Source organism: Novosphingobium sp. GW821-FHT09E05 (assembly GCF_059416165.1).
Genome location: NZ_JBWKOQ010000001.1, coordinates 1,224,934 through 1,331,467 on the forward strand (window position 1 = coordinate 1,224,934; position 106,534 = coordinate 1,331,467).

128 protein-coding genes and 5 tRNA genes (1 of these 133 cut by a window edge) are annotated in these 106,534 nt (G+C 65.6%); 68 read left to right on the forward strand and 65 right to left on the reverse strand.

Annotated features, from left to right (window positions below; all coding sequences use genetic code 11):
- Positions 1-4: 4 nt before the first annotated feature.
- Positions 5-81 (forward strand) — tRNA-Arg (locus tag AC07M9_RS05560).
- A 47-nt stretch (positions 82-128) separates the two neighbouring features.
- Positions 129-205 (forward strand) — tRNA-Arg (locus AC07M9_RS05565).
- Positions 206-376: 171 nt separating this feature from the next.
- On the opposite strand, the gene AC07M9_RS05570 is transcribed toward AC07M9_RS05565, so the two are convergent.
- Together AC07M9_RS05570 and AC07M9_RS05575 are read right to left on the reverse strand one after the other, a co-directional pair.
- Entirely contained in the window at positions 377-991 is a 615-nt protein-coding gene (locus tag AC07M9_RS05570) for a hypothetical protein (RefSeq protein ID WP_494882017.1), read from the reverse strand.
- Positions 992-1,271: 280 nt separating this feature from the next.
- Positions 1,272-1,802, reverse strand: a complete 531-nt coding sequence (locus tag AC07M9_RS05575; RefSeq protein ID WP_494882019.1) for a nuclear transport factor 2 family protein — start codon at positions 1,800-1,802, stop codon at positions 1,272-1,274.
- A 187-nt stretch (positions 1,803-1,989) separates the two neighbouring features.
- On the opposite strand from AC07M9_RS05575, the gene AC07M9_RS05580 reads away from it, so the two are divergent.
- The 3 genes from AC07M9_RS05580 to AC07M9_RS05590 all read left to right on the forward strand — a co-directional run bounded on the left by AC07M9_RS05580 (position 1,990) and on the right by AC07M9_RS05590 (position 5,715).
- A complete protein-coding gene (locus AC07M9_RS05580; RefSeq protein ID WP_494882020.1) occupies positions 1,990-3,573 on the forward strand; it encodes a phospholipase D-like domain-containing protein in 1,584 nt (527 codons plus the stop codon).
- On the forward strand, positions 3,570-4,178 hold the full coding sequence (gene folE / locus AC07M9_RS05585; protein ID WP_494882022.1) for a GTP cyclohydrolase I FolE: 609 nt from the start codon (positions 3,570-3,572) through the stop codon (positions 4,176-4,178). The genes AC07M9_RS05580 and folE overlap by 4 nt, the downstream gene beginning before the upstream one ends.
- Positions 4,179-4,278: 100 nt before the next feature.
- On the forward strand, positions 4,279-5,715 hold the full coding sequence (locus tag AC07M9_RS05590; protein ID WP_494882024.1) for a hypothetical protein: 1,437 nt from the start codon (positions 4,279-4,281) through the stop codon (positions 5,713-5,715).
- 3 nt (positions 5,716-5,718) lie between these two features.
- Here AC07M9_RS05590 and AC07M9_RS05595 read toward each other — a convergent pair whose 3' ends face one another.
- Both AC07M9_RS05595 and AC07M9_RS05600 read right to left on the reverse strand, forming a co-directional pair.
- Positions 5,719-6,399, reverse strand: coding sequence for an SDR family NAD(P)-dependent oxidoreductase (locus AC07M9_RS05595; RefSeq protein WP_494882025.1), 681 nt, complete (start codon positions 6,397-6,399; stop codon positions 5,719-5,721).
- Between the two features lie 170 nt (positions 6,400-6,569).
- A complete protein-coding gene (locus AC07M9_RS05600) occupies positions 6,570-7,049 on the reverse strand; it encodes a peroxiredoxin (protein WP_494882026.1) in 480 nt (159 codons plus the stop codon).
- A 272-nt stretch (positions 7,050-7,321) separates the two neighbouring features.
- Here AC07M9_RS05600 and ahcY point away from each other — a divergent pair, with 272 nt between their 5' ends.
- From ahcY to trxA, 8 genes are all read left to right on the forward strand, one after another.
- The gene (ahcY, locus tag AC07M9_RS05605; RefSeq protein ID WP_494882028.1) at positions 7,322-8,746 is read left to right on the forward strand and encodes an adenosylhomocysteinase; all 1,425 of its coding nucleotides are present in this window, start codon (positions 7,322-7,324) and stop codon (positions 8,744-8,746) included.
- Positions 8,747-9,086: 340 nt separating this feature from the next.
- Entirely contained in the window at positions 9,087-11,447 is a 2,361-nt protein-coding gene (locus tag AC07M9_RS05610) for a sensor histidine kinase (RefSeq protein ID WP_494882029.1), read from the forward strand.
- On the forward strand, positions 11,444-11,887 hold the full coding sequence (gene tsaE, locus AC07M9_RS05615) for a tRNA (adenosine(37)-N6)-threonylcarbamoyltransferase complex ATPase subunit type 1 TsaE (protein WP_494882030.1): 444 nt from the start codon (positions 11,444-11,446) through the stop codon (positions 11,885-11,887). The genes AC07M9_RS05610 and tsaE overlap by 4 nt, the downstream gene beginning before the upstream one ends.
- On the forward strand, positions 11,884-12,882 hold the full coding sequence (locus AC07M9_RS05620; RefSeq protein WP_494882031.1) for an aminoglycoside phosphotransferase family protein: 999 nt from the start codon (positions 11,884-11,886) through the stop codon (positions 12,880-12,882). The genes tsaE and AC07M9_RS05620 overlap by 4 nt, the downstream gene beginning before the upstream one ends.
- On the forward strand, positions 12,879-13,604 hold the full coding sequence (locus AC07M9_RS05625; RefSeq protein WP_494882033.1) for a nucleotidyltransferase family protein: 726 nt from the start codon (positions 12,879-12,881) through the stop codon (positions 13,602-13,604). The genes AC07M9_RS05620 and AC07M9_RS05625 overlap by 4 nt, the downstream gene beginning before the upstream one ends.
- The gene (addB, locus tag AC07M9_RS05630) at positions 13,597-16,599 is read left to right on the forward strand and encodes a double-strand break repair protein AddB (RefSeq protein WP_494882035.1); all 3,003 of its coding nucleotides are present in this window, start codon (positions 13,597-13,599) and stop codon (positions 16,597-16,599) included. The genes AC07M9_RS05625 and addB overlap by 8 nt, the downstream gene beginning before the upstream one ends.
- Positions 16,596-20,102: a double-strand break repair helicase AddA gene (gene addA, locus AC07M9_RS05635; protein ID WP_494882037.1), complete on the forward strand. Its 3,507-nt coding sequence runs from the start codon at positions 16,596-16,598 to the stop codon at positions 20,100-20,102. Before addB ends, addA begins: the two co-directional genes overlap by 4 nt.
- A 78-nt stretch (positions 20,103-20,180) precedes the next feature.
- On the forward strand, positions 20,181-20,501 hold the full coding sequence (gene trxA / locus AC07M9_RS05640) for a thioredoxin (protein ID WP_007683489.1): 321 nt from the start codon (positions 20,181-20,183) through the stop codon (positions 20,499-20,501).
- Between the two features lie 71 nt (positions 20,502-20,572).
- On the opposite strand, the gene AC07M9_RS05645 is transcribed toward trxA, so the two are convergent.
- From AC07M9_RS05645 to argJ, 3 genes are read right to left on the reverse strand one after another with little or no spacing between them, the layout of a single operon-like run.
- A complete protein-coding gene (locus AC07M9_RS05645) occupies positions 20,573-21,382 on the reverse strand; it encodes an inositol monophosphatase family protein (RefSeq protein ID WP_494882039.1) in 810 nt (269 codons plus the stop codon).
- Positions 21,379-22,002, reverse strand: a complete 624-nt coding sequence (locus tag AC07M9_RS05650) for a glutathione S-transferase family protein (RefSeq protein WP_494882041.1) — start codon at positions 22,000-22,002, stop codon at positions 21,379-21,381. Before AC07M9_RS05650 ends, AC07M9_RS05645 begins: the two co-directional genes overlap by 4 nt.
- A gap of 2 nt (positions 22,003-22,004) precedes the next feature.
- Positions 22,005-23,231 carry a bifunctional glutamate N-acetyltransferase/amino-acid acetyltransferase ArgJ gene (argJ, locus tag AC07M9_RS05655; protein WP_494882043.1) on the reverse strand — a complete coding sequence of 409 codons (1,227 nt, stop codon included), beginning with the start codon at positions 23,229-23,231 and terminating at the stop codon, positions 22,005-22,007.
- A 103-nt stretch (positions 23,232-23,334) separates the two neighbouring features.
- Here argJ and AC07M9_RS05660 point away from each other — a divergent pair, with 103 nt between their 5' ends.
- Positions 23,335-23,958 carry a TonB family protein gene (locus AC07M9_RS05660; RefSeq protein ID WP_494882044.1) on the forward strand — a complete coding sequence of 208 codons (624 nt, stop codon included), beginning with the start codon at positions 23,335-23,337 and terminating at the stop codon, positions 23,956-23,958.
- Positions 23,959-23,967: 9 nt separating this feature from the next.
- Here AC07M9_RS05660 and AC07M9_RS05665 read toward each other — a convergent pair whose 3' ends face one another.
- Positions 23,968-25,002 carry an acyltransferase family protein gene (locus tag AC07M9_RS05665; RefSeq protein ID WP_494882045.1) on the reverse strand — a complete coding sequence of 345 codons (1,035 nt, stop codon included), beginning with the start codon at positions 25,000-25,002 and terminating at the stop codon, positions 23,968-23,970.
- Between the two features lie 134 nt (positions 25,003-25,136).
- On the opposite strand from AC07M9_RS05665, the gene AC07M9_RS05670 reads away from it, so the two are divergent.
- From AC07M9_RS05670 to AC07M9_RS05680, 3 genes are all read left to right on the forward strand, one after another.
- Positions 25,137-25,415 carry a hypothetical protein gene (locus AC07M9_RS05670; RefSeq protein ID WP_494882046.1) on the forward strand — a complete coding sequence of 93 codons (279 nt, stop codon included), beginning with the start codon at positions 25,137-25,139 and terminating at the stop codon, positions 25,413-25,415.
- Between the two features lie 114 nt (positions 25,416-25,529).
- The gene (gene secA, locus AC07M9_RS05675; protein WP_494882048.1) at positions 25,530-28,289 is read left to right on the forward strand and encodes a preprotein translocase subunit SecA; all 2,760 of its coding nucleotides are present in this window, start codon (positions 25,530-25,532) and stop codon (positions 28,287-28,289) included.
- A gap of 140 nt (positions 28,290-28,429) precedes the next feature.
- Positions 28,430-28,726, forward strand: a complete 297-nt coding sequence (locus tag AC07M9_RS05680; RefSeq protein WP_494882049.1) for a plasmid stabilization protein — start codon at positions 28,430-28,432, stop codon at positions 28,724-28,726.
- A gap of 19 nt (positions 28,727-28,745) precedes the next feature.
- Here AC07M9_RS05680 and AC07M9_RS05685 read toward each other — a convergent pair whose 3' ends face one another.
- The 3 genes from AC07M9_RS05685 to AC07M9_RS05695 all read right to left on the reverse strand — a co-directional run bounded on the left by AC07M9_RS05685 (position 28,746) and on the right by AC07M9_RS05695 (position 30,308).
- Positions 28,746-29,864 carry a GGDEF domain-containing protein gene (locus AC07M9_RS05685; protein ID WP_494882050.1) on the reverse strand — a complete coding sequence of 373 codons (1,119 nt, stop codon included), beginning with the start codon at positions 29,862-29,864 and terminating at the stop codon, positions 28,746-28,748.
- A gap of 97 nt (positions 29,865-29,961) precedes the next feature.
- Positions 29,962-30,038: transfer RNA gene (locus AC07M9_RS05690), tRNA-Pro, on the reverse strand.
- A 123-nt stretch (positions 30,039-30,161) separates the two neighbouring features.
- On the reverse strand, positions 30,162-30,308 hold the full coding sequence (locus tag AC07M9_RS05695; RefSeq protein WP_494882052.1) for a hypothetical protein: 147 nt from the start codon (positions 30,306-30,308) through the stop codon (positions 30,162-30,164).
- 128 nt (positions 30,309-30,436) lie between these two features.
- Here AC07M9_RS05695 and AC07M9_RS05700 point away from each other — a divergent pair, with 128 nt between their 5' ends.
- From AC07M9_RS05700 to AC07M9_RS05735, 8 genes are all read left to right on the forward strand, one after another.
- The gene (locus AC07M9_RS05700; protein WP_494882054.1) at positions 30,437-30,745 is read left to right on the forward strand and encodes a hypothetical protein; all 309 of its coding nucleotides are present in this window, start codon (positions 30,437-30,439) and stop codon (positions 30,743-30,745) included.
- Positions 30,742-31,002, forward strand: a complete 261-nt coding sequence (locus tag AC07M9_RS05705) for a hypothetical protein (RefSeq protein WP_494882056.1) — start codon at positions 30,742-30,744, stop codon at positions 31,000-31,002. The genes AC07M9_RS05700 and AC07M9_RS05705 overlap by 4 nt, the downstream gene beginning before the upstream one ends.
- Positions 30,995-31,672: a DNA cytosine methyltransferase gene (locus AC07M9_RS05710; RefSeq protein ID WP_494882057.1), complete on the forward strand. Its 678-nt coding sequence runs from the start codon at positions 30,995-30,997 to the stop codon at positions 31,670-31,672. Before AC07M9_RS05705 ends, AC07M9_RS05710 begins: the two co-directional genes overlap by 8 nt.
- A gap of 660 nt (positions 31,673-32,332) precedes the next feature.
- Positions 32,333-32,638 (forward strand): helix-turn-helix domain-containing protein, encoded by a 306-nt coding sequence (locus AC07M9_RS05715; RefSeq protein WP_494882059.1) that lies wholly within the window; start codon positions 32,333-32,335, stop codon positions 32,636-32,638.
- Positions 32,635-33,114 (forward strand): hypothetical protein, encoded by a 480-nt coding sequence (locus AC07M9_RS05720; RefSeq protein WP_494882060.1) that lies wholly within the window; start codon positions 32,635-32,637, stop codon positions 33,112-33,114. Before AC07M9_RS05715 ends, AC07M9_RS05720 begins: the two co-directional genes overlap by 4 nt.
- Before the next feature lie 203 nt (positions 33,115-33,317).
- Positions 33,318-33,725, forward strand: a complete 408-nt coding sequence (locus AC07M9_RS05725; protein ID WP_494882061.1) for a hypothetical protein — start codon at positions 33,318-33,320, stop codon at positions 33,723-33,725.
- Positions 33,722-33,985, forward strand: coding sequence for a hypothetical protein (locus AC07M9_RS05730; RefSeq protein ID WP_494882063.1), 264 nt, complete (start codon positions 33,722-33,724; stop codon positions 33,983-33,985). The genes AC07M9_RS05725 and AC07M9_RS05730 overlap by 4 nt, the downstream gene beginning before the upstream one ends.
- Positions 33,982-34,176: a hypothetical protein gene (locus AC07M9_RS05735; RefSeq protein WP_494882065.1), complete on the forward strand. Its 195-nt coding sequence runs from the start codon at positions 33,982-33,984 to the stop codon at positions 34,174-34,176. Before AC07M9_RS05730 ends, AC07M9_RS05735 begins: the two co-directional genes overlap by 4 nt.
- Positions 34,177-34,774: 598 nt before the next feature.
- On the opposite strand, the gene AC07M9_RS05740 is transcribed toward AC07M9_RS05735, so the two are convergent.
- From AC07M9_RS05740 to AC07M9_RS05925, 38 genes are all read right to left on the reverse strand, one after another.
- Positions 34,775-35,314 (reverse strand): hypothetical protein, encoded by a 540-nt coding sequence (locus AC07M9_RS05740; RefSeq protein WP_494882067.1) that lies wholly within the window; start codon positions 35,312-35,314, stop codon positions 34,775-34,777.
- A gap of 311 nt (positions 35,315-35,625) precedes the next feature.
- Positions 35,626-35,931, reverse strand: a complete 306-nt coding sequence (locus tag AC07M9_RS05745) for a hypothetical protein (protein WP_494882069.1) — start codon at positions 35,929-35,931, stop codon at positions 35,626-35,628.
- Positions 35,928-36,515: a lysozyme gene (locus tag AC07M9_RS05750; protein ID WP_494882070.1), complete on the reverse strand. Its 588-nt coding sequence runs from the start codon at positions 36,513-36,515 to the stop codon at positions 35,928-35,930. Before AC07M9_RS05750 ends, AC07M9_RS05745 begins: the two co-directional genes overlap by 4 nt.
- On the reverse strand, positions 36,512-36,874 hold the full coding sequence (locus tag AC07M9_RS05755) for a hypothetical protein (RefSeq protein ID WP_494882072.1): 363 nt from the start codon (positions 36,872-36,874) through the stop codon (positions 36,512-36,514). The genes AC07M9_RS05750 and AC07M9_RS05755 overlap by 4 nt, the downstream gene beginning before the upstream one ends.
- Before the next feature lie 133 nt (positions 36,875-37,007).
- Positions 37,008-37,202 (reverse strand): hypothetical protein, encoded by a 195-nt coding sequence (locus tag AC07M9_RS05760; RefSeq protein ID WP_494882074.1) that lies wholly within the window; start codon positions 37,200-37,202, stop codon positions 37,008-37,010.
- A 2-nt stretch (positions 37,203-37,204) separates the two neighbouring features.
- On the reverse strand, positions 37,205-37,618 hold the full coding sequence (locus AC07M9_RS05765; protein ID WP_494882075.1) for a hypothetical protein: 414 nt from the start codon (positions 37,616-37,618) through the stop codon (positions 37,205-37,207).
- A 113-nt stretch (positions 37,619-37,731) separates the two neighbouring features.
- On the reverse strand, positions 37,732-40,128 hold the full coding sequence (locus AC07M9_RS05770; RefSeq protein WP_494882077.1) for a hypothetical protein: 2,397 nt from the start codon (positions 40,126-40,128) through the stop codon (positions 37,732-37,734).
- Positions 40,128-41,930 carry a tail fiber domain-containing protein gene (locus tag AC07M9_RS05775; RefSeq protein ID WP_494882079.1) on the reverse strand — a complete coding sequence of 601 codons (1,803 nt, stop codon included), beginning with the start codon at positions 41,928-41,930 and terminating at the stop codon, positions 40,128-40,130. Before AC07M9_RS05775 ends, AC07M9_RS05770 begins: the two co-directional genes overlap by 1 nt.
- Before the next feature lies 1 nt (position 41,931).
- Entirely contained in the window at positions 41,932-42,396 is a 465-nt protein-coding gene (locus AC07M9_RS05780; protein ID WP_494882081.1) for a hypothetical protein, read from the reverse strand.
- Positions 42,393-42,992, reverse strand: a complete 600-nt coding sequence (locus AC07M9_RS05785) for a phage tailspike protein (RefSeq protein ID WP_494882083.1) — start codon at positions 42,990-42,992, stop codon at positions 42,393-42,395. The genes AC07M9_RS05780 and AC07M9_RS05785 overlap by 4 nt, the downstream gene beginning before the upstream one ends.
- Positions 42,993-43,029: 37 nt before the next feature.
- Entirely contained in the window at positions 43,030-46,008 is a 2,979-nt protein-coding gene (locus AC07M9_RS05790; RefSeq protein WP_494882085.1) for a hypothetical protein, read from the reverse strand.
- The gene (locus AC07M9_RS05795; RefSeq protein ID WP_494882087.1) at positions 46,008-47,117 is read right to left on the reverse strand and encodes a D-Ala-D-Ala carboxypeptidase family metallohydrolase; all 1,110 of its coding nucleotides are present in this window, start codon (positions 47,115-47,117) and stop codon (positions 46,008-46,010) included. The genes AC07M9_RS05790 and AC07M9_RS05795 overlap by 1 nt, the downstream gene beginning before the upstream one ends.
- Positions 47,117-47,968, reverse strand: a complete 852-nt coding sequence (locus AC07M9_RS05800) for a hypothetical protein (RefSeq protein WP_494882089.1) — start codon at positions 47,966-47,968, stop codon at positions 47,117-47,119. The genes AC07M9_RS05795 and AC07M9_RS05800 overlap by 1 nt, the downstream gene beginning before the upstream one ends.
- Before the next feature lie 66 nt (positions 47,969-48,034).
- Positions 48,035-48,553: a hypothetical protein gene (locus AC07M9_RS05805; protein WP_494882090.1), complete on the reverse strand. Its 519-nt coding sequence runs from the start codon at positions 48,551-48,553 to the stop codon at positions 48,035-48,037.
- On the reverse strand, positions 48,550-49,890 hold the full coding sequence (locus tag AC07M9_RS05810; protein ID WP_494882092.1) for a packaged DNA stabilization protein: 1,341 nt from the start codon (positions 49,888-49,890) through the stop codon (positions 48,550-48,552). The genes AC07M9_RS05805 and AC07M9_RS05810 overlap by 4 nt, the downstream gene beginning before the upstream one ends.
- Positions 49,890-50,333, reverse strand: a complete 444-nt coding sequence (locus AC07M9_RS05815) for a packaged DNA stabilization gp4 family protein (RefSeq protein ID WP_494882094.1) — start codon at positions 50,331-50,333, stop codon at positions 49,890-49,892. The genes AC07M9_RS05810 and AC07M9_RS05815 overlap by 1 nt, the downstream gene beginning before the upstream one ends.
- 1 nt (position 50,334) lies before the next feature.
- Positions 50,335-50,805: a hypothetical protein gene (locus tag AC07M9_RS05820; protein ID WP_494882096.1), complete on the reverse strand. Its 471-nt coding sequence runs from the start codon at positions 50,803-50,805 to the stop codon at positions 50,335-50,337.
- Positions 50,805-51,209, reverse strand: coding sequence for a hypothetical protein (locus AC07M9_RS05825; RefSeq protein WP_494882098.1), 405 nt, complete (start codon positions 51,207-51,209; stop codon positions 50,805-50,807). Before AC07M9_RS05825 ends, AC07M9_RS05820 begins: the two co-directional genes overlap by 1 nt.
- Positions 51,206-51,442, reverse strand: coding sequence for a hypothetical protein (locus AC07M9_RS05830; protein ID WP_494882100.1), 237 nt, complete (start codon positions 51,440-51,442; stop codon positions 51,206-51,208). The genes AC07M9_RS05825 and AC07M9_RS05830 overlap by 4 nt, the downstream gene beginning before the upstream one ends.
- On the reverse strand, positions 51,439-51,852 hold the full coding sequence (locus tag AC07M9_RS05835; protein ID WP_494882102.1) for a hypothetical protein: 414 nt from the start codon (positions 51,850-51,852) through the stop codon (positions 51,439-51,441). The genes AC07M9_RS05830 and AC07M9_RS05835 overlap by 4 nt, the downstream gene beginning before the upstream one ends.
- Positions 51,853-51,863: 11 nt before the next feature.
- The gene (locus AC07M9_RS05840) at positions 51,864-53,126 is read right to left on the reverse strand and encodes a P22 phage major capsid protein family protein (protein WP_494882103.1); all 1,263 of its coding nucleotides are present in this window, start codon (positions 53,124-53,126) and stop codon (positions 51,864-51,866) included.
- A gap of 24 nt (positions 53,127-53,150) precedes the next feature.
- Positions 53,151-53,963: a hypothetical protein gene (locus tag AC07M9_RS05845; protein ID WP_494882105.1), complete on the reverse strand. Its 813-nt coding sequence runs from the start codon at positions 53,961-53,963 to the stop codon at positions 53,151-53,153.
- Between the two features lie 88 nt (positions 53,964-54,051).
- On the reverse strand, positions 54,052-56,199 hold the full coding sequence (locus AC07M9_RS05850) for a portal protein (protein ID WP_494882107.1): 2,148 nt from the start codon (positions 56,197-56,199) through the stop codon (positions 54,052-54,054).
- A 45-nt stretch (positions 56,200-56,244) separates the two neighbouring features.
- On the reverse strand, positions 56,245-56,508 hold the full coding sequence (locus AC07M9_RS05855; RefSeq protein ID WP_494882109.1) for a hypothetical protein: 264 nt from the start codon (positions 56,506-56,508) through the stop codon (positions 56,245-56,247).
- Between the two features lie 29 nt (positions 56,509-56,537).
- The gene (locus tag AC07M9_RS05860; protein ID WP_494882111.1) at positions 56,538-56,717 is read right to left on the reverse strand and encodes a hypothetical protein; all 180 of its coding nucleotides are present in this window, start codon (positions 56,715-56,717) and stop codon (positions 56,538-56,540) included.
- 42 nt (positions 56,718-56,759) lie between these two features.
- Positions 56,760-56,936, reverse strand: coding sequence for a ribbon-helix-helix protein, CopG family (locus AC07M9_RS05865; protein WP_494882113.1), 177 nt, complete (start codon positions 56,934-56,936; stop codon positions 56,760-56,762).
- Between the two features lie 2 nt (positions 56,937-56,938).
- A complete protein-coding gene (locus tag AC07M9_RS05870) occupies positions 56,939-58,120 on the reverse strand; it encodes a PBSX family phage terminase large subunit (RefSeq protein WP_494882114.1) in 1,182 nt (393 codons plus the stop codon).
- Positions 58,121-58,148: 28 nt separating this feature from the next.
- Positions 58,149-58,595: a terminase small subunit-like protein gene (locus AC07M9_RS05875; RefSeq protein ID WP_494882116.1), complete on the reverse strand. Its 447-nt coding sequence runs from the start codon at positions 58,593-58,595 to the stop codon at positions 58,149-58,151.
- Positions 58,595-58,870 carry a hypothetical protein gene (locus tag AC07M9_RS05880; RefSeq protein WP_494882118.1) on the reverse strand — a complete coding sequence of 92 codons (276 nt, stop codon included), beginning with the start codon at positions 58,868-58,870 and terminating at the stop codon, positions 58,595-58,597. Before AC07M9_RS05880 ends, AC07M9_RS05875 begins: the two co-directional genes overlap by 1 nt.
- Positions 58,851-59,270, reverse strand: a complete 420-nt coding sequence (locus AC07M9_RS05885) for a hypothetical protein (protein ID WP_494882120.1) — start codon at positions 59,268-59,270, stop codon at positions 58,851-58,853. Before AC07M9_RS05885 ends, AC07M9_RS05880 begins: the two co-directional genes overlap by 20 nt.
- Positions 59,267-59,512 carry a hypothetical protein gene (locus AC07M9_RS05890; RefSeq protein WP_494882122.1) on the reverse strand — a complete coding sequence of 82 codons (246 nt, stop codon included), beginning with the start codon at positions 59,510-59,512 and terminating at the stop codon, positions 59,267-59,269. The genes AC07M9_RS05885 and AC07M9_RS05890 overlap by 4 nt, the downstream gene beginning before the upstream one ends.
- On the reverse strand, positions 59,509-60,147 hold the full coding sequence (locus AC07M9_RS05895) for a hypothetical protein (RefSeq protein ID WP_494882123.1): 639 nt from the start codon (positions 60,145-60,147) through the stop codon (positions 59,509-59,511). The genes AC07M9_RS05890 and AC07M9_RS05895 overlap by 4 nt, the downstream gene beginning before the upstream one ends.
- Before the next feature lie 522 nt (positions 60,148-60,669).
- Entirely contained in the window at positions 60,670-61,047 is a 378-nt protein-coding gene (locus tag AC07M9_RS05900) for a hypothetical protein (protein ID WP_494882125.1), read from the reverse strand.
- Positions 61,044-61,277, reverse strand: a complete 234-nt coding sequence (locus AC07M9_RS05905; protein ID WP_494882127.1) for a hypothetical protein — start codon at positions 61,275-61,277, stop codon at positions 61,044-61,046. Before AC07M9_RS05905 ends, AC07M9_RS05900 begins: the two co-directional genes overlap by 4 nt.
- Entirely contained in the window at positions 61,274-62,050 is a 777-nt protein-coding gene (locus AC07M9_RS05910) for a helix-turn-helix domain-containing protein (RefSeq protein ID WP_494882129.1), read from the reverse strand. Before AC07M9_RS05910 ends, AC07M9_RS05905 begins: the two co-directional genes overlap by 4 nt.
- Positions 62,050-62,529, reverse strand: a complete 480-nt coding sequence (locus AC07M9_RS05915) for a hypothetical protein (protein ID WP_494882131.1) — start codon at positions 62,527-62,529, stop codon at positions 62,050-62,052. The genes AC07M9_RS05910 and AC07M9_RS05915 overlap by 1 nt, the downstream gene beginning before the upstream one ends.
- Positions 62,529-63,494, reverse strand: coding sequence for a DNA cytosine methyltransferase (locus AC07M9_RS05920; protein ID WP_494882133.1), 966 nt, complete (start codon positions 63,492-63,494; stop codon positions 62,529-62,531). Before AC07M9_RS05920 ends, AC07M9_RS05915 begins: the two co-directional genes overlap by 1 nt.
- Positions 63,495-64,409: 915 nt before the next feature.
- The gene (locus AC07M9_RS05925) at positions 64,410-64,622 is read right to left on the reverse strand and encodes a helix-turn-helix domain-containing protein (protein WP_494882135.1); all 213 of its coding nucleotides are present in this window, start codon (positions 64,620-64,622) and stop codon (positions 64,410-64,412) included.
- Positions 64,623-64,716: 94 nt separating this feature from the next.
- Here AC07M9_RS05925 and AC07M9_RS05930 point away from each other — a divergent pair, with 94 nt between their 5' ends.
- The 16 genes from AC07M9_RS05930 (at position 64,717) to AC07M9_RS06005 (ending at position 72,428) form a co-directional block, all read left to right on the forward strand.
- Entirely contained in the window at positions 64,717-65,040 is a 324-nt protein-coding gene (locus AC07M9_RS05930; protein ID WP_494882137.1) for a helix-turn-helix domain-containing protein, read from the forward strand.
- Positions 65,041-65,058: 18 nt separating this feature from the next.
- The gene (locus AC07M9_RS05935) at positions 65,059-65,376 is read left to right on the forward strand and encodes a hypothetical protein (protein ID WP_494882139.1); all 318 of its coding nucleotides are present in this window, start codon (positions 65,059-65,061) and stop codon (positions 65,374-65,376) included.
- A 133-nt stretch (positions 65,377-65,509) separates the two neighbouring features.
- The gene (locus AC07M9_RS05940) at positions 65,510-65,779 is read left to right on the forward strand and encodes a hypothetical protein (RefSeq protein WP_494882141.1); all 270 of its coding nucleotides are present in this window, start codon (positions 65,510-65,512) and stop codon (positions 65,777-65,779) included.
- Between the two features lie 3 nt (positions 65,780-65,782).
- Entirely contained in the window at positions 65,783-66,133 is a 351-nt protein-coding gene (locus AC07M9_RS05945; protein ID WP_494882143.1) for a hypothetical protein, read from the forward strand.
- Entirely contained in the window at positions 66,130-66,378 is a 249-nt protein-coding gene (locus tag AC07M9_RS05950; RefSeq protein ID WP_494882144.1) for a hypothetical protein, read from the forward strand. The genes AC07M9_RS05945 and AC07M9_RS05950 overlap by 4 nt, the downstream gene beginning before the upstream one ends.
- On the forward strand, positions 66,375-66,596 hold the full coding sequence (locus AC07M9_RS05955; protein ID WP_494882145.1) for a hypothetical protein: 222 nt from the start codon (positions 66,375-66,377) through the stop codon (positions 66,594-66,596). The genes AC07M9_RS05950 and AC07M9_RS05955 overlap by 4 nt, the downstream gene beginning before the upstream one ends.
- Positions 66,593-66,871 carry a hypothetical protein gene (locus tag AC07M9_RS05960; protein ID WP_494882147.1) on the forward strand — a complete coding sequence of 93 codons (279 nt, stop codon included), beginning with the start codon at positions 66,593-66,595 and terminating at the stop codon, positions 66,869-66,871. The genes AC07M9_RS05955 and AC07M9_RS05960 overlap by 4 nt, the downstream gene beginning before the upstream one ends.
- The gene (locus AC07M9_RS05965; RefSeq protein ID WP_494882148.1) at positions 66,868-67,227 is read left to right on the forward strand and encodes a hypothetical protein; all 360 of its coding nucleotides are present in this window, start codon (positions 66,868-66,870) and stop codon (positions 67,225-67,227) included. The genes AC07M9_RS05960 and AC07M9_RS05965 overlap by 4 nt, the downstream gene beginning before the upstream one ends.
- Positions 67,228-67,329: 102 nt before the next feature.
- Entirely contained in the window at positions 67,330-67,521 is a 192-nt protein-coding gene (locus AC07M9_RS05970) for a hypothetical protein (protein ID WP_494882149.1), read from the forward strand.
- On the forward strand, positions 67,518-68,045 hold the full coding sequence (locus AC07M9_RS05975) for a hypothetical protein (protein ID WP_494882150.1): 528 nt from the start codon (positions 67,518-67,520) through the stop codon (positions 68,043-68,045). Before AC07M9_RS05970 ends, AC07M9_RS05975 begins: the two co-directional genes overlap by 4 nt.
- A gap of 166 nt (positions 68,046-68,211) precedes the next feature.
- A complete protein-coding gene (locus tag AC07M9_RS05980; protein ID WP_494882152.1) occupies positions 68,212-69,135 on the forward strand; it encodes a YqaJ viral recombinase family protein in 924 nt (307 codons plus the stop codon).
- Entirely contained in the window at positions 69,132-69,380 is a 249-nt protein-coding gene (locus AC07M9_RS05985; RefSeq protein WP_494882154.1) for a hypothetical protein, read from the forward strand. The genes AC07M9_RS05980 and AC07M9_RS05985 overlap by 4 nt, the downstream gene beginning before the upstream one ends.
- A 2-nt stretch (positions 69,381-69,382) precedes the next feature.
- Positions 69,383-70,378, forward strand: a complete 996-nt coding sequence (locus AC07M9_RS05990; protein ID WP_494882156.1) for a recombinase RecT — start codon at positions 69,383-69,385, stop codon at positions 70,376-70,378.
- Between the two features lie 49 nt (positions 70,379-70,427).
- Positions 70,428-70,907: a hypothetical protein gene (locus AC07M9_RS05995; RefSeq protein ID WP_494882158.1), complete on the forward strand. Its 480-nt coding sequence runs from the start codon at positions 70,428-70,430 to the stop codon at positions 70,905-70,907.
- 88 nt (positions 70,908-70,995) lie between these two features.
- Entirely contained in the window at positions 70,996-71,271 is a 276-nt protein-coding gene (locus tag AC07M9_RS06000; RefSeq protein ID WP_494882160.1) for a helix-turn-helix transcriptional regulator, read from the forward strand.
- On the forward strand, positions 71,268-72,428 hold the full coding sequence (locus AC07M9_RS06005) for a tyrosine-type recombinase/integrase (protein ID WP_494882161.1): 1,161 nt from the start codon (positions 71,268-71,270) through the stop codon (positions 72,426-72,428). The genes AC07M9_RS06000 and AC07M9_RS06005 overlap by 4 nt, the downstream gene beginning before the upstream one ends.
- Before the next feature lie 100 nt (positions 72,429-72,528).
- Here the strand turns inward: AC07M9_RS06005 and AC07M9_RS06010 are convergent.
- From AC07M9_RS06010 to AC07M9_RS06020, 3 genes are all read right to left on the reverse strand, one after another.
- Positions 72,529-72,604: transfer RNA gene (locus AC07M9_RS06010), tRNA-Ile, on the reverse strand.
- A gap of 78 nt (positions 72,605-72,682) precedes the next feature.
- Complete coding sequence (locus AC07M9_RS06015; RefSeq protein WP_494882163.1) at positions 72,683-73,687, reverse strand: polysaccharide deacetylase family protein; 1,005 nt, start codon at positions 73,685-73,687, stop codon at positions 72,683-72,685.
- 52 nt (positions 73,688-73,739) lie between these two features.
- Positions 73,740-75,593 (reverse strand): sensor histidine kinase, encoded by a 1,854-nt coding sequence (locus AC07M9_RS06020; RefSeq protein WP_494882165.1) that lies wholly within the window; start codon positions 75,591-75,593, stop codon positions 73,740-73,742.
- A 252-nt stretch (positions 75,594-75,845) separates the two neighbouring features.
- On the opposite strand from AC07M9_RS06020, the gene AC07M9_RS06025 reads away from it, so the two are divergent.
- Positions 75,846-76,310, forward strand: a complete 465-nt coding sequence (locus AC07M9_RS06025) for an Lrp/AsnC family transcriptional regulator (RefSeq protein WP_494882167.1) — start codon at positions 75,846-75,848, stop codon at positions 76,308-76,310.
- Between the two features lie 135 nt (positions 76,311-76,445).
- On the opposite strand, the gene aroQ is transcribed toward AC07M9_RS06025, so the two are convergent.
- The 4 genes from aroQ to AC07M9_RS06045 all read right to left on the reverse strand — a co-directional run bounded on the left by aroQ (position 76,446) and on the right by AC07M9_RS06045 (position 78,093).
- Complete coding sequence (gene aroQ / locus AC07M9_RS06030) at positions 76,446-76,883, reverse strand: type II 3-dehydroquinate dehydratase (protein WP_494882169.1); 438 nt, start codon at positions 76,881-76,883, stop codon at positions 76,446-76,448.
- 70 nt (positions 76,884-76,953) lie between these two features.
- A complete protein-coding gene (locus AC07M9_RS06035; protein WP_494882171.1) occupies positions 76,954-77,316 on the reverse strand; it encodes a hypothetical protein in 363 nt (120 codons plus the stop codon).
- A 67-nt stretch (positions 77,317-77,383) separates the two neighbouring features.
- The gene (locus AC07M9_RS06040) at positions 77,384-77,797 is read right to left on the reverse strand and encodes a holin family protein (RefSeq protein WP_494882173.1); all 414 of its coding nucleotides are present in this window, start codon (positions 77,795-77,797) and stop codon (positions 77,384-77,386) included.
- A 219-nt stretch (positions 77,798-78,016) separates the two neighbouring features.
- Positions 78,017-78,093: transfer RNA gene (locus tag AC07M9_RS06045), tRNA-Pro, on the reverse strand.
- A gap of 284 nt (positions 78,094-78,377) precedes the next feature.
- Here AC07M9_RS06045 and yajC point away from each other — a divergent pair.
- The 4 genes from yajC (at position 78,378) to AC07M9_RS06065 (ending at position 82,250) form a co-directional block, all read left to right on the forward strand.
- Positions 78,378-78,713, forward strand: a complete 336-nt coding sequence (gene yajC, locus AC07M9_RS06050; protein WP_494882174.1) for a preprotein translocase subunit YajC — start codon at positions 78,378-78,380, stop codon at positions 78,711-78,713.
- A gap of 79 nt (positions 78,714-78,792) precedes the next feature.
- A complete protein-coding gene (secD, locus tag AC07M9_RS06055) occupies positions 78,793-80,403 on the forward strand; it encodes a protein translocase subunit SecD (protein ID WP_494882175.1) in 1,611 nt (536 codons plus the stop codon).
- Between the two features lie 13 nt (positions 80,404-80,416).
- Entirely contained in the window at positions 80,417-81,409 is a 993-nt protein-coding gene (gene secF, locus AC07M9_RS06060) for a protein translocase subunit SecF (RefSeq protein WP_494882176.1), read from the forward strand.
- 55 nt (positions 81,410-81,464) lie between these two features.
- On the forward strand, positions 81,465-82,250 hold the full coding sequence (locus tag AC07M9_RS06065) for a hypothetical protein (protein ID WP_494882178.1): 786 nt from the start codon (positions 81,465-81,467) through the stop codon (positions 82,248-82,250).
- A gap of 7 nt (positions 82,251-82,257) precedes the next feature.
- On the opposite strand, the gene AC07M9_RS06070 is transcribed toward AC07M9_RS06065, so the two are convergent.
- Entirely contained in the window at positions 82,258-82,656 is a 399-nt protein-coding gene (locus AC07M9_RS06070) for a winged helix-turn-helix transcriptional regulator (protein ID WP_494883892.1), read from the reverse strand.
- A 110-nt stretch (positions 82,657-82,766) separates the two neighbouring features.
- Between AC07M9_RS06070 and AC07M9_RS06075 the strand changes: the two genes are divergently transcribed.
- On the forward strand, positions 82,767-83,540 hold the full coding sequence (locus tag AC07M9_RS06075) for an SDR family oxidoreductase (RefSeq protein ID WP_494882179.1): 774 nt from the start codon (positions 82,767-82,769) through the stop codon (positions 83,538-83,540).
- Between the two features lie 15 nt (positions 83,541-83,555).
- On the opposite strand, the gene AC07M9_RS06080 is transcribed toward AC07M9_RS06075, so the two are convergent.
- The 3 genes from AC07M9_RS06080 to AC07M9_RS06090 all read right to left on the reverse strand — a co-directional run bounded on the left by AC07M9_RS06080 (position 83,556) and on the right by AC07M9_RS06090 (position 85,616).
- On the reverse strand, positions 83,556-83,999 hold the full coding sequence (locus tag AC07M9_RS06080) for a nuclear transport factor 2 family protein (RefSeq protein ID WP_494882180.1): 444 nt from the start codon (positions 83,997-83,999) through the stop codon (positions 83,556-83,558).
- Between the two features lie 10 nt (positions 84,000-84,009).
- Positions 84,010-84,696, reverse strand: a complete 687-nt coding sequence (locus tag AC07M9_RS06085; protein ID WP_494882182.1) for an SDR family oxidoreductase — start codon at positions 84,694-84,696, stop codon at positions 84,010-84,012.
- A 230-nt stretch (positions 84,697-84,926) separates the two neighbouring features.
- Positions 84,927-85,616 carry a TetR/AcrR family transcriptional regulator gene (locus tag AC07M9_RS06090; protein WP_494882184.1) on the reverse strand — a complete coding sequence of 230 codons (690 nt, stop codon included), beginning with the start codon at positions 85,614-85,616 and terminating at the stop codon, positions 84,927-84,929.
- A gap of 199 nt (positions 85,617-85,815) precedes the next feature.
- On the opposite strand from AC07M9_RS06090, the gene AC07M9_RS06095 reads away from it, so the two are divergent.
- Genes AC07M9_RS06095 through AC07M9_RS06105 form a run of 3 tightly spaced genes read left to right on the forward strand, consistent with a single transcriptional unit; the run spans position 85,816 to position 88,110 of the window.
- Positions 85,816-86,340 (forward strand): nuclear transport factor 2 family protein, encoded by a 525-nt coding sequence (locus AC07M9_RS06095; RefSeq protein WP_494882186.1) that lies wholly within the window; start codon positions 85,816-85,818, stop codon positions 86,338-86,340.
- 19 nt (positions 86,341-86,359) lie between these two features.
- Positions 86,360-87,694: an aromatic ring-hydroxylating oxygenase subunit alpha gene (locus tag AC07M9_RS06100; protein ID WP_494882188.1), complete on the forward strand. Its 1,335-nt coding sequence runs from the start codon at positions 86,360-86,362 to the stop codon at positions 87,692-87,694.
- On the forward strand, positions 87,691-88,110 hold the full coding sequence (locus tag AC07M9_RS06105) for a nuclear transport factor 2 family protein (protein ID WP_494882190.1): 420 nt from the start codon (positions 87,691-87,693) through the stop codon (positions 88,108-88,110). The genes AC07M9_RS06100 and AC07M9_RS06105 overlap by 4 nt, the downstream gene beginning before the upstream one ends.
- A gap of 166 nt (positions 88,111-88,276) precedes the next feature.
- On the opposite strand, the gene AC07M9_RS06110 is transcribed toward AC07M9_RS06105, so the two are convergent.
- Entirely contained in the window at positions 88,277-88,642 is a 366-nt protein-coding gene (locus AC07M9_RS06110) for a putative quinol monooxygenase (RefSeq protein WP_494882192.1), read from the reverse strand.
- Between the two features lie 183 nt (positions 88,643-88,825).
- Between AC07M9_RS06110 and AC07M9_RS06115 the strand changes: the two genes are divergently transcribed.
- From AC07M9_RS06115 to ssb, 3 genes are all read left to right on the forward strand, one after another.
- Positions 88,826-89,065: a FeoA family protein gene (locus tag AC07M9_RS06115; RefSeq protein WP_494882194.1), complete on the forward strand. Its 240-nt coding sequence runs from the start codon at positions 88,826-88,828 to the stop codon at positions 89,063-89,065.
- Positions 89,062-90,906, forward strand: coding sequence for a ferrous iron transporter B (feoB, locus tag AC07M9_RS06120; protein ID WP_494882196.1), 1,845 nt, complete (start codon positions 89,062-89,064; stop codon positions 90,904-90,906). Before AC07M9_RS06115 ends, feoB begins: the two co-directional genes overlap by 4 nt.
- A 111-nt stretch (positions 90,907-91,017) precedes the next feature.
- Positions 91,018-91,599, forward strand: coding sequence for a single-stranded DNA-binding protein (gene ssb, locus AC07M9_RS06125; RefSeq protein WP_494882198.1), 582 nt, complete (start codon positions 91,018-91,020; stop codon positions 91,597-91,599).
- 1 nt (position 91,600) lies between these two features.
- Here the strand turns inward: ssb and AC07M9_RS06130 are convergent, their stop codons facing one another.
- From AC07M9_RS06130 to AC07M9_RS06140, 3 genes are all read right to left on the reverse strand, one after another.
- Positions 91,601-92,602, reverse strand: a complete 1,002-nt coding sequence (locus AC07M9_RS06130; protein ID WP_494882200.1) for an endonuclease/exonuclease/phosphatase family protein — start codon at positions 92,600-92,602, stop codon at positions 91,601-91,603.
- A 125-nt stretch (positions 92,603-92,727) separates the two neighbouring features.
- On the reverse strand, positions 92,728-93,255 hold the full coding sequence (locus tag AC07M9_RS06135) for a YceD family protein (RefSeq protein WP_494882202.1): 528 nt from the start codon (positions 93,253-93,255) through the stop codon (positions 92,728-92,730).
- A complete protein-coding gene (locus AC07M9_RS06140; RefSeq protein WP_494882204.1) occupies positions 93,252-93,782 on the reverse strand; it encodes a ubiquinol-cytochrome C chaperone family protein in 531 nt (176 codons plus the stop codon). The genes AC07M9_RS06135 and AC07M9_RS06140 overlap by 4 nt, the downstream gene beginning before the upstream one ends.
- A gap of 186 nt (positions 93,783-93,968) precedes the next feature.
- Here AC07M9_RS06140 and AC07M9_RS06145 point away from each other — a divergent pair, with 186 nt between their 5' ends.
- From AC07M9_RS06145 to AC07M9_RS06170, 6 genes are all read left to right on the forward strand, one after another.
- A complete protein-coding gene (locus AC07M9_RS06145; RefSeq protein ID WP_494882206.1) occupies positions 93,969-94,463 on the forward strand; it encodes an outer membrane protein assembly factor BamE in 495 nt (164 codons plus the stop codon).
- A gap of 70 nt (positions 94,464-94,533) precedes the next feature.
- Positions 94,534-95,094, forward strand: a complete 561-nt coding sequence (hslV, locus tag AC07M9_RS06150; protein WP_494882207.1) for an ATP-dependent protease subunit HslV — start codon at positions 94,534-94,536, stop codon at positions 95,092-95,094.
- A gap of 149 nt (positions 95,095-95,243) precedes the next feature.
- Entirely contained in the window at positions 95,244-96,542 is a 1,299-nt protein-coding gene (gene hslU, locus AC07M9_RS06155) for an ATP-dependent protease ATPase subunit HslU (RefSeq protein WP_494882208.1), read from the forward strand.
- A 94-nt stretch (positions 96,543-96,636) separates the two neighbouring features.
- The gene (locus AC07M9_RS06160; protein WP_494882209.1) at positions 96,637-97,035 is read left to right on the forward strand and encodes a GFA family protein; all 399 of its coding nucleotides are present in this window, start codon (positions 96,637-96,639) and stop codon (positions 97,033-97,035) included.
- A gap of 84 nt (positions 97,036-97,119) precedes the next feature.
- Complete coding sequence (locus AC07M9_RS06165) at positions 97,120-97,731, forward strand: hypothetical protein (RefSeq protein WP_494882211.1); 612 nt, start codon at positions 97,120-97,122, stop codon at positions 97,729-97,731.
- A gap of 32 nt (positions 97,732-97,763) precedes the next feature.
- On the forward strand, positions 97,764-97,964 hold the full coding sequence (locus AC07M9_RS06170) for a DUF1737 domain-containing protein (RefSeq protein ID WP_494882212.1): 201 nt from the start codon (positions 97,764-97,766) through the stop codon (positions 97,962-97,964).
- 9 nt (positions 97,965-97,973) lie between these two features.
- On the opposite strand, the gene AC07M9_RS06175 is transcribed toward AC07M9_RS06170, so the two are convergent.
- Positions 97,974-99,551 (reverse strand): thioredoxin family protein, encoded by a 1,578-nt coding sequence (locus tag AC07M9_RS06175; RefSeq protein ID WP_494882213.1) that lies wholly within the window; start codon positions 99,549-99,551, stop codon positions 97,974-97,976.
- Positions 99,552-99,983: 432 nt separating this feature from the next.
- Here AC07M9_RS06175 and AC07M9_RS06180 point away from each other — a divergent pair, with 432 nt between their 5' ends.
- From AC07M9_RS06180 to AC07M9_RS06220, 9 genes are all read left to right on the forward strand, one after another.
- Complete coding sequence (locus tag AC07M9_RS06180; protein WP_494882215.1) at positions 99,984-101,162, forward strand: tyrosine-type recombinase/integrase; 1,179 nt, start codon at positions 99,984-99,986, stop codon at positions 101,160-101,162.
- Positions 101,163-101,402: 240 nt separating this feature from the next.
- The gene (locus AC07M9_RS06185; RefSeq protein WP_494882217.1) at positions 101,403-101,609 is read left to right on the forward strand and encodes a helix-turn-helix transcriptional regulator; all 207 of its coding nucleotides are present in this window, start codon (positions 101,403-101,405) and stop codon (positions 101,607-101,609) included.
- Entirely contained in the window at positions 101,599-102,054 is a 456-nt protein-coding gene (locus tag AC07M9_RS06190; protein WP_494882219.1) for a hypothetical protein, read from the forward strand. The genes AC07M9_RS06185 and AC07M9_RS06190 overlap by 11 nt, the downstream gene beginning before the upstream one ends.
- Positions 102,055-102,829: 775 nt before the next feature.
- The gene (locus AC07M9_RS06195; protein ID WP_494882221.1) at positions 102,830-103,078 is read left to right on the forward strand and encodes a hypothetical protein; all 249 of its coding nucleotides are present in this window, start codon (positions 102,830-102,832) and stop codon (positions 103,076-103,078) included.
- Complete coding sequence (locus tag AC07M9_RS06200; RefSeq protein ID WP_494882223.1) at positions 103,078-103,389, forward strand: hypothetical protein; 312 nt, start codon at positions 103,078-103,080, stop codon at positions 103,387-103,389. The genes AC07M9_RS06195 and AC07M9_RS06200 overlap by 1 nt, the downstream gene beginning before the upstream one ends.
- Positions 103,389-103,646: a hypothetical protein gene (locus tag AC07M9_RS06205; protein WP_494882225.1), complete on the forward strand. Its 258-nt coding sequence runs from the start codon at positions 103,389-103,391 to the stop codon at positions 103,644-103,646. Before AC07M9_RS06200 ends, AC07M9_RS06205 begins: the two co-directional genes overlap by 1 nt.
- Positions 103,627-104,127: a hypothetical protein gene (locus tag AC07M9_RS06210; RefSeq protein ID WP_494882227.1), complete on the forward strand. Its 501-nt coding sequence runs from the start codon at positions 103,627-103,629 to the stop codon at positions 104,125-104,127. The genes AC07M9_RS06205 and AC07M9_RS06210 overlap by 20 nt, the downstream gene beginning before the upstream one ends.
- 87 nt (positions 104,128-104,214) lie before the next feature.
- Positions 104,215-105,462, forward strand: a complete 1,248-nt coding sequence (locus AC07M9_RS06215; protein WP_494882228.1) for a phage major capsid protein — start codon at positions 104,215-104,217, stop codon at positions 105,460-105,462.
- A 99-nt stretch (positions 105,463-105,561) separates the two neighbouring features.
- Positions 105,562-106,534: the start of a coiled-coil domain-containing protein gene (locus AC07M9_RS06220; RefSeq protein WP_494882230.1), read on the forward strand. The gene runs 1,802 nt beyond the window's last position; only the first 973 of its 2,775 coding nucleotides appear in the window; the start codon lies at positions 105,562-105,564; its stop codon lies off the right edge, out of view.

Here is a 106,534-nt window from a genome sequence, read left to right on the forward strand (position 1 = left end):
CAACGCGCCCGTAGCTCAGCTGGATAGAGCATCAGACTACGAATCTGAGGGTCGGACGTTCGAATCGTTCCGGGCGCACCACCACCCTCTCGGGGCTGGCGGTGTAGTTGGTGATAGTGATGGCATGTGCGCCCGTAGCTCAGCTGGATAGAGCATCAGACTACGAATCTGAGGGTCGGACGTTCGAATCGTTCCGGGCGCACCATCACCCAGAAAAACCCCGCCAGCGGCGGGGTTTTTTCGTTTCAGGCTCCAGGCATTCTCTGGCGCCCGTCCCGGATCGTGCCGTTCAACGAAAAAGGCCGGAACGGCGACGGCATGTCGCGTTCCGGCCTCGATCGTCCCCACCCCCTAGAGGGCGGGGATGAAGCGGTGCTTACTGTTCGGCGCCGTCGGTCGCGGCGGCGGTGCCGGTTGCGGCCGCACCGGCATCGGCGCTGGCCTGGGCCGAGCCCGCGGCCTGCGTCGCCTTGGCGAAGTCGGCGGCGGTCATGCCGAGCGCCAGCGAGCCATCGGCACCGAGGCCGAGGTAGGACTTCTTGAGCGCCGCTGCCGAGCCATTGCTGAGGGCCACGGTCACATCATCGCCCGCGACCTTGCTGACCGTCCCGATGACGACGCCGTCGCTGCTCTTTATCGGAGCGTCGGCGACGATCGCGGCGTCCTTGGCGGCGGTGTTCTCGGCCTTGGCGCCGTTCACGGCGGCTTCAAGCTGCGCCTTGTTCATGCCGATCGTCAGGCCCTTTTCACGGGTGACGAAAGCGCTCTTGGGCAGTCCCGCGCGCGCCGTGCCGGTGGAGACGGTGACAATGTCGCCCTGAACGGCCTCGACGGAACCGACTTCGCCGCCCTCTGCATCGAAGACCTTGGCTCCGACGGTGGGTGCGACTGCTGCTGCGGCGGCTGCCGGTGCTGCTGCTTCCTGAGCCATCGCGGCTGCGGGGACGAGGCTGGCGGCTGCAATGGCGGCGGCGATGAGATGTTTCTTCATGGCGTACTCCTTCTTGGCGGGACCGTGGGAGGACGGGTCCCGGGACAAGCCCCCTGCTGGGGCGCTAAAGGTGGTCCGGACATGGGCACTGCACCCGGACGCTGACCCCGTCCGGCTGGGCCGGGCCTGCCGTCGCGAGCAGTTTCGCGGGTCGGCTGGCGGGGGTGACTATGAGATATAGGAACCGAATGCATCGGCGGGTGAACGGTTGCCCGGACAAGGGGCGAGTTGCCCCCTATGCGCGGCGAACCGGCCTGCGCTTGTGGAAAAACGGCAGATTTCAGCCAATCCGGATGCGCCTGTAGCTTTCATCCGCGGGGAATCGGCCGCCTGGATCGACCATTATGCCCAGCATCCCGCGCGACCAGTCGGCGGAATCCGGGTATTGGCGGAACCAGTCCGTCACCACCAGGCGTACCGAGATACGCCATTCGTCGTCGCGCTTTTCGAACGTGTCGAGATAGCGCCCGGCCCCTATCACGTCCGACTTGGAGCCGTCGGGCAGGTTGATCCGGTGGATGCCGTAGAAATAGGCCTCCGCGTCCGCCTCGTCGCCGCGCACGTTGACCAGCACGTTGCCGACCATGTGCATCGTCTGGTCCATGGCGCCCATGATCGGGAAGGACCAGGCGATGAATTCTTCCGCATTGCCGGTGAAACCCATGTGCTCGTCACGGCAATCCGGCCAGTAGGCGGAGCGGACCATGTCGGCGTCGAGGCGATCCACGCCGCGCGCGTAGCGATAAAGGCATTCGCGAATCGCCTCACGGTCGGCAAGTTCCTCGACGATGCGGCTTACCTTGGTGGTCATCTTGCGCTCCCTCGGTCGTCTTTTTCCGTCCTTCGGGAAGGATCGGGCGCATGCCGGCCGCAGGCAACCGGCAAGGGACCTGCACCGCCTTTGCAGGCAAGCGGGACAGCCGATCGGACATGGCCGGGGAACATCGCGGCGGATCGACGCTTGATCGCGCGTGGTGGAAGCTCCAGCAAGGCGATCGATGAATCCGGAAAACCTAGAAGCCCCTCTCGCACACGCGGGAGGGGAGGGCGGCGCACGCGCCGATCACGACCAGGGCGCCTCGCCCTCGGTATGGCGTTACGTCCATGCGCGGCGCGCGCATGTGGTCATCGACGCGGCCGATTATTTCGAGGTGATCCGCGAAGTCATGGGCGAGGCGCGGCAGCGCATCTTCCTGATCGGCTGGGACTTCGATTCGCGCATCCTGCTGTCGTCCGGCCGGCGCTGGTGGCAGCGCGGACGCCGGCGGAAATTTCCGGCCCGGCTGGGCTCCTACATGCTCTGGCTGGTGAAGAAGAACCCGCAGCTCGAAATCCGGCTGCTGAAATGGAACTTCGCGGTCTTCAAGTACATGCTGCGCGGCACGATGCTGTTCGACCTGGCGCGGTGGGCCCGGCATCCGCGAATCGACTTCAAGTTCGATTCGGCCCACCCGGTCGGGTGCAGCCACCACCAGAAGATCGTCGTGGTCGACGATGTCTTCGCGGCCTGCGGCGGCATCGACATGACGTCGGACCGCTGGGACACGCCCGACCATACCCCGCACGATCCGCGCCGCCGCAAGCCCACCGGGCAGCCCTATGGACCGTGGCACGACGTCACCATGATCATGGAAGGCGATGTCGCCGGGGCGCTGGGCGAACTCGGGCGCGAGCGCTGGATGGTGGCCGGCGGCGACGAGATCGCGCCGTGCCGCCCGCAGGCGGAGACGCCCTGGCCCGAAGGTCTCGACGCCCAGTTCGAGAACGTCGAGATCGGCATCGCGCGCACCCGCGCGGAGTACGGCGACTGCCCGCAGGTCAGCGAGATCGAGAAGCTGTTCGTCGGGCAGATCCGCCGCGCCAAACGCTTCATCTATGCCGAGACGCAGTATTTCGCCTCGCGCGCCATAGCCGAGGCCATCTGCGAGCGGCTGGCGGAAGACGATCCGCCCGAGTTCCTCATCATGAACCCGCGCACCGCCGATGGCTGGCTCGAGCAGAAGGCGATGGACACCGCGCGCGTGGAACTCGTCGAGACGCTCGAAAAGGGCGATCCGGACGGGCGCTTCCGCATCTTCAACCCGATGGCCTCCGATGGCACCCCGATCTACGTCCATGCCAAGCTGATGATCGTTGACGATGAGCTGCTGCGCGTCGGCTCTGCCAACATGAACAACCGCTCGATGGGGCTCGACAGCGAGTGCGACGTCTTCATCGACATGGCGCGTCCGGCCAACGCCCACGTCGGTCCCCAGATCACCGCGCTGCGCATCCGCCTCCTGGCCGAGCACTGCGGTATCGAGGAAGCGGAAGTCGTGGCGGGGATCGAGCGCCACGGCTCCATGGCGGCGATGATCGACGCCCTTAACCGCGCGAGGCCCCGCATCGGCAAATATTGCGAACCCTTGCCCTTGAAAGAGCTGTCGGAAGCTGAAAGAGCACTGGGCAAGAGCGGCCTGCTCGATCCCGAACGCCCCGGCGAAATGTTCGAGCCTATCGAGCACCGTGGGTTGTTCCGGCGCAACGGAGGGTTGATGCGTATGCGCCTGATGAAAAGATGGAAAAGGAGCAAGCGGGGATGAGCAGTCTGGTCGGTCCCGACGAGGACAATCCACTGGGCAAGCCCCCGGTGCCGGAAAACGTCCAGGACGCCATCCGCACGCTGATCGCGTGGTCGGGCGACGACCCGACGCGCGAGGGGCTGATCGACACGCCCAAGCGCGTGGCGCGGGCCTGGCTGGAATACTGCCAGGGCTACAAGGAAGACCCGGCGGTCCACATGTCGCGGGTGTTCGAGGAAGTCGGCGGCTACGACGAGGTCGTGCTGCTCAAGGACATCCCGTTCCAGTCGCACTGCGAGCACCACATGGCCCCGATCATCGGCAAGGCGGCCATCGCCTACCTGCCGCGCGACCATGTCGTCGGCATCTCCAAGCTGGCGCGCGTGCTCCACGGCTATGCGCGCCGCCTGCAGATCCAGGAACGCCTGACCGCCGAAGTCGCCCAGTGCATCTGGGACCACCTCAAGCCCCAGGGCGTCGCGGTGGTGATCGAGGCCAGCCACGCCTGCATGACCGCGCGCGGCGTGCGCACGCCGGGCGTCGGCATGATCACCAGCCGGATGATGGGCACTTTCCTTGAGGACGAGCGCTCGCGCAAGGAAGTGCTCAGCCTGATGGGCTACTGACCTGAGTTCCTCCCCGAGCCCGATCGGGGAGGAACATTATTAGGCTTGAACCCTGGCGCGCCTGCGGCAAGAGACGCAGGACTCCGGGGCGTACAGGCAGATGATCGAGCACAATCGCAGCGAACAGGGCGGCATGGCGCCGCGCGCGGGTATCCTGCTCGCGCTGGTGCCGGCCGCCATGCTGCTGGCGCTGCTGCTGCGCACGGTCTGGGACGTCGATATCTTCTGGCAGCTGAAGCTGGGCGAGCTGATCCTCGACCACGGCGGCCCGCTCGCGCGCGAGCCTTTCGCCGCACGGCACCTTGGCGAGCCGCTGCCGGCGGTCGCCTGGGCAGGCCAGGCTGTGCTGGCGCTGGCGCGGCGGCTGGGCGGATGGAACCTTCTGCGCGTGGTCGATGCGCTGTGCTGGCTCGGCGGCTTCTGGGCCGTAGCGATCGCCTGCAGCAAGCGCGGCGCGCCGATGCATGCGGTGATGCTGGCGTTGCTGCTTGGCTTCGTCGCCGCGCTGCCGACCGCCAGCATCCGCCCGCAGAGCTTCGCCTGCCTGTGCTTCGGGCTGCTGCTGGCGTTGCAGCGGCTGGGCCTGAAGCCGGCCCTGACCATTGCGCTGGGCGCACCGCTGCTGGTCCTGTGGCAGAACCTGCATCCTTCCGTGAGCGTGGCGGCCGTCGCCATGGGGCTGACCGCGCTGCCGGGCTCGATCGCCTGGCTGCGCGGCCGCGGGCGGCCGGTGCCGGCCGCGCCGACCGTGCTCGCCCTGGTGGCCGTGGCGGCGACCTTCGCGACGCCCGACGGGGTGTCGATCCTCCAGACCTCGGCGCTCAACGCGCAGGCCAGCATGGCCATCGGCGCGAGCGAGTGGCTGCCCTTGTGGATTTCCGCCAACCGCTCGAACGCGGTGCCGGTGCTGGTCGTCGCGCTGCTGGGCGTCCGGCTGGCGGCGTCGAACCGCTCGCGCGTCGATGCCGGGGAGCTGGCGGTCGCCATCGGTCTGCTGCTGATGACGCTGACGGCCTATCGCTTCGTCCTGTTCTGGGCGGTGGCGATGGTCCCCGTGATCGCCCGCGCCGCCGGGGAGCCGCATCGCGAGCTGCGCACGAACCCGGCGCTGGTGCTCGGGCCGATCCTGCTCGTCGCCGTGCTCGGACCCTTGCTGGCGCCCACGCGGTTCGCCGAGACGCTTCCGCTCGCCGCCGTGGAGCGGCTGCGCCAGGAGGGCGTTCGCGGCACGGTCTACGGTGACTTCCCGTTCGGCGGGACGATCATCGACGCCGGCTATCCGCACTGGCATGTCGCTTACGACGGGCGCTACTATCGCTACTCGCGCCAGGAATGGCAGTACAACGGCGGGATCGAGAACGGCATCGTCCCGCTGGTCGACGTCGAGCGCAAGTGGCACCCGGTGGCCTTCGTCCTCGACGAGTATCACAACGCCCCGCTCGCGGGTGAACTGGCCCGTCGCCGCGACTGGCGGCGCATCTGGTCGCAGCGCGGGATCGTCGTCTACGTTCCGACCAAGGCGCCCGGACGGCGCTGAGGATCAGCCGCCGCGCGTGACCGGGATCAGCGCGCCGGTGATCGAGCGCGCCGCGTCCGACGTCAGGAACGCGATGACCTCGGCGATGGCGCCGGGCTGGACCCAGGTGGAGAAGTCGGCGTCGGGCATGTCGGCGCGGTTGGTGGGCGTGTCGATGATGCTGGGCAGGATCGCGTTGACGGTGACGCCGGTTCCCGCCAGCTCCTCGGCCAGCGCTTCGGTCAGGCGGTGGACGCCGGACTTCGACGCGGCATAGGCGCCCATGCCCATGCCGGCCTTGAGCGCCGCGCCCGCGCCGATGCTGACGATCCGCCCCGCCGCCGAAGCCTTGAGCGCGGGCAGGGCAAGCTGGGTGATCGTCGCGTTGGTGGTGAGGTTCATCGCCTGCATCCTGGCCCAGGTGTCGATCGAGCCGCCTTCCAGCGTCTCCCAGGTGAAGCCGCCCGCGACGTTGACGAGCACGTCGATGCCGCCGTGGGCCGCCGCGACCTTGTCGAGCGCGGCCCTGGTGGAAGCGGCATCGGTCAGGTCGACGCCGCCGATATCCAGCGAGCCGGCAATCGCGGTCTTCGCGCCGGGCGCGAAGTCGATCCGCGCGACCTTGTCGCCGGCATCGGCGAAGGCCTGCGCCACCGCCTCGCCGAGGATGCCGAAACCACCGGTGACGATTACCGAACGTGCCATGAGCTTTTCCCGCGTGCGAAGTGTGAACAGATGCGCCGTGCTAACTTGGCCGGGCGGGGGGGACAAGCCGCCGGGCGCGCTCCAACGCCCCGCCGATGTTGTCGCCCGCAACGAAAAGGGCGGCCCTCCCGCCGGGAAGACCGCCCTTTCGCGTCAGGCCGGAGCCGGGATCAGAGCTTGCCGAGCAGGTAGTCGGCCGAGCTGACCTCGAACGTGCCGGGCGCCTCGACGTTGATCTGTTCGACGACGCCGTCGTTGACGACCATCGAATAGCGCTGGCTGCGCTGGCCCATGCCGAAGCCCGAGCCGTCCATCACGAGGTCCAAGGCCTTGGCGAAATCGCCGTTGCCGTCGGCCAGCATCGTCACGTCGCCGGCATCCGCGCTCTTGCCCCAGGCGCCGAGCACGAAGGCGTCGTTGACCGAAGTGCAGGCGATCTCGTCGATGCCCTTGACCTTGAGCTCCGCCGCCTTCTCGACGAATCCCGGGAGATGCTTGGCCGAGCAGGTTGGAGTGAAGGCACCGGGAACGGCGAACAGCGCGACCTTCTTGCCGGCGAAGTATTCGGCGCTCTGGACCGGCTCGGGGCCGCTCTCGCCCACCTTGATGAGCTTGACGTCGGGCAGCTTGTCTCCAACGGCGATGGTCATGCATTCGTCCTTTCGTGCAGGTGAGTAGGCGTCGGTCGTCGATATAGGTCGGCGGTGCGGTTGGGCAATGAGGCACGGACCAGAATGTGAGCCGCTGCCGCCTGCCGATCACCGCCGAAGGGTCGCGGCGCCGTGCTCAAGGCATATAAAGATATCTTTATATTTGCCACGGACGGGCGGAAACGCTAGGGACGCGCCAACGTCGGCGCTGCACGTCCGGCCCCCATCGGGGCTGGCGGCGCCGGTCCCACACCCTCCAGGAGTTCGCGCCCGTGGCCACTGCCCCGACCACCACCGCCCAAGACTACGCCATTGCCGACCTGTCGCTCGCCGACTTCGGCCGCATGGAAATCGACATCGCCGAAACCGAGATGCCGGGCCTGATGGCGCTGCGCGCCGAATTCGGCGACAGCAAGCCGCTCAAGGGCGCGCGCATCACCGGCTCGCTGCACATGACGATCCAGACCGCCGTGCTGATCGAGACGCTGGTCGCGCTCGGCGCCGAGGTCCGCTGGGCCACCTGCAACATCTTCTCGACGCAGGACCACGCCGCCGCCGCCATCGCCGCCGCCGGCATTCCGGTCTATGCGATCAAGGGCGAGAGCCTCTATGATTACTGGGATTACGTCGGCAAGATCTTCGACTGGTCGAGCGACGAGAACCCGGACCTCACCGCCAACCTGATCCTCGACGACGGCGGCGACGCCACCATGTTCGCGCTCTGGGGCGCGCGCGTCGAAGCCGGTGAGGCGCTGTTCGAGCCCTCGAACGCCGAGGAGATCGAGTTCGTCCGCGCACTCAACGCCTTCCTCAAGGCGAAGCCGGGCTACCTCACGCGCTCGGTCGCCGCGATCAAGGGCGTCTCGGAAGAGACCACCACCGGCGTCCACCGCCTCTACCACCTCGCCAAGGACGGCAAGCTGCCGTTCCCCGCGATCAACGTGAACGATTCGGTCACCAAGTCGAAGTTCGACAACCTCTACGGCTGCCGTGAATCGCTGGTCGACGCGATCCGCCGCGCCACCGACGTCATGCTCGCCGGCAAGGTCGCCTGCGTCGCCGGCTTCGGCGATGTCGGCAAGGGCTCGGCCGCCAGCTTGCGCAACGGCGGCGCGCGCGTCCTCGTCACCGAGATCGACCCGATCTGCGCGCTGCAGGCGGCGATGGAGGGCTACGAGGTCGTCACCATGGAAGACGCCGTCGCCCGCGCCGACATCTTCGTGACCGCCACCGGCAACGAAGCCGTCATCACCGGCGAGCACATGGCCGCGATGAAGGACAAGGCGATCGTCTCGAACATCGGCCACTTCGACAGCGAGATCCAGATCGCCGCGCTCGACAACTACGAGTGGAAGGAGGTCAAGCCCGGCACCGACCTCGTGACCTTCCCGGACGGCAAGCAGATCATCGTGCTCGCCAAGGGCCGCCTCGTGAACCTGGGCTGCGCCACCGGTCACCCCAGCTTCGTGATGTCCGCCAGCTTCACCAACCAGACGCTGGCCCAGATCGAACTGTTCACCAAGAACGACGAGTATGAGAACCGCGTCTACGTGCTGCCCAAGCACCTCGACGAGAAGGTCGCCGCGCTCCACCTCGAGAAGCTGGGCGTCAAGCTGACCGTGCTGTCCAAGAAGCAGGCCGACTACATCGGCGTGCCCGAGGCCGGCCCGTTCAAGCCCGACCACTACCGCTACTGATCGCGCGCGCCGCGTCCTTCGCGGCGCAGTGATCCGAATCGATCGACCCCCGTGCCTGCGCAGGCGCGGGGGTTTTTCTTGGCTGGGCTGCGGGGCGGGGAAAGGTGAGGGGGCGGGCATGAGGGGAGGATGTCAAAGCCGCGCGATGTAGGAAAGCAGGTTTCCCGCAGAGGCGCCGGGGGGGCGGAGATGCCGTTTCCCTCCCCCCGCATCTGCGCGCCACCGCGCGGGATCGCAGGCGGCGACGGGCGCAGTTGGCCCCGGTATCGACCGGATTTCGCTCCATCTTCCCAACATCCCCCATTGTCAGCGCAGGTCCCGCACAGCATAGCCTTGGGCAATGGACCTGACCCGTTTCCTGCCTCTCCTGATCGGCCTGTTGCTCGGCGCCTGGACCATGGCCGCGGCCTGGGCCGTCCTTGCCGCCCGTGCGCGCCAGAAGCGTGCGGAGCAGCACCTGCGCTCGGCCCGGCGGCTGGGCAAGATGGTCGAGGAATCGCCCGCGCTGCCCCTGCTGGTCCGCACCGATGGCCGGATCGAGGCCAGCCCGCGCCTCGCGCAGTGGCTCGGGCTCGACGGGATGCCGCAGTTCCTCTCCGAACTCGACGGCGGCGGCAAGGGCCTGCCCACAGACAAGCTCGCCGAACTGACCGAGGCGGTGCGCCGCTGCCAGAAGACCGCCGCGCCCTTCCGCATGGTGGCGACGCCCCATGGCTCCAGCCGCAGCCTGGCGCTGCGCGGGCATCTGGCGGACCCGCAGGTCTCGCCGGGCGGCGCGGCGATGGTGTGGGTCTTCGACTTCAGCGACAGCGAGACCGAACTCACCCGCCTGCGCGACGAGGCGGCCAGGGCGCGGGGCGATTTCCACGCGCTCGTCTCGCTGATCGAGGCGGCGCCGATGCCGATGTGGTTCCGCCGTCCGGACGGCGAACTGCAACTGGTGAACCACGCCTACGTCGCCGCCGTTGGCGCCGAAAGCGCCGATGCGGTGGTCGCCAAGGGCATCGAACTGATCGAGGCGGTCGATGGCCTCGCGCCCGGCCATGTCGCGCGGCAGGCGATGGAGAAGGGCACGCCGATCGAGCGCATCGTCTCCACCACCATCGACGGCCAGCGCCGCGCGCTGCGCGTCAGCGACCTGCCGCTGGGTGAGGACGGCGTGGCCGGCTATGCCGTCGACATCGAGGACCTCGAGGAGATGTCGCGCTCGTTCCGCGCCTTCCGCGAGGCGCAGCGCGCGCTGCTCGACCAGCTTTCCGCCGGTGTCGCCCAGTTCGACGCGAAGAAGCGCCTGACTTTCGCCAACCAGCCGTTCCAGCGCCTGTTCAAGCTCGACGCCCGCGTCCTGCTCGACCCCCCCGCGTTCGAGCGCCTGCTCGATGCCGCGCGCGACGCCGGCCGCGTGCCCGAAGCGCGCGACTTCCCGGCCTGGCGGCGCGAGAAGGCGGCGTGGTTCTCCGCCGGAACGACGCAGGAGGAACCCTGGGAACTGGCCGACGGCACGCACCTGCGCATCGTCGCCCAGCCGGTGCCGGACGGCGGGCTGCTGCTCATCGTCGAGGACCGCACCGAACAGCTGCGCCTCTCGGCCGTGCGCGACACGCTGCTGCGCACCCGCACCGCAACGTTCGACAGCCTGTTCGAATCGATCGCCGTCTTCGCGCCCGACGGCCGCATGCAGATCTGGAACCGCCGCTTTGCCGCCGACTGGGGCCTCGACGACGACTTCCTCGACACCCATCCCCACATCGAGGCGCTGCTGCGCAAGATCGCCGCGCGCCTCAGGCGTCCGGTCGAGGCGGAGACGGTCGGCAACGTCGTGCGGGCCGCGACGCTCGACCGTACCCAGACCGGCGGGCGGATCGCGCTGGCGGACGGGCGTATGCTGGAATTCGCGGGCGTGCCGCTGCCGGACGGCAACGGGCTGCTCGCCGTGCTCGACATCACCGATTCGCAGAAGGCCGAGGACGCGCTGCGCGAAAGCAACGCCGCGCTGATCGAGGCGGACACGATCAAGACCCGCTTCCTCGCCAACATGAGCAAGGAACTGCGCACGCCGCTGACCTCGATCGGCGGCTTCGCGGAAATGCTCGAGATCGGCCTCGGCGGCGAACTGAGTGACGCGGGCAAGGACTACGTGACCTCGATCATCGGCGCCTCCGCGCAATTGGGCGAGCACATCGACAGCCTGCTCGACCTCTCGCAGAGCGAGGCGGGCCTGCTGCCGCTCAAGCTGGAAGAGATAGACCCGATGCCGTTCGTACGCGGCGTCGTCGAGGAGCGGGCGGCGCGGCTCCAGAAGGCCGGGCTGACGCTCGACCTGCAGGCAAACGGACTGATGCGGCCTCTCGTCGCCGACCGGCGGCGGCTGGCGCGGGCGGTCGGCCACATCGTGGATAATGCCATATCTGCCTCCCCGCGCGGGGGACGCATCCTCGTGCGGCTCTCGCGCCGCAAGGTCGCCTCGGGTGACGGCGATGCGCTGCAGATCCTCGTGCAGGACAAGGGGCAGGGCATGGACAGCCGCAGCCTCGCCCGCGCGCTCGACGGGATGAAGGTCAGTGCGGACGGCAAGAGCGTCGACCGCCTGCGCGGCCTCGGCCTCCCGCTCGCCCGCCAGCTGGTCGAAGCCCACGGCGGCGCGCTGCGGCTGGTTTCGGAGCCCGGCAAGGGCACCAGTGCGATGATCGAACTGCCATGATCGCGCTTCCCGATCTCGCCGCGATGGACCGGTTCGGCCGCGCGATCGCCGGGGCGCTGCGTCCAGGCGACGTCGTTGCGCTTACCGGCGGTCTCGGTGCGGGCAAGACCACGCTGGCGCGCGCGATCATCGCCGGGCTGGGGCACGAGGGCGAAGTTCCGTCCCCCAGCTTCGCGATCATCGAAGTCTACGACCCGCCCGACGTGCGCCTGCCGCTGGTCCATGCCGACTTCTATCGCCTCAAACACCCCGACGAGGCGCAGGAGATCGGCCTCGACGATTACCGCGACGGCGCCGCGCTCCTCGCCGAGTGGCCGGATCATGCCGGCGGCTTCTCCCATGAGCCGGGTTGCCTTTCGATTGGGCTGGAAACTGCGGGAGAGGGCAGGATCGCCATTGTCGAAGGCGGGGCGGATTGGTTAGGGCGGTTGCCGACATGAACACGAATCCCACGCTCCTGCCCGAAGGCCTCGACACTTTCCTCGCCGCTGCCGGCTGGGGCGGATCCGCGGTCGAGCCCTTGCCCGGCGACGCCTCCTTCCGGCGTTACTTCCGTATCCGTAACGGTGACGGGGAGACGGCCATGCTGATGGACGCGCCGCCTCCGAACGAGGATCCGGAACCGTTCCTGCGCGCCGCGCACTGGCTCGACGACAACGGCATGCGCGCGCCCCGCATCCTTGCCGAGGACGCCGGGCGCGGGCTCGTGCTGCTGGAGGACTTCGGCGAGGCGCGCATGCGCGACTACCTCGACCAGTGGCCCGACGACGAGACGGCGATCTACACCGCCGCCGTCAGCGAACTGGCGAAGCTGCATCAGCTCCCGCCCGGCCCCTTCCTCGACTACTCGCTGGCCGAGTACCAGCGCGAGGCGCGGCTGTTCATCGACTGGTACTGCACCGCGCAGAACCTCTACGTGGACTCCGCAGGTTTCGTCACGGCGTGGGAGCAGGTCATGGGCGAACTGCTCGGCCGCCAGCGCCCCGGCGTCACCGTGCTGCGCGACTACCATGCCGAGAACATCATGCTGCTCGGCAGCCTGGAGAAGCAGGGCCTGCTCGACTTCCAGGACGCGCTGGTGGGGCATCCGGCCTATGATCTCGTCTCGCTGCTGCAGGACGCCCGCCGCGACGTGTCTCCCGATCTGGAGGCGGCGATGTTCGATCACTACGTCCAGCGCTCCGGCGCCGATGCCGACACGCTGCTGGCCGACTACGCCCGGCTCGGCGCGCAGCGCAACACCAAGATCATCGGCATCTTCGTGCGGCTGTGGCGGCGCGACGGCAAGCCGCGCTACCTCGACCTGATCCCGCGCGTATGGGCCCTGCTGGAGCGTGACCTCGCGCATCCGGCGCTGGCGCCCGTCGCGGCCTGGTTCGATGCGAACATACCGGCACAGCTTCGCGATGCCGACGGGGGCACGTTCGAGCGATGACCGGAAAACCGCTTGCCAGCGACACGGCGATGATCCTGGCCGCAGGGCTGGGCAAACGGATGCGCCCGCTCACTGCCAGCCAGCCCAAGCCACTGGTGCGCGTCGGCGGCAAGTCGCTGATCGACCACGCGCTCGACAAGCTCCGCAGTGCGGGCGTGGCGAGGGCGGTGGTGAACGCGCACTACATGGCCGATGCGCTGGAAGGGCACCTCAAGGTGCGAAGGACCGCGCCGGCAGTGGTCCTGTCGGACGAGCGCGAGCAGCTGCTGGAAACCGGCGGCGGCATGGTCAAGGCGGCGCCGCTGCTGCCCGACCCGTTCTTCTGCCTCAACAGCGACAATATCTGGCTCGATGGGCCAACGGACGTCTTCGCGGAACTGTCGCAGGGCTGGGACCCCGAGCGGATGGATGCGCTGCTGCTGATGGTCCCGCACACCCGCGCGCTCAACTACCGGGGGGAGGGAGACTTCCACCTCGATCCCGAAGGCCGCGTCAGCCGCCGCCGTCCGGGGCGGGTCGCGCCGTTCATCTACACCGGCATCCAGCTCGTGTCGCACCGGCTGCTGCGCGATGCGCCGGAAGGTCCGTTCTCGACCAACCTGCTGTGGAGCCGGGCGATCGAGGAAGGCCGGCTCTACGGCATCTCCCACATGGGCCTGTGGTTCGAGGTGGGCGAGCCATCCGCGATCAGGCCGACCGAAGAGTGGCTGACGCGTGCCTGACAGGGCTTCGCCTGATCGGCGGCGCCCGAAAGTCTACTCGATCGCGGCCCATCGCGGCTTTGCCGACGCCCTGGTCGCGGGCCTGGTTCCGCGTCATTCGCAAGGCGAGCTGGGCCTCGCCCGCCTGACGCTGCTGCTGCCGAGCCGCCGCACGGTGCGCACGATGACCGAGGCTTTCGTGCGCCACTCCGGCACCGGCATGCTGCTGCCGCGCATGGTCGTGGTGGGCGACCTCGATCTCGACGAGACGCTGGGTCCGCTGCTCGACCCGCTGGGCGCGGCCGACATTGCGCCCGCCGCCGATCCGACGCGCCGCTGGCTGCGGCTCGCGCATTACCTGCGCGAAGTCGAGGGCCATGCCGCCGGCAAGGGCGCCGCCCTGCTGCGCCGCGCCTGGGAGATCGGGCGCACGATGGACCGCCTGATGGCGGAGGGCATCGCGCCGATCGACCTGTTGTCCGACCGCGTGATCGGCATCGTCGGCGACATGGCCGGACACTGGACCGACAACACCCGCACGTTCCTCAAGGTGCAGCAGCACTGGATCGCCGAACTGGCGAGCAGGGGCGAGATCGACGCGCCCGAGCGGCGCAACCGCCTGTTCGACCACGCCGCCGCGCGCTGGCGCGAAACCCCGCCCGCCCATCCGGTCATGGCGGCCGGCATCACCGGCGCCTCGCCCTCGCTGGCGCGCCTGCTGCGGGTGGTCAGCGAGATGGAGCAGGGCAGCGTGGTCCTGCCCGACCTCGACCTGTCGCTGGCGGACGAGGTCTGGGACGAACTCGGGACCGCCGGCAATCCCGCGCAGCACGACGATCCCCCGTTCGGCCGGGGCGACGCGGTGACCCACCCGCAGTATCACCTCAAGCTGCTGCTCAACCGCATGGGCGTCGGACGCGGCGAGGTGCGGCAATGGCATCGTTCGGGCCTGGCCGCGGCGCCGCCCGAGCGCAGCCGCGCGATATCGAGCCTGTTCCTGCCGCCGCGCGCTTCGGCGTCGTGGGTCGCGCTGCCGGCCGAACACCGGCGGCTCTCGGGGGTGCGCCTGATGGAAAGCACGCATCCGGGCGAAGAGGCGCAGGCGATCGCGGTGCTCATCCGCGAGGCGCTGGAAACGCCCGAACGCCGCGTCGCGCTGGTCTCTCCGGACCGGGGGCTGGCGGCGCGCGTGGTCGCCCATCTCGAACGCTGGGGAATCGAGGCCGATGATACCGCCGGTCGGCCGTTGCCGCAGACCGCCGCCGGGCGGCTCATGCTGCTGCTGGCGGAAGTCGTCGCCGAACAGGCCGCGCCGGTGCCGCTCGTCGCCCTGCTCGTCCATCCGCTCACCGGGGCCGGCGAGCGCCGCGCCCGCTGGCTGGAGAATGCGCGGCGGCTCGACCTGGCGCTGCGCGGCCCGCGGCCCGGCATCGGCCTCGCCCCGCTGGCGGCGCGTGCCGCCGAGGCGAAGCTCGGCGACTGGTGGAGCGAGGTCGACGCGGTGCTCGCCCCGCTGCTGGCGCTCGGCGATGCCGAACCGCTGGAGGCGCTGCTCGGACGGCTCGCCGATGCAGCGGAAGCGCTGTGCGGCGAAACGATTTGGGACGGGGCGGACGGGCGCGCCCTCAGCGGCTTCGTCGAGGAACTTCGCGGCGCGGCGGCGGCGGCCGGTACGCTGCTCGATCCGCGCGAACTGCACGCGGTGCTGCGCGACGCGATGGACCGCGTGTCGGTGCGCCCGCCCTGGGGCGGCCACCCGCGCGTCTCGATCTACGGCCTGCTCGAAGCGCGCATGAGCCGCGCCGACCTCGTCATCTGCGGCGGCCTCGTCGAAGGCGTCTGGCCGGCCAGCCCGGCGCAGGACTCGCTGCTGCCGCCGGCCGTGCTGCGCGCGCTCGGGGTGCCGGGCGCGGACTTCCGCATCGGTCTGGCCGCGCACGATCTTGCCGCCACGCTCGGCGCACCCGAAGTCGTGCTGAGCTGGGCGCAGAGGGACGAGGGCGGGCCGGTCATCTCCTCGCGCTTCGTCCTACGCGTTCGCGCGATGCTGGGCGACCAGCTGGAACGGCATGTGGAGCGCGATGCGCTGCGCCTGGCGCGTCTCATCGACGATGCCGCCTCGGTCCCGCCCCATCCGCGTCCGGAGCCGATGCCGTCCGAGGAACAGCGCCGTGTCGCCGTTTCCGTCACCGGGCTCGATCGGCTTCGCGGGGATCCCTATCAGTTCTATGCCAGCACGATCCTGGGGCTGCGCAGCATCGACGCGCTCGATGCGGAGCCGAGCGCGGCGTGGAAGGGCGACGTCGCGCACCTCATCATGGAGCGTTGGCACAAGGCGGGCGAGCCCGAGGGCGGGCTTCATGCGATCGCCCAGGACGTGCTCGTCGAGAAGAATGCGCACCCCCTGATGCGGGTGCTGTGGTGGCCACGCCTTTCCGCCGCGCTCGAGACGTTCGAGGCGATGATCCTCGCCGGCAAGGCCGCGGGCCGGGCCGTCCTCGACGTCGAGGCAAAGGGCGACATGCTGCACAGGGGCGTGCGCATCCATGGCCGCGCCGACCGCCTCGACCGGCACGAGGACGGCAGCCTCGCGGTGGTCGATTACAAGACCGGGCAGCCGCCGACGGGTCGGCGCGTGCAGGAAGGCTTTTCGCTCCAGCTCGGGCTGGTCGGCCTGATCGCCGAGGCGGGCGGCTTCGAAGGCATCGAAGGCAAGGCCGAGGGCTTCGAATACTGGTCGATGGCGAAGGCCAAGGACGGCGCGATGGGCTATGTGTTCGAGCCGGTGCTGGAAGGCCGCAAGAAATCGGGCATCCCGCGTGAGGATTTCCTGCCCGAGACGCAGCGCTTCCTCGACGATGCGCTCGACCGCTGGATTCTTGGCGCCGAACCCTTCACCGCCCGGCTCAACCCCGAACTCGGCAGCTATGCGGACTACGACCAGCTGATGCGCCTCGACGAATGGATCACCTCGCTCGGCGGTTCCAGCCGCAGCGACGCGGAGAACGCGCCATGAGCGGCCCGGCTGCGGTACACCCGCTCCACGGCAACCAGATGCGCGCGGTCAATCCGCAGGAGACGGTGTGGCTCTCCGCGTCCGCCGGCACCGGCAAGACGCAGGTGCTGTCCTCGCGCGTGCTGCGCCTTCTGCTGCAGCCCGGCGTCGATCCCTCGCAGGTTCTGTGCCTGACCTTCACCAAGGCCGGCGCGACCGAGATGGCCGCGCGCATCAACGGTACGCTGGCGGAGTGGGTGCGGCTGGACGACGTCGAACTCGGCATGCGCCTCGCCGCGATCGGGGCCGAGGGCAGCGCCGACAATCGCGCGCGCGCCCGCACGCTGTTCGCCGCGGTGCTCGACAGTCCGGGCGGGGGCCTTCGCATCGACACCATCCACGCCTTCTCGCAGTGGCTGCTGGCGACTTTCCCGCAGGAGGCCGATCTCATTCCCGGCAGCCGCCCGATGGAGGAGCGCGAGCGCGACCTGCTGGCGCGGCAGGTGCTGGCCGACCTCCTGGTGACGGCGCAGGACGACCCCTTCGGCGATACGGAACTGCTCACGGCGGTGGAGCAGCTGTCGCTGCGCCATGGGCCCGATGCCGTGATGGCGTTCCTCCTGCGCTGTGCTTCGGCGCGCTCGGCGTGGCTTGGGGCCGGCGGCTGGCAGGCGGGAGACATGCGCGCCAATGTACTGCGCCTCGTTGGCCTGTCGCCCGACGTGGACGGCGACTGGCTCGCCGGGCAATGCGCGGACGATGCGTTCGACGTCGCCTCGCTGCGCAGATGCATGGAGGTGAACCACGAGTGGGGCACCAAGACCGGTCTCGCCGCCGTCGATGCGATCAGCGAGTGGCTGCTTGGCGATGCGGCGCAAAGGCTGTCTAGTCTCGACGCTATTGCCGCCCTATTCCTCACCCAGAAGGGTGAGCCCAAGGCCAGCAAGTCGCAGGACAAGCTCGACCCGGACTATCCCGAATATTGCGCCCGCGTGGTCGGATGCATCACGGCGATCCGTTCGGCGCGGGCCCTGCTGTCTCTCGCGGACCGGCTTGTGCCTGCGCTGCGGCTGGGCCGCGCCTTCGCGCTCGCCTGGGACGAGGCCAAGCAGCGCGAGGGGTTGATCGACTTCGACGACCAGATCCGCCGCGCCGCCGATCTGCTCGGCAACCGGGCGCAGGCCGACTGGATCCGCTACAAGCTCGACCGCCGCTTCGACCACATCCTCGTCGACGAGGCGCAGGACACCAACGCCGCGCAGTGGGACATCATCTTCGCCATGGCGGGCGAGTTCTGGGCCGGCCTCGGCCAGCACGACGACCGTCCGGAAGGACTGATGCGCACGCTCTTCGTGGTCGGCGACTACAAGCAGGCGATCTTCCGCTTCCAGGGCACGAGCCCCGAAAACTTCCGCCGCGCCGCCGACCGCGTGCGCCGCGAGATGGGCGAGGCGGCGCAGAATGCGCAGGTCCTGCGCAGCAACTTCGCACCGCGCGACCTGCTGGAACTCGGGCTCGACCGATCCTTCCGCACCGCGCAGACCGTGCTCGATTTCGTCGACAAGGCGATCGCGGGCGTCGGGCACGAGAACTTCGGGCTCGCTGCTCCGCCGGAGCGCCACGAGGGACAGGACCGCCCCGGTTACGTGGCGCTATGGCGACCGGTGGGTGAAGGCGCCGAGGACGAGGACGAAGAAACCGGCGAGGACGAGGACGGCACCGCACCGAACTGGCTCTCCCGCCCCGACCGCCAGATGGCCGAGCGTATCGCGCTTCAGGTGCGCGAGTGGCTCGACCGGCACGGGCCGGGCCTGACGCTGGTCAAGGGCGGCAGGCGCCGGGCCGGTGCAGGCGACATCATGGTGCTCGTGCGTCAGCGCAAGGAACTGGCCGGACTGATCGTCGCCCGGCTCCATGCGGCGGGTGTGCCGGTGGCGGGTGTCGACCGCCTGCGCCTCGGCGCGCCGCTTGCGGTCAAGGACCTCGTCGCGGCGCTACGCTTCGCCGTGCAGCCTCTCGATGACCTGAACCTGGCCTCGCTGCTGGTGTCGCCGCTCGTCGGGTGGAGCCAGGAGCAGTTGCTGGCTCATGCCTGGCGGCCCCGGTACACGCACCTGTGGGACCACCTGCGCCGCTCGCGCGAGCCGGAGGTGGGCGCCGTCATGGCGCAATTGGGCGATCTCCTCGCCAAGGCCGATTTCCATCCCCCGCAGGACCTGCTGCACTGGCTGCTGGTCGGCCCGTGGCAGGGGCGGCGCCGGCTGGTGGCGCGGCTGGGGACAGAGGCCAACGATCCGATCGACGAACTGGTCAATGCCTCCAAGGCCTACGTGGTCACCGATACCCCCAGCCTCGCCGGATTCCTGGCCTGGTTCGATGCGGGCGACGGCGAGCTGAAGCGGGAGGCGGACAATGCCTCGGGCCTCGTGCGGGTCATGACGGTGCATGGCTCGAAGGGGTTGCAGGCCCCGATCGTCATCCTCGCCGACGCCACCAGCAACCCGGACAATGCGCGCGAGCGCGGGCTGGACCTGCCCGATCCCGCGAACGAGGCCCGCGCCATTCCGCTCCCGCCTCTGTCGAAGGACGAAAAGCAGGGCCGCATCGCCGCGTATATCGAGGAGGCGCGCAGCGCGGATGAACAGGAGCACTGGCGGCTTCTCTACGTCGCCATGACCCGCGCCGAGGAGGCGCTGTTCGTCGGCGGCGCGCTCGGTGCCAAGGATCGCGACGGGCCCAGTCCCAAAAGCTGGTATGCCCGGCTGCGGGAGATTTTTCACCCCGACGCGGAGATGGCGGACCCGATCTGGGGGGGGCGCTGCGAGCACGGCGCATTGGTCGATCCGGTCCCGGTCGCGGCCGGTGCGCCGCAGTTCGAGTTGCGCGATCCGCTCCCCGCTTGGCTGGGACGGGTCCCACCGGCCGAACCACGCCCGCCGCGGCCACTTGCGCCCTCGGCGCTCGGCGAGGAGGATGCGCCCGATCCGCCGTTCCCACCCGGTGCCGGACGCGATGCAGCGCGGCGCGGCACATTGGTCCACAAGCTGCTCGAGCGGCTGCCCGATGTCGGTCCCGACCGTCGGGAAGCGGCGGGACAGGCCTGGCTGGAGCGCCACGCGGCCGACCTTGAGCTTGCGGATCGCGGCGCCCTGCTGGCGAGCGCGCTGGCGGTGCTGGGTAACCCCGCGTGGGCAGACCTTTTCACGCCAGATAGTCTCGCCGAAGTGCCGGTGGCGGCGGTGGTCGGCGGGCAGGTGGTGGCCGGCACGATCGACCGGCTTGTCATAGAACCCGGCCGTGTGCGCCTGGTCGATTACAAGAGCGCGCGGCGTCCCCCCGAGACCGTCGATGCCGTGCCGGTGGGCGTGCTGCGGCAGATGGGAGCCTATGCCGCCGCGCTTGAGGCGACGTTCCCCGGTCGCGTGATCGAGGTGGCGCTGCTCTACACCGCCGTGCCCCGCCTGATCGCGGTGCCGGCCGAACTGCTGGCGCTCCACAAGCCCGACTTGGCGGTGCGCGAGTAAAGCTTTCGCCGCGCCGCCGTTGCGTCCTTTCGTTTCATCCCTAGATTGCTGCTCAATCGTTTTTCAGGAGTTCCTTAGATGTCGACCATTGCCGTTACCGACGCCAGCTTCGAGGACGACGTCCTCAAGTCCGACAAGCCCGTTCTCGTCGATTTCTGGGCGGACTGGTGCGGCCCGTGCAAGATGATCGGCCCGGCCCTGGAAGAGATCGGCGAGGAACTGGCCGACAAGGTCACCATCGCCAAGATGGACATCATGGCCAACACCGGCATCCCGGCCGAGATCGGCGTGAAGTCGATCCCGCTGCTGGTGCTGTTCAAGGACGGCAAGGCGGTCGCGCAGAAGCTCGGGGCGGCGCCGAAGAACGCGCTCAAGGGCTGGCTTGAAAGCGAGCTTTGAGCCCTTCGGCCTGATCGGTCGGATATGTTGAAAGGCCTCTGCCGCTGAGAAGCGGCGGGGGCTTTTTCGTGTCAGGCGATCCTGGCGGCGATGGCGGCGAACTCGTCCCAAAGCGCGGGGCTTGAAGCACCTATGAGATCGCGGCGTTCGTATTCGTCGGCGCAGTAGGGACTGCCGTCGGGGCGCGCGGCCTTGCCGCCGGCTTCGTTGAGAAACAGCACGCCTGCCGCATGGTCCCAAGGCAGGGTGCGGTTGAACACCGAGATGTCGTTGGTGCCGCTGACCAACCGGGGATACTGCTCGGCGGCGCAGCGCGGGATATCGACGAGGCGGTAGTGCGGGGCGATGTGGGTCAGGACCTTGTCGCGCGCGCCTTCGTCGAGGAAGATGGTGGAGATCGCCGCGACCGGCGGGTCCTCGCCGGTGGTACGGGCGGTGATCCGTTCGCCATCGATCCAGGCGCCTTCGCCCGGCGCGGCGCGGCAGAAGCGGCCGGTCAGGCAGTCGAGAATCCAGCCGCCGAGGATGTCGCCCCCGTCCGCCAGCGCGACGAGGACGCCGAAGGGCGGCTTGCCGGCGGCGAAGTTGTTGGTGCCGTCGAGCGGGTCGACGATCCAGCAAAGGCCGTGCTTCAGGCGCTCCATCACCGATGGGTCGGCGAAAACCGCTTCCTCACCCACCACCGCCGCTTCAGGCAGCAGCGCTGCGAGACGGTCGGTCAGCAAAGCCTCGGCATCGCGGTCGGCGATGGTGACGACGTCGTCCGCCGCCTTGTTGTCGATCTCGCTGGCGGCGAGCGCCTGGTAGCGCGGCAAGATCGCGCGTTCGCTGGCCTCGCGCATAATCGCCTCGACGGCGATGTGGAGGGCGGATGTCATCATGTCAGCGGGATCATGACTTGCGAGGCAAAACCAGGCCTCTGCCTGATGCGCTCGTACCAGGCGGCCACGGCCGGAAACTCCGGCTTGTCGAAGGGGAGGCTGAACCACGTGTACGCATAGACGCCCATGGGGATGTCGCCGATGCCCAACTGGCCGCCGGAGAGCCACGGCTTCTCGCCGAGGTACTTCTCCAAAACGGTCATGTGGCGGGCGCAGTCGGCCATGCCGCGTGCGATGGCGTCCTGGTCCCACTGCTCCTGCGGCGTGCGGGCGAAGGCCAGGAAAGGGACCCGCTGGGCGTCGGCATAGGCGAACTGCCAGTCCATCCAGCGGTCGGCGAGGGCGCGGTCGATCGGGTCGCGCGGGAACCAGCGCTCGCCGCCGTATTCGGCGGCCATGTAGCGCAGGATCGCGTTGGATTCCCACAAGGTGACCTTGCCGTCCTCGATCATCGGGATCAGGCGGTTGGGGTTCTTGGCGAGGTAGTCGTCGGTGAAACCGAACTGCCCGCCAATGTCGCGGCGCACGTAGTTCAGGCCCAGTTCCTCTGCGAACCAGGCGACCTTCTTGACATTGTGGGAGTTGAGCCGCCCCCAGAGGGTGAATGCGGGGCCTGCCATCGTCAGCTCCTGTAGTCGGCGTTGATCGAGATGTAACCGTGCGTGAGATCGCAGGTCCACACGGTCGCGCTGCCGTCGCCGAGGCCGAGGTCGACCTCGATGGTCACGTCCTGACCCTTGAGGTGCGCAGAGACGGGGGCTTCGTCGTAGTCGGCGAGCGGCAGGCCTTCACGCGCAGCCCAGGTGCCGCCGAAGCCGATCGAGAGCCTGTCGCGGTCGGCGGGTTCGCCTGCCTTGCCAACGGCCATGACGACGCGGCCCCAGTTGGCGTCCTCGCCGGCGATGGCGGTCTTGACCAGCGGCGAGTTGGCGATCGCCATGCCGATCCGCCTCGCGCTTTCGTCCGAGACCGCGCCGGTGACGCTCACGGCGATGAACTTCTGCGCGCCTTCGCCGTCGCGCACGACGAGGTGAGCAAGCTGACGGCATACGTCGTGTACCGCAGCGGCGAAGGCGTGGGCGCCCTCGCTCTGGAACGAGGCGATCGGTGCATTGCCGGCCTTGCCGGTGGCGAAGGCGAGCACGGTGTCGCTGGTCGAGGTGTCCGAATCGACCGTGATGCATGAGAACGTGCGCTCGTTCGCGGCGGAGAGGCACGCCTGCAGGAACCCGGGTTCGACCGCCGCGTCGGTGAACAGGTAGCCGAGCATCGTCGCCATGTCGGGCGCGATCATGCCCGAGCCCTTGATGATGGCGCTGATCGTGACCTTGGTGCCGCCGATCATGGCGGTCGCCGTGGCGCCCTTGGCGAAGGTGTCGGTCGTGGCGATCGTGTTTGCGGCATCTTCCCAGGTGCAGGGCGCCGCATCGAGCGCTTTCGCCACGCCCTCGCGCGCCTTGTCCTTGGGCAGGGGAACGCCGATCACCCCGGTGGAGGAGACGAAGACCTCGCTGGGCGCGCAGCCGATATGCGCCGAGACCTGCTCCATGATCTGCTCCACCGCCTCGCGGCCGCGGTAGCCGGTGAAGGCGTTGGAATTGCCGGCATTCACCACCAGAGCGCGGGCACGTCCCTGCGCGACGTTCTCGCGGCCCAGTTCCACTTCGGTCGAGCAGCAGAGGTTGCGGGTGAACACCCCGGCGACGGCGGTGCCCTCCTCGAAGGTGACATAGGTGAGGTCGCAGCGGCCCCAGTCCTTGTAGCCAGCCCGCACGACGTGCGGTGTGACGCCGGCAATCGCGGGCAGGGCGGGGAAGGGCGATGCGAGCGGGGAGATGGGATAGGCCATGGCCGGAGGGCCTAGCGCGAGTTGATGACAGGTCAAGAGCGGCATCGCCGACACGCGCGGGCAGGGCGTTTACGAGCGCGGCAACGGCCTTCATACCAAGGGCATGACCATCGCGCTTTTCCTCACGGGACTTGCTCTCGTTCCTTCGTCCGCCCCTGTCACGCCTGTGCCGCAGGCCCCGGCCGCATCTGCCCGCACGGATACCCCCCGCGAGGCCGTGCCGTTGGGGGATCCGGGGCGCTGGTTCACGCCCAAGGACTATCCCTCGACCGCGGTGATGGACCAGGCCGAGGGTGCGGTCTCGTTCCAGCTGAAGGTCGATCCGAAGGGGCGCGTCAGCGAATGCATCGTCACGATCAGCAGCGGCGTGGCGGTACTCGACGATACGGCCTGCAACCTCATCACCCAGCGAGCGGTGTTCGATCCCGCCCGCGACCGGAAGGGCAAGCCGATATGGGGCACTTACGCCAGCCGTGTGGTCTGGAAGATGAACGATCCCAAGCCGTTGCCACAGCCCATGGAAACGCAAACCTCGTTCATCGTCGAAGCCGACGGCTCGGTGCGCGATTGCATCCTGAAGGTGCCGGGACTGGCGGGGGAAGAACTCGAGAAGGCCAGGCGCTCATGCGCCAACGGCCAGTTCGAACCCTATGTCGATGACAAGGGCGAGCCGGTCCGGCGCCGCTTCCGGGTGACCACGAAGATCGAGGTCCTCCCGGTCGAGTAGGGCTGTACGTCAGGCGTCGGCGAAGGCTGGCTGCTTGGCGGAAGGCCGCCTGCGTCCCGAACTGCGCCGCGCGGTGGCGATAGCCAGTGCCACGGATGCGACGATGGCCGCGCCAACGCCCGCGGCGCGTCCTTTTTCACCGCCCAGGAGGTCGGCCGCATTCAGGATAGGGAAGTGGATGGCATAGAGCGGGAACGAGATCGCGCCCAGCGCGGCGAGCGGGCGCTGGGCCGGCGCCGTGGGGACGGCGCTCGCAGCGGTCCAGAAGAGGGCGGGAAATACGGCCGTGATGACGAGCACGTCGCCCGCCCATACCGGCAGCGGGAGGAACGGCAGAGCGGTTACGGCCAGAAGCGGCGCCAGCAGCGCGATGCGCCAGTCGGCAAGCGGGGCGGGGCGCCTGCCGCTCCATACGCGGGCCAGGACTATGCCGAGGGTATAGGACCAGCCGGCGCGGAGCAGGCCGGCGGGGAGCTGGGCGAAGCCAGAGCCGAGATCTCCGCTGCCGGCCTTCGCCATCAGTGCCGCCATGCCGATCGCACATGCACCGGCGAACAGCGCCAGCCGAGCCATCGGCACACGGTGAAGCCAGCGCGCATGGAGGCCGTTCGCGACCAGTTCGATCATCAGCGACCATTGCGGCGGGTTGAGCGGGAACATCGTCGCCGCCGGCAGTGGGATCATCGCTCCCGAGACTGCCAGAGCCATGAAGCAGGTCAGGAGCGGGTAGTCTCGGCCGAGGGTGGCAACCAGGCCCAGCACGGCACCGGCGGTGACCATCGGCAGGAAGCGGCGCAGGCGCTGGCGCAGGAACGCCTTCGCCTCGAGCCCTTCGGCGAAGCGGTGTTCGAAGGCCCGCGCGAGCACGAAGCCGGACAGCAGGAAGAACAGGTCGACGAACAGGTAACCGCGCGAGAACACCGCGCCTGGCCCGCCGAGGTCGGCGTGGAACAGCACCACACCGAGCGCCGCGACGCCGCGCAGGCCGTCAAGCAGGACGAGGCGTCCGGATTCTCCACACCTGTCGGTTACCGCCGTGGTCATCGTGTCCGCTTAGAGCGAACAAGGTAAAGACCGGGTTAGCGCTGGGCGGGCGCAGGGATGCTCGCAGCAAACCTTTTCGGATTCCGCGCGGTTGGCGGTGGACACGCCGCAGATGGCTCCTTATCTGCTCACCGATGGCCCATCGCCTGCTCCTGACCCTGCTTGCCCTGCTGACGGGCCTTGCCGCGCAGATCGGCCCCGCCGACGCGCGCGTGTCGCAGGTTGCGAGCACGCAGCTGGTGGCGCCGCGCGAACTGGTCGCAGCCAAGGCGCCGCGGGCGCCCGTCGCTCTCGCGCGGTTGCCCGAACCGGGGCTGCGCAATACCCGCCTCCATGCCCTGCCGCGCATCGCCGCGCCGGTTCCGGTCGTGGTGGCGACGGTGCTCACAGGCATAGACCGCGCCCGCGAATAACGCCGGGCTGCGCGCAACTCTTCGCCTTCTCGCGAGCTTCTGACGCGCCCGGCCCATGGTCGGCGCGCGCGACCTTCGATCATACGCATCCACGAAAAACAGGGATTTCCCGCCATGCTCGGCGCACTCGTCAAGTCCATCTTCGGCTCGTCCAACGAGCGTTACGTCAAGTCGCTCGACAAGATCGTCGCGCAGATCAACGCCTTCGAGCCCGTGCTCGAAGCCATGAGCGATGAGGAACTGGCGGCCCAGACTCCCAAGTTCCGCGAGATGCTCGCCAATGGCTCCAGCCTCGATGACCTCCTGCCCGAAGCCTTCGCCACCGTGCGCGAGACTTCGCGCCGCGTGTTCGGCATGCGCCACTTCGACGTGCAGCTGATCGGCGGCATGGTGCTTCACCGCGGCGAGATCGCTGAGATGCGCACCGGCGAAGGCAAGACGCTGGTCGCCACCACCGCGACCTACCTCAATGCGCTCGAAGGCAAGGGCGTCCACGTCGTCACCGTGAACGACTACCTCGCCCGCCGCGACGCCGAGCAGATGGAGCGTCTCCACGGCTTCCTCGGCCTGACGGTCGGCGTGATCGTGCCCAATCTCAACGAGTACGAGCGCCGCGAGGCCTACGGCGCCGACATCACCTACGGCACCAACAACGAATTCGGCTTCGACTACCTGCGCGACAACATGAAGCACGAGCGCAGCCAGATGGTGCAGCGCCCCTTCAACTTCGCGATCGTCGACGAGGTCGACTCGATCCTGATCGACGAGGCCCGTACCCCGCTCATCATCTCCGGCCCAACGGACGACAAGTCCGAGCTGTACGTCCAGGTCGACGCGATCGTGAAGCAGTTGGTCCCCGAGGACTACGAGGCCGACGAGAAGACCAAGAACATCAGCCTCACCGAGGACGGCGTCGAGAAGGCCGAGCGCATGCTCGAGGCCGCCGGCCTGCTCGAAGGCTCGAACCTCTACGACGTCGAGAACACGCAGGTGGTCCACCACCTCGACCAAAGCCTCAAGGCCGTAGTCATGTTCAAGCGCGACACCGACTACATCCTCAAGGACGACAAGGTCGTCATCATCGACGAGTTCACCGGCCGCATGATGGACGGTCGCCGCTGGTCGAACGGCCTCCACCAGGCGGTCGAAGCCAAGGAAGGTGTCCGCATCGAGCCCGAGAACCAGACGCTGGCTTCGATCACCTTCCAGAACTACTTTCGCATGTACCCCAAGCTCTCGGGCATGACCGGCACCGCCGCGACCGAGGCGGGCGAGTTCTACGACATCTACAAGATGAACGTCGTCACCATCCCGACCAACGTGCCCGTGATGCGCGTCGACGAGGAGGACGAGTTCTACAAGAACACGCTCGACAAGTTCGCCGCCATCGCCAAGCTGATCCGCACCAAGTACGAAAGCGGCCAGCCGGTGCTCGTGGGCACCGTCTCGATCGAGAAGTCGGAACTGCTGTCGGACTTCCTCAACAAGGAGGGCGTCAAGCACTCGGTCCTGAACGCCCGCTTCCACGAAATGGAAGCGCACATCGTCGCGCAGGCGGGCAGCCTTGGCGCGGTGACGATCGCTACCAACATGGCCGGCCGCGGCACCGACATCCAGCTCGGCGGCAACGTCGAGTTCCGCGTCGAGGACGAACTGCGCGACGTGCCGGAAGGCCCTGAACGCGACGCCGCGATTCTCAAGATCAAGGCCGAGGTCGGCGAACAGAAGCGTCTGGTCCTCGCCGCCGGCGGCCTCTGCGTCATCGGCACCGAGCGCCACGAAAGCCGCCGCATCGACAACCAGCTGCGCGGCCGTTCGGGCCGTCAGGGCGATCCGGGCCTGTCGAAGTTCTACCTCTGCCTCGAGGACGACCTCCTGCGCATCTTCGGGCCCGACACGCTGTTCTCCAAGATGATGAACAACAACCTTGCCGACGGCGAGGCGATCGGTTCGAAGTGGCTGTCGAAGGCGATCGAGACGGCGCAGAAGAAGGTCGAGGCGCGCAACTACGAAGTGCGCAAGCAGGTCGTCGAATACGACGACGTGATGAACGACCAGCGCAAGGTCATCTACGAGCAGCGCGCCGACATCATGGACGCCGAGACCGTGGACGACGTCGTCCTCGACATGCGCAACGACACCGTCAACGCCATTGTCGCCGATGCCTGCCCGGCCGGCTCGTACCCCGAGCACTGGAAGGTCGAGGAACTGCGCGAGCGGACCAGGGACATCCTCGGTCTCGACATTCCGCTCGATGCATGGATCGAGGAGGACGGCATCGAGCCGCAGGACATCGAGGAACGCATCGCGTCGCTCGCCGAAACGCAGATGACCGAAAAGATGTCGCACGACGACCCGGCCATCTGGCGCCAGGTCGAGAAGTCGATCCTGCTCGATCGCCTCGACCACTACTGGAAGGAGCACCTCGCCACGCTCGACGCGCTGCGTCAGGTCGTGTTCCTGCGTGCCTACGCCCAGAAGCAGCCGATCAACGAATACAAGCAGGAAGCCTTCAGCCTGTTCGAGCGCATGCTGGAAACCATCCGCGAGGACGTGACCCGCATCATCTCGGTCAGCGAACTGCGCATGCCCGAGCCGGCACAGCTCCCGGAACTGCCCGACTTCCTGACCGGTCACATCGATCCCTTCACCGGGCTCGACAATTCGGACGACGGCGACGGTTCCTCGCTCAATCCCGAACTGTTCGGCACGTTCGCGGGCAGTCCGCAGCGGGTGACGCAGGGGATTTCGGGCCCCACCGCCGCGGGTGATGCCGGGGGCGACCCTTATGCGGGCCTGCAGATCAGCCGCAATGCGCCGTGCCCCTGCGGCTCGGGCAACAAGTACAAGCATTGTCACGGCGCGCTGGTCTGATCCTCGCGCGATCGGCCAAAGGAACGCCGCCCGCCCATCGCGGGCGGCGTTTTCGTTTCTGCACGGGCTTGCGGCGAAACCCGATCGCGTCCGTCTTCGTTGCTTCCGAAAGCGGGCGGTAACGAGGAAGGAGAGAGCTCATGCCACGCGGCGACAAGAGCAGCTACACCGACAAGCAGAAGCGCAAGGCCAAGCATATCGAGGCCGGCTACGAAGACCGGGGCGTCCCCACGAAAGAAGCCGAATCGCGCGCCTGGGCCACGGTCAACAAGGAGTCCGGCGGCGGGAACAAGTCTGGCTCGGGGCGGGGCAGGAAGGACACCCACGTTTCTTCCTCGCGCGGAGGAAAGGCGCATAGGTCCGGTTCGCCCGAACAGCGATCGGCCGCAGCCCGCAAGGGTTGGGAGACGCGGCGCAGAAAGCAGGCGTACGGTTGACGGGCGACCAGGTGCGTCGTCAGGCAGCGACCCGCGCTCGGCCATGGGCCTTGGCTTCATAAAGCGAAGCATCCGCGCGGCGGATGGCGTGGGTGAGGGACACTTCGCCCACGAGCACTTCGCCTATCCCCATGCTGACGCTCCAGCGGGGACCCGCTTGCCCCAGGGCATGAAGCCGATCGAGCAGGTCCGCCGCGAACGCCCGGGCGTCGCGCCCAGGGGGCAGAAGGACGACGAACTCGTCGCCGCCAAGCCGGGCGGTCTGTCCCCCCTCTGTCGATGCAAGCAGGCCAGCCTCGCGACCGACCGCCACAAGCACGTCGTCTCCGGCGGCATGACCGAAGCGATCGTTGATCGTCTTGAAATGGTCGATATCGATGGCGATTGCAGCGGCGCCGGCCACGGCAAAGCCGCCGCCGATATGATCGAGCCCGGCGCGGTTCCACGTTCCGGTCAACGGATCGCGCAGTGCCGCATCCCGAAGCTGGCGCTGCACGTGCTCCACCGGGATCGACAGCAGGCCCAGGTTGAGGGCGCCAAGCAGCAGCTGGTCGGAAAGCATCGCCAGCAGCGCCACCCACTCGGCCCCCGGAAGCGCAAGAAGTGTGACTATGATCGACAGGATATAGGCAGGCAGATAGCCGAGCATCGCAAGCCCCGCCATGCGCCGCCCGGTGGACCGCGCTGCGGCCCTCCCGAAGCCCAGCGCCAGCCCGCAAAGGCCCATCGACGCCGACAGTCCCAGCGCGTCGCCGAGCGTCTGGAGGGTCTCATCCGGCGCGGTCCACCCGAGGCCGGCGAGGCCGAGAGGCAGCGCATGACCGACGGCGGGCCCAATGACGGCCACAGCCATCCAGCGCGCGAGAGGGCGTCCGCCGTCCAGCATGTTGGCACCCGCTACCGGTAGGACGTTGGTCAGCCCCAACAGGGCATAAAGAGCGGTGATCGTGACCGGCGATCCGGGCGGCGTCATCCAGAATGCGAGGATGGCACCGCCGTAGAGCAGCGAGGAGAGCCCCCACATCGCGAAGTGCCTGTCGGCCCGGTTGCGTAGCCAGAGGGTCGTGAAGACAATCCCGAAAGCGGACGATGCGAGAATGCTGCAAAGGCGGAGTGTATCGACGTCAGGAAATTGCATCACGGCCCCTCGGTGGCCATGGCATCCTGGCATCGAAGCGTTAAGATTCTCGCCAAAACCGCAGGCTGCAACTTCGCCATATGGGGAAAGGCCACGTTGGTCGGGGAGACAGGATTCGAACCTGCGACATCTTGCTCCCAAAGCAAGCGCGCTACCGGGCTGCGCCACTCCCCGACGCACGAGAGCCCTTAGGTTTCCTGCCTTTTACGCGCAAGGATAATCTTTCGACTGCGGCAGCGTCTGGCAGAACGCGGCAAGAACGCTGCACACGAGTCCCGAATTATCCCCGAACGAGATTCACGGCTTGTTCTCCCGGCGCTCCAGCTCGCGCTCAACGGCATCACGGATGAACCCCACCTGGTTCTCCTCGTCGGCCAGCACCTTCTGGATGCGCGCAAGGGTGCCCTCCGCAAAAGCGGCCTCTCGCTTCTCGGGATATCGCATCTTCCTGCCCACGCGGGGGTGGCTAACGCATATGCCTTTTTCTGCCAAGGCGGGATTATTCAGCATATGCCTTATTGACCTCATATCGCATATGCTTTATTTAGAGCATATGTCTTATGGAGGCAAGCATGTTTGACGCCACTAATGCCGAGTTTGCTCGGCGCGAGCATAATTACGAAATGGGTGCCGAGAGCAAAAGCGACCGCGCATGGTCGAAGTTCTACCGCCAGGCGGAAGCCGCAATCATCGCCAAAGGCTGGGATGGGAAGTTCGACAACGGCAAGTCACGCGGCCTTGATGGCAATGAGTACACCGATGAAGGCGAACCGAGCGACGGCTACAGCATCGACGGTGCTTACGAGGCATGGGAGGCCCGCTGGACCGTCGAGCGCTATATCGCACTGGTCGCAGTGAAGCGCGCGGAGTTGGGGCTGTGAGGATCACTCGCCTCAAGAAGGGCTATCGGATCGGCGTCACCGACGCTGAGTTCGAAGTTCTGAACTCCCTCATCGTCGATGGCTTCATGATGCACGAGGGAAACGATGTGGATGTGTCTGATCAATGGCCCCCGGCTCAGAAGGCCGCATTAACACGGATGCTCAGGAAGTCCGAGCAGGACATGCAGATTTTGCGCTGCATTGATGATGACCGACGCCTCCGCCTCATAGCCGATGAGGGCGCGAGCCATGGGTAAGCCCCGCATCCTCGACCTGTTCTGCTGCGACGGCGGCGCGGGCATGGGCTACCATCAAGCCGGCTTTGATGTGGTCGGCGTCGATATAGCGCCGCACCCGAAATATCCGTTCGAGTTCATCCAGGCCGACTGCCTCACGCTCGATCGAGATTTCGTCGCCAGCTTCGATGCCGTTCATGCGAGCCCGCCGTGTCAGGCGCATTCGACAATCAGTAACGTCAGCGGCAACCAGCATAACCATGTCGATCTGATCCCACAGACACGCGAACTCCTGCTCGCGATCGATCGCCCGTTCGTGATGGAAAACGTCATGGGCGCCCCGTTGCTGGATGCCTTCGTGCTCTGCGGTACGATGTTCGGCCTCGGCACCTCGGACGGCGCCGTGCTTCGCCGGCATCGCCAGTTCGAAACCAACTGGTGGCCCGGCCTGATCCCGCAGTGTGACCACGGCAACGCGCCGACGATCACGATAACCGGCAATACTCCACAACAGAATGTCGTCAGGAACCAGGTGCGCCGGACATTCTCCGCGGACGACGCACGCCGCGCAATGGGCATCGATTGGATGACCATGCCTGGCCTCTCGCAAGCCATCCCGCCCGCCTACACGCGCTGGATCGGGACGCAGCTTCTCGCCCACCTGTCCGCACAAAAGGACTTAGCAGCATGACCCCCACCGACATAGCAGCGCTAGCGTCGAGGCTGACGAGGGCGCAGCGGGAGGCAATTTCGACGACCTACCCGAGCGTGACGAGATCGTACAGCGAGGTCGACGGCAGGGTCAGGATGAATCTTTTCGTCGCTGGTTTGCTTGAATTCGCTTCTGGCGTGCTGGGCTTGGCGCGCTTTCGCCTCACCCCGCTGGGCGAACAGGTCCACCACCTCCTCGCATCACAGGACCAAGCATCATGACGAAAGCTGAATTGCTCGAGCTGGCGGAGCGTTGCGAAACAGAGCAGCCGACCAACGTTTTGAATCGTGCAGTAGCTCGGGCAATTGGCTGGGGCTATCAGACACCTTCCGAGGCGCGCCGCAAAAACCCAGCTTGGTTCCATCCAGACGACTGCCGTGATGGGCAGCCTCTCCTTGACAGCTTGCACGGCACTGATGTTTGGCGAGAGCCCTCTCAGTATGTGTTCTCTCTAGACGCTGCGGTAACACTGGTGCCAAGCGGGAAGTGGTTTCACATTGGATCCGGTGATGATCTAGGGCCGGCGTGGGCTTGGGTTGGAAACGATCACAATGTGCGCGGTATCCCCGCCGCCACCCCCGCCCTAGCCCTCTGCGCCGCCTCTCTCCGCGCCCTTGCCGCATCGCAGGAGGGCGGGGCGTGAGCGGGGTAATGCCAGACATGGAGGGCTTTCAGGAGCGTATCCGTTCGACCCGTCAGGCCCGCAACATGAGCCTTGAGGAGCTTGGCGCAGCGTCGGGTTTCACGAAAAGCCATGTGTGGGAACTGGAGCGCGGGAAGTCACGCAATCCGACCGTTCGTGCTGTGTGGGGGCTTTCGGCAGCGCTCGGGGTGACCCCAGCGTGGCTCCTCGGCTTGGATATCGATCAGTCGCCGATAGACCCTCTGGCGCTTGAAATTGCCGCCCTGATCGAACGCCGGACTTCAGAAAGGGGCCACCCATGACCCCCACCAACAAGGACCACGCCGGTATGAGCATTGATGTCGAAAGGCTGCGTGCGCTGGATGAGGCGGCAACGGCGGGGCCGTGGGCTTACCGGCCCGAATTGCATGACGATTGGGGTGTCGTGCGCGCTGGCAGGTTCTGGATTTGTCAGGCGAAAGACCCGCGCGTCATTTCCGATGAGCAGCTTGCGGCGCACCGAGCAGCCAGGACCGACCCGTGGCAGGGCAATGCTGAACTGATCCCGTTCCTCCGCAACGCCGTGCCCGCCATCCTCGCAATGGCCGAGGAGAATGCGCGGCTGCGGGAGGCGTTGGAATTTTACGGGGACGAGAGCGGTTGGAATGAGCAGCCCGTGCAAATCGTCGAACATGAGCTACTTGGCCGGGCATTCCAAAACCAAGCGTCCAAGATCAGGACTGACCGCGGCAGGATAGCCCGCGACGCCCTCAAGGAGCCAACCAATGAAAGTCGGTGATCGCGTCACGATCAAGGATACGGGGAACTGGAGCCAACCATACCAAGGGTGGGCCCAACGCAAGCGACCGGGCACCATTGAGGCAGCGTTTACGCCCATGGGCGCAAGCCGGGAAATTTATCGCGTCCGCTTCGATCGTTCTCGCGCCGCCACAAGGCCACAATGCTTCGATGCGTCCGATCTAGTTATATTGGAGCCAACCAATGTCGATCAATGAAAGCAAGGTGCGGGAGGCGTGCTCAGCGTGCGGCGCTGAATACGATGACTACATGGGTGCAACCATGCACGCCAACAATTGCCCTGCCCTCACCCCTCCCGCGCAGGCAGAGGCTTCCACGTTGCCGGGGGAGGTGGAGCGGGTTCGAGCGATCCTTGACGATCACTACGAGTTCCGCCTCGCTTCTCGGGGTCGCCCGGAGCTTCATGAACATGCCGCACGAAAAGTGGTCGCCGCCACCCCGCCCATAACGCCCGCCGTGGAAAGCGGGGAGGACTATCTTAAATATCTGTTGGCGTGTGTCGAAACCCATGCCGAGAAATTCCCCGTTCCATCCCATATGCGCAGTCTGTGCCGACGAATCCGCGCCGCCATCAACGGAGAGACGCCATGACCAACCCGACAGACCCGGCGGCGGTGGAGGCGGCGCAATTCGCCAACGCCCTTTACACCAACGAAGGCATCGAAGCGGCCGCGCAATCGGTCCAATCCTACGGCGACCAACGCGCTGCTGACGAGCGGGAGAGGGTGGTCCAGTGGCTGCGGGACGAAACTGGATCCTTGCCAGAGTGGGCGCGCGTATCCCGCCAATCGCTGCTTGGCGCCGCTGACAACATAGAGAGCGGCGACCACATGAAAGGAGCCGGCGAGTGAGCGATCTTGTGGATAGGCTGCGGGCACATTTCGGGGATTGCCCAGAACGCCCCGGCGAGAAATCGTCCACTCGACCGCTGATGATCGAAGCAGCCGACCGCATCGAGGAGCTGGAGGAGCGCGTGAAGGGGCTCAAAGCGGTAATCCATGCTCGCGGGGTGTTGGCGCGGTTGTATGAGGGAGAGGGTTGATGGGCCAGTTCACGTCCCTTCCACCCGAGGAAGTAGAGCGCCGCCGCCTTCTATCGATCGATGTTCTCAACGAGCGAGACAGGGATGCTTGGCAGCGACGGTATCAGAAGCGCTGCGATACGTTCTTCTGGAAGAACGGACCCTGCTGCGCCGGTTGCGATCATTGGGCCAGCGAGGCGGGAGACATAGGGGAATGCACCTCTGCACCTCCAGTGTCAGGGACGCAGGTTCTCAAGAGCCTGGGCATAGACTGGAGCACATACACGCCGCCGCCGGGACAGCCGTTCACAACGCGGGATCATAGATGCGGGGCGTTTCAGGACACATTCGATTGGACCACGCTCGATAGCAATTATCTGCAGGCCATAGGGTTTCGCCCCTAAGCCTTGCCTCCCTCCGCGTGATGTGCGATTCTGCGGGGGCTCCCGGCACTGCCGGTTGTTAGCCACTCAGGGCCGGTGGTGCGCGGTGAGGCCCGAATGTTCCAGGGTAGTACAGCGGTGACTACGCGGAGTTGATGAAGCGGATAGGTAGGCGCCCTTGACCTTCCGTGGAAGCAGCAGACGAGACGCTGGTTCGAATCCAGCCCCTGGAGCCATCACTCCTCAGCCAACCCCTTAGCCACCAGCCCCTGCCCCCAATCAAACGCGGAACGGGCGTAGGCGTAATTCTGGTCGCACACCTTCAGGGCGTCTTCGGACACCTCCACTCCGGGCACGGCGGCGGGCTCTTGAGGAACCCCGGCAGCACCACCTTCACCGGCGCGGGCGGGATCTGCGGCACAGGCTTTGGGCTGCACCCGATGGTCAGCGATATAGCGCTCAAGGCCAGCGTTATCCGCCAGCAGCGCGTCGTGGGTCGTGTCAGCTTCATTTGCCGTCTCCTGTGCGTCTTTGCGGGCCTTGTCCTCGGCAGCCTTTGCCAGCGCCACCTTGCGGTCCCATTCGGCGCGATCGGCTTTCCTGCCCGCCTGTTCGGTGGTCAGCTGCTCGCTGAGCCCGTTCGCTCGGAAGTAGAGGCCCACCGAAACGATCATGAGCGCCAGGCAGAACATCTGCCATGGGTAGCGCTGAAACAGCCCCAGTAGACCGGATAGGGCGGATTTGGCGGCGGCTAGGATGGCTAGAGGCCAGAACATACCCTATCCCTCGTAGAACGCATGGGTGAGGTCGTTCCCACAGCCCATGCACTTGACGTATAAGTGACCAGCCCGCTTGTAGGCAGTCAAGGCCTCGCCGCCGCACGGGACACAGGACAGTAAGGCGTCACCATCCATCGCTCCGAAAGGATGCTTCGGCGTGCCCTTGGGAAGCCCGCAGGAAGGGCAATCGACCCATCGCGTGCCAGATGGCGCAACGCTTTCCCATTCGTGCTGACAGCCGACGCAATGGACCGTGCCTTGCCAGTGGGGTTGACGCTCTTCCTTGGCTGCTGCGAATGAAATCACCGTCATAGCTTCGTCTCCGCCTGGTCTACCGGGATGGGATCGCTGTTGACGACCTCTACCGGCTGCGGGGTGGACGCCGCAGCAGGAGCAGCCTGAGGGCTGTTAGCGAGGCTCACCCCCATTTTGTCGATCGAGCGCTGCGACTGGCGATCCTTGATCGCGCCGATGATGGCCATGAGCACGGCAGTCCATGCGGATGCCTCGGCGGCCTTGTCGTTCCAGATCGCAGCGCCGCACAGGAGGATGACGCCGAGCGCGATAATGCCGAGGATGATGGTGTCCCCGCTGTTGTGGTTGGGTTCGGTCATGAACCGTACAACTTGGCTTCGTCGGCTCGGCGATCAGTTAGGCCCTTCATGACCCTGCCCGCCGCCTTGTTCCACACCGCGAACTGCGCCTGCGCCCCGATGTAATCCTTGGCCTTGTGCTTCTTGAGCAGCGTTGACCCGCCGAAGTTGCCGAGCCCGACATTGTAGGCGAGCGACACCATCGCATCGAACTGGTTTTGCGTGGTCGGTGCGCCTTCAAGCGCGCGGGTGACCCCTGCAACGAACTGGTCGATATGCTGCAGGAATCGCTCCTGCGCCTTCTGCTTGGCCCACACGGTGCCGCGCGTTACGTCCGGTCCTGTCGTGCCCCAACCGATGGTCCAGGGCGCGCCGCCGGTGGCAGGATCGGGGTAGGACTGCACCCGACCGTCGCCGAGGTCCTTCGCATAGCCTTCCCAGCGCTTGATGAGCTCCTCACCCTTCGCACCGAGCATGGCGGCGTCTTCGCGAGGCACCCCAGCCTGATCCAGCGCGTAGTGAATCGCGGCGACCTGTTCAGCCGTGAAGCCAGCGCCCTTTGCGGTCCGGGCGGCGTCGAAGATGCTTTTCCTCGGGTCCATCATCCATATCTCCAAGCGAACCAAATAGGAATCCAAAGCGCGTACAGGCACAGCGCCAGTTGCAGCTTGCCGACCACCTTGATGACGATCGTCTTGGCCAGCAGCCACCCGAGCCATGTCGTCCAGAGCATCACGACGATCGCGTTGAGCTGCGGGTTATTGCCGGCCGCCAGTGTCGCGAGGAACGCCGGGATCGAACTGAAACCGTGGATGTAGAGCGCCGTCGAGAGTTGCAGCGGGCTCGACGAGAACCAGCGGTCGCCGGACTGGATCTGCCCGCGCATGACCGACCGCGCGCCGAGGCACATGATGAACGAGGCGATGGTGAGCCACCCGATGAGCAGGGACGAGATATTGGTCATCGGCGGGCGTCCTGCGCAAATTGGCGGAACGCTTCCTGCGCGCCCTCTACCTTGGCCATACGTTGTTCGAGGTCGCGCACACGGGGGCGAAGACCGAACCCGAGGATGCGGAGCAAGGTGGCCCAGCAGCGCATTATCCATAGACCTTGGATCGCAGCATGCGGATTTCCTCGTCGCGCGCGAGATCGATGGTTTCCTGCTTCTGCTCCATCTTCTCGATGCGGGCCGTCAGGGGCTTCACAAGGATCGTGTAGCAGGACAGCCATCCCGCCCCGAAAATGGTCGCGAAAATCGGGATGGTGAGCGCCCCAAGATCTACCTCTGGCAACGTCATACCCCCCCATTCACCGTCTCCCGCCGTCTGAGCGGTCCATGGCTGACCTGCCCCCACATGCGTTGCGCCTGCACCCAAGGCCCCGCGACCACGAACTGCCCCAGCGCGATCCAGTACATCGCCGTCCACTGCTCCCGCGTCTCAGGCATCACGTAGAGCCACCAGACCACTGGATACGGCGCGACGATCAGCCAGTCCGACCAGTGCGAGCGCCACAGCAGCACGACCGCGATCACTGCGCAGTCGCCCACGATGTAGACCGGCAGCGGCAGGCGATCCCCGGTCCATTGATACAGCGCCTCGGCAACCGCCCACTGGATCAGAAGGGCGAGCGCGACAGGACGCCACAGGCTCCCCGGCGCAAGCCAGAGAGCCACGACGCTGAACAGGAGCCAGCCCCACCAGGTCATTTGCGGGCAGGCGGCGGGCCGTCACCGCTTCCCGTGCCGCCGCCGCTCGATGCGGACTGCGGCTTCGGGGTTGGCTTGGGCTTGGGTTTCTTCTTGGGCATGGTTTTCTCCTGTTATGCAGCGTAGCAGCCGGCGTTCTGCGGGCCTGTCCCACGCAGGTTTCCTTCGATGTCGTACTTGAAAACGGGGTAAGGCATGATGCCGCGAGCGGGCGATCCGGCCTGCAGGTGGTAGTCGCCGCCACCAGCCCCGGCCACCAGCGCAGAGACAGGACGGGTCACGCTCTGGTTGTTGACGAACAGTGGGTCCCCGCCCGCGATGATCGAACCGATGCCGGGGTACAGCTGCCTGAACGACGGATCGCCGCTAGGACCGCCTGCATCGATGCTCACGGCGAAGTTGCCCGCGCAACCCACGCCATGCTCGCCCTGGAATTGCCCTGTGCGCGCGCCGTTCTGCACGTTGACGTAATCGTCGCCCTTGATGTTCAGCTGCGTGAGCAGGCAGCCCTTGAGTACGCAGTTCTTATGGTTGCGCGCGACCTGCGACGGGGTAGTGGTTTCGTCGTACATGATGTTCAAGCGTCCGGCCGCATCAGCGCCGGTCGCTGTGACGTGGAGAAGACCCGCATGAGTGATACTGCCATACTCGTTATCCGCAGCCCAACGGATGTTCGGTAGCCCGCCGGTGTCCTGACGTTCGATCAGGATGTTCGCCGCGAACGCAGAACCAAGGGTGCCGGTCTGCGTACCGCTCAACGCCAGCGGAGAGCCCGCCGAGTGAGGGTTGAGGAACTTCGTGCTCAGCCACAGGTGCCCATCCATCGCGGCGTTCATGTAAGCCGGTGCAGCCGATCGCGTCAGGTTGGAGCCGACCGTCAGCCATGCCTCGTACCCGGAGTTGAGAAGATCCGCGGTCACGCCGAGCAGGCGAATTTCGCCGTTCGTCGAGTAGCCCAGCGCGTTGGCGGGGACGTTCGTGAGGATGCAGCCGGAGAACGACAGGTGCGAGTTGGAGCGCAGGGTCACGCTGGAGAAGCTGCCGTAGTTGATGTTGCAGTTCCAGAACTGAACATGCAGCTTGTTCGCCGCCTCGCCGGTGAAGCCGAACGTGCCGCCAACCACGATCGACATGTCATAGAAGATCAGCGAGCCTTCGGTATTCGGGGCCGTGTGATCCGACAGGAACGGTCGGAACGTCGAACTCAGGGTAAGGATTGCCGCCGTGCGAGAAGTGCCCGGCGCGCGCTCCACGATGATGCCGGCCACATCCTGCCGCAGCGGGGCGAAGGGAGCGATATTCGTCGCGCCAGTGTTCACCCCATCGACGATACGGACGCGCAGGCCGTCCAGCGCTCCGGTCACGGCGGTGCCCAGGACAGTGCGAGCCCGCAGCAGCGCACCCGCCAGCGTCAGGCATGGCGTTGCGGCAGCGGTCGCGGCGGTGGTCGAGACAACGCCGGTGGTGTCGTTGCCCGTCGATGCGACGTAGACGTAGTTGATCGCGGTGCGGCGGCGCCAGTAGCGGCGGGAGAACTCGCGCGCCGTCGTCTGGTCCTCGCTGTTGAGCACCGATACCGCCGTGCCGAACCAAGGGAACACGCGCCCCTCGAACCAGCCCGTCGTGTTGTCCGCGAATCCAGAGAGGTCGATGTCGGCAACCCATGCCTCGACCGGGTTGGCCCAATCCGCGTCGGTGTAAAGCGAGGTGCCGGTGATGGTCTGCCATGCGGTTGCGGTCGTGCCGTTGTTGGCGCGGACCTGCACGCATGCAACCTGCTGGCCGACATTTCCGGCACCCCATGGCCTGCCGTCCTTGTGGCATCCGGCGATAGCCACGCGGGCGGTCGTCGAATACGCCAGATTGCGCGGCATGATCCAGTTGAAGCACGGCTTCGGGGCAACGTCGGTCGTGTTGTTCGCGATGTTGAGGACGAAATCGCTGGTGTAGAGGCTCTCCGAAAGCGCCTCCTGGTTCGCCGTGAAGGACGCTTGGTTCGGATACGACTGGCGAACGCGCGTGGTGCGATACACTGTGTCCACATTGATCGTCGCATTGCCGAAGCGATCATAGCCCATGCGGCCGACCTTGATCGGCGCAAGCGTGAGATTGACCGGCGAGGTGTTCGTGATGTGCCACCCGCTCCCCGGCCCGCCCACATCGACGGCGGTGATGGTCAGGGCAATCGGGACGTTGAACGCGGAGAAGATGGCGAACATCGAGGTGGCCATCGTGGCCGCCGCCGACTGCGCCGCATTGGCAGAGTACGCCGCCGCAGACGAGTAGCCCGCCGCCTGCGTGATGATCGCTGCCCCCTGCGTCGCGATATCGGACTGCGCGGCAACCTTTGCGGTGTTGATATCCCCCAGCGCAAGCGTCTTGGCGTTACCGATATCCGCCAGCGCCTGCGTCTCAGCCGCCTCGATCGCCTCCACGTACTCCTGCGATGTGCCGAGCAGCTCGGCAACGATGACATCGACGATGCCGGTGACGGTGGGGGGCAACGCCATTATTCGGACTCCATGTCTGCAAGAAGGGTAGCCATCGCCTCGACCTGTCCCGCCAGTTCCTGGACCGCCTTCAGCAGCTTCACGTTGAGCACCGAATACGCGACCGACTTGATGCCGGCCTCGTCCTCGCTCACCAGACCGGGGCAAACCGCCTCGACCTCCTGCGCGATAAGGCCGATCTGGAGCAGGTCGTCGCCGATCATGCGGAACTTGCGCACCCGCAGCGCGCGGATATCGGCAAGCTGGTCGGATGCGTCAGCGATGTCGGTTTTCAGGCGCTGGTCAGAGGTCGCGCCGTAGCTGTTCGTCGCACTGACGAAATTGCCGTTGGAGTAGATCCCCGCCCGCGTAGCCCCGGTATCCCGGCAGCGGAGGAACATCTGCGAGGTGTTGTTCGGCGCCGCGCCATCGAAATACACGTCCATGCCCCAGGGGGTGGACGCATGACTGTTCGACACGAGCACCGCGAAGGTGTTGTTGGAGACGCGCAGTTCGTGCTGGCCACCAGTGGCGATCTTACCCCCGCCCTCGCTGGCTTTGAGGAACCCCTTGATCTCCACCGCATCGGTCGGGGCGGTGTTGTCACCGAACCGGAACGCCCCGAAGTGCGCGCTGACGGCGCTCGCCTTGCTCAGGAAAGCCCACTTGCCCGTGCCGCTGGTAAGGGCTGTGCAGAACGAAACCGTCTCTGGAGCCCCGCCGGTCTGGTTGCCGGCATCGAACGATACCGCGCGCAAGGTGACGCGCGAGGCGTGACCCATGTTGCCGGCCTTGAAGCCGATGGATTCCCCGATGGTCCCGGTGCCGTCCAGTAGGTCAACATCCTGCGCGTAGAACACAAAGGCAGTGCCTATCGTGCCGCTGCCCTCGCTGGCGATGTGCCACTCGACACCGCGCGAGGTCGTGACGTTGCCCGTCGTGTCCACCGTACCGACGCGGCCAAGGCGGTTGAAACCCTGGATGCCGTACTGGAACGTCGTGGTACCCGCGGTATGCCACGCCTCCGACTGATACGAGCCCGCCGACATGAACGAGGAGCTGTTCGCCCCGGTCAGCTTGATCCCGAACAGGATGTTGCGGATGTCCGAAGTGCCGGCCGCATTGGCGACGTAGGTGTTGTAGGTGTTGATGAAGCGGCTTTCGCCTGCCGCCACTGTGCCCTGATTGACATCGGACCACTTGCGCAGTTCGCTGCCTACGGTGTTCGCGGGGTAGGTGGTGGCGTTGGAGTAGGCTGCCGTCGCGCCCGCACTGTTCTGGAGCGCATAGCCGACCGTGCCCGGGGGGTAGGTGTCGCCCGCATCATAGCCGATTGCAGCGCCGTCTGCCGATGCCAGGTATGCAGCCGTGGCGATCTCATAGAGCGGCCCCTGAGGGCTGCCCGCATTGTTGACGTAGCCCTGGATCCGGGCGTTGGCGAGCACCTCATACGATCGGCCCGGCGACACGCCCGTTACCGGATCGACCCCATCCGCCGCAGAGGCGTAGCGGATGCCCAGCGTATAGTTGTCGAGGATCGTTGCGAAGCCCTCGGCGCGCGCGATCGGCTCCTCGCCCAGGAGCACTTCGGTGACATACCGCTCACGCCCGCCGTAATGGATTTTGAGCGTGTGGTATCCCTGCTCCTCGGCGTACCCCTCGAACGCACCGTTATCATCGGTCGCCATCGGGTTCTCGATCGGCACGGAAAGGTCGTTGTAAAGCGACGAGAGCCCGCCCTCGGGGCTGTAGACGTAGACCAGCGCATCCGTGACCGGAATGCCGCTGCTGTCGCGCACGATGCCGCTAATTACATATGCCATGTCAAAGCCTGCCGTAGTTCATGACGGTGGCGGTGATCGTGGGAGAGTCCACCGTCCTCCCCGCCGCGTCGGTGACGGTGCAGATGAAGTCGGACGACCAGGTTTCGTCTGGCCCGACACTGCTGCGGGTGAAGCGCGCCATGCCCGAGCCGACCGTGCTCAACGACCAGAACGGTTCGCCATCGGTCTGCTGAAACGCGAAGGAGTAAGGTGTGACGCCGCCGGTTACGGTGACGCTCACCATCTCCGTGGTCACGGTGGCGCCGACAGGAGAGGCAGCACCGCCGAACGGGGCAAGCGGGATCGCCTCGACGACGAACGAGCCTTCGCTGCTCGACGAATACACCTCGGACAGCCCGTCACCATCGCGGATGCGAATGGATGCGATCTCGAGCGTCGCGGTGTCGTCGCGCGCCCATGCCCTGGTGACTTCGGCGATGCCCCCTGCATCCCTCAGGTGGATCATGGCACCTTCTCCAGCCATATATCGCCGGGGAGACTGGTGGGATCGGATGCGCCGGCCGCAGTGACGAACACCCGCCCCGATGTGTAGCCGGTGGTCGTGTGGTAAATGTGTGGTCCTGCGCTGGCCCGCGTGATGTTCCCGCTCACCGTGCCGCCAGTGAGCGGCAGGGACGCCACAAGGCCGATGTAGTCCCGAAGTGCAGCCGCATCAGCCTGGGTCAACAGCCCGCGGCCATAGGCGGCAGTCGCTAGCGCGGCGATTGCGGTCAGGTTCGAATTGACCGGCTGCCACTGCGTTTGCTCCACGACGGCATCGGGGAAATAGTAGACCTCGCCGAGATCGCGATCACGTACACGCAGGGAGTAGGCGTCCTGCGATACATAGAAGAACGCCGGGTTTCCGTCGTTCGTCGCAAACCCGCCCACGATGAGCAAGGGCTGGGCGATGGCCTGGCTGCAGGCCTCGTCGAGATACACCGTGATGGGCGAAATCTCGGGGTCTTCGTCCACCTCGCCGATGAACAGCTTGCCGCCGTCCATGGGCAGCCCGCGCTTGTCGGTGAAGAATGGCAGGGGGTTGCCGATGCGCTGCGTCACAGGTATTCTCCCCAGATGCGAAAATCATTGCGGTGGGTCATCGGGGTGCCCCTGTTTCTTGTGCTGTTGATGTTCCTGCGGTGGGAGCCGGAGCCGCAGCGGACCGGGCTGTGGGCGCCAGCACCCCCTCCAGCGCCTGCCGCAGGCCGAGCACATCCGCAGCAATAGCGTTGTCGTTCGCGGCAATGCGGGTGAGGGCGGAAACGTGCTTCTCGATCATGCCGGGATTCGAGGGCATTTTGGCGAGCCAGCGCGCAAACGAGGGCGATGCCAGCAGCTTGCCGGCACCGAACTGTGCGGCGACAGCCAGAGTGGTTGAGATCGGCGCAACAGCCATGGCCGACGCGCCGCCGCCATACGTGGCGACCTGGCCGATTACGCTCCCGGTGTTCGAGAAATTGGCATAGCGCTGCGCCTCTTTCGAGCCCTCCGCGACCTTGGCAAGGTTATCCAGGGCCGACCGCACTTCACCGCCGAACAACTCGCCCTTCGCCTTCCCGCTCATCTGGTTCCATTGCGTGAGGAACTGAGGGAGGCTGAATGCGTCACCAGCGGCATTTTGCGTTCCGTTCGACGACTGGCCGAGCTTCGAAATAATCGTCGCGCGGACGGTCCCTGCGTCCTCGGGTGGGATGGACGACAGGAATTTCCCAAGGCGGGCACCCTTGGTCTTGGTCGCCGTGTCGATCGCCTTCATCACATCCTCGACCGACTTGTCGCGGTTCTTGCCGATGAACGGGGCAAGCACATCGTCAATGACGCCGATGCGCTCCTTGTGAGCCGCTGCGGCGGCCTGATACGCCTTCACCGCATCACCCTTGCCGGCGGCTGAGAGCGCGTTGGTTATGTCAAGATCGGCGGCATCCACGACCTGCCCGACGCGGCGCTCGATATCGCTGTTGCGCAGGCCGTCCTTGAGGAACCGATCGCGCAAGGTGGTGCGCATGCGCTTCACCCCTTCGACGGGGAAGGGCGCATCCAGTTCGGCCCGAAGTGCCTGCAGTTCGCCGAGTCCTGGCGCGCCGCCGGGGGTGCTCGCCAGTTCGGCGATATTCTGGTCGAGCACCGCCCGCGCTTCCGCGAGATCCACGGGGTCAGACCCGCCGAGCTTGCGGGCCTTGGCATACAGGGCATCGACTTTCGTCTTGCTGCGTTTGATGAAGCTCTCGGCACCACGAATGGCCGCATCACCCGCAGCCTCGTTGGTGCCCGCCGAGCCGGTGAGGGCGGCGATGCCATCGCGCGCAGCCTTGGCTTCCGCGGACACATTCTCCGCTGCCTTGACGATCGACCCCGCAGCGAGTGGAAGCTGTGCGGCCGCGCCAGTGGCGCGCCGGGTCGTCGCCCCCGCAACGTCGGCAGGCAGCGGGGTAATGTTGGTGCCGAACTGGCTGTTGAGCGCGTCGGCCGCTCCAATGACTTCGCTTCCGGCCTTGGGGACCGCAGCCGCGCGCCGGGCCGCAAGCGCTTCCGCGCCCCTGCCGATTGCCAAGCCGGCTCCCGCCCCGACCGCAGCACCGCCCGCAGCGCCAATAACGCTGTCCTGCAGGCCCTCGCCGTAACCGTAGCCGGAGAGGGCGCCCATCGCCGCACCTTCGCGCGCCGCGCGTGCTCCCGTCATTGCACCGCGCGATGCGCCGCCGATGCCGCCAACAAGGCCGCCCGCCAGTTCGGCAGCGGTGCCGAGGGCGCCTTGCTGCTCGCCCATGTCATCGAATGCCTGGCGGGTTTGATCTCGCGCAAGGCGATAGCCGTCAGCCACGCCCCGGTTGTTCACCAGAGCGTCGATCCCGCCGATTGCACCGTATATCTCATCAGCCAGGCCGAACGAGGCGCCTTGCGCCGCCCTTGCCGCATATCCACCCGCACCGCTCGGGTCGAACCCGCGCTCGGCATTGTCGGCCTGCAACTGCCCCCGATACGCCTGCTCGGCTCCGGTCGTGTCGATGCCTGCCATCTGGTAGCCCTTGCGGAGCAGGTCGATGGTGTTCGAAATATCCTTGTCGGACGGGGCAGGGATGCCCTTGGCCGCGAACCACTGCTTAGCAGCCTCAGGCGTCAGGCCGGTATTGCCACGGTTCTGGTTCCAGAAGGCGACCATCTGCGCCTCCTGATCGGAATTGATGCCGTAGTTCTGCTGCAAGAAGCGCTCGCGGTCGAACGGACCTTCCTTGGCGTCCATGCCGAACTCGATCGGCGTTCCAGTGGGAAGCCCGCCGCGCATCTCGGGGTCGTTGACGTTGCCGCCGGGCCCTCCGCCTGGGCTTCCACTTGCCCCGCCCTGGGCGGATGCCGCGGCACCTTGGCCCGGCCGATCGTCGCGGCGCTGCTCAGGCTCTGCGATTTGGTCAGACAAGGGGCCTGCCGAAATGCGGAATCCCGCAATTGCCTGCCGACGCGCCTCGGCTTTTTGCCGGATAACCGCTTCGCCGTCGCCGGGCATGGGGAAGAATATGCGGTATTGATTGGCAAATTCATCGGGCGTTATCGCGGCGCCTGATTCCTGCCGCAGAGAGGCAGAGATGAAGTTGCGAGCGGCTTGGTCGGCAAGCTGCCGCTCGTCGGAATTCACCGAATTTTCAAGGCCTGGCGCAACTTCATGGAACCACTGGCCTACAGAGGTGCGGGCATCCCTGCTTCCGGCGGGAACGCGACCGTACTGCTGCTCTGCCTGCACAAGCCGCCCAAGGAACTGGGCGGCCTTCTGCTGAGCCTCAGTAGACTTTGCGTCCGTCCGTTTGTCCGCCGGCCCTCCGGGAATGGGCTCTAGGCTACCGCTGGCTCCGAAACGATAGCCTGACGGGGCCTGCGATTTGGGAGTTCCATCCGGGTTATGCGTAGCGTCCCATTCAGCCTGCGTCCGTGCATCTGCGGCGGCGGCCCTCGCGGCGGCGGCATCCGCGCGCGCATTGTCGGCGGCTTCGTTCGGATCTGGTAGCGAGATAATTGGTTTCGGCGCCCCCCGCGCGGGGCCGTTGAGCTGTTCGAGGATGGAGGGGTCAGTGATTTCAGGCATCAACGACCCTCCGGATTGTCAAACCATCGGCCATTGATCTGAAAGTACCGCTTGCCGTTGACTGTTTTTGATTGCGCCACACCAGACCGCGCCGTGCCTCGCCCCGGCTCAACGTGGACGTGATCGCCCTCGTTGATGACATCGAATCCCGGCATGGCGTCCTTGAGGCGCTTGGCCAATAGGCCGAAGCTCATGCCTTTCGGGGGCACGAAGTCGCGCGCCTGGTCGGTCAGGTGGTAGCTACCCTGAACACCGCCGACCGAGGCATTCTTCCCCGGCGAGCGCTGGCGGCTCGTCACAGTCAGGCCGGGGACGGCGGACAATGCCGCCGCCTCGATCGCGATGCCCTGCGGCGGAATCGCTCCCGCCGAGATCCTTGGATCACCTCCCCTCTGAGTTGGCGCCGCTGGCGCTGTTGCGGATGGCTGCGTGAAATCTGCGGCGTTGTAGACTGAGCCACCCGGGTTGATCGGAACCAGCTTCGTATCCTGCACATCGCGCCAGGCATCAGCCGCAGCCTTGCCGAACTTGCCGACGCGGTATTCGTATTCCTTCTCGAAAGCGCTGCTGCTCTCGGTGGGGTTCAACGCCTTGAAGGTCGCCGGGTCGTCGGCCGCGAGGATGCTGCCAAGCGTGAAGGCAGCAAGTCTCTGCTGGTCGGCGTCGCCGCTGGTGAGGGCGTCATAAAGCTCTTGGGTGGTTTCGTCAGCCTGCCCCGACGCCGTGTCTGCCTCCAGGCGGCGCTTGAGAGTAGCCGCCGCCCCTGCATAGTCGCCCTTCTGGGCGCGGATATAGGCGCTGCCGGTCTGCGTGCGGTTCGTACGGCGCTCATCGTCGCGCAAGGCCTCCCAGCCCGGCTTCATTTGGTCCGCAAACTCAGGGAACTGCGTCATCACGCGCGAAATGTCGGAGGCCTTGCCGCTCTGCGACGCAGTGGTGATCGCCTGCTGATATGCGGCAAGTCGCGACTGCTCTTGTTGCGCCTGCTGGATTTTCAGACCTTGCGCCTGCTGTTGCAGTTGAAGCACTTGGTCCTGCTGCATCTGCGCCCGAAGGTCAGGAACGAGGCTCTGGCCGGCGCGGATGATGGATGCGAAGTCCAGCGGCATCAGAACAGGCTTCCTACCGTCTTGATCGCCTTGCCGACGCCGCCGCCAGACACGGCGCTATCCAGGAACCCGCCCACATTGCTCCAGCCCTGCGAGTTGACGCCCGCCTTGCCGAGGATCTTCTGGATTAGCGCGTCGGTCGCGCTCTGCTGGGTCTGGTTCTGCGCCTGCGTGACGCCGAGGTTCGCGTTCGCCACGCTGCCGGTCGCGCTCAGGCCCGTTCCGATTGCCCCCTGGTATCCTGCAAGCTGCTGCTGGATGACGTTGGAGAGAGTATCCGAACGGAAGTCAGCGAGATCGCCGATGTTGTTCCCGCCGCGCAGTCCGCCAGTTGCCGACGCATTGGCAAGGATGGCCTCGTTGCCGTTGCGGATGAGCGAGGCGAACAAGGGTGATTTTTCCAAGCCCGAGATCGCCGATGCCTGTGCGTCTTCCGCCGATATAGCCGGGCCGGTAGTGGTCACGCCATTCGCGCGGCCCTCGGCTTGCCCGTAGTTCTGGTAATGCCACTGCGCGTAGCTCTCCGGCGTCGGGAATTTGGTCTTGTCGGCGTTCTGCGCCCATTCCTGCTGCACATCCGGGTTGCGCTGGAGGTAGCCGTTCCAGTCGTTTTCGCCGGAGGTCGAGGTGCCGCTGGAGCCGCCAAGCCCCATCAGGTCTGCATAGGCGGAGACGGCCGAACTGCCGAGCGTCGTGTAGGGGTTATAGCCCTGCGTGATCTCGGCGAGGCTCGTGTCGAGGTTGGCCGACTGAGCGGCGGAACTGCCAGCCTGGACGTTCGACGCCTTGTTCAGCCCCTTTTTAACGGAGCTGCCGCCAAGGATTGAGCCAACAGTTCCGAAAAGTCCCAAAGCTAGCTCCTAGCGCACCTTCTCAGCGTTCTCGCGCTTTGTGCGGGGCAGGGCTATTTGCCTTTCCTAGGACACGCGGACCTTGAGCGAGGAGGCGGTGCGATACACGCCATCGACAGGGACGCCCGCCGCCGCCGCCGCCGCGTCATCGGCGAAATCGCCAAGACCTGTCAGAAGTGGCGAGACGATCGTCTTGTTCTCCAGCGTCTCAGTGTTGCTTGTCGTCGCCAGCTTGCCCGTCAGCGGCACCGCGACCGCGCTGTCGCCGTCGCTTACGAACGTGATCTTGAAGCCGCCTGTCGAGCGCGCAACGTCCGAGGTGAGGGATAGCGTGGCGTAATTGTCATCGACGACCAGCGCAAAGCCGGTGCCGTATCGAAACACCCGCTCGTTGGGTAGCTCAGCGTTGGCCGACAGGGTGAGATAGGTTGCCTCGCTTATCGTCTTCGTGTCCGCAACATTGGCGGTCACGGCATCCGACGTATCGGTGACGGTGCGCTGCATCAGGTCGAAACGCTGCTGCGCGCGGGCATCCGGAAAGGCTTTCGCGATCTCCTGCCTGGTGAGGTAATAAGCGTCAGTCACGATGCGTCACAGCGCGCGAGGGCAACCTTGCCTCGCCCCCTCCATCGGAACCCACCCATGGTGCGCACTTCGACGTTCGGACGCCAGATCACGCGCTCGTCCCGGCGCCCGGTCAGCGCGCGAGAGGTTTCCCGGCTCCAGTGAACGCCGTCGCGGGTCATCGAGAAGAACACCGCGTTGGGCTCGCTCGGGAACTGGCCTGACAGCTCAATCTCGGAAATCAAGACGCCCGCCGGATCGAACAGCAACGCTGCATCGAAACGCCAGTCAGCAGCTTCCCCGAAATGCTTCTCGCCAACCTTGAGCGCACCGAACGCCCGGCTGCTGGCGTCACCAACGATGTGCTGTCCATCCACAAGCACGGCATGGCGCAGGCGATATGGTTCGAACGATCCCGACTGTAGCGCGAACCACGCGCTCTTGCCGCCCGCCTCGGTTGTGGAAAGGGATATACCCCACGACTTGCCCGCCAGATGCATGATGACCTGGCGCTCGCCCGGGAAGGCGCGGCATTCCATTTCGATCAGCTCTGGCGAGATTTCAGCGGCAAGATCGTCGTCTATCGTCGCGTCGGATAGCCGGGTTGCCGATCCGCCCGCGCAATACCACACCGACAGAGGCTCACCACGCGCGCTGCCCACGAAAGCGAACCCATCGCCGCCCACCATGCACTTCGCTGTGGCCGACACACAGCCGAGCGGGATCGTAGCACCCTGCATGACGGTGAAGGGGAAGCCATTGCCTCCCGTGTTCTGGAGCACCTGCGTGGTGTAGCGCCCGAGCACGTACAGCTCCTCGCGGTACTTGAGCAGGCCGGTGACGGGATCGGGGTCTTCCTCGGCCGATCCGTACCGCAACGGGTTGATGCTCAGCGGATCCGTCAGGTCCGTCACGACCACGAATTCGCCATCGGTCGTGACGAAATATCCATCCATCCACAGCATGTCGATCACATTGCCGAGGTCGGGATCATTCACTTCAAGGCGCTGCGTCCCGTCCCAATAAAACAGGCGGCGCGCCGAGCGGATTGCCAGCAGATCGAAACTGTAATCGAGCCCCGCCGGGCTGCCGTCATAGCCGACATCGGCGATGATGGTTGCCGAGCCCCCTGCGATCTGCACAAGCTTGTCGCCCATCACGCGGTAATGGACACCGTTCCAGACGATGCCGCCGCGATCGGTGCCAGGGCCTTCACCAAGGGGCACTGCGCCGCGCGTGGTTACGAGCTGGCCCTTGCTCATGCCGCTGTCGATGGCCTTGGGCTCGAGGTTCACCGGGTAGCTGGTGGCAAACTCGCCGTTCTTCACGGTGGTGCCCGACATGATCGGGATCTGCATCAGCTGGCGTCCGTGATGAATATCCGGTTGAACCAGCCACGGCGCTGCCCTGCACCGGCCGGCGTGCCCTGCGCGTATTTCATGGTCGGTGTGACGTTGACCGCGGAACACAGGCGAGAATAGCTGTCGGCCTTGGTCTTCATGGATGCGGCCGGCATGGCCTTCTGGACCGTCGTGCTGCTCAGGCGCTCAGCCAGACTGTAAGACACCGCCGTCTTGAAGCGCATGGCGATCCCGCTGCGTTCGGCCACGTTGTCTTCGGCATAGTCGAAGCCAAGCTGATCGAACGGGTATTCCTCCATCATCGCTCGAAGCTGGATCATCGCCGAGGCGTACTCGTCATCCGTGCGGCCGAACATGGCATCCGACACGCCCAGCGCCAGATACGCGAGGTCGATCAGTTCCTTGTTGGTGGGGCCGGCAGGGATGGGGATGGTGGGCATGTCAGGGCTCCAGGGCGGTCAGATGCAGAGTTGCCGCCACCGGCGTCGCGTTCAGCGATAGCGCGCCGAGGAGCAGTGCCAGCAGCCCAGCAGACACGCGGTTGATCTGGAAGGTGCATTGCGTGTTCGATGGTGGTCCGATGATCTGGACGTTGAACAGGTCCTGGTTGCCCGCAGCCACCTGAACAATGCCCGACACAACGGGAACAACCCCAGATGCGAAGGCCACGGGATAGGTCCAGACGTAGGTACTGGAAGCTGCGCCCATGACGACGATCTGCTTGCGCGCCTTGCTGGCGTGCGTGTGATCCTCGCGGGCATACTTTGCCGCCGAACCCGTCGCGCTGCTGTCCTGTACGCCGACAGGTGTCATGGTCGCAGGCTGCGGGATTGCACTGGCGTCCGCTTTGCTGGCGATCTGCGACTGCAGGCCCGTCAGATTGGCGGGGGGATAAGAAACCCCATCGCCCATCAGTAGACTTCCATCACAGCCAGGGTCTGCGCTGCGGTCGGCGAGGTGCCGTATAGCGCGCCGGAATAAGGGATGGTGATCGAGGCACCAGCGACGGCGGCCAGATAGAACCCGGTCGTCGCGCCATCCGTAGTGGCAGTCCCCTTGAGGTAGACGGGCTGCGTGCCGGTAATGTTGGTGATCATCACCGAGCGGCGGCCAGTGCGCGCTGCCACGACAAGCAACGAAGTCGCAGGCGAGACGGACGTTACCGGCTGCGAAGTTGCGACCGTTGGCGATCCCTGCGAACGCTCGTAAGTGGGGTTGGCGGAACTTCCGAGCGGGTTGCCGCTGGCGTCCACCGAATTCCCGGCGCGATAGTCCAGTCCCGTCGCCGGGTCCACCAGCCTGATGCGTTCACTCATTCCGAAATGTCCCTCACCTTTGGCGGACGGCCACGGCGCGGAAGCGAGCCGCCCGGCCTGCCATCGCCGTCATGATCCAGAGGATGGGTTTTCTGCGGAGTGAGGCGCCATCCACTGGACAGCGCCTCTTTCTCCTCGTCTGCGTCTTTCACCGTGCGGTAATCGACATCGTAGGCATCCCAGACGCGCATCTGGGTACCGTCCCGATACAGCGCCTTGGGATATTCGCTCACAGCTTCGACAGCTCCGAGACATCGTTGGTGTAATCAGGGCCGCCGGCCTGGGGGAGTTCCTTGCGGATATCCTTGATCTTGAGGCGGTCCATCAGCAGCTTCACGAAGGCGGTGCGGTTCTTGCCGTTGCGCTCGAGAATGAGGACATTGGCGATCACCTGCTCGTCGAGCGCGTCATCCTTTTTCGGATCGACAGCCGCCTTGAGTGCTTCGATTCCGAGATCGGTGAGGTGCTCGAGCTGGTTGGTGCCGATGACGTTCACGAAGCGGGGTCCGTCCTCGGAAAGCGGGGGTACATCGAGGCCCTGCGTGGTCTGGCTGTCGCGCACCGCGTCGAGAACGCCTTCCTTCTCGGCCGCCTTGATTTCCTCGGGGGTCGGCTGACCGTCGTTCTGGTTCTTGGTCGTCATGTCGTCTCTCCTCAGGCCTGGCCGAACAGGATGTTGCCGGTCATCTGCGGCTGCAGGTTCGCGGTGCCGAAATCGATATCCCAGCGCATCTTGACCGAGAGGTCGTTGATGTTGCCCTGGCGCGCATAGGTGATGCCGATGCCGAGCGAGGTCGTCGCGCGCATGACGTTCCAGCCATCCTCGGGATCGACGGCGAACGAGCCGGGGATCAGCAGGATGGCACCGCGCACGAAGAACGGGTTCTGCTCTGCGGCGGTCGTGTTGAGCCAGGTGAGGGCCGCCCCGTTCGCCGGGGTTGCAGTGACGTTCTGCAGTTCCTTGCCGCCGATCGTCGAACCGCCGTTCGAAATCATCGCGGGCCAGATGGTGATGACGCCAGCAGACGGCTTGCCGATGACGCGGAACGTCTGCAGCTGACCGGTGTCCTGCTTGGTGATCATGTTCACCGAGTTGACGCCAGCGATCGTGAAGGCATCGCCAACCTTGATGTTCGCGTAGGTCGTGGCCGTGATGGTCAGGTTCTGCGAGCGGTTATCGACGTTCTCGGTTTCGCCGGTTGCGCCCGTGCTGGTCGATTTCGGCTCCCAGAACTGGCCGGCGCCATTGACGGTGGTGGTGCCGCCGGTTGCGGCGGTCAGTACCTTCGCGGTGTCGTTCTTGAAGGTGTCGAAGCCGCTGACAGGGCCGACATAGCCCTTCTCGTAGGCGGTCGAGGTCTTCGTCAGGCCAGAGGTCTGGGGCTTGGCGAGGTTCGACGCCATCGCGTTGTAAGCGGAGGCAGCCAGGAACAGCGAACGATCCGAGTTGGTCACGCCGATGCGCGAGAAGGTGGTGTCGGCGACAGCAACGTCGTCGAAGCCGGTGGGTGCCGTGGTGCGCTTGATGAACACCGAGCCCAGCGCCGCGGTGTCGAACAGCGCGCTGTTGATGTCCGAAGACAGCTTCTGCTTGGCCGCCTCGGCGTACTGGCTCAGAGCCCATTCGTTGCGAAGGTTCTTGGACGAAAGCGTCTTCGGGCTGGACTTGTGGAAGCCGACCGAAATGGGGACGCTGGTTTCGGTCAGGCCGTCGAAATTCGAGGTCTGGTCGAAGCCGTCATAGCTCGAGCCGATCATCGGGACCGGGAGCCACACCTTGTCGCCGTAGCGCATCATATCCTGCGCGCTCGGAGGGGTAAACTTGGTCACCTCCTTCGCGATCACCAGGCTGTCTTCGAAACCTTCGATCATCTTGTCGAAGACGATCTTCTCTTCTCGGGAAAAATTCGTTGCCATCTGTTGGGTCCGTCAATGCGAGGGTCAGGTGGCCTTGAGTTTCGCGCGGTAGGCGATCAGCTTGGTGCGATCCCCCGTCCGATCAGCTTCTTTCTCAAGGCGAGCGAGTTCGCGGTCGCCACCCCCGGAAACGGCAGCATTGCCGCGCAGGGGTTGATCGAGGTTCGGGCTGGGCCGGCGTTTGTTCATCGTCAGTTTGCTCCGAAGTTCCCCGACCAGCATGGCCGCGTCCGTGAGATTGAGCTTGGAGAGTTCATCCAGCTTGCCCGGTGCCCTGTGGAGCGCGACGACCAGTTCGGCCGCCTTCCCGGACTGCATGAGCAGGGCCTGATGCGCCTCGGGCAGAGCGGTAAAAACCGTCGCCTCCGCTGCATCGAAGTTGGGGACCTTGAGCTGTGCCTTTCGCGCCTTGTATGCCTCGGTGCGATCAGCCCATTCCTGGGCACCCTTCCTTGCCTGCTCCTGCGATTCCTGTTCCTCGCGCTCGATCTGAGCCTTGCGCGATTTCCAATCATCAAGCGCCGCCTCGAACCTGTCTTCGTCGTAATCGACATCGGCAAGGGTCGGCCTGGCGCCCAACTCCACCTTCGGCTTCGCGGTAGCTTTGCGCAGTTCGGCGTTTTCACGCTGTAGCCGGCGATGCTCGTCGCGCAGTTGGCGGAGTGTGCTGGTTGCATCTTCCGGGGCTGGCGCTGCCCCCTCGTCGCCAAAGCCGATTACGTCTTCTTCAACGTCACCTTCGGCCTCGGCTTCACCCTGTCCTTCCTCTCCCTGTTCCTCGCCTTCAATTTCGAGGGCTTCGTCCAGTTCGAGAACGTCTTCGGGCTCATCTGCCATGCTCTTTCTCCATCCCTCGCTGTTAACGGCCAGCGGAGCCGATGCGCGGGATTATGGAGAGCAGGCGAGGGCGGTCTATTTGCCTTTCCTAGAAGGCACCGTTGCGCAGGAAAGGAGGGGCTTCACCGCGGCCTGGTTTGGGCGGCTGCGGCATCGGTGCCGGGATGGATGCCCCCTGCGGCGCCTCGTCGTCGTTGCCTGCCGCTTTCGCCAATGCCTCGATGCGCTTGGCCTCGAGATAGCCGGTGTTCGCCACCGTCTCATCGACCTCCTTCATGGTCTTCGCGGTTTCGGCCTGCTTCTTCGCGGCGCTGGCCTCGAAGTCCTTCGCCTGCGCTTCTGCAACCTGTGCGAGCGGATCGGGCTGCTGGTTCTGCGCGGCCTGCTCCATCGCGGCGCGCTCGTCTTCGGTCGGCTTGACAAGGCCCATCCCGAGAGCGCGCTGACGCAGCCATGCCTTGAAGTCCTCAGTGCCTTCGCCATCGGTGTTCAATGTCGCGGTGATGAGGGAAGCCTGAGCAAGTTCCATGTCCTGCGCCTCGGCTGCTGCGGTGGCGATATTCAGCATCGCCTTAACCGTCTTGTCGCGCCTGGTGGCAGTGGCCTCGGTGACAGATACGATGACCTTGTAGCGGCCTGCCGTCAGGTCGTTGATCGTGCGGTGCGCGCCTGTCTCGGGGTCGGTGTAGGCCTGGGCCAGCACTTCGGTGCCGTCGCCGCCGTCCTCGTCCATCGTCTCGACCTCGCGGCCTTCCTCGGTGTATACCTCGGCCGCCATCGACAGGTAGATCTCACCCTCGCGCTGCGTGGACTGGCGGTTGTTGTCGAGATAGATGCCCGACTTCGCATCAACGCGGGTTGCGGCAAGGTCCATCGCCTCGGCGCTGGTGTTGGCCTTCACCTCGTCCGCGTCCTGCATGTCCTCGGTCAGGTCGCCGGATGCAATCTGAAGGAGCGCTGCAGTTACCGGCGGCAGCGATGGCGGCTCGACCATACCGAGCGGCCCCATATGCGCGATAGAGCCATCGGGGTTCCTAATGACCTTAGCCTGTAGGTACGGCAGCCTATCAATATTCGAGCGCGCCCAATCGTCCTGCAGAACTGGATCGTCCATCTGTTCCGGGGCAAAGATGGGAACTTGGCGAGGCGAAAGGCTATCAAGCTCCGATAGCTTCGAAATGCGGGCGTTGTAGGACCGCTGAGCGTCCATCTTGTCCTGGACGTAGCCCTTCCACCGCTCGATGCCGTCCACGAAGTAGCGGCGCCCGTAGACCGGCACGATGGGGATTTCCGAGCCCGCGATGTGTCCGCAGTCCTCAAGCACCTCGCCGCCGCTCAGGATGTACTTGTGGACCCGGCAGCGCTGGCGCTTCTGGCTCTTGGCCTTGAAGCCATCGCGCTTGAGATCAGCGAGCGCGCCATCCTCCAACTCGGATGCCCACAGCCGCCGCTCCTCGCCGCTCAGTTCGTGGGTCAATACCCACAGCTTGTCGTCAACGTCCTCGCGCTCGTAGTACTCCGCGACGAACACGACATCGGGCCGGAACCAGTCGCGGCACTGCCACAGCACGCCGTCAGGGAACTCGGTGACCGACCCCTCCCACTTCTCCTCGAAGGTGGAGCGCGTGTAGCTAGTCCGGATGAAGGCGAATTGCGCGTCGGACTTGTCGTATAGCTTGGCGCCGATGTCGAAATACACCGTCTGGTCTGCATCGACGATGAGCGCGGCCGGGTTGATCCGCTGCGCGTCGTTGTCCTTGTCGCGCGGGTCCTCAAGCTCGTTGGTCAGGCGGTAAGCGCCGAGACCGCCGGCCACCGCCTCGAAGAACGCATTGTCGCGCGCCTGCTGGGACTTGTACTTGTAGCTGTCGGCGCGGTGCAGCCCATCCAGCATGTTCGCCGTCTTCTCGTCGGCGTTGGGTCCATCGGGGCGGAAGTCGGGAACGATGCGGTTCTCGCGGTAGTCGCGCTCGATCTTCTGGACACCGCGCCCGACCTTGTCGATCTCAAGCTTGGGCGCGTTCTCGAACTGCTCTCCCCACTCGCCTTCCCACTGCGCGCCGGGGATGGTGATGAACCGCCGAGCCAGAAGACTTTCCGCGCGATTCTGCATGGTCGGGGTGGAACACTCGTCGAACCGGCGCATGGCCCGATCGTGGACCTTGCCCAGCTTCTCGCTGTCGGCGTCGGCAATCTCGCTGTCGAGTGCGGTGTCGGTTTCGGTCATGTCGGCCATGCGGGGAAACTATCGCTGCCCGGGGTGGGTGTCCGTTTGCCTTTCCTAGCGTCGCGATGCCGCAATCGCGCTTGCCCGATCCAGTGCGAATTTCAGCCAGTCAGCCTTTTCCAAATCACTAGCCTGAATGGGCAGTGATAGCCCCAGAACGCGGTTCAGTTCGGCGCTTTTGACCATTGCTTTGACTGCTTTCCGCGCGCTTCCTTCTGCCCAATCTGGGTGTTCGCAGATGATATGTTCGGCGGCGCGTTCAATGTGCCTTTGCGCGTCTCTGAGCATGCTATCAGCTAATGTTGAGTACATCGTCACCTCCGTTTGTCTTTCCTAGCGTTGCACCATCATCTGTGCGCGTTGCCTCTGCTTGCCGCTTGTTCAGCCGTCAGAAGCAATATCTGATCGGTGATGGCTTCATGAAGCCAATCGCTTAGGGAAAGTCCTTCTGCTTCGGCAAAACTCTTTGCTGCAGCAAGCTTCTGCCCATCAAGTGTGAGTATAACCACTTCCTGTTTTTGAGACATTCCGCACCTCTGATTATTCACTTCAAGGGAAACCCGAAGGCTTTAAATCCTGTTCAACCCGACCTTATCACGTATAGCGTCGCGTACCACCTCCGACATCGACATTCCGTTGGCGTCCGCGTATTTATTAAGCTCGGCGAATAATTTGGCGGATGCCCGAAACGCGATAGTTTCGCTGTGGACCTTCCGTCGATTGCATACTCGTGTTGAAATTTCCATTCTCACCTCCTGTTAAACGCAGTCACCGTGCGCGGTATTGCGAACGACACCACCTTGGGCTTGGCGCTCAGGGCCCGCCGTGCGCCCTCCACGGCATATCGCAGCGCGTCGATGCAGTGATTGTTCTTGTCCTCCAGCACACCGAGGACCTGCCCTGTCAGCGGATCGGTCTTGTAGCTGTAGTGGGTCAGCTCGTCGATCAAATGCGTGCAACGCGGGTCGATGACGAGATCATAGCCCTTGAGGAATTCTACACCTTCCTCCAGCGACCGCGCGCCCTTGATGGCCGGTGCGATGCGAGGGAAGCCGTGGTTGCGCAGGTGGCTGATCGTCTCGGGGCGCGATGTGTCCGCCGTCATCCAGAACTTCTCGGCATCGGGGATGCTCATGAACAACGCGGGCAGGTTCATGATCTCGACGCCAAGGCCCCATGCCTCGTAATCCACGTAGATCACTCGGCCCTCGATATAGCATCGAATTGCGCACGAAGGGTCGATGCTGAACCCGAAGTCAGCCCCAAGGCGGTACTCTGCGGTTGCCGGGCTATCCACCGTCTCGACGCGCCAGTTCTTGAACACACGCGCCTCGGAGTTGCGGCGATATTGGCCGAGCCACACGTGGTTGAACTTGTCGATGTCGCGGCTGCGGTCGAATTCCATTTCCGTCCGCAGCACATCGGGGAACCACGGATTGGCGTCATAATTGATGGTGCGAACGATGCTGTTCGGCGGCGGATTGGCAGCCATGGCGTCGATCGGGTCCGTCTCCAGATCGGGGTTGTAGGTCCAGATCAATCGCGACCCGGGCGCTCGGATCGTCGGAACGATCGTGTCGAGGCTGGCCTGGCTGAACGTTTGCGCCTCCTCGCCCCAGAACGTGGTCACGCCTTCGATCGACTTGATGCTGGTAGCATTCCCGCGCACGCCGGAGAACAGGAAAAGGCTGTCGTTCGGCCCGCGAATCTCCGTCTCGGTGCTCTCGAACGCCGATCGCACGCCAAGCCTGTCGATCTCGTCTTCGAGCAGGCGCTTGACCGAATCCTTGATCGACTTCTGCACCTCTCGTCCGCAAAGGACCCGCTCGTGGCGGTCCATGCTCTGGATCACCAGCCCGCTCGCCACCGTGCGCGACTTGCCAGCCCCGCGTCCGCCACGCCAGAACAGGTGACGGAACGCCTCCCACATGTCTGCCGCGTACTCGGGGAGATCAACATCACGCATCGCGCTTGTCGGCCTTCACCAAGCGGACGGCAAAGCCATCGGGCAGGGGGTTTTCAGGGTCGGAGCCGAGCAAGGTCTTGTCGCCGTACCGCTTGGGGTCCCACTTCGCCAGCAGCTTCAAGCGCGTCTCGATCCGCAGCTTCGAGCGCGATATCCATTCGGTGTCAGCGCGTTCACCGCTCTCAGTCCGAATTGTGTCGCGGCCCGTCTCGTCTGCGATATCCAGGCACTCGGCGGCAAGCACATCGAACCCATCTTCACGCGCCCGCGCGATGGCACACGAAAGTTCGTTGTCCCCATCAGACCACTCCCTGATCGTTTTTGGCGTAGGCATGCCCTCAGAGCGGCAAATCACCGTCAAGGGTATCCCATTAGCCAAACCCTCCAAAACGTCCTGTATAGCCTTCTGACGGGATTTTTGGTCATATTGAAACGGCATCACCCGTGAACCTTCCTCAACCGATGAATGCGCTTGTGGCACGCCATGGCAGAAATACCCTTCGTGTCGGCAAATTGCTTTATGCCTCCCCTCGCCTGACTGAGCCCGAGCAGTTCCGCATCCAACTCGAGCGTCCACCGGAAATGCACCCCGGACGAGGGATGCCCGCGACAGACGATCGCCTCGATGATGTCGGTTTCGTCGTCGGTGAGCGCGCGGTGTCGGCCGATCTCGTTCAGCAGGGACAGCATCTTGTCAGGCGCGAGGCTGATCATGGCTCACCCCCTCAAAACACCCACACCGCTCCATCGCAAACCCGGCATGGTCGAGGTAGCCGGTGTTGTCGCAGCGGGGGCAGGGGGGCTTGGCGAGGGCGCGGATCTGGTTCCATGCGAGAAGTGCGCCAGCTTGAGCGCCAGTGTTCTTGGCCCCCTCGGCTGTCTTCGCGACATGATCGCAGACCGCCATGCACTCCTCGATCGCAGCAGCGCGGGCGGCGAGGCGGTGACGGGCAAAGCTTCGGACTTCTACCTTGTGATCGAAATGGCCTTCGAGGGCCATGTGCGCGAGGATATCTGGGCCGCCAGTGTCGGTGAAGAAATTGGCGGCCGCTTCCCGATCCGCCTGCGTAATCTCGTCACCGCGGTTGATGCGGGCCTGGCTGGGGGTGGTCATACCTTGGTTCCTCCATCGCCGTTCGCATCAAGCGGATGCATGATCCGCCAGTTGTGCCGGCGCGCTTCCTCGTCCTTGGCGGCCTTGTCCTTGCGGTGGCGCTCGGCGGCTACTGCTTCGTCGTCAGTGATGAACGGGCGGCCGTCATTGCCGACCATCCAGAGCAAGCCTGGCTCCCGCATCGTCGCGTTGTAGTAGGCGCACAGGCAGTGTGGGTCCGAGTATCCAGGATGGCCGTTCATTCACCGTCTCCCGGCTCAGGCGCAGGAACGATCTTACCGGTCGCATCCTTGACGAGCGCCCCGCAGCCCAACCCGATATTCACCAGCGGGTCCGGCAAGGCATCAACCGTCTCTTGAGTGAAAGCGGGCCGCTCCCAGGCTTGCACCGGTGCCTCCAGCCTGCGCTCATAGCGTTCGTTTGCCGCAAGCCTGCACGCCAGTGAATGGCGGCGCGTGCCGTCATCGTCCCGGCGCCAGCCCGCCATGATCTCGATGCATTCCGCGATCGTAGGGAACCATTTGCAGCGCTCCATCGCCTGATCAGCGAGATAGCTGATCTGGTCCTGCGGATACGGCAGCAGCTTTTTGATGTAGGCGGCGACGAACAGTTCGCCGGTGATCTCGTCGGCATTCCGCTTCGGAAGCACGGCCTGCATCACCCGCAGGCACTGCCCCAAGTGCCGTTCAGAACAGGGTTCGGGCGGGCACAATGGCGAGTCCGCGATTGCCTGCACCATCGCCAGCGCTGCGTCGTCCAGACGGTCCGGCAGCGTCGTCAAGTCCAAGTCTGCGATCGAGCGCAGCGGCGACGCCATCCTTGGGTTTTCCGCCGTTTCCGGAAGCACGCGCCCCAGAATTGTTCCGATTGCTGCCATTTGCGTATCGCCCTTCCTCTTCGATTTTTCGGATCCAGTTCCGCCAGGTCGCATCCCAGTCGGATTTTATTCCCTTCGCGCCCGGTGCGCTGGCGGCCCAATCACGGAGCTTCGCCAATTCCCGCTCCTCGCTGCCGGGCGGCCACTTCGCCACAGCGTCGGCGAGATCGGCGGGGAGTGGCGCTGGCATCCAGTCGGCTGAGAGCCGGGTCCCCTTACGCGCACGCGTGGTGAGTTTTTCCGGGTGGGTAGGTGTGGGGGGGTTAGAGTTATTCTCATTGGGGGGGAGAGGAAGGGAGGGAGCGTCACATGTGACGTCACAAGCGTCACTTGCGTCACATGTGACGTTTTGTGACGCCTCTAGAGCCTTCTTTGCGCGGTATCGTTCGGTGCGAATTGCACCAGAACTGCGGGGCCGCGGCTCTTTAACCAACTGCTCTTCCATCTCGGCAATAGCCGTCACCAATGCGTCACCGGTGACGCCGGCGGCGATCAGATGCTTCACGGCTGTTGCGATGACGCTCACAGGCCAGCGCCTCCAACCCGAATGACGAACTCACCAGTCCGGGTCGCAGCGAACTCCACGGTCGGCGTAGCGAAGTGCTTGTCGTCGATGCCCATGGCCTGCGCGATGCCGTCCTGGTAAGCCTTCACTGAGGCGACCACGTTGTCCTTGTCGGGCATCGGGCCGGTGCGCTTGCCATGCACGGTGATGTGCAGGCCGACGCCGCCAGGGACAGAAGCAGCCCGCAGGAGCATGAACATGGCCTCTCGCTCGGCGCAGGCGGCATAGTAGGCCCATTGCCGGTGCTTCTTGACCTGCGATGCCTTGGCATGCGGGTTGCGCGTCCTGCCATTGGGCCAGAGAAGCTTGTGCGGATAGGGCAGGGCGAGGATCACAGCATCCTCATCTGGTCATCGACCTGAGATGCGATGAACGCAGCCCGCTCAGCCCTGATCCGCTCGAGCCAGTGCACCGCAGCGTCCAGTTCCGCCTCGGCAGCGTCCACCTTCTCCCGCGCACGGCAAAGCCGCTTCTCAGCAAGGGCTACAGCCTGCTCACGGCGGTCCATGGTCGGCGGGGCAGCGATGCAGCCAGCGCGGATCTGTTCAAGGGAGCGGGCATTCATGCCGCGCGCGCCCGTTCAATTGCGGCGGCCAGCGCGCGTGATCCTGCGGCGATGCCGGCATGGAACTTGTGGCTGTCGTCCTGCCCGTCCTCGACGGTAGCGCGAAAATCATTTCGCGAGCGTATGTACCGCGGCACTGGCGTCAGAGCTGCGCGCTCTACTGCAGCGACCTCAGAGGCAGGTGGAGCGGGGCGAGCGGGGCGAACAGGGCGAGGCTGAGGTGGCGCGATATCCAGGTCGATCGAATCGACGGCGGGCAAAGGGGGTGAACCATCAGCAACCCTTGCGACGAAATCTGCGTATTCGGGGTCACGCTTCACGCGCTCCTTCGCCGCTTCTCGGCCGTGAAGGATGGTGGTATGATCTCGCCCGCCGAGTGCATGCGCCACTACGGTCGATGAGTGCCCTGCCTCCAAACCGAGCAGGCAAACCGCCTGGCGGGCCATGATAATGGGTCGGAAGCGTCTCGCGCCGGTGATGTCGGCCACCGTGAAACCTGAATGGGCGGCAGCAGCGGCTATAAGGCCAGACAAACGCCGCGTAGGTATCGTCACGGACGAGGTTTCGCTAGCTCGCCGAACCCGGTAGGCGCCGACGTTCAAGCGGGCAGCTACCTCGCGCACCGTAGCGCCGCTTGCGAGGGCGGCGAATATGCGCTCGTCCATGGCGACGCTTTCAAGCAGGCGCTGCTCATTGTAGTGCACGTGGCAAAGCTTACCGATGGTCGAAGAGGAAAGCTTTCGGATGCAGGATCGCTGGGAGCAGGTCGCCATCACACAACCTCCCGCAGACGAACCGAATCCCGCTTCTGCCGCAGCACGTCAGCCACGCGCGCCAGGGTCCCGATCACGCCAGCCTGTTCGAGCTTGCGCACGTCGGCATCGCAGCATTCGCCATCGGCCAGCAGTTCGATCAAAAGCGGCAGGCACTGCGCCAGCTCGACCGGAACCGCGGAGATATCCAGCGTGGCGCAGTCGTCGCGTATGGCGCGCATGCCGACCAGCGTGAGCACGGTGTTCAGGCCGGCGGGCCCGAAGCGCTCACCTAGCTTCAGCCAGTTCATGAGGCTGAGGTCGTGGTTCTTGTTCTGCGCGTTGCCGACGGTGCCCGCGGACACACCCCATTCCTCGGCCATTTCGGCTTCGGACCAGCCATTGCGATTGGCGGCGACGGTCGTTGCGACTGCCTGGCGCATAGTGGATTGTTTCAGGCGGCGAGAATTGCCCAGCCCGTTGTGTGCGATTTCAGACATCAGCTTACCTCATGAAAATGAGACACGATCAGTTTTCCGCCCGCCGGACGGGGGAGGGAGCATCCGGCGGGCGCCGCGCCGGGGAGGGTGGCGCGGGGTTCGTCGATGGCGCGCAGAATGGCGCTGCCGATCAGTTCGGGGATTTGGGGGACTACGGCGTTTCCGAGGCACTTAAGACGGTGTGCAGCATCGGGAATCCCATAAGCCACTCGACCCACGTCGGGTTCAGCCCGCCACGTTTCCCCGAGCTCACTCCCTCGACGATACCGACCGATCTCGGGAGCGAAGACTGCTGTCGGCCTGGCGCATTCGACATCCCCGCCTTGAAGTCGCCCGCGTTCGGCGTCGGCCACATCGCCACCGCCCAACCCAGTTTGTTGGGTTTCGCGCGACCATCCCCGCTGCAAGTCAAGGAGAGGTCCACGCTCGCCTTGGCTGAATTGGGGGTAGGCCACGATCCAGATGCGGTCGCGTCGATGGCGTGCGCCAACGTAGGAAGCTGGAATGCAATGCCACTCCGCATCAAACCCGATCGAGGCCAAGTCTCCGAGAACTCGGCCAAGCCCTCGACTAAGCAATGCTGCGACGTTCTCCACGACGAGGAATTGTGGTCGAAGGTCGCGAGTAAGCCGGACGATTTCGCTCCAGAGGCCGCTTCGTGCTCCATCCAGGCCAGCGCCAAGTCCTGCGAAAGAGAGGTCTTGGCACGGGAACCCGCCGCAGATGACATCAACGGCAATTCCATCGGCAGCAAGTCGTTCGCCGGTGAGGGTGCGCACGTCGTCGTAGCAGGGCACGTCGGGCCAGTGCTTGGCGAGGACGCGGCGGGGGAATTCTTCGATCTCGCAGAACGCGACGGTTTCGAAGCCATCATACTGTGCTCCCGAAAGGGTGGCGCGCTCCAGGCCCAAAGAAAATCCGCCAATACCCGAGAAAAGATCGAGCACTTTGAGAGATTTACCCATGAGAGTTCTCCCGAACGCGTGTTATGTTCAGAATCTTTTCGTCGTATTTCCAGTGACACCCACGGCACATCGGCGCGTAATCTTCGATGTCTTGGTATTGACCCGTCAGATTTGCGTAGTCGTAGTGCGCAGCCTCGGTGGTGCCGCACTGCGAACAGCGAGACGGTTTCCCGAACCGCGAGTACAGTCGGCGATGGAAAGCAGATTTGCCCGCGAGATCACCTTTCCAAGCGTGGTTCGATGATCCGAACTGGTCACGCTTCGCTGCGGTCCGGGTACGAATGGAGTGTCGGCGCATGATATTGAAAACGACCTTCTGGGTGAGACCCAGGGCCGCTCCGATCTCGGCTTGCGTCGAGCCAGCAGAATACATCTGGCGAACGCTCTCTACGAGCGCTGCGTCATATGACTTAGGCTTAGCTCCGCGTGGCATTAGTGCCTCCGCCGATGCCGCTGAAAAGGTCAAGGACGTGCAGCTTCACGGTTCAACCCCCCTCCACCCTCACGACCAAGACGATCGCGAGATAGATGCAGGCCCACATGCAGAGGCCGAGGACCGAGAGGGCGGCGAGGCGAGGGATCATGCTGCCACTCCTATGCAGTCAGCTAACAGCTTGACGAACGATCCACTGTGGCGCCTATTGACCAGTCCGGCCGAAGAGTCGGGGGGAGAGGGCATATGGGCGTACGTTGGGTTGACGAGGTTCCGCTTGTGGAAGTGGAGCCCGATGGAGTGCGCGTTACGATCATGTCGGGCGATGAGGCGCTGGTGTTCAGGCTTCGGCGCAATATCGCGCGACGCACTATTGCTGCGGCTATGCGGGCGCTGGATGACGCGGATATGTGCCAGCAAGCCAAGATGGCTGGGATGCACGGGGTTTGCCCGTACCCGATTGGGAATCGATGTGAGCCGCATTAGGCGACCTTGACCGGCTTGCCATTGGGGAAGACGAGCTCTCGGGGAGTCACACGCCCACCAGAGGCGAGGATGATCTTCTGCATCAGATCGCGCGAGATGTTCTGCTCGCCGCGGCGGATGCGCGAAAGAGAGGCGTCACTGATGCCGATGCGCGCTGCAAAGTCAGCTGCGTTCATCGGCGTCGCTTTGAGATAGGCGTCCAATGTCATGACCGGAACTTACACGGGGCGTAAGTCCACAGCAAGCCATTTCTTACGCGAGGGCGCATTCACTAGTTGCGCCCCGTGTAGGAATATCGGGGCTATGGAAAATCGCCCGACATACCTGAAGGAATGGCGCAAGGAGCGCGGCCTCACGCAGAAGCAGGTGGTGGACAGATTGGCGTCGCTGGATGACCCGAACCTGCCTAGCACTGAGGCAAGCCTCTCGCGCCTAGAGAACGGGAAGCAGCCTTACAGCCAACGGGTTCTTGAAGCCCTGGCGGAAATATACGGGGTCGAGCCGGATCACCTTATCGGGCGCAACCCGGAGAAGGCCGGTGAGATCATTGATCTGTGGCAGCGCATGACGCTTGACCAGCGCAGTCAGGCGCGAGCTGTTATCGAGGCTCTATCGAAGCGCGCGTAATTACTCAGGGGGCCGTAAATGGGAATGCTCGTCGAATTGGCAGGGGCCACGCTTAGCGGCACGCTGATCATGCTCTTGATCGCATGGCTTATCTCGAAGGCCACCTATCATGACGATCTCGAACCGTCACGCCGGGCTACTCAGGAAACCTTGGTGGGCTTTTTCGCTGTCGGCATTCTCCGAGCTTTCGGCAATGGTAGTGGGGCGAGCCCCGCAGGCTGGGACTGGTGGGCATTCCTTTATGCAATTCCGGCGGCGATCATCACTTGGTACATTCTGCGACGCCGTTTCATGAAGGTGGCGGCATTGGAAGCGGAAACAGACGCCTTCCGCTAATATGTCAGCCGAGAGAATCGGCGATGCGTGATAAAATTACGCCCGATGCAATTTTCCATCTTGCAGACTTACGCCTGATGTAATATCTCCATCCCACAAGAGGCCGCTAACTCGCCGCCTCGTGGAGATGGTCATGTCTTCCAACGAAACGAAATTTACGGCGGGCGACAAGGTCCGCTGGATCAGCTCGAACACCTACAAGCAGGGCATCATCGAATTTGTTCTGCCTGCGCGCATGACGCCGCTTGATGCCGGATACCCAAGGGCTGGCGGCGGCGGGTTATCGCGCGACCACGAAACCTACATCGTGCGCGGTCGCAAGATCACGAACCGCGGAGACGAGTACGGGTCCAAAGCACTCTACTGGCCGCACGTCAGCCTGCTCGAGAAGATGGAGGCCTGACCCATGGCGATCCACCAACAACTCATCGGCACCCCAGCCACCCTGACCGCGCAGGAGAAGCGTGAGGCCAAGGGCGCGATCTTCATGAAAGAGGTCGAGCGCCTGCAATCGAAGCTGGCCGCGTTCTCCAGCGACCTGTCCGGGGCCGAACCCGAAGGCACGTGGTCGAAGCGCGCCGAGTGGTCCGCGCTTGAGCTTCTGGAATGCCTCCAGTTCGTGTTCGACGTGAACGCGCAGGCCGACATGGATCAGCTGCGCAGCGAACTCGGCATCGACGACGAGGGCTATCGGCTTGATGCGGATGGCGAGCGCGGTGACCGGGTGCATACGCCAGCGCGGAGGATTGGGTTGTGAGCGAGGCACAGAACCCACCCGCTTTTCCTCGGGATCATCGTCACCTCGGCCACAACGGCATGACCCTGCGCGACTGGTTCGCTGGGCAGGCTCTAGCAGGATTTCACGCCAACTCTGAAATCTCGACACATGCGCAGGAAGTGGCGGCTGCAACCAAACTTACGATGCCCGGCGTGTATGCGGCGATGGCCTATGAAAGCGCCGACGCGATGCTCGCCGAACGCGCGAAAGACGGTGCGGCATGAGCATCCACCAAAACAGCTTCAACCCCGGTGCCTACCGTGGCTGGACGATCAAAATCAGCCCCACCGGCCTCTACACCGCCCGCTCGCCCGACTTCGAACTGCTCGAAACGACGGACACCGGAGCGCGGATCAACGGCGGCTTTGCGACTGCGCATGATCGCATGGCGCTGATCGCGGAGATCGATGCGGCAATTCTTGAACTGGAGACAAGGCAGTGAACGCTCAAGATTTTCACCGCATCGCCGAATGCAACAAACTCGTCAGCATCACCGTATCGTACCTTGCTGACGTCAAGAAGTTCTCGGCCAATGTCCAGTGGATGGACGGCAACGAGCGCGAGATATTTTCCGCACACGGCGACACTGACCAAGAAGCGCTGAATGAAGCGTTGGAAGGAAAGCGGTCACAGGACGCCGATACCGAGGACGCAAAAGTTGCTCGCATTGCCAGGTTGCAGCGCGAACTCGCCGCGCTGACGGGAGAGGCGGCATGACCGACGAACAGAGCCTTATGCCGTGCCCGGTGTGCGGTGAGCAACCGCGCTGGCGCGGTACTCGCAGCGATTATGCGCGCGGAATCTATCGCCTGCAGTGCTTGGAAGAAACACATCTATTCCAGTCGTATGGTCCGAATGAAGCTGCCGCCATCACCGCCTGGAACACCCGCACCCCCACCGCCCCCGAGAAGCTGGTCCCGGCTTTGGAGACAATCACAAAGCAACTCGCAAAAGCGGATTGTGAATGCGATAGCTTCCACGGCTTTACAGGTTGCCTTTCTTGCCAGGCTCGCGCCGCCCTATCCCTCCTCAACCCCGAGCCCGTCGAAGCGCAGGGGGTGGATCATGTCTGACGGCGAATCCTTCTTCATGCTGGTCGCAATCATTTGGATCGGATGGCCTCTCCACAGCATCGCGCGCGACTTCAAAACGCTGCTCAAGCTGGCCACGAAGTCATGAACCACTCCGAAGCCACCCGCAACGTCCACCCGCCGTTGCAGCGCTCGACCTCGCTTTGGTCCCGTTTCCGCTCGTGGCTCACCACCGACGCCCTCTGGCAGCCGTTCTATCGCAACTTGGTGTGTCTGGTCGGGTGCTTCTGCGGGCCGGTGTTTCTGGCGGTTGGGCTGGTGTTGGTGCTGACATGAACAAACAGTACCTCGCCGAGACCCGCCGTGAAATTGAGGCATGGCCCGACGTGTCGATCTCGCAAGAGAACGCCGGGAAGCATGGCCGCATCGTCCTGCACTACAAGGACGAGAGCCGCTTCGTGGTCGTGTCGAACACGCCGAGCGATTGCATGGGCATCAAGAACCACATCGCGCTCGTCCGCCGCATCCTCAAGGGCATGGGCGCCAGCAAGACAGCCGCACCCACTAGCGCGAATGACCGCGTGCCCAACAAGCCGGTGCGCCTCGTCATACCTTCCGAGCCCGCGCCAGTGCGCGAAAACCCGTTTCTCAAATTGGAGCAGCCCATCATGGCTACGAACAGCAACAACCCGATCGACGCCATTTTCGCCAGCATCGAGCGCCTTCGGTATTCGGAGATGCTGGAGTTCGCGACGTACCTTTCGGACACGGCAAGCGCTGGAAACTTGCGCCGCTCCAAGCCGAACGATTGGGCACAGATGCTCCAGACCGCAGCCGAAAACAGGGCCACGTCTCAGTGACCCGCCACCTCCCCACCGCAGCGCTGATCGCCGTGCTGATTACCGCCTTCATGTGCGGGGCCGTGGCTTGGGTTCAGCTCGCTTCCCCCGCCTCCTCGCAGCCCCAGGCTGACGGCTCCCTACCCCACGGCGTCGAGGCCGCTGCTGGGGTTACTGGAGAGCGGCTGTGAGCATCGCGCCCGACAAAGACGCCATGTTCCGCGCAAAGCATGTCGGCGCGTCCGAGGTGTCGGCGCTGTTCGGCTGCAATCCGTGGCTGACCGAGTTCGAGCTATGGCATCGCAAGGTCGGCACGATCGCAACGCCGGACTTCAATGCTGTGCGGCCGGACGGAACGCCTGAGAATGAGCGGATTTTCTGGGGCGTGAAGCTCGAGGCGCCGATCATCGAGGCAGCCAAGGAGATATATGGCTACGTCGATCGCGAGGACGTGGGGCCGCTGAGCAATGGCGCTGGGCTCGGCGGGCACCCTGACCGGCCTGTGGTTTGCCCCCAGCGTGGCCCGATCATCCTTGAAACGAAGATGGTCGATTGGCTCGAGTTCAAGAAATGGGGCGACGAACCGCCGACGAACTATCTGCTGCAAGGCAACACCTACGCCGGCCTGGATTTCGTCAACGGCTTCGACATGCTCGTGCTCGTCGGCGGGAATAGGCTGGAGCGGCTGCAGTACGACTTCCGGCCGAAGCTGTTCGCCGAAGCCGAGCGGCGCGTGAAAGCCTTCTGGCAGTCCATCGCCGAGGGCAGGGCACCGAAGCCGGATTACAGCCGCGACGGGGACGCGCTCAAGGAAGTCTACGCCGACCAGAGCGCCGAGACGATCGACCTCGCCGGTGACAATCGAGCCGCCATCGCTGCCGCCGAATACCTGACCGCTGCCGAGGAAGAGCGCCAGGCGCGCGCGCGCAAGGAAGCCGCGCAGGCCGAGATCATCGAAAAGATGAAGGACGCCGCAGTCGGATTTGCGGACGGCTTCACGATCAAGGCAACCGCCGTGAAATCCATACCGGACCGCGAGGCTGTGGTCGGCGAAATCATCAAGGGACGCAAGGGATACCGGCGCTTCACTGTCAAGGAGATTGAAGCATGAAGATTGGCGACAAGGTCCGCTGGATCAGCTCGAACACCTACAAGCAGGGCATCATCGAATTTGTTCTGCCTGCGCGCATGACGCCGCTTGATGCCGGATACCCAAGGGCTGGCGGCGGCGGGTTATCGCGCGACCACGAAACCTACATCGTGCGCGGTCGCAAGATCACGAACCGCGGAGACGAGTACGGGTCCAAAGCACTCTACTGGCCGCACGTCAGCCTGCTCGAAAAGATGGAATCCTAATCATGGCATCGCTCCCCGCAACACCGACCGAAACGAAAGACCCGATCCGCAATGCCATCGCCCTGATGGCCCCGGAGTTCAAGGCCGCGCTCCCAGCACACGTCACGCCCGAGAAGTTCGTGCGCGTCACCATGACCGCGATCAACAGCAACCCGGATTTGCGGCAGGCTGACCGCGCCTCGCTGTTCGGTTCGGTGACCAAGCTGGCGCAGGACGGTCTTCTCCCCGATGGGCGCGAAGCCGCACTGGTCATCTTCAACACGAAGGACCGGGCAAGCGGCGGATGGGTCAAGAAGGTGCAGGCCATGCCGATGGTCGCCGGCCTGCTCAAGATGATGCGGCAGTCGGGCGACGTTGCCTGGGTAGACGCGCAGATCGTGCGCGCCAACGACAAGTTCCAGTACCGCCCCGGCATCGACGAAATGCCTGTGTTCGAGCCCAACTGGTTCGGCGACCGAGGCGATGTGATCGGCGCGTACGCCATCGCCAAGCTCAAGAGCGGCGAAATCGTGCCGCCTGAGATCATGAACCGGAAGCAGATCGAGGAAGTACGCAACGTCAGCCGGTCGAAGGACAAAGGCCCGTGGGTGGACTGGTACGACCAGATGGCACTCAAGACGGTCCTGCGCCGCTATCTCAAGCGGCTCCCCACCAGCACGGACGTGATCGACCGGATCGAGCGCGACGAGACGATGCAGGCAGACTTCACGCCGCGTGTCGTCGATGGCGGCACAGTGCAGGGCGAGCCACAAGCCCCGGTCAGCCGCCTCGACGCGCTGGAGCACCACATCGAGGAAGCCGGCGAAGGCCCTGACCAGACCCAGCAGGGCGAGCCCACGACCTTCGCCGATTACAAGGCGCTGATCGACGCGGCGACCGACCAGGCCACCTGGAACCTCGCCGACAATGCGCTGCTGTCCGCGGACCTCGACGACGCCGAAATCGCCGAGCTGACCCACGCGCTTGACGTGAAAAAGAGCGCGCTCACCGCCGCCTAACACCGCCCGCAATCCCAGCGATGGGGCGGGGGATTTTGGAGTTTTGATGATGGCTGATCTAACAACGCGCCTTCGTTCTGTTGCCGATGCATCAACCCGTGGCGATGGCAGTGACATTCCGATCGGGAAGCTGATGCGAGAAGCTGCCGACGAGATCGAGCGTCTCCGCGGGCTCTTGATCGACTCCGGAACCCCCGAATGGGAAGACGCGCGGGTGGTACTGGTGGAGGAACTTCGCAAGGCCGAACTTCACGAACAGGCGGGGTCAGTGGCCTCGGGCGCCGCAGCGGATATCCCCTCGTGGATCGCCCTCAACCTCATTGCGCATGCGGCCCAGCATGGCCCTTCCGCCCCCTCCGATCAGGAGAAGCTGGTGGGGGAGTTGGTCGAGGCGTTGGCGGATGCTGCCGACGAGATACACGAACTGCACCGCTACGCGAATAACCATGGCCGAGAGTACGACGAAGAAGATCCGTCGCACCTGCGCGCCCTCATCACCCGCGCCCGCAACCTCGGAGCCCCGTCGTGATTGGGGAGGCCGTCTTCATTGCCGTGATAGCTTGGATCGTCGTGGTCGATCGGGTCTATCTGCATAGCGCTCGGGCGGGGGGTGGGGGGTGACGGATCTTCTGACCGAAGCCGAGGCAGCCGAACGCCTGCGTTTGGCACCGCGCACCCTTCGCGACTTGCGCAGCCGGGGCAAGATCAGCTTTGTGCAGGTCACGCCCCGGAACATCGCCTATCGCCTGGACCAGATCGACGAGTATGTTGCCCTCTGCGTTCGCAGGCACGGCGAGCCCAACGATCCCGTGCCTAAGGGCAAGCGGCGATCAGCAAAGGGCCCGGCTGTCGCTGGCGTGGTGGTGCCTTTCAGCCAGCGGGACAAGCGATGACCGTCTACAAGCCGAAGAACAGCCCGCACTACCACTTCGACTATCAGTACCGCGGCGTCCGCTATTACGGCTCCACGAACTGCAAATCAAAGCGGGATGCGGACAGGTTCGAGCGAGACCACCGCACCGAGGTCGCGACCGGCAAGAAGGACAAGCCCTCGATCACGCTGGACGAGGCGATGGGCATCTACTGGGACACGAAGGCCAAGTTTGATCGCAACCACAAGGCGACGGAAAAGCAGATCGAGAACATCCTGCGCCTGATAGGCGGCAAGGTGCTACTTCAGGATATCGACGATCTCGCCGTATCCCGCATGGTCGCCCTGCGCCGCGTCGAAATGACATTCCCCAACCGCCGGCGCAAAAAAGGCTCGCCGGCAGCCAAGCCGGTGTCGGCCGCGACTGTGAACCGCGAGGTGCAAATCCTGCGCCGCGCGCACCGCTTCTTGGGTAAGAGCTATCGCATCGATGAGATCGAGTGGAAGAACCACACTCTCAAGGAGCCCAAGGAGCGGGTCCGCGAGGCGAGCCCGATCGAGGAGGCTGCCCTGTTCGACATCCTGCGCGAGAGGCATCCCGATCTTTGCGACATGGTAGAGTTCGCCATGATCTCGGGTGCCAGGCGCACCGCGGTCGTAACCCTGCTCTGGTCCAAGGTCGATCTGCACAAGGGAACCGCCGCCGTCCACACCAAGGGCGATGTCTGGCACGAGTTCCCCCTGTCGCAGCGCATGAAAGAGATCATCGCCAACCGGCCCAAGGTCGGCCCGTTCGTCTTCACCTACGTGTGCGAGAGGCCTTCACCTCCGCGCGGAGATCGACCGCGCCGGCTCAAGGGCGAGAGATATCCGTTCAGCCGGGAAGGTTGGAACCGTAAATGGTACAAGGCGCTTGCCGATGCCGGTGTCAGCAACTTCCGTTTCCACGACCTGCGGCACACTGCAGCGACTCGGATAACCCGCGCGTCGAACCTCAAGGTAGCCCAGAAGCTGCTCGGCCATTCGCGCATCGAGACGACGGCGCGCTACGCTCACGTCGGCGACGATGATATCCGCAAGGCGATGGAAGATGTAGATCAGTCCCGGAATAGTCCCGAACATACCACCGAGGGTAAAGCGGAAAACTCAACGAAATCATACATTAGGAGAGTGAAGTGATAGTGCTCCCAAAGCAAGCGCGCTACCGGGCTGCGCCACTCCCCGACCTTACGGGTCGTCGATGGTACGTCGACCTGTGAAGGACGTCGTTGTCCGGCATTGGTGGGCCCGGCAGGATTCGAACCCGCGACCTAGCCGTTATGAGCGGCCAGCTCTAACCGCTGAGCTACAGGCCCACCGTACCGGACCCAGCCCCATCGACTGGGCCGGACGGATGCGCGTTAGCCGGGGAGTCGCACCGACGCAAGTGTGCTCTAGCCGACTTTCACCGACGTCGTGATCTCGGCCACACTGGTCGGCTTGATGCCGCGCTTTTCCAGATGGGTGAACAGCACGCGCCACCAGTCGTACAGCGCGCCGAGGTCGGCCTCGCTCCTTACGTAGGGCGTGTGGCCTGGCGCCAGCGAAGGGCTGTGGAACGAGAAGACCAGCACGGGCAGACCCTCGTCGATGGCGATGTCGACGCCGCGCAGGGCCTCTTCGGCAGTGATTCCCTCGGGCGTCAGCGGGATGCGCTCGAGCAGGCCGGTCCTTGCGAGTACGCCGCGCACTTGCGGAGCGCGCCACAGGTGCGGGTATATCACATTGCCGACCTGCCGCAGAGGGCCCCAGTAGACCGTGGTCAGCGGCATTTCGAGCAGGCGCTGCTCCGGATCGACCCAGTAGGGGCGCAGCGGATGCTCGCGGTAGTTCGGCCCGCCGGTGCCGCTGTAGTCCCAGCGCGCCCGGACGGAGGTGTCGATGGCAATGCCGCATTCGCGCAGGATCTCGGCGGTGCGCGGGCCCAGCCCATAGCGCCCGGCGCGGTAGATCAGCGGAGCCACGCCGAACGCGCCTTCGATCTGGTCGCGCAGGGCATGCAGCTTCGCGCGTTCAAGTTCGAAGGGAAGATTGCCCGCGAAGCTGTTGAATTCGTTTATCTGCTCGTCGAACGGCGGACTGACCCACGGGTGCAACTGCACGCCGACTTCGGCGGAGCCGCGGGTCACGGCCTCGCCGATCGCGTCGACCGTCATGGGCGAGCAGGCGACAGGCCAGTCGATGAGGTAGGTGGGGACGACGCCGAAGCTCTCGCAGAATTCCTGGAAATCGCGGAGCGCGGGCACGGAAACCAGGCTGTGCCTTTCGCGGTCGAGGGGAGCCGACCAATCGAACTCTTCCTCTGTATCGACAGTGACGATGAAGCGCTGGCCGAAGCCCTCGCCGAAAGAAGCGAAGGACTGCTTGCCGGGTAGCTCCAGGAGATTGGGTCCTGGCAAAAACATTCCCTTCTGCGGGTCGCATCCGTCAGAATGACAGGGCTTGGAGGGCTTACGGCGAAAAGGTTGCCGAAGTGCTATTGCCTGCGTCTGCGGCGGTCAAGGCGGGCAGGGCGAGGTGCAGCCTGTCACCGATACGGTGCAACCTGCCGCCAGTCGCCGCAGCCTCGGCGGCGGCCAGGCGCAGGGTGAAGCCGATGCCGAACATCCCGGTGGCGAGCGATTGCCCGCGCTCGCCCGCGACGGCGACGAACAGGGCGTCCGGATCGCGCTCCGCCAGCACCGCAGGCAGGGCGACCGTGACTTCGACAAGGGCCCCCTGTGTGGACCACGTCAGGTCGAGCGTTTCCCCCGGCGCCGTCGAGCCGGCCAGGGCGGCGAACAGGCGCCACACCAGTCGCTCCACTTCGGGCCGAGCGACCCGCACCGGAAGGCTGGTGGCCGAAGGGTCGGAGGCGAGCGCGAAGCCGCTGCCGCGCGGTTCCGTCCACGCGCGCAGGCGCACGACGGTCTGCGCGAGAACGCGGGCCAGATCGCATTCGCCTTCGTCGAGCGGCATGGCGCCGGTTTCCAGCCTTACCAGCCGGTCGAGTTCCTCGAAGCCCGCGAGGATATGCGCGCAGTCGCCGGCGATGGCGGCGGCGAGGGCGCGGTATTCGTGCGGGGCGGGCCCATAGAGTTGCTGCTGGATGATCTCCGCCGCGACCTGGATGGCGTTGGCGGGGGTGCGCAGTTCGTGGAGGACTTCGCGCATCCGGTCGGCTTCGGTGGTGTCGGGCAGGGGCGCGGTGGCGACCACGACCGGGGCGGCCGGACGACGCAGGCGGCCGCAGTAGCCGATGAAGCTGCCGGCCTCGAACCGGGCGATCGCATCGACCTGCCATGAGCCGCTCACGGCAGGCGCGCCGGCGATGCGAATGCGCTCCGCGCGCAGCGGTTGGCGGCGCTGCATCGCGGCAATTAGGCTGGATCCGTTGGCCGATTCGTCCTGTGCGCCGGCCAGGTCGAGGCCGATGACGGACGGCGCGTAGGGACCGTCGGCCCATGCGACGCGGCCGTGCAGGTCAGTGGTGAAATCGATCGCCAGCGCCATGCGCACGGTGAGCGGGGCGCTGTCACCGAGCGGCAGGCGCGGGGCCTCCGCGCCGGTCTCGGGCGGGCCCATGGCCTCGCGCGCCTTGCGGAATTCCTCGATGCGCCGGACGATCGCACCGATGCCGGCCTCGCTGGGCGCACCCGGCGCTTCGGCGGCTGTCTTGTGCTGAAGGTCCTTCTGCAGCTGCGCGGCGCGCGCCTTGGCCCATTCGCTGAGCGAGGTGGGCGGGGGCGGATCGTCTGCCATGTCGAGCAGTTCGAGCACGTCGTCCGACATGTCCTGGTCGAGGGCGATGTCGCCGGTCGGCGCATTGAAGGAGGCGCGCGGCGCGTCGGGTAGAGGCGATTCGGGGTCCGGTTCGATCGGCCCCGAGGGCAGCGCGCGGTCATGGATGCCCAGCCGCTCAAGCAGCGCGGCGGCGCGGGGCGGAAGGTCGCAGCGATGGCGCAGGATGCCGCGGGCGCGCACCGGCAGCGCGGGAATGAGGGCGAGCCACGCCGCTTCGCTGAGCCGTGCGGCGCGAATCGCTTCGCAGGCCACGTCGGGCTCGGCCTCGGCCAGCATCGCCAGCAGGCGCGCGTTGGTCATCGGCTGGAGCGGTTGGCGCAGCAGGCGCGCGCGGTCGGCGGGAGAAATTTCCCGCCCCAACGCTGCCAGCTGGGCATAGCCCGCAGCCATGGTTTCGCTGAGTTCAGCGGAGTCTGGCGCCTGGCCGAGGATATCGACGAGCTGCCGGAACTGCACCCGCGCCAAGCCATCCCCGGAGGGCGGCAGGCGCAGCACAGTGGCAAGGCGATCGTCGAAATGCATTCAATCTCCGGGTCCCGCCGACCATGGCAGGGCAGACCCTATGGCCCGGCTATGTTTACCATAAGGAAAACAACGTGGAAGTCAGGGGGGATCACCACCTAGCAAAGCTGGGGACGAGCGGAAGGGCACAGTTTCCGCCGTTGCAAAGCGGGACGATTACGCTATGCCCTAATAAAATTACGACATACCGACGTTTTCGATGTGTAAGTTGCAACGCGAGAGTGCGAAAGTGCTCCGCCGGGGAAATTTCGAATGATCAATCTCGATGAAATCGACCGCCGCCTGCTGGCAGAACTGCAGGCGGAAGGGCGGATCACGAATGTCGAGCTGGCCCAGCGCGTGGGTCTCACCGCGCCGCCCTGCCTGCGCCGCGTGCGCAGCCTTGAGGAAGCGGGCGTCATCCAGGGCTACCATGCCGATCTCGACGCTTCGAAGCTCGGCTTCACGATCACCGTCTTCGCGCTCGTCAGCCTCAAGAGCCAGGCCGAGGAATCGCTGCGCGCCTTCGAGGACCACATGAAGGGCCTGCCCGAAGTGCGTGAGTGCCACATGCTCAACGGCGAGATCGACTTCATCCTGAAGATCGTCAGCCGCGACCTGCAGAGCTTCCAGGAATTCCTGACCAGCAAGCTGACGCCCGCCCCCAACGTGGACAGCGTCAAGACCTCGCTGACCATCCGCACCGCGAAAAGCGTGCCGGGCGTACCGATCGGGTAAGGTAGTCCCCGGCGTTCGGGGTGGGTGTTCAGCGCCCCCAAAACCGCCATTAAAATCCTGTCGTCATCCCCACGAAGGCGGGGATCCCGCTCCTCTCGTGTAGAGCAAGGTGCGGAAAGGAAAGCGGGGCCAAGCTTACAGCCCCGCAGCCGCTTCCAGCGCCAGCATGTAGCTTTGCGCGCCGAAGCCGGCGATCGTGCCCCTGGCCGCCATGCCCACCCACGACGTGTGGCGGAAATCCTCGCGCGTGTGCGGGTTGGAGAGGTGGACCTCGATCACCGGCACCTTGATGGCGCGGATCGCGTCGAGCAGCGCGACCGAGGTATGGGTGTAGGCGCCGGCGTTGAGCAGCACGGCGTGGGCGCCGGCGTCCTCTGCCTCGTGCAGCCAGTCGACGAGCGCGCCTTCGTGGTTGGACTGGTGCATGGTGATGGCGATGCCCAGCGCGCGGCCGCGTTCGGCCAGCATCGCGCCGATGTCGTCCAGCGTCTGCGATCCGTAGATTTCCGGCTCGCGCTTGCCCAGCCGGTTGAGGTTGGGGCCGTTGAGCACATAGACCAGCTTGTCCGCCATCGTTTCGCAATTCCCGTGTTCGAGCGGCTTGAGCTTTAGCGGGCGGACGGGGCGGCGCAAGCCGCAGCCGTTACTGGACGGGCGGTATCGGCGGCGGCGGGCCGCCGGGGTCGAAGTTCCCGGGGGGCGGGGCGTCGGGAATGTAAGGTGCGCGCGGGGCCGACGGCTCGCTGTCCTGTGCCGGTTCGTCCTCGGGTTCCCCGGCATCGTCCGCAGGTTCGTCGCCGGCGTAGAACGCCTCCAGCGACTGTTCGTTATCCTTGGCGCGCAGCGCCGCCGCGTCCCGTTCGGCCTGCTTGCTGGCGGCGGCGGCCGCCTCGCTCGCGGTGGCCTGGGCCTGTGCGAGCTGTTCCGCATCGTCGGGCGATCCGCAACCCGCAAGGGCGAGCGCGGGAAGCGTCAGCAGGAGAAGGCGAGCGGAAAGGCGGGACACGTGGGGCGCTCCTCGGAGGGACATTGAACGACGAGATGCCTTGTAGCGCCCCAAGGTTAGGGATTGCTTAGCGGTCGGAGCCCCTGGTCTTGCCCCATTGGCGCATCGCCGCATAGCCGAGGTAGCCGGTACCGAAGAGGGCGTAGAGCGGCTCGGGGATGCCGCCCAGGTACGCGGTCATGCTCTCGCCGATGGCGCGGGCGGTGGCGGGGTCGAACGCACCGATCACGCCCATCGGCAGCGACCACAGGATCATGACGTAGATGACGTAGAGAAAGCTGGGCCGCGCACGGCTGGTCCAGGGGTCCGCAGAATTGGCCTCGGCGACGACGGCGGAGAGGCTGGCCTGCAGCATCTCGAGTTCCTGCGAATTCTCGAGCCGTAGCAGTTCCAGCTTGGCGCGGTCCCGCGCCTCGGGATCGGGCACGACCTTGTCGATGATGCGGGTGACGGGGCCGAGCAGCGAATCGAGCAGCGGCATGGGCGGGTCCTTCCGGTTGGAGCGAGCGACCCGCAACCAGATATCCATATAGGTTCGTGTAGGAAAACGGTTTCGTTCGACCGGCCAGACGCCGGCAATCGCTCGAGGCGCCCAGGGGCCGCTCGGTGATCGTTATCTTTGACTAGATGCTGTCTGGCCCGCATTCGCTTTGCGGCTCTTTCGAGCGGCAAAAGGGGTGGCGAAATGCGAGAAGATAATTGGTCGGGACGAGAGGATTCGAACCTCCGACCCCCACACCCCCAGTGTGATGCGCTACCAGGCTGCGCTACGTCCCGACCGGAGCGCGGCCTATAGGCAGGTCCTTCGAGATGCGCAAGCGGGGTTTCGAGAGTTTTTCGCCTCCGCCCGAAGTCGCTTGAACGGGCCGGGCGCGGGCCTATCTGCCTGTTAGCAGGCGGTGGGCGCGCACAAGCCCCCGCGTTGCCACGGGTGCGCTTTATTGCTAACCGCGCGCATCCGGTTGCGTCCGGTTGGGGATTTTTTCCGACCACGCGCTACCCGCCGGCCGGTCTTGCGAATCGCCGGCCGACAGACACGACAAAGAAGGCCCATCATTTCCATGCAGACCTCGATCCTCGCCCAGCTCGCTGCCGCAGCACCCGCTGGTGCGCCTCCGGCCTGGATTACGTACATGCCGTTCGTGGCGATGGCGCTGATCTTCTGGTTCCTCATCCTGCGCCCGCAGATGAAGCAGCAGAAGGAGCACAAGAACAAGCTCTCCGCGCTCAAGAAGGGCGACGAGGTGCTGACCGGCGGCGGCCTGATCGGCAGGATCGTCAAGATCGACGATAACTACGCCGAGGTCGAGCTGGGCCAGGGCATCAAGGTCAAGGCGCTCAAGTCGACCATCGTGGACGTGATTCCGCCCGCCGGCGCCAAGCCCGCCAACGACTGATCGGGCCACGGATTTCCCGGGCGGGGCATCGCGTCCCGCCGCCCCGGTGAGATCGCCCGTCTGGAGAGAACGATAGGCAATGCTTGAATTTCCCACCTGGAAGAAGGTCTGGTACTGGGGGCTGGCGTTCGTGCTTTGCGCGCTGTCGCTGCCGACCCTGCTGTCCTTCACCACCGTGCGCTGGCCCGAGAGCCTGCCGCATCCGAAGATCAACCTGGGGCTCGACCTCGCGGGCGGCTCGCGCCTCTTACTCGAGGCCGATCGCGGGCAGGTCGTCGCACAGCGGCTGGAGGGCATGGAGGAATCGGTCCGCACGCGCCTGCGCGCAGCCGAGCCGCGCATCGCCATCGGCGACGTGTCGAGCCGGGGCGGACGCCTGTCGTTCACCGTGCGCGACGCCGCGCAGGTCGACGCCGCGCGCGAGGCGATCCTGCCGCTGACCACCGGCGCGGGCCTTTCCGGCCAGCGCGACTGGGACATACAGGTCGTCAACGGCAACCAGTTCGTCCTCGCCCCGACGCCCGAAGGCATCGACCTTGCGGTCAGCAACGCGATGGAGACCGCGGTCGAGGTCGTGCGCAAGCGCATCGACGCGCTCGGCACCAAGGAGCCCGACATCCGGCGCCTCGGCGGCACCCGCATCGACGTGCAGGTGCCCGGCCTCCAGGACCCGGCCGCGCTCAAGTCGCTGCTCGGCCAGACCGCCAAGCTCGAATTCAAGCTGGTCGACGAGACCGCCGTGCCGACCGACCTTGCGCAGGGCATCGTCCCTCCGGGCGACGAGATCGTGCCTTACGCCGATGCCGCCGCAGCAGGCGGCGCGCCGCCGGTGATCGCGGTCAAGCGTCTGGGCGGCATCAAGGGTGACGAACTCACCGATGCCAAGCAGAGCTTCGAATCCAAGACCAACCAGGCGGTCGTCTCGATCACCTTCAACCAGCAGGGCGGCGAGAAGTTCGCCAAGCTGACGACCGAGAACGTCAACAAGCGCTTCGCCATCATCCTCGACGGCAAGGTGCTTTCCGCGCCCAGCATCAACGAGCCGATCCTGGGCGGCAGCGCCCAGATCTCGGGCAGCTTTAACGTGAAGTCGGCGACCCAGCTCGCCATCGCCCTGCGTTCGGGCGCGCTGCCGGTCGACCTCACCGTGGTGGAGGAGCGCACCGTCGGTCCCGACCTCGGCGCGGATTCGATCAACAAGGGCATCGTCGCCATGGCCGTCGGCACCGGCCTGCTGATGATCTTCATCTTCGTGACCTACGGCCGCTTCGGCGTCTACGCCAACGTCGCGCTGGTGGTGAACCTGCTGATGATCATGGGCGTCATGGCGGTGTTCGGCACCACGCTGACGCTGCCCGGCATCGCCGGCTTCGTGCTGACGATCGGTGCGGCGGTCGACGCCAACGTGCTCATCAACGAGCGCATCCGCGAGGAACGCCACCGGGGACGGCGCGTCGTGCAGGCGGTGGAGATGGGCTACAAGGAAGCCAGCCGCGCGATCTTCGACGCGAACATCACCAACGTCATCGCCGCCATCTCGATGGCCTACTTCGGCACCGGCCCGGTGCGCGGCTTCGCCATCGTCCTGCTGATCGGCATTGCGACCTCGGTCTTCACGGCCGTCACGCTGACCCGCATGTGGGTCGCCGGCTGGCTGCGCAAGGCGCGGCCCGCAGACCTGAACCTGTAAGGGGAGAGGACATATGAAGCTCCTCAAGCTCGTTCCCGACAACACCAACATCCACTTCCTGAAGTGGCGTGTCCCGTTCTACGTGGTCAGCCTGCTGCTGATCATCGCGTCGATCGGTCTCGTCGCCACCAAGGGCCTGAACCTGGGCGTCGATTTCGTCGGCGGGCAGGTGATCCGCGTCACCTTCGAGCGCACTGCCGAAGCGCCCGTCGCGCAGCTGCGCGGCGAGGTCGACGCGCTGGGCTACGGCGAGCCGACCATCCAGCGCTTCGGCAAGCCGAACGAGATCTCGATCCGCATGAAGCTGCCGGAGGGCTCGGACAAGCAACCGAAGCTCGCCGAAGCCATGGCGACGAAGATCACCGGTAACATCCGCAGCAACCACGCTGACGCGCGCATCGACGGCGTCGATTCGGTCACGGGCAAGGTGTCGGGCGAACTGGGTCGCAGCGCCATGCTCGCGCTCGGGCTCGCCGCGCTGCTGGTGGCGATCTACATCTGGGTGCGGTTCGAATGGCAGTTCGGCGTGGGCGCGCTGTTCAGCCTCGTCCATGACGTGACGCTGACGCTGGGCCTGTTCGCGCTGACGCAGATGGAGTTCGACCTCAACATCGTCGCCGCGCTGCTGACGCTGATCGGCTACTCGCTCAATGATACCATCGTCGTCTACGACCGCATCCGCGAGAACCTGAAGAAGTATCGCAAGATGCCGATGCCCGAGCTGCTCAACCTCTCGGTCAACGAGACGCTGGCGCGCACCATCGTGACTTCGCTGTCGATGCTCATCACGCTGGTGGCGCTGCTGCTGCTCGGTCCCGACGTGATCTTCGGCTTCACCGCCGCGATCGTGCTGGGCATCTTCGTGGGCACCTACAGCTCGATCTACATGGCCGCGCCGATCCTGATCTGGCTCGGCGTGAAGCCCGACAGCTTCGTCGCCACCGAAACCGCGATCGACCGGCAGGACCGTCTCGCCCGCGAGGCCGGTGCGCCCAGGAAGGGCTGATCTTGACCTCTCCGGACCGCTGGCGCAGGCTGGCCGTCCGGGGAGGAAATACGCCATGGCCAAGGTCATCGTATCGGAGCCGCACAAGGCTCCGCAGGTCGTCATGCCGGCGGGATTACGCGGACAGGGCAGGGTCTTCGCACTGGTCGGGCCCGAACGCTTCCCGCTCACGCTGCACCGCGTGGACCTCGAACCCGGAGAGCGTTTCGAGGTCGGCCTGCGCGAAGCCGACACCGTTCTCTACATCTGGGCCGGCGGCGTGGGATCGGGCGGCTGTTCGCTGCCTGCGGGGTCCAGCGCGATCATCGAGCGCCGCGCCTCAGCCACGGTGCAGGCCGGGTTCGAGGGCGCCAGCGTCTTCGTTTTCTCCAGTACCGAGGCCGGCCGGGGCGAGGGCGGCCATGTACATCTCCTGCCCCGCGCCCGCGTTCCCGCCTGCGAGCGCATGAGCGAGCAGAGCGAGACCGGCGGCGCCATCCACGCCGATTCCGATTGCCCGACCTGCGAGGTCTGGCTGCACGAGAACCACTTCGCCGGCGCCGATGCCCCCACGCCCGAGGAAGCCGCTCGCGGAATCCATTCGCATAGCGAGGACGAGGTCATTGTCGTGCTTTCCGGGCAGATGCGGCTGGGGGTGAAACTGGTGGGGCCGGGGACCGCGCTCGCGATCGCCGCGGACACGCTCTACAGCTTCATCGCCGGTCCCGAGGGCCTGAGCTTCGTCAACTTCCGGGCGCGGCGTCCCGGCGACATCCGCTTCGCGAACGGGCCTGCGATGAACGAGACAGCCCTGTGGCGCGCCATCCTGCCGCGCCCCGCATATCTGGAACCGCTCGCCTGAGGCGCGGTCAGCGCGCGTCGAACGCTTCGCGTGCCTGCTCGACCCGGTCGAGGTTGGCGGCGGCCCACATCCACACGCCGCAGAACGCCTCGCTGAGGCTCGATCCCAGCGGGGTTAGCGCATAATCGACGCGCGGCGGCACCACGGCGTGGACGTGCCGGCTAATCATGCCGTCGCGCTCCATGCGGCGCAGGGTCTGCGTCAGCATCTTCTGGCTGATCTCGGGAACGTGCCGCGCGACTTGCGTGAAGCGCAGTTCTCCGTGCTCCTCGAACACTTCGAGCAGGATCATCGTCCACTTGTCTGCAACGCGGCCGATGAGTTCGGTGACGAGCGCCTCGACGCGCGGATCGAGGGTCTCGCACTCCCGGCCCTGATCCGGCGCGGCGATCGCGTCTGCGCTCATGGTATCCACGGGGCTGTCACTCTCTTTCGGGTAAGTATAAATCTTTTGGGTGCCTTCTTTCCGAACGAGTGTGGGGCGTTACATCTTGCCCGTCAACCAAGGAGTCCCCCATGAAAACGACCGGAAACACCATCCTCATCACCGGCGGCGGCTCGGGCATCGGCGAGGCGCTGGCGCAGCGCTTCCATGACCAGGGCAACGTCGTGATCGTCGCGGGCCGCCGGCTCGATGTACTGCAGGCCGCCTGCGCGGGGCGCGCCGACATGCATGCGCGCGTGCTGGACGTCGAAAGTGCCGACGGCGTCGCGACCTTCGCGGACGAGTTGCTGGCGGACTTTCCGGCGCTCAACGTGCTCGTCAACAACGCCGGGATCATGCGCTACGAACGTCTCGACCGCGCCCGCGATCTCGCCGATGCGGAGGCGACGCTCATCACCAACGTGCTCGGCCCCATTCGCCTGATCGACGCCCTGATCGGGCAGTTCACGAGCCGCCCGGATGCCGCCATCGTCAATGTGACGTCGGGCCTCGCGTTCGTGCCGCTTTCGGGCACGCCGACCTACAGCGCCACCAAGGCGGCGGTGCACAGCTATACCCAGTCGCTGCGCGAGATGCTGGAGGGCCGGGTCGAGGTCATCGAATTGGCCCCGCCCGCAGTCCAGACCGACCTCACGCCGGGCCAGCGCACCCGCGAGGGCTACCAGCCGCTTGGCGAGTTCGCGGACGAGGTCATGGCGCTCTTCGCGCAGGACCCGACCCCTGCGGAAATCCTCGTCGAGCGGGTCAAGCCGCTGCGTCTCAGCGAAGCGCAGGGCAGCCAGGAGGCGATCATGGGCAACCTCACCGGCCTGTCGATGAAGATGTTCGACGAGCTCGGCATGTAACGGCGAGCACTGCCGTCAGTCCCCCCGGGCATCGAAGGTCGTGTATTCGCGGCGGGTGAACAGCCACTGCCCGTCGATCTTCGCCAGTTCGTCCACGTAGCGGCCGCGCAGGCGCATGGTCTTGCCGGTGGCGGGATCCTCGAAGATTTCCGAGGTATAGGAAATCGCCGAGGCCCGCTCGCCATCGACGAGGATTTCGCCGGGGTGGGCGACGTAGACCATCGGCCGGGCCGCGCCGCCGCCGAGGCCGTAGTGCTTCATCGATCCGGTCCAGCCCGCGACGATCGCCGCCTTGCCGGTGAAGCCGCCGAGGTCGGGGAACTCGGGGAGGGCCCAGAAGGCATCGTCGGCCCAGGTGGCGGCCCATGCCTCGGCGTCGCGGGTCATGACGCCGTGGGCATAGGTGTCGAGCAGTTCGCGGATGAGGATGCGGTCCTCGAGCGGGCCGGTGAATGCCATTTTCCGCCTCCTACCAGGGGTGCTTTTCGCCGTTCCACTTGTAGAACGCGCCCGAGTCCTCGAGCGTCCAGCCGTCGGTGAGGCGGGCGATGGCCGCGGCGCTTTCCTGCGGGGTGATGTCGGCGCCCGAGCCGCCCATGTCGGTCTGGACCCAGCCCGGATGGACGAGGCCGACGACGATGCCCCGGTCCTTGAGGTCTATCGCGACCGAGCGCATAAGTCCGTTCAGCCCGGCCTTGGTGGCGACGTAGGCGTAATACCCGCCGTAGGGCCAGGTCGACGCGGCCAGCTGGCTGGAGAAGTTGATGACTATCGATCCCGCGCCGAGGCGGGGCAGGAAGGCGCTGAGAACGCGCAGCGGGCCCTTGAGGTTGATCTCGATCGCTTCGTCGAAATCGGCCCAGTCGACCGTATCGAGCTGGGGTTCCGTTTTACCGCCCACCCCTGCGACGTTGTAGAGCACGTCGATCCCGGCATCTCCCGTCGAGGCGGCACCCGCGGCGACCGAGGCGGTGTCGGCGACGTCCATCGGATGGACCGTGAGCCTGCCGTTCGAAGCGGCGGCAAGGTCGTTGAGGTCGCCCGCGCCCGCAGGGTTGCGCACGAGGCCGAAGACCCGGTCGCCGCGCTCGAGGTGGAGTTTGACGAGCTCGAACGCGATGCCGCGCCCCGCTCCGGTGATTGCCACGTTTGCCATCAGGTTCCTTCCGGGGATTCAGGTTGTCCGGCACGAGCGCGAAGCGCGGCGCCGGTTCGAATCGTTATCTGCCCAACTCTGGGAGGCGCCTTGGCCAGGGGCACCTGTGACTTTGGAGAGAACTGGCGTTTCGGCACGGCCGGGCCGGTGCAGGGTGATAGCGACTAGGGGTGCGAACCTTGGCGAAGGTAGCAGGCTCCCGTGGTGTAGGAAAACCGGCGACGCCCCGTCTACCGTTCCTCGCTCAGCCGCTGCATCGTGCGGGCGGCGAAATGACGCAGGCGCTCCAGTCGCTCGCCGGTGCCGAAGACCGACGCATGGAGCAGCATGCCCATGTGGATGGCGCTGGTGAAATCGTGCGCCAGCTTGAGATTGTCCCAGTCCTGCTGCCACTGCGGGAACGCCTCGATCATCTCGGCGGTCCAGACCGCGTCGTAACGGCGGGCGGCGGGCTCGAAGATCGCGGCGAGTTCGGGGTCGGTCCGGGCGGCGACCGCGAGTTCGACCCATGCCGCATAGTCGCGCGTCTGGACCGAGCGCCAGTGCGCATCGACCGCCAGTTCGATCATCGGCTCGTCCTCCTGCCGGCTTGCCGCCGCGTCGAAGTAGTCGGCTAGGAAGGTGCGCATGCGGTGGTAGACGACATGATCGACCACGGCCGACACGAGTTCGAGGCGGTTCTGGAAATGATGGTGCATCGCCCCGCGCGAGACTTCGCAGGCACTGGCGACGGCGGCGCTGGTGAGGCCGGGATAGCCGCCATCGACCAGGCAGTCGATCGCGGCCGAGACCAGCCGTTCGCGCATGAGCGCGCTCTTGCGCTGCTGCCATTTCTCGGGGGCCGCCGACTCGAGCGAACGGTCGTGCATGTCCGGCATCAGCGCGGCGAGCATCCGGTCCTGCAGGGACTGTGCTGTCATCGTCTCTCCCCAATGCCTCTCGCTGTGTCGGTCATGCGCCGACGCGGCGACACCTAGCCAAAGTCGCAGGTGAGCATAAGAGCCAAAGGGTAGCATAAAAAACCGGCAGATTAGTCGGTTTATTCCCCTACTCGCTGCAAATTGGGCAAGGGCGCGCAGAAACAGACGCGCCCGGTCCGCCACGGGAGAGTGACAAGGCATGACCGCCACGATTGCGCGTTTCGACATCGAGTCCGAGGTCCGAGACCTTGCCGCAAGGCGAGACATCGCCGACGCGGCGGCGCGCTACATGCGCGGGCTCGACCGGCTCGATCCCGTGCTCCAGCGCACCGCCTTCCACGACGACGCCGTCATCGACTGCGGGCTGATGAAGGGCACGGCGGACGAATTCGTCGATTTCGCGCAAGGGTTCCTCGCCGACATGGGCGCGACGCATCACCTGCTCGGCCAGTCCCGGATCACCGTCGAGGGCGAGACGGCCAGCGGCGAATGGTACTTCCAGGCCTGGCATTCCTCCCACGGGGAGGATGGGCAGCCCCGCGACCTGTTCATCGCCGGCCGCTACCTCGACGACTACGCCTGCCGCGAGGGCGACTGGCGGATCGTGCGCCGCATGCTCGTCACCGACTGGGTCAAGGACGACCCGGGCTCGCTCGACTTTTTCGCTGCCAATCCCGGAGCACCGCGCGGCGGGCGCCGGGGCGAAGATCCCAGCCAGAAATAAGACACAGGAACGCCAAGCCATGAACGTCCAAACCAAGGCATCGCGCTACTCGCCTGACTTCGACATCGAGGTGCGCGGCGATCCGATCACCGCCGACCGCTACATCACCAAGGAGTGGATGGACGGCGAGATGAAGAACCTCTGGCCCAAGGTCTGGCACCTGGGCGGGCTCATCGCCGAGCTGGAGGAGCCGGGCGACATCATCCGGCACAACTTCGCCAAGGAATCGGTCATCATGGTCCGCCAGGAAGACGATTCCATCAAGGCGTTCTACAATTCCTGCCCGCATCGCGGCAACCGCCTGATCCTGGGCGAGAGCGCCAGCGTCATGCGCATCACCTGCGCCTACCACTCCTGGACCTTCGACCTCGACGGCACCCTCGCCAAAGTGCAGGACCCGGACGACTTCGCGGGCGGCACACCCTGCGGAAAGGTCCACCTCTCCGAACTGCGCTGCGAGACCTGGGGCCCGTTCGTGTTCTGGTGCATGGACGACGACGTCGCGCCGCTGCACGAATGGATGGCGCCGCTTCCCGAGCGGCTCAAGGGCTACGGCGTCGACAACTGGGTGCGCGTGCTCAACGTCTCGGCGGAGGCGGACTTCAACTGGAAGATCATCCGCGACAACTTCAACGAGAGCTACCACCTTCCCACCATCCACCCGGAGCTGGCGACCTTCATTAACGACGGCCTGCCCGACACGCTGTTCGAGATGTACCCCTCGGGCCACAATTCGATGTGGATGAAGGGGCACCAGGCCACCACCCGCGTCGACTACCACACCTCCGAAGTCCCCGCTCCGCTGGGCGAGGCGGCGCGCGCCTGGGACATCGATCCCGAGGACTACAACGGCCGCACCGGCGACCTGCGCGAGGCGATCATCGAGGCCAAGCGCCGTCTGGGCCCGGGACGCGGTTACACCAATTACGACAACATGAGCGACCAGCAGCTGGTGGACTACTTCCACTGCACGCTGTTCCCTAACCTCACGCTCACCATGAGCCCCGAGCAGCTTCAGGTCCTGCGCACCGAGCCGCACCCGACCGACCCGGAAAAGTGCGTGTTCCAGCACTGGTGCCTCTATCCGCCGGTCGAGGGCATGAAGGAGGTCTTCACCCCGCTCGGCATGTTGCCGCTGGAGCACGACGCGGTGGCGCGCCATTCGGTCTACGGCGACGGGGTGTCGGTGGGCTACGTCGCCGACCAGGACCTCTCGATCGGCACCAGCCAGCAGCAGGGCCTGAACTCGCGCGGGTTCAAGGGCTGCATCCTGCCCGGCCAGGAAAAGCGCATCCAGCGCTTCCACGAACTGCTCGACGATTACGTGAAGGGCCCAGGGGCTCAGGCGCAGTGACGGCTTGCCCGGTCGAGGACCGGCTGGCGATCGAGGACCTGCTGGTCGCCTATGCTCATGCGGTCGACAGCCTCCACGACCTCGACGGCATCTGCGCCGTCTTCGTCGAGGACGCGGTGTTCGACCTGTCGGGGATCGGTTTTCCCAGCCTGAATGGGCACGCCGAGATCCGCGGGTTCTTCGCCGATACCTTCGCGGCGATGGCGGCGCAGGCGCACTACCTCACCAACTTCGCGATCACCGCCTACGACGGCCATACCGCCTCGATCCGCGCCTATGTGACCGGCATGGGCCGGTACAAGGCGGGCGGCGGGATCACTGTGCACGGGCGCTACTACTTCGACGTGGTGCGGACCGCTGCGGGCTGGAAAGCGGCGCGCTACACGATGGACTTCCTCATCCCGCCGGAGGGGTGAGCGTTAGGGCCCTCGTTCAGACCTTTCCCCACACCCGCCGTCGCCCCCGCGAAGGCGGGGGCCCCGCTTCCTTGCGCGAGAACAAGAACAAGCGGGGTCCCCGCCTGCGCGGGGACGACGGGGTTCTTAGTGTTGGTTTTAACGTTGGGGTCTAAGCGGACTCGCTTCAAACCCCCGCCAAACTCACGCCGAAGATCTCCCGCCTCGGCCACCCGTCCGCGTCGTAGACCGGCTCCACGCCCGAGGCCGAGTAGATCTGCACCCCGAAGCCGGTCAGTTCGTAAGTTTCCAGATGCCCCCGCATGGCCGCGTAGGAAGCGTGGGCGAAGTGGCGCAGCAGGGCCTCCTCGCTCTCCCATTCCTCGTAGACGTGCATCAGGCCGGGATCGAGCGGATCGACGGCCCAGTTGTACGCGGTGCAGCCCTCCTCCTCGCGGCTGGCGCCGATGTGGGCCGCGCCGCCGAGGATGATCTGGGCGCAGGTTGTCTCGTCGCCGGCGAAACGCAGCCAGCCGGCCACTATGATGCGCATGGAATGGTCCTCTCTCGGTATCGTGCACAGAGGCTAGGAGCGGGCGCGCCCCCGCGCCGCTGGCACTTTGCACAGGGGCCCTTGGCAAGCGCCCCGTTGCCCGCCGCTTTCGCGCCGGCAAAGTTCGGCGACAGCTATTGCGATCCAGTTGCATCTAACGCCGTTATCTGGCAGCGGGGCGGCATGACCTTAGACCTGCTTCCCATCGGCCAGGGCGCACGCATCGTCGCCGTGGACTGGCCCGTTCTCGTCCAGGAAGAGGCACGGCGCCTGCGCGCGCTGGGCCTGGAGGAGGGCGCCCGGGTGCAAGTCGCGCACAGGGGGATTCTCGGATCGAGCGACCCCATCGCCATCACCGTCGGCCGCATGACCGTGGCGGTGCGCCGGGTCCATGCCGCCGCGATGGAAGTGGAAGCGCTGTGAGCCGCCAACGCAAGGTCGCGCTTGTCGGCAATCCCAACGCCGGCAAGAGCGCCCTGTTCAACGCGCTGACCGGCGCGCGCCAGAAGATCGCCAATTATCCCGGCGTCACCGTCGAGCGCAAGTCCGGCCGCTTCGTGCTGCCGACCGGCGAGCCGGTGGAGATGACCGACCTGCCGGGCGCCTACGGCCTCGATGCGACCAGCCCCGACGAGGAAGTGACCTCCAAGGTCATCCGCGGCGCCTTCGAAGGCGAGGCGATCCCCGACGTGCTGGTCATCGTGCTCGACGCCTCGAACCTCGAACAGCACCTGGTGTTCGCGCAGGAAGTGCTGGCGCTGGGCAAGCCGAGCGTCGTCGCGCTCAACATGGTCGACCTCGCCGAGCGCGACGGCCTCGTCCTCGATCCCGCCGTGCTGGCCGAGGAACTGGGCGTGCCCGTGATCCCCACCGTCGCCGTGCGCCGCCGCGGCCTCGCCGAACTGGGCGAGGCGATCGCCGCCGCCGGCGAACGCCACGCCGGACCCGGCCTCACCGATCTCGGCCCGACCGAACGGCGCGTCGCCGCGCATGCCATGGCCGGCGCCGCGATCCTCTCCGAATCCAAGACCTATCGCATGCATGCGAGCCTCGACCGCGTGCTGCTGCATCCGTGGCTCGGCTTCATGGTCATGCTCGGCATCCTGTTCATCGTGTTCCAGGCGGTGTTCGCCTGGGCGACGCCGTTCGCGGACGCCATCGAGGCGGGCATCGGTGCGCTTCACGACGGCGTTCAGGCGACCCTGCCGGCCAGCCTGCTGCGCGACCTTGTCACCGAGGGCGTGATCGCGGGCGTCGGCTCGGTCCTGGTGTTCCTGCCGCAGATCGTCATCCTGTTCGCCTTCATCCTGGCGCTCGAGGCGTCGGGCTACATGGCGCGTGCGGCGTTCCTGATGGACCGGCTGATGGCCTTCGTCGGGCTTTCCGGGCGCAGCTTCATCCCGCTGCTGTCCAGCTTTGCCTGCGCCATTCCCGGCATCATGGCGACGCGCTCGATCTCCGATCCCAAGGACCGGCTGACGACGATCCTGATCGCGCCGATGATGACCTGCTCGGCGCGCCTGCCGGTCTACACCGTCATTATCGGCGCCTTCATCCCCAACACCAATGTCGGGCTGGGCGTGGGCCTGCAGGGTCTCGTCCTGTTCGCGCTGTTCCTGGCGGGGATTGTCGGGGCGATCGTGGTGGCGCTGGTCATGCGCCTGTCGATCACCAAGGGCGCCGCCTCGGGCTTCATCATGGAGATGCCCAAGTACCAGATGCCGCGCCTCAAGGACATGGCGATCGGCCTGTGGCAGCGTGCGTGGATCTTCCTGCGCCGCGCCGGCACGATCATCTTCACGGTGACCGTGGTGCTGTGGCTGATGCTCAATTTCCCGAAGGCCGGGCCCGGCGAAAGCCAGGTCGACGTCTCGTTCGCGGGCAGGATCGCCAACGGTCTCGCCGTCGTGGTCGAGCCGATCGGCTTCAACCGCGACATGGCGCTGGCGCTGATCCCCGCGATGGCCGCGCGCGAGGTCGCGGTCGCCTCGCTGGCGACGACTTACGCCGTCGACGCGGGCGACAACGAGGACGAGCAGGCGCAGGAACTGGGCGACCAGCTCAAGCGCCGCTGGACCCTGCCGATGGCGCTGGCCTTCCTGGCGTGGTTCGTCTTCGCGCCGCAGTGCATGTCGACGATCGCTGTCACCCGCCGCGAGACCAATGGCTGGAAGTGGCCGATATTCATGCTCGTCTACCTGTTCGCGCTGGCCTACGTCGCAGCGGGCGCGACGTACTGGATCGCGGTGGCGGCGGGGCTGTGACCTCGCCAGGGACCTGACGATTAGGGGGAAAAGACGTCGCGCAGACTGGCCCCGGGCCATGCCTATGCGCTACCCCATCGGCCAAATTCGAAACACGAAAGCGATTCCCGCATGGCAGGCAGCGTCAACAAGGTCATCATCGTCGGCAACCTCGGGGCCGATCCCGAGGTGAAGTCGTTCCAGAACGGCGGGCGCATCGCCAACCTGCGCATCGCCACGTCCGAAACCTGGAAGGACAAGGCCACCGGCGAGCGCAAGGAGCGTACCGAGTGGCACTCGGTCGTGCTCCAGTCCGACGGTCTCGTCGGCGTGGCGGAGCGGTTCCTGCGCAAGGGTTCCAAGGTCTACATCGAAGGCCAGCTGCGCACCCGCAAGTGGCAGGACCAGAACGGCAGCGACCGCTACACCACCGAAGTCTCGGTCGGCGGCATCGGCGGCGTGCTGACCATGCTCGACGGCGCCCAGGGCGGCGGTGGCGGTGCTGGTGGCGGTGGCGGCCAGCGCAGCGGCGGCGGCGGCGGCAGCTGGGGTGAGGGCGCGTCCTCGGGCGGCGGCGCACGTTCCGGCGGTGACGACTGGGGCCGCTCGGGCGGCGGCTCCGGCGGTTCGTCGGGCGGCGGCAGCGACTGGGGCAAGACCGGCGGATCGCCGGGCGGCTTCGGCGACGACCTCGACGACGACATTCCGTTCTGATTCAGGAGAACGCGTAGCGGGCGACGTAGCCGAGGTGATCCGAAAGCGCGTCGCCGCCATTGCTCCCGCCGAAAGGCACTTCGAGACCGCGCAGGTGCATCGGGCCTTCGGACCCCGGGCGGAAGAACTGCTTGTCCTTGCCGCGCTTGCGGATGGCATCGACGTCGGCCTTGAGGGCGGCGGAACAGGCTGAGCAGTCTGCGCTGACGGAGGCTTCCCGTGCGCCGTCCATGAGCCCCCGGGCCGCCGCGACCCGCTCGGCGTCCTTGCCGATGTTGAAGTCTCCTCCGAAGACCAGGTCGGTTTGGGCATCGACGTTGGCGCGGATGAAATCCCGCGCGGCGCGCACCTGCCGCGCAAAGGCCACGTTGGCGCGCGCGACGGGCACGCCCGCCGCCTTGCGCGCGTTGAGGTGCGTATCGGCGACCGCGACGGGGCGCCGGCGACCGGGCAGCGCGATCCAAGCCACCATCACACCCTTGGCCGCGAGGCAGTCGAAGCCTGCGCACATCGCGTCGGAGAACACCATGCGGCGGGTCCTGACGATGGGGTGGTCGGACAGGATCACGAGGCCGCTGTCGAGCCATCGGCCCATGCCTTCCCCGCTCGTCCATGCCGCCTGCCGGGCGAAGTCGTCTTCGCCTGCGCCTGCCCGGACGTCCTCGGGACCTGCCCCGGTCGAGACATGGGCATAGCCCGCCCGCCGGGCGATTTCCTTGGCTTCGGGAATGAAGGCTTCCTGGAGCAGGATCACATCCGGCTGGTGCCCCTCGCGGCGCAGCGTGCGCAGGCCCTCGGCGATCCTGGCGAGCGCCTCGACCCGGCCGCTGGCGAGGGGGAAGGGCAGGCCCTTGACGTTGTACGTCATCACCGAAAGCGTGCCGTCGTCGCGTGCGGGCGCGGCGACCGGCCATTCCGGCGCGGCAGCCGGCGAAGGCCGCGACAGGTTCAGCACGGTGATCGCCGTTACGGCCGCAATGGACATCTTGGTCAGGCGCTTCACGCGATTCGTCCCCCCGAACTTTCGCAGCAGCATTGTCGCTGCGGCGGTCTCTAGGGGGCGCGTGTGAAACTGGCGCTACGGAGCCGTGAAAGTCCCGTGGCAGTTTGCTGAATGGCGGCGGAGATTTACTCCTTGCCCAGCTTCATGCCCTTCAGCGCCGCGAACGGGCTTTCGTCCTCCGGCGTGCCGATGCCTGCCGCCTTGCGCGCCGCGTCGGCCTGCGGGCCGGTGAGGAACGGGTCGATGGCGAGGCCGAGGCTCTGCGTCACCGCTTCACCAAGGTCGATGTACGGGCCGGAATACTCGATCTCATCCCATTCGATGGCGGACAGTTCCACTTCCTCGTCGGGCGCGTAGATGGTCGTTTCGGGCACGAAGCGGAAGTACAGCGGCTCGTCGATCGACACGTCCATGTCCTCGGCCGAAACCGCGCAGGGCTGCACGAAGTCGGCCTGGAGCCGCCCGCGTGCCTCGACCCCGCGCTCCTGCCGGTGCAGTTCCAGGTCGGCGACCAGCCGGTCGATCCGCACCAGCCCGAACCGCCGGGCGATCGCCGCGCGCTCGGTCTCGCCGGCTTCGAGGTGGGGTGCCTTGCCTTCGGCCTGGCGGACATCGAGCGTGAGGGAGAATTCGGGGCGGGGAATGTCGGTCATCGTGCGATCCTCGCGGCCAGGAGGTCCTCGGTCGAGGTTGCGTCGATCTGGGCATGGAGCCGGCGAACCTCGGCGGCGAGCCAGGGCTTTTCCGCGCTCTGCGTCAGCGTCACGTTGCGTTCCAGCGCGGCGGCGAGCGCCGCGTCGTCTTTCTGCGCCAGCGCCTCGCGCAGCGCGCCGATGCGCCCGCCCAGCACGCTCATCAACTGCCCCATGCGCTTGCCGACGCCGAGGTCGCCCACGCCCGACTGGCGCAGCTGGCCGTCCATGTCGTCGACGAACAGTTCGGTGAGGCGCACAGAGGGCTCGATCAGCGCGTCGTCGGCTGCCTTGTCGCGCTCCATCCGCAGCATCACGAGCGCCATGACCAGCGTCACCGCGTCGAACCGGCCGGGCACGGTGTCGGCCACGCCGCCGGTGGCATACCAGGGCTTCTCGCGCGCGATTTCGACCACGCGGTGCCACAGCGGGCGGACCGCGTCTCGGGTGTCGGTGCGCTTGCCCAGCAGGCGGGAGATCAGGGACACGGAAAAACGGAGCCTTTCGTTCAGGAGCCTACGCTCAAGCACTTGTTCAGCGGCAATTCAAGCGACTGACCCCAACCAGCATTGCGCGGGCGCGTTCGGGGCCTTAAGGCCGGATGGCGATATATGGGTCTGGCGGCAGCTGGCAATGGCCGGCGCCGCAAATGCCTTACGTTTTGGAGTGTTGAAATGCGCAAGGTGGGTCTCAAGGCCGGGACGGCAGGCATGGTTCTGGTACTGGCCACGTTGGCCAGCGGCTGCACGTCGATCCGCGACCATCGCGGCTACCTGGTGGACCAGTCGCTGATCGATTCGGTTCAGCCCGGCATCGACAACCGCCTCTCGGTGGAAAAGACCCTCGGCCGTCCGACCTTCGAAAGCCAGTTCGGCGAGAAGGACTGGTACTACCTCTCGCAGACGGTGAAGACCCCGCCGTTCCGCAGCGCCCGCACCTCCGAGCAGACCGTTCTGCGCGTCCGCTTCGATCCCGCCGGCAACGTGGTGAACGTCGAGAAGCGCGGCATGGAGCAGGTCGCCCGGCTCGATCCGGACGGCCACACCACGCCGACGCTGGGCCGCCATCGCAGCCTGCTGGAAGACCTGTTCGGCAATATCGGCGCGGTCGGTGCCGCCGGCATGGGCGGTGGGGCGACTCCGCAGGGTCCGGGACCGAACGGCAGCTGATCGCCGTCGATCGCGAGGGCAGGGCGCGCCACGCCTTGAACCTCGCGGCGTGCGGCATATATCCGCGCCCATGAACAGCAACGGGGCGAGCCACGGCCTTATCGAGTGGCACGGGACGACCATCATCGGCGTGCGCAAGGGCGGCAAGACCGTCATCGCCGGTGATGGCCAGGTTTCCATGGGCAATACGGTGATGAAGCCGAACGCCCGCAAGGTCCGGCGTATCGGCGAGGGCGGTCAGGTCATCGTCGGCTTCGCCGGCGCCACCGCCGACGCCTTCACGCTCTTCGAACGCCTCGAACGCAAGCTGGAGCAGCACCGCGGGCAGCTTATGCGCGCCGCGGTCGAACTCGCCAAGGACTGGCGCACCGACAAGTACCTGCGCAATCTCGAGGCGCTGATGATCGTCGCCGACACCGAGACGCTGCTGGTGCTCACCGGCAACGGCGACGTGCTCGAGCCCGAAGGTGGGATCACCGCGATCGGTTCGGGCGGCAACTACGCGCTCGCCGCCGCCCGCGCGCTCGACGCCTACGAAGACGACGCCGAGACCATCGCGCGCAAGGCGATGCAGGTCGCCGCCGACATCTGCGTCTTCACCAACGACCGCGTGACGGTCGAAACCGTCTAGCACGCCCGTGGCTATCTCCCCTTCAGCGGAGAGATACGAAGGCTTGCGAGCGTATCGAGTTAGCCGGAGTTGAGAGGGGCCAGCGAGGCGCGATCCCCTCTCCCCACCTTCTCCCTTCAAGGGGAGAGGGCTCAGGAAAAGAGAACGACATGAACGACAATCTCACCCCCAAGGCGATCGTCGCCGCGCTCGACGCCCATATCGTCGGCCAGACCGACGCCAAGAAGGCCGTCGCCGTCGCGCTGCGCAACCGCTGGCGTCGCCAGCGCCTCGGCGCCGACCTGCGCGACGAGGTGACCCCCAAGAACATCCTGATGATCGGCCCGACCGGCTGCGGCAAGACCGAGATCAGCCGCCGCCTGGCCAGGCTGGCCGACGCGCCCTTCGTGAAGGTGGAAGCCACCAAGTTCACCGAAGTCGGCTACGTCGGCCGTGACGTCGAGCAGATCGCCCGCGACCTGGTGGAAGAAGCGATCCGGCTCGAGAAGGAGCGCCGCCGCGAATCGGTGCGCGAGGCGGCCAGCAAGGCGGCGATGGACCGACTGCTCAATGCGCTCGTGGGCGAGGGCGCCTCGGAAGCGACGCGCGCCGCCTTCCATCAGCGCATCACCCAGAACGCCATGAACGAGACCGAGGTCGAACTCGAGGTCGAGGACGCGCCGGCGGGCCCGATGGAGATCCCCGGCATGGGCGGCTCGGTCGGCATGATCAACCTCGGCGACATCATGGGCAAGCTGGGCGGCCAGAAGATGAAGCGCCGCAAGATGAAGGTGCCCGACGCCTGGGACAAGCTGGTCGACGAGGAGTCGGAAAAGCGCATGGACCAGGACGACGTCGCCCGCGTCGCACTGGCGAATGCGGAGTCGAACGGCATCGTCTTCCTCGACGAGATCGACAAGATCGCGGTTTCCGACGTGCGAGGCGGCTCCGTCTCCCGCGAAGGCGTGCAGCGCGACCTGCTGCCGCTGATCGAGGGTACCACGGTCGCCACCAAGTACGGCCCGATGAAGACCGACCACGTCCTCTTCATCGCCAGCGGCGCCTTCCACGTCTCCAAGCCGAGCGACATGCTGCCCGAACTCCAGGGCCGCCTGCCGATCCGCGTCGAGCTGAAAGCGCTGACCGAAGAGGACTTCGTGCGCATCCTGTCGGAAACGCGCGCCAACCTCGTCGCCCAGTACAAGGCGCTGCTCGGCACCGAGGAAGTGACCATCGAGGTCACCCCCGGCGCCATCCGCGAAGTCGCCCGCATCGCCGCGCAGGTGAACGAGAGCGTCGAGAACATCGGCGCTCGCCGCCTGCAGACGGTGATGGAAAAGCTGCTCGAGGAACTCAGCTTCGAGGCAGAGGACCGCAAGGGCGAGACCGTCACGATCGACGAGGCCTACGTGCGCGACAAGCTGGAAGGCCTCGCGGGCAACACCGACCTGTCGAAGTACATTCTCTGACTTTAGCTGTCGTCCCCGGGCGCGCCGGGGACGACGCGTTGTTCCTTGAATGTTCTCGGGAATCGGCTAGCCTCCGCTGCGGAGGAGAATCGTGATGAAGCTCGAAGGTGGATGCCAGTGCGGCGCGGTGCGCTACAGCGTCGAGGGTGACCCCCAGCATGTGGCGCTGTGCCATTGCCGTGACTGCCGCAAGTCGTCCGGCGCACCCGCGGTGGCGTGGGCTGCCTATTCCGCGCCGGAATTCGTGCTGACCTTGGGCTCGCCCTCGGCCTACAATTCCAGCGGCGCGGCGATGCGCCACTTCTGCCCGACCTGCGGCTCGGGGCTCTATTACATCAACGAGGAGGTCCTGCCCGGCCTCGTCGACATCCAGGTTGCCACGCTCGACGATCCCGATGCCCTGACCCCGCAGGCACAGATCCAGGTGGCCGAGCGGATCGGCTGGATGAAGGACATCGCCGCCCTCCACGAATTCGAGCGCTTCCCGGGGTGAGCGACGGCGAGACGGTGATTACGCGCACCATCGGAGCGAGCGATCTTACTCTCGAACGCGATGGCGCCCGGCTCTACCCCTCGTTTGGCCGTGCCGATCCTTGCCGGTCTCGAGCATGTGCTTGCCTCGTGGCCCCAGGGCCGCGCCGGGGTGCGTATCTCCGGTGAACCGCAACTGGCACGGCTGCTGGGCGAGGATTTCCCGGTCGGTGCGCAGGTACTCACGGTCATCGGCGGCGGCATGCGGCCGGTCCGGGCGGTCCTGTTCGACAAGAGCGGGTCGGTGGACTGGTCGCTGGGCTGGCATCAGGACCGGACGATCGCGCTGCGTGCTTTCGCGCAGGTGCCCGGGTTCGGTCCATGGTCGGTGAAGCAGGGCATCACTCATGCCGAACCGCCCTTCGCGCTGCTCGAAGCGATGCTGACGGTTCGCATCTATCTCGATCCCGTGGACGAAGACAACGCGCCCCTGTTGATCGCACTGGATCTCATCGTCTCGGCAAGGTTCCGGCAGCCGATGCGCAAGCCATTGCCCTGCGCAGCCCCGTCCATGCCTGCCTCGCCGAACGGGGCGACGTGTGGTTCTACAGGACGCCGATCCTGCATGCCTCGAATGCGGCACGGCCCGGCCGGAGGCGGCGCGTGCTCCAGGTCGACTACGCGCCGGGGGACTTGCCAGCCGGACTGGAATGGCTAGGCATCTGAGCCTGATTTGAGAAAGACCGCGCCATGTTCGACACGCCCGACGATCGTCCCGTCTACCGCCTGCTCACCGGAGCGGATGACCGCGCCTTCTGCGAGCGGGTGTCCGAGGCGCTCGCGCAGGGCTGGCGGCTCTATGGCTCGCCCACATTGGCCTGGGACACGGCGGAAAACTGCATGAAGGCGGCCCAGGCCGTCGTCTGGCACGAGGCCGTCGTCGTCAGGTAATCCGCGGTCTCAGGCAGGTTTTCCCCATGCCCGGCAGGATCCCTGTTGCTGGCCCTGCGCCGCGCACACCTTTGCCATTCCGGCCTCGATCCGGGCGAAGACGGCCGCTCCCCCGTGCGTCTGGCTCCATTTGCGCATCAGGTCGCCCCAGGCGGTGACCTTGACGCGCGTGCGCTGGTAATAGCTGCCGGGGTTGCGCGCGAGTTCGTCCAGCACGGCATGGGCGCTGGCTTCGACGGCGGCCTTGTCCCCGGGCGCCTGGCGCAGCACCGTCTTCGCATATTCGAGCGCCCACTGGACGCGCGTCGCGGGGCCTTCCGCCTTCTCGTAGGCCTTGCGGGCCCAGTCGATGGCGCCCTGCGCATCGCCGCTTTCCTCGGCGAGGCTCGCCAGCGAGAGCATGTAATAATAGGGCGAGGCCGAACGGGCGAGTTCCGAAGTCAGGAGTGCCCTGGCGCCCCTGTCGTCGCCTGCCTCGTGCAGCAGGTCAGCGGCGTTCGAGATGACCGACTGGCGCACCATCGCGTCCTTCGCCGCGCCGTCGGCCCAGGCGGTGCGGGCCCGGACCTTGGCGAGCGTGGCGGGAGAGACATTGCCGCCCGCCGCCTTGTCCAGGGCAAGGTCGGCGGCGACGGTGCCCAGGCGGTCGGGGACAGGCAGGGCCGGGTCGGCATGGACCTTGTCCAGCGCCGCCACCAGCGCCCGGCCAAGCGCCGATCGCTGCGCCGCATCGGGCAGGGCGGCGACCAGAGCGGGGATGGCGTAGCTGAGTTCCTGCCGGCTGGCCGTCACTTCGTCGGGGTTGGCAAGCACGCCGGGCAGCACGCTGACGAGGCTGGCCTGCTGCGCCGGCGTCAGGACGTACTGGCCATCATCAGCGTGCGGCGCCGCGCCCGTCGCCAGGGCGAGCAGGGCGAAGCGGCGCTTGAGCGCGGGCTCCGGCGAGGCGTCGGCCAGCTTGGCCAGCAGGGCGCTCGCATGGGCGGGATCGCCGAAGTGACGCGGATCGTTCTGCCAGTCGAACCCGGAAAGCAGTTGCCGGTCCTCCGCCGAGAGCGCTGCCGGGTCCTTCTCCGCGGTGCCCAGCAGGGCCTCCACCGAGCCCGTGCGCGACGCCGCGAGTCGCAGCACGTCGGACACCTTGGCGACCGTCGCTCCGCTTGAGACCCGCGTGATTTCGGAACCGTCGGCCCGCAGGACGATCACCGTGGGATAGCCGCTGATGCCGAAGCGTTCGCCCCAGCGCTGTGCGCCTTCGGAATCGCCATCGAGATAGACCGGCACGAAATTGCGGGTCTGCGCGACGAACGCGGCGTCCCTGAACAGCGTCGACTTGAGTTGGTTGCAGGGAGGGCACCATTTGGCCCCCCAGTAGAGCAGCACGGGCTTGCCGCTCTCCTTCGCTTCCGCCAGCGCGTCGTCCACGTCGCCTTCGCGCCATGCCACTTCCTGCGTGGTGGCGGGCGCCGCCTTTTCGGCGTCCTGCCGGCATCCGGGAAGCCCGCCCGCCATCAGAATGCCCAGCATGGCCGCCATCGCCAGCTTCGGGCCGGTAGTGGGGGCGGTCTGGTGGGGGAGCTTCATCATGCCATCCATCTGGTTGCGCGCAGAAGGCATAGCTTGCAGATGCCGCAGTTGTCTATCGGTTCAATAGACAACTGCGGCATCTGGCTGAAAGCGGTACCAGGGTCGGCGGCATGGAGGGTCCCGCGGGACGTCTCGAAACGTCCTCGCTTGGGCCCACGAGAGGTTGGGAGTTTTGGTCGGAACAGGTGCAAGAGCCAGAACGAAATAAGGGCCGGTCAATGCCGGCCCCGTCTGGGTTCTTGTTTTCACAAGGAAAATGTTGGCTCCCCGAGTATGACCGGGGAGCCAATCCAGCGCCATCCAATGGCGTATAATAGGGGATATAAATCCCCGATATCATTGATTTTTAGCGTCTAGCGGCGTCCACCGTGATCCACCGCCAGCCACGCCTTTATGTGGTAGCGAATGTGGTAACGAAGGTGATGGCTTCGCATGGGAAAGCTGACAGCGCTACAGGTGAAGAACGCTGCGCCGGGTAAGTACGGCGACGGTAAGGGGCTGCTACTCGTCGTCAAGCCGAGCGGTGCGAAGTCGTGGGTGCTGCGCGTCCAGCACCAAGGCAAGCGCGAGGATATCGGCCTTGGTTCAATCGACGATCTGACGCTGGCCGAGGCGCGCGAGCGGGCCGCGCACCTGCGCAAGATCGCGCGGCAGGGCAAGGATGCCCGGGCCGAGCGCGACAAGGAGAAGCGAATCATCCCCACCTTTGCCGAGGCGATCGCGCTCGCCCACGCCGAGCTGGCTAAGGGCTGGGCCGAGAAGACGGGCGATGCCTTCAAGGCGTCCCTGGAGGAACACGCGGGGCCGGTGTTGGGCAAGCACAAGGTCGACGTGATCGCGGCCGAGCACGTGATTGCCGCGCTCGCGCCGATCTGGACGGTGAAGCCCCAGCAGGCGCGCAAGGTGCGGGTGCGCATCCTGCAGGTGCTCGGCTTTGCCAAGGCGCGAGGCTGGCGCACTACGCCCTTGCCTGATGCGGCGGATCTTCGGCGCGGCCTCGCGAAGCAACCGCGTCTGGGCAATTTCGCCGCCATGTCGATCGACGACGTGCCCGGCTACGTCGCCGGCGAGTTGGTGAAGGCGGACACGCCCGCGCGCCTGGCGCTGCTTTTCACGATTTTCACCGCTGCGCGCAGCGGCGAAGTGCGTAATGCACGCTGGTCTCAGTTCGACATGAAGTCGAAGACCTGGACGCGGCCTGCCGAGATCATGAAGGGCGGCCTGGGGCATGTCGTGACGTTGAACGAGGGGGCACTAGCCATCATCGAGCGCGCCAAAGCATTCGGCTCGATAGGGCTGGTGTTCCCGTCGCTCCAGACCGGCGAGGCGCTGTCGGACAACGCCCTGTCCAAGATGATGCGCGATGCCGGCCGCAGCGAGACGGTGCACGGATTCCGTTCGACGTTCCGCGACTGGGCGGCGGAAAAGATGCCGACCATACCGCCCATGGTGGCCGAAATGGCGCTGGCGCACACGGTTGGTACCGCGACCGAGCAAGCTTACCTGAGGTCCGATTTACGGGAGCTACGCTTTAAATTGCTGGACGCGTGGAGCCTTTATGTGCTGAGTGGCGCCACCTCACTGGCTTCGAACGTGTTCCAAATACGGTGAACACCGCCACTTTCCCCGCCAAAAATATTTCGACGCGCGGACCTGCAAGAGGAAAATTGGACAGCGATTGGAACTTTCAACGCCTTTTCGGCGGGGGGAGGTAAGGGGTAAAATGGCTGATATCTGCCATTTAGGCTGTCAATCCCTTCGCCATCCACAGGGCAAAATTTCGCTGTTCCATTCAACAAGAATGTGCGTAGATTCTCAGACCGTCTGCTAAACAATCTTGGACGGTTCGAGATGACTACCTTGCTTCGACTGCCGGCTGTTGTGCAACGCACCGGCCTGTCTCGCGCAAAGATCTACGTACTACTTGGTGAGAACAAGTTCCCGCGCCCTGTCAAGCTTGGGGAGCGAGTAAACGTCTGGCCTGATAATGAAATAGAAGACTGGATTACTGCGCGGATTGCGGAGCGTCCAGTTGGTGCCTCGGCTCATGGCGCGTGAGCTGTGCTGCGCCTGCGGGCGAGACCTGCGTCGCGCCCTCGATCTGGTCGAGACCGGCGCAAAGCTGCTGCGCACGATCCTGCCCGACCCGCTTGGCGACTGGATCGCGGCCGAGTGTGATCTTAGCGACGAAGGGCCGAGGATGCGAAGCGTGCACCTCTACGCTGCCTTCGGGTCGTGGCTGGAACAGCAGGGGCTGTCAGCGGCGGATTGGTCGATGACGCGGTTCGGCCGTCAGTTAAGCCAGCGGGGCTTCGCGATCGTGAAAGATGGTCATGGGCGGAAGGTGCGCCTGGGCATCCGTGTTCGCGCGCTGCACGACGATCTGGACAATCATGCTCAAGGTGCTACCGATAGGTCACGCGCGAGGCCGGCGAAGCCGGCCGCCGATATTTCGCTGCCGTTCGACGAGCCGAATTCAGTCGAGATGCGGGCCGGGCGATGACTGGCTCCAAGCGACGGACGGTGACGGACGGTTGGGCTCAACGACGGACGGTTGAGCGGGGGCACAGGTTCGTTGTCATGGCGGCGGCGCGCCATATTGGTTTCTCGTTTGTGCGCGACGGACGGTGCGACGGTCGGTTGGACGGTCGGAACAAGATAGAACCGTCCGTCGGCCAACAGGCTGAATTAGAACCACTTTCCCTCAGCCGACGGACTGTGACGGACGGTTCAAAGCACTTTCTAGCCCTTCATGTGTGCGCCTACCTACGCGTAGGCCTCAACATATATATACCGTCCGTCACCGTCCGTTACCGTCCATCCCGTTCAACTCTTCTCTTTCAAGAGAAGTTGATTGAACCTCAGATTGCTACCCTGAAGGAGCTGGGAGGCTTTAGCGGGTGGTCGGGGTTCAAACACACATCTGAGGTTGAACCCCCTGCCTCGCGACTGTGCTCCATTTTTGGATCGCAGGCCGGCGGGGGGGGTGGTCGAAAGTCTCGAAGGTCGCCAGCCCCATGACCGCCGTCCCTATCATTCGCAGATTTTATTCCTGAGCAGCGGATTTCCCGGGCCCTCGGGCCGAGACGCTGCCCGCTGGGAGGCCGTAAGAGCGCTGCCGGGCCTGTCGCCTTTCGCGCTGGCCCTCGCTGCTGGCTTCGCGTTCCTGCCAGCGCTGACGGCGCAGGCGGCCTGCCTGCAACCCGTGTTGTGCCAGTCGATTTTGCCGGGCTCCGCGCCAGCAATTGATTCCGGTTCATGCGGATCGGCCGCCCGCCATGGGTGACGTCGATATGTTTGGCTTTCCGATCGAGGCGCGGCCGGAACGGCGCGGCCGGCCTCGGCACGTGCCGACCGATGCCCAACGCAACCAGGCGCGCGAGCTTCGCGAGCAAGGACAACCCTTGCTCGCCATTGCCCAGGTGCTCGGGATCACAATCCCGACGCTGCTGCTCAACTACCCGAACGAGATGCAAACCAAGTCGCTGGCCTGGCGCAAGCGGGCTCAGCGCGAAGGCATGGAGTGATGACGATGAAGATCAGGGAAGCCGGTGCCGCAATGTGCCCCGCATGGAAGGGGCAGGCGCACGACGTGTTGCCCGCGAGCTCGCGGCCGATGCTCGAGGGCCTCGGGCGGCTATCGCGCATCCGCTCGGCATTGGAGATCCTGCCCCCCGGCGATCGGAAGGAACTGCTCGAGGCGCTGGACGAGCTGACACGGCCGATGAGCCCCCGCGAACTGGATCAAGCGTTGATCGCGACCGGCCTTACCAGGGGCGATCGCAAGCGCTTGGTGGCGGCGCTGAAGGATTACCCGATTTTGATGGTGTCGCACTGATGTTGGACGATCGCGAAGAGGCCAGCGCTGGTCGGATCGAGGCAACGCGCCGCGTGCACCGCAAGACATCCGCGTGGTGCGCCGAGCGCGGCGCCACAGGCGAGGAAGCGACGATTGCGATCGTCTATGCCGCGTTCGATCAGGTGGAGCGCCATGCTGGCCCTGAAATGGCGGCAATCGAATGGCTGCGGACCGCCATCGACGTTTTGGAGCAGGGTGTAATGGCAGGTGTACGGCGTGCCGAAAGTGATGGCTGAGATGGCCGCAAAAATCGCCGGCCGGCAAAGCCGGCCACTGGTTGACCTATCGGTAGAACCCCGTTCTGTTCGGCCTCGGGCGATCGGTCTGCGGGTGTTTGCCATGGCTCGCCCAAGGCGGCCCGCTGATGAACGTAAACTCGTTGCAAAGGCAGCGCTTGAGCTAGGGGCAGAAGGCTCCCGGCGCTCTCAGGCGCTTGTGGTCGCGGAAGCGGTGGCGACGCTTGCGGTGGCGCAGATCGCAATGGACGAACTGGACGCCGTGATGGCAAAGGGTGCCGCGATCTTCCGCATGCCCGCCGTCGCGGCGCTAGCCTTCGCCGACGACGCCGTCGCGCCAGAAATGGTTATGACTGAGGCAACGGCGGCCTTCCAACGGCGCGGATGCCGGCACGCCGAGGTAGGCGAGCGTCCAGCGCTCGATTCTGCGCTACGGAATGCGGTGACGGCGCGCCTTTCAGAGCGATATCGCCGCACCTGAATTTATTTTCGCGGTTGGGCAGAAACCGTATTTTCGCCCACCCGGACCGCGCAACTTGAAGCCTGACTTCGACACGAAAGGCTTCCCATGCCCCCTCTACCCAAAGCTATTATCAAGGCCTCTGCCGTTCCTCGCGGCATGGGCGGCTCGCCTCGGGCCCAGTCCGATCCGGCTACGATCCTCGGGGAAATCAAGGCGGCGCAGGATGACTTCAAGGATCGCTACAATAGGCGGGTAGACGATCTGGAAGCGGCGATTAACGCTCGCCTCGGCAGTGATGCCCTCGCCGCCATTGGAGGTGGCGTGCTTGGCGGCGTTGCCGCCGGCGGCCCCGGCATTGACCCAGAATATACCGAACTGTTCGCCTCGTTCGTCCGCAGTGGCGTCGGCGAGGGCGACATTCGGAAGGCAAATGCTGAGGGATTCCGCGCGCAAATCAATGCTGCGCTTTCCACCGGCTCTTCGAGTGACGGCGGCTATCTCGCCCCGAGCGAATGGGACCGGGAGGTCCGTAAGAGCCAAGTCGCGATTTCCCCGATGCGCCGCCTGGCTACCGTCCAGAATACCGGTGTCCGCGCATTTACCACGATCTGGAACAATGCCTTGTGGGGCACAGGATGGGTCGGTGAAACCGCATCTCGTCCGGCGACTTCGACGCCAACTTTCTTTACGCTCGAATTTGCCGCAGGCGAAATCTACTCAAATGTCCCGGTCAGCCAGCAGCTTCTCGATGACGCTCAATTCAACGCCGAACAGTGGCTGGCGGCCGAGATGGCCACCGAATTTGCGCGTCAGGAAAGCATCGCGTTCGTTTCCGGCAACGGCGTGAACAAGCCTTTCGGTTTCCTCACCTACGTCGACGGTGGGGCGGGCGATGATCGTCATCCTGGCGGAAACCTGACTGTGGCCCCAGTCGCGTCACCTACGGTAATCGCCGCCGACGAACTGGTCGATTTCGTTTATTCGCTGTCTGCGCCCTATCGCGTCGGCGCGGCTTGGCTGATGAACAGCTCGACGGCTGCAAGGCTCGCCAAGCTAAAGGACGGGGACGGCAATTTCCTGTGGCGCGAAGCGTTCACTGCCGGCCAGCCTGCAACCTTGCTCGGCTATCCGGTGGAGATCGACGAGGGCATGCCTAGCGCTGTGGCAGGAGCGATGCCGATCGCGTTCGGCGACTTCAAGCGCGGTTACCTCATCAACGACCGTTGGGGTACCAGGCTTCTGCGCGACCCCTACACCAACAAGCCCTTCGTGATGTTCTACTCGACGAAGCGCGTAGGTGGCGGCTTGCTCGATCCAAACGCTATCCGTCTCCTCAAGATGGCGGCTGCCTGACCCCCCGTCGAGCGGCGCCAGTCCATGGGCGCCGCTTGATGCGCCGCCGGTAGTGTGGGGCTCGCACTGCCGGCGGCTTTTTCATTTCGGAGATCGCGCATGCCCGCCGCTGACGTTCAAAGCCTATTCCTTCAGGTTGACGCTTCCGTCGAGCTGCTACGCCGAAACCTCGCTGCCGGCGAACAGCCGCTCGGCCAGTTCGAGCAACGCGCAGCGCGCATGGCCTCATCGGTCGAGAGCTCGATCGGCAGCATGGGGAAGAATTTCGGCGGTTTCGCGCAGCAGGCACAGAACGCGGCGAAGCAGGCTGAAAAGTCGTTCAACGACAGCTTCACCCAAATTCAGCGCATGGCGGCGCAGGCCATCCAAGCGCCCCAGGTACAGGGCGGCGGGCTTAACCTCGGCGCGGCAGACGCACGGCAGGCGGCTGAGGAAGCGCGGCGCTATGCTATGACGATCGGCACCATCGAGAAGGCCGCGCAGTCCGCTGCGGCCGGGCAGGGCGTCATGACGCAGGAGACGAGGCTCTACCTCGCCGCAGCGTCCGCTGCGCGCATTGAGGCCGAGCGCCACGCGGCCGAGCTGATGCGCGAAGCCGGCGCGCTAGAGCGTCTTGAGATCGAGACGCGTCAGGCTGCAAATGGTCAGCAGATTTTGGCCTCCGGGCATCGCGCGGTCACCGTGTCAGCTGGTCAGCAGCGCCAATCCACAATGATGCTGGGGCAGCAAGTTCAGGACTTCGCCGTGCAGGTCGTGTCCGGGCAGAGCGCCGACATCGCCTTCAGCCAGCAGATCGGGCAGGCTGCATTTGCGGCCCAGGGCATGGGAGGCAAGATGGGCGCCGTTGCAGCCTTCCTCGGCTCCGGATGGGGCGCCGCCGTGCTAGTCGCGACCACCGTGCTCGTGCCTCTCGTCTCCAAGCTTTTCGAGGAAGGGGACGCGCTGGAAGAGGCGGTTGGCAAGCTCAAGAAAAATGCCAACGAGACGGCCATAGCCGACCAGGCGCACCGGATATTCACCGGGACGTTGGAGGGCGAGCTGGTCGCGCAGCGCAGGCTCAACGAGGAAATGG

Excerpts from the sequence above, each read along its gene's own strand:
- AC07M9_RS05970 (WP_494882149.1), top strand. The coding sequence starts at position 67,330 with ATGAACCACTCCGAAGCCACCCGCAACGTCCACCCGCCGTTGCAGCGC.
- AC07M9_RS06065 (WP_494882178.1), top strand. The coding sequence starts at position 81,465 with ATGGCCAAGGTCATCGTATCGGAGCCGCACAAGGCTCCGCAGGTCGTC.
- AC07M9_RS06080 (WP_494882180.1), bottom strand. The coding sequence starts at position 83,999 with ATGGCATTCACCGGCCCGCTCGAGGACCGCATCCTCATCCGCGAACTG.
- argJ (WP_494882043.1), bottom strand. The coding sequence starts at position 23,231 with ATGGCCTATCCCATCTCCCCGCTCGCATCGCCCTTCCCCGCCCTGCCC.
- AC07M9_RS05865 (WP_494882113.1), bottom strand. The coding sequence starts at position 56,936 with ATGGAAATTTCAACACGAGTATGCAATCGACGGAAGGTCCACAGCGAA.
- AC07M9_RS05670 (WP_494882046.1), top strand. The coding sequence starts at position 25,137 with ATGGCCCATCGCCTGCTCCTGACCCTGCTTGCCCTGCTGACGGGCCTT.
- AC07M9_RS05620 (WP_494882031.1), top strand. The coding sequence starts at position 11,884 with ATGAACACGAATCCCACGCTCCTGCCCGAAGGCCTCGACACTTTCCTC.
- AC07M9_RS05795 (WP_494882087.1), bottom strand. The coding sequence starts at position 47,117 with ATGCCGCTGGACTTCGCATCCATCATCCGCGCCGGCCAGAGCCTCGTT.
- AC07M9_RS05695 (WP_494882052.1), bottom strand. The coding sequence starts at position 30,308 with ATGCGATATCCCGAGAAGCGAGAGGCCGCTTTTGCGGAGGGCACCCTT.
- AC07M9_RS05625 (WP_494882033.1), top strand. The coding sequence starts at position 12,879 with ATGACCGGAAAACCGCTTGCCAGCGACACGGCGATGATCCTGGCCGCA.
- ssb (WP_494882198.1), top strand. The coding sequence starts at position 91,018 with ATGGCAGGCAGCGTCAACAAGGTCATCATCGTCGGCAACCTCGGGGCC.
- AC07M9_RS05845 (WP_494882105.1), bottom strand. The coding sequence starts at position 53,963 with ATGGCAGATGAGCCCGAAGACGTTCTCGAACTGGACGAAGCCCTCGAA.
- AC07M9_RS06090 (WP_494882184.1), bottom strand. The coding sequence starts at position 85,616 with ATGACAGCACAGTCCCTGCAGGACCGGATGCTCGCCGCGCTGATGCCG.
- AC07M9_RS05990 (WP_494882156.1), top strand. The coding sequence starts at position 69,383 with ATGGCATCGCTCCCCGCAACACCGACCGAAACGAAAGACCCGATCCGC.
- hslU (WP_494882208.1), top strand. The coding sequence starts at position 95,244 with ATGAACGACAATCTCACCCCCAAGGCGATCGTCGCCGCGCTCGACGCC.
- AC07M9_RS05850 (WP_494882107.1), bottom strand. The coding sequence starts at position 56,199 with ATGGCCGACATGACCGAAACCGACACCGCACTCGACAGCGAGATTGCC.
- AC07M9_RS06005 (WP_494882161.1), top strand. The coding sequence starts at position 71,268 with ATGACCGTCTACAAGCCGAAGAACAGCCCGCACTACCACTTCGACTAT.
- AC07M9_RS05700 (WP_494882054.1), top strand. The coding sequence starts at position 30,437 with ATGTTTGACGCCACTAATGCCGAGTTTGCTCGGCGCGAGCATAATTAC.
- AC07M9_RS06190 (WP_494882219.1), top strand. The coding sequence starts at position 101,599 with ATGGCGCGTGAGCTGTGCTGCGCCTGCGGGCGAGACCTGCGTCGCGCC.
- AC07M9_RS05945 (WP_494882143.1), top strand. The coding sequence starts at position 65,783 with ATGGCGATCCACCAACAACTCATCGGCACCCCAGCCACCCTGACCGCG.
- AC07M9_RS05755 (WP_494882072.1), bottom strand. The coding sequence starts at position 36,874 with ATGACCAATATCTCGTCCCTGCTCATCGGGTGGCTCACCATCGCCTCG.
- AC07M9_RS05815 (WP_494882094.1), bottom strand. The coding sequence starts at position 50,333 with ATGCCCACCATCCCCATCCCTGCCGGCCCCACCAACAAGGAACTGATC.
- AC07M9_RS05835 (WP_494882102.1), bottom strand. The coding sequence starts at position 51,852 with ATGACGACCAAGAACCAGAACGACGGTCAGCCGACCCCCGAGGAAATC.
- AC07M9_RS05965 (WP_494882148.1), top strand. The coding sequence starts at position 66,868 with ATGACCGACGAACAGAGCCTTATGCCGTGCCCGGTGTGCGGTGAGCAA.
- AC07M9_RS05810 (WP_494882092.1), bottom strand. The coding sequence starts at position 49,890 with ATGCAGATCCCGATCATGTCGGGCACCACCGTGAAGAACGGCGAGTTT.
- AC07M9_RS05580 (WP_494882020.1), top strand. The coding sequence starts at position 1,990 with ATGAATCCGGAAAACCTAGAAGCCCCTCTCGCACACGCGGGAGGGGAG.
- AC07M9_RS05890 (WP_494882122.1), bottom strand. The coding sequence starts at position 59,512 with ATGAACGGCCATCCTGGATACTCGGACCCACACTGCCTGTGCGCCTAC.
- AC07M9_RS05730 (WP_494882063.1), top strand. The coding sequence starts at position 33,722 with ATGACCAACCCGACAGACCCGGCGGCGGTGGAGGCGGCGCAATTCGCC.
- AC07M9_RS05710 (WP_494882057.1), top strand. The coding sequence starts at position 30,995 with ATGGGTAAGCCCCGCATCCTCGACCTGTTCTGCTGCGACGGCGGCGCG.
- AC07M9_RS06195 (WP_494882221.1), top strand. The coding sequence starts at position 102,830 with ATGGGTGACGTCGATATGTTTGGCTTTCCGATCGAGGCGCGGCCGGAA.
- AC07M9_RS05870 (WP_494882114.1), bottom strand. The coding sequence starts at position 58,120 with ATGTGGGAGGCGTTCCGTCACCTGTTCTGGCGTGGCGGACGCGGGGCT.
- AC07M9_RS05750 (WP_494882070.1), bottom strand. The coding sequence starts at position 36,515 with ATGATGGACCCGAGGAAAAGCATCTTCGACGCCGCCCGGACCGCAAAG.
- AC07M9_RS06170 (WP_494882212.1), top strand. The coding sequence starts at position 97,764 with ATGTTCGACACGCCCGACGATCGTCCCGTCTACCGCCTGCTCACCGGA.
- folE (WP_494882022.1), top strand. The coding sequence starts at position 3,570 with ATGAGCAGTCTGGTCGGTCCCGACGAGGACAATCCACTGGGCAAGCCC.
- AC07M9_RS05745 (WP_494882069.1), bottom strand. The coding sequence starts at position 35,931 with ATGACCGAACCCAACCACAACAGCGGGGACACCATCATCCTCGGCATT.
- AC07M9_RS05910 (WP_494882129.1), bottom strand. The coding sequence starts at position 62,050 with ATGGCGACCTGCTCCCAGCGATCCTGCATCCGAAAGCTTTCCTCTTCG.
- AC07M9_RS05610 (WP_494882029.1), top strand. The coding sequence starts at position 9,087 with ATGGACCTGACCCGTTTCCTGCCTCTCCTGATCGGCCTGTTGCTCGGC.
- AC07M9_RS05995 (WP_494882158.1), top strand. The coding sequence starts at position 70,428 with ATGGCTGATCTAACAACGCGCCTTCGTTCTGTTGCCGATGCATCAACC.
- AC07M9_RS06180 (WP_494882215.1), top strand. The coding sequence starts at position 99,984 with ATGGGAAAGCTGACAGCGCTACAGGTGAAGAACGCTGCGCCGGGTAAG.
- AC07M9_RS05575 (WP_494882019.1), bottom strand. The coding sequence starts at position 1,802 with ATGACCACCAAGGTAAGCCGCATCGTCGAGGAACTTGCCGACCGTGAG.
- AC07M9_RS06215 (WP_494882228.1), top strand. The coding sequence starts at position 104,215 with ATGCCCCCTCTACCCAAAGCTATTATCAAGGCCTCTGCCGTTCCTCGC.
- AC07M9_RS06100 (WP_494882188.1), top strand. The coding sequence starts at position 86,360 with ATGAACGTCCAAACCAAGGCATCGCGCTACTCGCCTGACTTCGACATC.
- AC07M9_RS05600 (WP_494882026.1), bottom strand. The coding sequence starts at position 7,049 with ATGACCATCGCCGTTGGAGACAAGCTGCCCGACGTCAAGCTCATCAAG.
- AC07M9_RS05660 (WP_494882044.1), top strand. The coding sequence starts at position 23,335 with ATGACCATCGCGCTTTTCCTCACGGGACTTGCTCTCGTTCCTTCGTCC.
- AC07M9_RS05930 (WP_494882137.1), top strand. The coding sequence starts at position 64,717 with ATGGAAAATCGCCCGACATACCTGAAGGAATGGCGCAAGGAGCGCGGC.
- AC07M9_RS05920 (WP_494882133.1), bottom strand. The coding sequence starts at position 63,494 with ATGGGTAAATCTCTCAAAGTGCTCGATCTTTTCTCGGGTATTGGCGGA.
- AC07M9_RS06185 (WP_494882217.1), top strand. The coding sequence starts at position 101,403 with ATGACTACCTTGCTTCGACTGCCGGCTGTTGTGCAACGCACCGGCCTG.
- AC07M9_RS05935 (WP_494882139.1), top strand. The coding sequence starts at position 65,059 with ATGGGAATGCTCGTCGAATTGGCAGGGGCCACGCTTAGCGGCACGCTG.
- AC07M9_RS06085 (WP_494882182.1), bottom strand. The coding sequence starts at position 84,696 with ATGGCAAACGTGGCAATCACCGGAGCGGGGCGCGGCATCGCGTTCGAG.
- secD (WP_494882175.1), top strand. The coding sequence starts at position 78,793 with ATGCTTGAATTTCCCACCTGGAAGAAGGTCTGGTACTGGGGGCTGGCG.
- trxA (WP_007683489.1), top strand. The coding sequence starts at position 20,181 with ATGTCGACCATTGCCGTTACCGACGCCAGCTTCGAGGACGACGTCCTC.
- AC07M9_RS05905 (WP_494882127.1), bottom strand. The coding sequence starts at position 61,277 with ATGAATGCCCGCTCCCTTGAACAGATCCGCGCTGGCTGCATCGCTGCC.
- AC07M9_RS06115 (WP_494882194.1), top strand. The coding sequence starts at position 88,826 with ATGACCTTAGACCTGCTTCCCATCGGCCAGGGCGCACGCATCGTCGCC.
- AC07M9_RS05985 (WP_494882154.1), top strand. The coding sequence starts at position 69,132 with ATGAAGATTGGCGACAAGGTCCGCTGGATCAGCTCGAACACCTACAAG.
- AC07M9_RS06205 (WP_494882225.1), top strand. The coding sequence starts at position 103,389 with ATGTTGGACGATCGCGAAGAGGCCAGCGCTGGTCGGATCGAGGCAACG.
- AC07M9_RS05645 (WP_494882039.1), bottom strand. The coding sequence starts at position 21,382 with ATGATGACATCCGCCCTCCACATCGCCGTCGAGGCGATTATGCGCGAG.
- AC07M9_RS06025 (WP_494882167.1), top strand. The coding sequence starts at position 75,846 with ATGATCAATCTCGATGAAATCGACCGCCGCCTGCTGGCAGAACTGCAG.
- tsaE (WP_494882030.1), top strand. The coding sequence starts at position 11,444 with ATGATCGCGCTTCCCGATCTCGCCGCGATGGACCGGTTCGGCCGCGCG.
- AC07M9_RS05595 (WP_494882025.1), bottom strand. The coding sequence starts at position 6,399 with ATGGCACGTTCGGTAATCGTCACCGGTGGTTTCGGCATCCTCGGCGAG.
- AC07M9_RS06135 (WP_494882202.1), bottom strand. The coding sequence starts at position 93,255 with ATGACCGACATTCCCCGCCCCGAATTCTCCCTCACGCTCGATGTCCGC.
- AC07M9_RS05820 (WP_494882096.1), bottom strand. The coding sequence starts at position 50,805 with ATGGGCGATGGGGTTTCTTATCCCCCCGCCAATCTGACGGGCCTGCAG.
- hslV (WP_494882207.1), top strand. The coding sequence starts at position 94,534 with ATGAACAGCAACGGGGCGAGCCACGGCCTTATCGAGTGGCACGGGACG.
- AC07M9_RS05940 (WP_494882141.1), top strand. The coding sequence starts at position 65,510 with ATGTCTTCCAACGAAACGAAATTTACGGCGGGCGACAAGGTCCGCTGG.
- secF (WP_494882176.1), top strand. The coding sequence starts at position 80,417 with ATGAAGCTCCTCAAGCTCGTTCCCGACAACACCAACATCCACTTCCTG.
- AC07M9_RS05740 (WP_494882067.1), bottom strand. The coding sequence starts at position 35,314 with ATGTTCTGGCCTCTAGCCATCCTAGCCGCCGCCAAATCCGCCCTATCC.
- AC07M9_RS05860 (WP_494882111.1), bottom strand. The coding sequence starts at position 56,717 with ATGTCTCAAAAACAGGAAGTGGTTATACTCACACTTGATGGGCAGAAG.
- addA (WP_494882037.1), top strand. The coding sequence starts at position 16,596 with ATGAGCGGCCCGGCTGCGGTACACCCGCTCCACGGCAACCAGATGCGC.
- aroQ (WP_494882169.1), bottom strand. The coding sequence starts at position 76,883 with ATGGCGGACAAGCTGGTCTATGTGCTCAACGGCCCCAACCTCAACCGG.
- AC07M9_RS06200 (WP_494882223.1), top strand. The coding sequence starts at position 103,078 with ATGACGATGAAGATCAGGGAAGCCGGTGCCGCAATGTGCCCCGCATGG.
- AC07M9_RS05925 (WP_494882135.1), bottom strand. The coding sequence starts at position 64,622 with ATGACATTGGACGCCTATCTCAAAGCGACGCCGATGAACGCAGCTGAC.
- yajC (WP_494882174.1), top strand. The coding sequence starts at position 78,378 with ATGCAGACCTCGATCCTCGCCCAGCTCGCTGCCGCAGCACCCGCTGGT.
- AC07M9_RS06160 (WP_494882209.1), top strand. The coding sequence starts at position 96,637 with ATGAAGCTCGAAGGTGGATGCCAGTGCGGCGCGGTGCGCTACAGCGTC.
- AC07M9_RS05680 (WP_494882049.1), top strand. The coding sequence starts at position 28,430 with ATGCCACGCGGCGACAAGAGCAGCTACACCGACAAGCAGAAGCGCAAG.
- AC07M9_RS05875 (WP_494882116.1), bottom strand. The coding sequence starts at position 58,595 with ATGCCGTTTCAATATGACCAAAAATCCCGTCAGAAGGCTATACAGGAC.
- AC07M9_RS06145 (WP_494882206.1), top strand. The coding sequence starts at position 93,969 with ATGCGCAAGGTGGGTCTCAAGGCCGGGACGGCAGGCATGGTTCTGGTA.
- AC07M9_RS05570 (WP_494882017.1), bottom strand. The coding sequence starts at position 991 with ATGAAGAAACATCTCATCGCCGCCGCCATTGCAGCCGCCAGCCTCGTC.
- AC07M9_RS05650 (WP_494882041.1), bottom strand. The coding sequence starts at position 22,002 with ATGGCAGGCCCCGCATTCACCCTCTGGGGGCGGCTCAACTCCCACAAT.
- AC07M9_RS06095 (WP_494882186.1), top strand. The coding sequence starts at position 85,816 with ATGACCGCCACGATTGCGCGTTTCGACATCGAGTCCGAGGTCCGAGAC.
- AC07M9_RS05885 (WP_494882120.1), bottom strand. The coding sequence starts at position 59,270 with ATGACCACCCCCAGCCAGGCCCGCATCAACCGCGGTGACGAGATTACG.
- AC07M9_RS05915 (WP_494882131.1), bottom strand. The coding sequence starts at position 62,529 with ATGTCTGAAATCGCACACAACGGGCTGGGCAATTCTCGCCGCCTGAAA.
- AC07M9_RS06175 (WP_494882213.1), bottom strand. The coding sequence starts at position 99,551 with ATGATGAAGCTCCCCCACCAGACCGCCCCCACTACCGGCCCGAAGCTG.
- AC07M9_RS05955 (WP_494882145.1), top strand. The coding sequence starts at position 66,375 with ATGAGCATCCACCAAAACAGCTTCAACCCCGGTGCCTACCGTGGCTGG.
- AC07M9_RS05975 (WP_494882150.1), top strand. The coding sequence starts at position 67,518 with ATGAACAAACAGTACCTCGCCGAGACCCGCCGTGAAATTGAGGCATGG.
- AC07M9_RS06075 (WP_494882179.1), top strand. The coding sequence starts at position 82,767 with ATGAAAACGACCGGAAACACCATCCTCATCACCGGCGGCGGCTCGGGC.
- AC07M9_RS06070 (WP_494883892.1), bottom strand. The coding sequence starts at position 82,656 with ATGAGCGCAGACGCGATCGCCGCGCCGGATCAGGGCCGGGAGTGCGAG.
- AC07M9_RS05840 (WP_494882103.1), bottom strand. The coding sequence starts at position 53,126 with ATGGCAACGAATTTTTCCCGAGAAGAGAAGATCGTCTTCGACAAGATG.
- AC07M9_RS05780 (WP_494882081.1), bottom strand. The coding sequence starts at position 42,396 with ATGATCCACCTGAGGGATGCAGGGGGCATCGCCGAAGTCACCAGGGCA.
- AC07M9_RS05765 (WP_494882075.1), bottom strand. The coding sequence starts at position 37,618 with ATGACCTGGTGGGGCTGGCTCCTGTTCAGCGTCGTGGCTCTCTGGCTT.
- AC07M9_RS05775 (WP_494882079.1), bottom strand. The coding sequence starts at position 41,930 with ATGGCATATGTAATTAGCGGCATCGTGCGCGACAGCAGCGGCATTCCG.
- AC07M9_RS05790 (WP_494882085.1), bottom strand. The coding sequence starts at position 46,008 with ATGCCTGAAATCACTGACCCCTCCATCCTCGAACAGCTCAACGGCCCC.
- AC07M9_RS05895 (WP_494882123.1), bottom strand. The coding sequence starts at position 60,147 with ATGGCAGCAATCGGAACAATTCTGGGGCGCGTGCTTCCGGAAACGGCG.
- AC07M9_RS05665 (WP_494882045.1), bottom strand. The coding sequence starts at position 25,002 with ATGACCACGGCGGTAACCGACAGGTGTGGAGAATCCGGACGCCTCGTC.
- AC07M9_RS05720 (WP_494882060.1), top strand. The coding sequence starts at position 32,635 with ATGACCCCCACCAACAAGGACCACGCCGGTATGAGCATTGATGTCGAA.
- secA (WP_494882048.1), top strand. The coding sequence starts at position 25,530 with ATGCTCGGCGCACTCGTCAAGTCCATCTTCGGCTCGTCCAACGAGCGT.
- AC07M9_RS05770 (WP_494882077.1), bottom strand. The coding sequence starts at position 40,128 with ATGGCGTTGCCCCCCACCGTCACCGGCATCGTCGATGTCATCGTTGCC.
- AC07M9_RS05880 (WP_494882118.1), bottom strand. The coding sequence starts at position 58,870 with ATGATCAGCCTCGCGCCTGACAAGATGCTGTCCCTGCTGAACGAGATC.
- AC07M9_RS05590 (WP_494882024.1), top strand. The coding sequence starts at position 4,279 with ATGATCGAGCACAATCGCAGCGAACAGGGCGGCATGGCGCCGCGCGCG.
- AC07M9_RS06040 (WP_494882173.1), bottom strand. The coding sequence starts at position 77,797 with ATGCCGCTGCTCGATTCGCTGCTCGGCCCCGTCACCCGCATCATCGAC.
- AC07M9_RS05685 (WP_494882050.1), bottom strand. The coding sequence starts at position 29,864 with ATGCAATTTCCTGACGTCGATACACTCCGCCTTTGCAGCATTCTCGCA.
- AC07M9_RS05825 (WP_494882098.1), bottom strand. The coding sequence starts at position 51,209 with ATGAGTGAACGCATCAGGCTGGTGGACCCGGCGACGGGACTGGACTAT.
- AC07M9_RS06110 (WP_494882192.1), bottom strand. The coding sequence starts at position 88,642 with ATGCGCATCATAGTGGCCGGCTGGCTGCGTTTCGCCGGCGACGAGACA.
- AC07M9_RS05725 (WP_494882061.1), top strand. The coding sequence starts at position 33,318 with ATGTCGATCAATGAAAGCAAGGTGCGGGAGGCGTGCTCAGCGTGCGGC.
- AC07M9_RS06020 (WP_494882165.1), bottom strand. The coding sequence starts at position 75,593 with ATGCATTTCGACGATCGCCTTGCCACTGTGCTGCGCCTGCCGCCCTCC.